This is a genomic window from Nocardia blacklockiae, assembly GCF_015477355.1.
In the GTDB taxonomy this organism is placed as follows: Bacteria; Actinomycetota; Actinomycetes; order Mycobacteriales; family Mycobacteriaceae; genus Nocardia; species Nocardia blacklockiae.
Genome location: NZ_JADLRJ010000001.1, coordinates 1,203,533 through 1,318,875, shown reverse-complemented (window position 1 = coordinate 1,318,875; position 115,343 = coordinate 1,203,533). Strand labels below are relative to the sequence as shown.

General features: G+C 71.8%; 90 protein-coding genes and 1 pseudogene (2 of these 91 running past the window's edge). 58 read left to right on the top strand and 33 right to left on the bottom strand.

Features of this window, described 5'->3' with window-relative positions; genetic code table 11:
• The 5 genes from IU476_RS05745 to IU476_RS05725 all read left to right on the top strand — a co-directional run.
• Window positions 1-603: the 3' end of a PP2C family protein-serine/threonine phosphatase gene (locus IU476_RS05745; protein ID WP_228823286.1), read on the top strand. Its footprint begins 1,053 nt before the window's first position; only the last 603 of its 1,656 coding nucleotides appear in the window; the start codon falls outside the window, past its left edge; it ends in the stop codon at window positions 601-603.
• Window positions 603-1,691 (top strand): cobalamin B12-binding domain-containing protein, encoded by a 1,089-nt coding sequence (locus IU476_RS05740; protein WP_195097557.1) that lies wholly within the window; start codon window positions 603-605, stop codon window positions 1,689-1,691. The genes IU476_RS05745 and IU476_RS05740 overlap by 1 nt, the downstream gene beginning before the upstream one ends.
• Window positions 1,688-2,050: an STAS domain-containing protein gene (locus IU476_RS05735; protein WP_195097194.1), complete on the top strand. Its 363-nt coding sequence runs from the start codon at window positions 1,688-1,690 to the stop codon at window positions 2,048-2,050. Before IU476_RS05740 ends, IU476_RS05735 begins: the two co-directional genes overlap by 4 nt.
• Window positions 2,051-2,200: 150 nt before the next feature.
• A complete protein-coding gene (locus IU476_RS05730; protein ID WP_195097192.1) occupies window positions 2,201-2,725 on the top strand; it encodes an STAS domain-containing protein in 525 nt (174 codons plus the stop codon).
• Complete coding sequence (locus IU476_RS05725; protein ID WP_195097190.1) at window positions 2,704-5,280, top strand: hypothetical protein; 2,577 nt, start codon at window positions 2,704-2,706, stop codon at window positions 5,278-5,280. Before IU476_RS05730 ends, IU476_RS05725 begins: the two co-directional genes overlap by 22 nt.
• A gap of 13 nt (window positions 5,281-5,293) precedes the next feature.
• Here IU476_RS05725 and IU476_RS05720 read toward each other — a convergent pair whose 3' ends face one another.
• Both IU476_RS05720 and IU476_RS05715 read right to left on the bottom strand, forming a co-directional pair.
• The gene (locus IU476_RS05720) at window positions 5,294-6,595 is read right to left on the bottom strand and encodes a cytochrome P450 (RefSeq protein WP_195097188.1); all 1,302 of its coding nucleotides are present in this window, start codon (window positions 6,593-6,595) and stop codon (window positions 5,294-5,296) included.
• A complete protein-coding gene (locus tag IU476_RS05715; RefSeq protein ID WP_195097186.1) occupies window positions 6,585-7,880 on the bottom strand; it encodes a hypothetical protein in 1,296 nt (431 codons plus the stop codon). Before IU476_RS05715 ends, IU476_RS05720 begins: the two co-directional genes overlap by 11 nt.
• A gap of 409 nt (window positions 7,881-8,289) precedes the next feature.
• Between IU476_RS05715 and IU476_RS05710 the strand changes: the two genes are divergently transcribed.
• From IU476_RS05710 to IU476_RS05700, 3 genes are all read left to right on the top strand, one after another.
• Window positions 8,290-9,252 (top strand): prephenate dehydrogenase, encoded by a 963-nt coding sequence (locus tag IU476_RS05710; protein WP_324193883.1) that lies wholly within the window; start codon window positions 8,290-8,292, stop codon window positions 9,250-9,252.
• A complete protein-coding gene (locus IU476_RS36715; RefSeq protein ID WP_195097184.1) occupies window positions 9,249-10,232 on the top strand; it encodes an EamA family transporter in 984 nt (327 codons plus the stop codon). The genes IU476_RS05710 and IU476_RS36715 overlap by 4 nt, the downstream gene beginning before the upstream one ends.
• Before the next feature lie 123 nt (window positions 10,233-10,355).
• Window positions 10,356-11,462: a baeRF11 domain-containing protein gene (locus IU476_RS05700; protein WP_195097183.1), complete on the top strand. Its 1,107-nt coding sequence runs from the start codon at window positions 10,356-10,358 to the stop codon at window positions 11,460-11,462.
• A 9-nt stretch (window positions 11,463-11,471) separates the two neighbouring features.
• Here the strand turns inward: IU476_RS05700 and IU476_RS05695 are convergent, their stop codons facing one another.
• Complete coding sequence (locus tag IU476_RS05695; protein WP_228823011.1) at window positions 11,472-12,323, bottom strand: alpha/beta fold hydrolase; 852 nt, start codon at window positions 12,321-12,323, stop codon at window positions 11,472-11,474.
• A gap of 70 nt (window positions 12,324-12,393) precedes the next feature.
• Here IU476_RS05695 and IU476_RS05690 point away from each other — a divergent pair, with 70 nt between their 5' ends.
• A complete protein-coding gene (locus IU476_RS05690) occupies window positions 12,394-13,347 on the top strand; it encodes a helix-turn-helix domain-containing protein (protein ID WP_195097181.1) in 954 nt (317 codons plus the stop codon).
• A 29-nt stretch (window positions 13,348-13,376) separates the two neighbouring features.
• Here the strand turns inward: IU476_RS05690 and IU476_RS05685 are convergent, their stop codons facing one another.
• Entirely contained in the window at window positions 13,377-14,090 is a 714-nt protein-coding gene (locus IU476_RS05685) for a TioE family transcriptional regulator (RefSeq protein WP_195097555.1), read from the bottom strand.
• Between the two features lie 114 nt (window positions 14,091-14,204).
• Here IU476_RS05685 and IU476_RS05680 point away from each other — a divergent pair, with 114 nt between their 5' ends.
• The 6 genes from IU476_RS05680 to IU476_RS05655 all read left to right on the top strand — a co-directional run bounded on the left by IU476_RS05680 (window position 14,205) and on the right by IU476_RS05655 (window position 21,808).
• Window positions 14,205-15,422 carry an erythromycin esterase family protein gene (locus IU476_RS05680; RefSeq protein WP_195097180.1) on the top strand — a complete coding sequence of 406 codons (1,218 nt, stop codon included), beginning with the start codon at window positions 14,205-14,207 and terminating at the stop codon, window positions 15,420-15,422.
• Window positions 15,423-15,614: 192 nt separating this feature from the next.
• Window positions 15,615-16,730: a polyprenyl synthetase family protein gene (locus tag IU476_RS05675; protein WP_195097179.1), complete on the top strand. Its 1,116-nt coding sequence runs from the start codon at window positions 15,615-15,617 to the stop codon at window positions 16,728-16,730.
• A 12-nt stretch (window positions 16,731-16,742) separates the two neighbouring features.
• Window positions 16,743-18,275, top strand: a complete 1,533-nt coding sequence (crtI, locus tag IU476_RS05670) for a phytoene desaturase family protein (RefSeq protein WP_195097178.1) — start codon at window positions 16,743-16,745, stop codon at window positions 18,273-18,275.
• Window positions 18,265-19,182: a phytoene/squalene synthase family protein gene (locus IU476_RS05665; protein ID WP_195097176.1), complete on the top strand. Its 918-nt coding sequence runs from the start codon at window positions 18,265-18,267 to the stop codon at window positions 19,180-19,182. The genes crtI and IU476_RS05665 overlap by 11 nt, the downstream gene beginning before the upstream one ends.
• Window positions 19,179-20,768 (top strand): FAD-dependent oxidoreductase, encoded by a 1,590-nt coding sequence (locus tag IU476_RS05660; protein ID WP_195097174.1) that lies wholly within the window; start codon window positions 19,179-19,181, stop codon window positions 20,766-20,768. Before IU476_RS05665 ends, IU476_RS05660 begins: the two co-directional genes overlap by 4 nt.
• Window positions 20,765-21,808: a Rieske (2Fe-2S) protein gene (locus tag IU476_RS05655; protein ID WP_195097172.1), complete on the top strand. Its 1,044-nt coding sequence runs from the start codon at window positions 20,765-20,767 to the stop codon at window positions 21,806-21,808. Before IU476_RS05660 ends, IU476_RS05655 begins: the two co-directional genes overlap by 4 nt.
• Before the next feature lie 57 nt (window positions 21,809-21,865).
• Here IU476_RS05655 and IU476_RS05650 read toward each other — a convergent pair whose 3' ends face one another.
• Window positions 21,866-22,207: a cupin domain-containing protein gene (locus IU476_RS05650; RefSeq protein WP_195097170.1), complete on the bottom strand. Its 342-nt coding sequence runs from the start codon at window positions 22,205-22,207 to the stop codon at window positions 21,866-21,868.
• Between the two features lie 44 nt (window positions 22,208-22,251).
• On the opposite strand from IU476_RS05650, the gene IU476_RS05645 reads away from it, so the two are divergent.
• Window positions 22,252-22,872 carry a TetR/AcrR family transcriptional regulator gene (locus tag IU476_RS05645; protein WP_195097168.1) on the top strand — a complete coding sequence of 207 codons (621 nt, stop codon included), beginning with the start codon at window positions 22,252-22,254 and terminating at the stop codon, window positions 22,870-22,872.
• On the opposite strand, the gene IU476_RS05640 is transcribed toward IU476_RS05645, so the two are convergent.
• The 4 genes from IU476_RS05640 to IU476_RS05625 all read right to left on the bottom strand — a co-directional run bounded on the left by IU476_RS05640 (window position 22,832) and on the right by IU476_RS05625 (window position 27,083).
• The gene (locus IU476_RS05640; protein ID WP_195097166.1) at window positions 22,832-23,335 is read right to left on the bottom strand and encodes a flavin reductase family protein; all 504 of its coding nucleotides are present in this window, start codon (window positions 23,333-23,335) and stop codon (window positions 22,832-22,834) included. The genes IU476_RS05645 and IU476_RS05640 overlap by 41 nt on opposite strands.
• A gap of 50 nt (window positions 23,336-23,385) precedes the next feature.
• Complete coding sequence (locus tag IU476_RS05635; RefSeq protein WP_195097164.1) at window positions 23,386-24,657, bottom strand: ATP-grasp domain-containing protein; 1,272 nt, start codon at window positions 24,655-24,657, stop codon at window positions 23,386-23,388.
• Complete coding sequence (locus IU476_RS36710) at window positions 24,647-25,897, bottom strand: MFS transporter (RefSeq protein WP_195097162.1); 1,251 nt, start codon at window positions 25,895-25,897, stop codon at window positions 24,647-24,649. The genes IU476_RS05635 and IU476_RS36710 overlap by 11 nt, the downstream gene beginning before the upstream one ends.
• 214 nt (window positions 25,898-26,111) lie before the next feature.
• Window positions 26,112-27,083, bottom strand: coding sequence for an AraC-like ligand-binding domain-containing protein (locus IU476_RS05625; RefSeq protein ID WP_195097159.1), 972 nt, complete (start codon window positions 27,081-27,083; stop codon window positions 26,112-26,114).
• Between the two features lie 284 nt (window positions 27,084-27,367).
• On the opposite strand from IU476_RS05625, the gene IU476_RS05620 reads away from it, so the two are divergent.
• The 4 genes from IU476_RS05620 to IU476_RS05605 all read left to right on the top strand — a co-directional run bounded on the left by IU476_RS05620 (window position 27,368) and on the right by IU476_RS05605 (window position 30,526).
• Window positions 27,368-28,600 (top strand): SGNH/GDSL hydrolase family protein, encoded by a 1,233-nt coding sequence (locus tag IU476_RS05620; protein WP_195097158.1) that lies wholly within the window; start codon window positions 27,368-27,370, stop codon window positions 28,598-28,600.
• Between the two features lie 178 nt (window positions 28,601-28,778).
• Window positions 28,779-28,961, top strand: a complete 183-nt coding sequence (locus IU476_RS05615) for a hypothetical protein (RefSeq protein ID WP_195097156.1) — start codon at window positions 28,779-28,781, stop codon at window positions 28,959-28,961.
• 252 nt (window positions 28,962-29,213) lie between these two features.
• Window positions 29,214-29,777, top strand: a complete 564-nt coding sequence (locus IU476_RS05610) for a hypothetical protein (protein WP_195097154.1) — start codon at window positions 29,214-29,216, stop codon at window positions 29,775-29,777.
• Between the two features lie 71 nt (window positions 29,778-29,848).
• Complete coding sequence (locus tag IU476_RS05605) at window positions 29,849-30,526, top strand: HAD family hydrolase (RefSeq protein ID WP_195097152.1); 678 nt, start codon at window positions 29,849-29,851, stop codon at window positions 30,524-30,526.
• A gap of 24 nt (window positions 30,527-30,550) precedes the next feature.
• On the opposite strand, the gene IU476_RS05600 is transcribed toward IU476_RS05605, so the two are convergent.
• A complete protein-coding gene (locus tag IU476_RS05600) occupies window positions 30,551-31,120 on the bottom strand; it encodes a hemerythrin domain-containing protein (RefSeq protein ID WP_195097150.1) in 570 nt (189 codons plus the stop codon).
• Window positions 31,121-31,278: 158 nt separating this feature from the next.
• On the opposite strand from IU476_RS05600, the gene secY reads away from it, so the two are divergent.
• The 3 genes from secY to IU476_RS05585 are packed head-to-tail and all read left to right on the top strand — an operon-like array spanning window position 31,279 to window position 34,562.
• Window positions 31,279-32,583 (top strand): preprotein translocase subunit SecY, encoded by a 1,305-nt coding sequence (gene secY / locus IU476_RS05595; protein WP_195097148.1) that lies wholly within the window; start codon window positions 31,279-31,281, stop codon window positions 32,581-32,583.
• A 21-nt stretch (window positions 32,584-32,604) separates the two neighbouring features.
• Window positions 32,605-33,477: a LuxR C-terminal-related transcriptional regulator gene (locus IU476_RS05590; protein ID WP_195097146.1), complete on the top strand. Its 873-nt coding sequence runs from the start codon at window positions 32,605-32,607 to the stop codon at window positions 33,475-33,477.
• 35 nt (window positions 33,478-33,512) lie between these two features.
• On the top strand, window positions 33,513-34,562 hold the full coding sequence (locus IU476_RS05585; protein WP_195097144.1) for an alpha/beta fold hydrolase: 1,050 nt from the start codon (window positions 33,513-33,515) through the stop codon (window positions 34,560-34,562).
• A 41-nt stretch (window positions 34,563-34,603) separates the two neighbouring features.
• On the opposite strand, the gene IU476_RS05580 is transcribed toward IU476_RS05585, so the two are convergent.
• The 3 genes from IU476_RS05580 to IU476_RS05570 form a co-directional block, all read right to left on the bottom strand.
• Window positions 34,604-36,199 (bottom strand): ABC-F family ATP-binding cassette domain-containing protein, encoded by a 1,596-nt coding sequence (locus tag IU476_RS05580; protein WP_195097142.1) that lies wholly within the window; start codon window positions 36,197-36,199, stop codon window positions 34,604-34,606.
• Between the two features lie 279 nt (window positions 36,200-36,478).
• The gene (locus IU476_RS05575) at window positions 36,479-37,564 is read right to left on the bottom strand and encodes an NAD(P)H-dependent amine dehydrogenase family protein (RefSeq protein ID WP_195097140.1); all 1,086 of its coding nucleotides are present in this window, start codon (window positions 37,562-37,564) and stop codon (window positions 36,479-36,481) included.
• Entirely contained in the window at window positions 37,561-38,562 is a 1,002-nt protein-coding gene (locus tag IU476_RS05570) for a Rieske 2Fe-2S domain-containing protein (protein ID WP_195097138.1), read from the bottom strand. The genes IU476_RS05575 and IU476_RS05570 overlap by 4 nt, the downstream gene beginning before the upstream one ends.
• 110 nt (window positions 38,563-38,672) lie before the next feature.
• Here IU476_RS05570 and IU476_RS05565 point away from each other — a divergent pair, with 110 nt between their 5' ends.
• The 3 genes from IU476_RS05565 to IU476_RS05555 all read left to right on the top strand — a co-directional run bounded on the left by IU476_RS05565 (window position 38,673) and on the right by IU476_RS05555 (window position 63,055).
• Window positions 38,673-39,302: a TetR/AcrR family transcriptional regulator gene (locus IU476_RS05565; protein ID WP_195097136.1), complete on the top strand. Its 630-nt coding sequence runs from the start codon at window positions 38,673-38,675 to the stop codon at window positions 39,300-39,302.
• Between the two features lie 360 nt (window positions 39,303-39,662).
• Window positions 39,663-62,660 (top strand): non-ribosomal peptide synthetase, encoded by a 22,998-nt coding sequence (locus tag IU476_RS05560; RefSeq protein ID WP_195097134.1) that lies wholly within the window; start codon window positions 39,663-39,665, stop codon window positions 62,658-62,660.
• 173 nt (window positions 62,661-62,833) lie between these two features.
• Window positions 62,834-63,055 carry a zf-HC2 domain-containing protein gene (locus IU476_RS05555; RefSeq protein WP_195097132.1) on the top strand — a complete coding sequence of 74 codons (222 nt, stop codon included), beginning with the start codon at window positions 62,834-62,836 and terminating at the stop codon, window positions 63,053-63,055.
• Here the strand turns inward: IU476_RS05555 and IU476_RS37225 are convergent.
• Both IU476_RS37225 and sigK read right to left on the bottom strand, forming a co-directional pair.
• A complete protein-coding gene (locus tag IU476_RS37225; RefSeq protein ID WP_195097130.1) occupies window positions 63,004-63,291 on the bottom strand; it encodes a zf-HC2 domain-containing protein in 288 nt (95 codons plus the stop codon). The genes IU476_RS05555 and IU476_RS37225 overlap by 52 nt on opposite strands.
• A gap of 14 nt (window positions 63,292-63,305) precedes the next feature.
• Window positions 63,306-63,911, bottom strand: a complete 606-nt coding sequence (sigK, locus tag IU476_RS05545) for an ECF RNA polymerase sigma factor SigK (protein ID WP_228823010.1) — start codon at window positions 63,909-63,911, stop codon at window positions 63,306-63,308.
• A gap of 354 nt (window positions 63,912-64,265) precedes the next feature.
• Here sigK and IU476_RS05540 point away from each other — a divergent pair, with 354 nt between their 5' ends.
• Complete coding sequence (locus IU476_RS05540; RefSeq protein ID WP_324193882.1) at window positions 64,266-65,003, top strand: PP2C family protein-serine/threonine phosphatase; 738 nt, start codon at window positions 64,266-64,268, stop codon at window positions 65,001-65,003.
• Between the two features lie 61 nt (window positions 65,004-65,064).
• On the opposite strand, the gene IU476_RS05535 is transcribed toward IU476_RS05540, so the two are convergent.
• Both IU476_RS05535 and IU476_RS05530 read right to left on the bottom strand, forming a co-directional pair.
• Window positions 65,065-66,153: a lycopene cyclase family protein gene (locus IU476_RS05535; RefSeq protein ID WP_195097125.1), complete on the bottom strand. Its 1,089-nt coding sequence runs from the start codon at window positions 66,151-66,153 to the stop codon at window positions 65,065-65,067.
• Between the two features lie 14 nt (window positions 66,154-66,167).
• Window positions 66,168-66,929 carry an SDR family oxidoreductase gene (locus tag IU476_RS05530; protein WP_195097123.1) on the bottom strand — a complete coding sequence of 254 codons (762 nt, stop codon included), beginning with the start codon at window positions 66,927-66,929 and terminating at the stop codon, window positions 66,168-66,170.
• Window positions 66,930-67,071: 142 nt separating this feature from the next.
• Here IU476_RS05530 and IU476_RS05525 point away from each other — a divergent pair, with 142 nt between their 5' ends.
• Window positions 67,072-68,703, top strand: coding sequence for an ABC-F family ATP-binding cassette domain-containing protein (locus IU476_RS05525; protein WP_195097121.1), 1,632 nt, complete (start codon window positions 67,072-67,074; stop codon window positions 68,701-68,703).
• An 82-nt stretch (window positions 68,704-68,785) separates the two neighbouring features.
• Here IU476_RS05525 and IU476_RS05520 read toward each other — a convergent pair whose 3' ends face one another.
• A complete protein-coding gene (locus IU476_RS05520; RefSeq protein ID WP_195097119.1) occupies window positions 68,786-69,394 on the bottom strand; it encodes a dihydrofolate reductase family protein in 609 nt (202 codons plus the stop codon).
• Between the two features lie 183 nt (window positions 69,395-69,577).
• Between IU476_RS05520 and IU476_RS05515 the strand changes: the two genes are divergently transcribed.
• Window positions 69,578-69,817 (top strand): helix-turn-helix domain-containing protein, encoded by a 240-nt coding sequence (locus tag IU476_RS05515; RefSeq protein ID WP_195097116.1) that lies wholly within the window; start codon window positions 69,578-69,580, stop codon window positions 69,815-69,817.
• Between the two features lie 33 nt (window positions 69,818-69,850).
• A complete protein-coding gene (locus IU476_RS05510; RefSeq protein WP_195097114.1) occupies window positions 69,851-70,255 on the top strand; it encodes a DUF4440 domain-containing protein in 405 nt (134 codons plus the stop codon).
• A 10-nt stretch (window positions 70,256-70,265) separates the two neighbouring features.
• Here IU476_RS05510 and IU476_RS05505 read toward each other — a convergent pair whose 3' ends face one another.
• Window positions 70,266-70,688, bottom strand: a complete 423-nt coding sequence (locus IU476_RS05505) for a cupin domain-containing protein (protein WP_438943978.1) — start codon at window positions 70,686-70,688, stop codon at window positions 70,266-70,268.
• A gap of 148 nt (window positions 70,689-70,836) precedes the next feature.
• Here IU476_RS05505 and IU476_RS05500 point away from each other — a divergent pair, with 148 nt between their 5' ends.
• On the top strand, window positions 70,837-71,337 hold the full coding sequence (locus IU476_RS05500) for a MarR family winged helix-turn-helix transcriptional regulator (protein ID WP_195097110.1): 501 nt from the start codon (window positions 70,837-70,839) through the stop codon (window positions 71,335-71,337).
• A gap of 7 nt (window positions 71,338-71,344) precedes the next feature.
• Here IU476_RS05500 and IU476_RS05495 read toward each other — a convergent pair whose 3' ends face one another.
• From IU476_RS05495 to IU476_RS05485, 3 genes are all read right to left on the bottom strand, one after another.
• Entirely contained in the window at window positions 71,345-72,307 is a 963-nt protein-coding gene (locus IU476_RS05495) for an MvdC/MvdD family ATP grasp protein (RefSeq protein WP_195097108.1), read from the bottom strand.
• A gap of 9 nt (window positions 72,308-72,316) precedes the next feature.
• Window positions 72,317-72,793, bottom strand: a complete 477-nt coding sequence (locus tag IU476_RS05490) for a hypothetical protein (protein ID WP_228823009.1) — start codon at window positions 72,791-72,793, stop codon at window positions 72,317-72,319.
• Window positions 72,794-72,987: 194 nt separating this feature from the next.
• A complete protein-coding gene (locus tag IU476_RS05485) occupies window positions 72,988-73,404 on the bottom strand; it encodes an acyl-CoA thioesterase (RefSeq protein WP_195097106.1) in 417 nt (138 codons plus the stop codon).
• Window positions 73,405-73,726: 322 nt separating this feature from the next.
• Between IU476_RS05485 and IU476_RS05480 the strand changes: the two genes are divergently transcribed.
• Window positions 73,727-74,161 (top strand): hypothetical protein, encoded by a 435-nt coding sequence (locus IU476_RS05480; RefSeq protein WP_195097104.1) that lies wholly within the window; start codon window positions 73,727-73,729, stop codon window positions 74,159-74,161.
• Window positions 74,162-74,223: 62 nt separating this feature from the next.
• Here the strand turns inward: IU476_RS05480 and IU476_RS05475 are convergent, their stop codons facing one another.
• Together IU476_RS05475 and IU476_RS05470 are read right to left on the bottom strand one after the other, a co-directional pair.
• A complete protein-coding gene (locus tag IU476_RS05475; protein WP_187682994.1) occupies window positions 74,224-74,790 on the bottom strand; it encodes a TetR/AcrR family transcriptional regulator in 567 nt (188 codons plus the stop codon).
• 97 nt (window positions 74,791-74,887) lie between these two features.
• Window positions 74,888-77,704: an aconitate hydratase gene (locus IU476_RS05470; protein WP_195097102.1), complete on the bottom strand. Its 2,817-nt coding sequence runs from the start codon at window positions 77,702-77,704 to the stop codon at window positions 74,888-74,890.
• A gap of 371 nt (window positions 77,705-78,075) precedes the next feature.
• Here IU476_RS05470 and IU476_RS05465 point away from each other — a divergent pair, with 371 nt between their 5' ends.
• The 8 genes from IU476_RS05465 (at window position 78,076) to IU476_RS05430 (ending at window position 86,692) form a co-directional block, all read left to right on the top strand.
• Window positions 78,076-78,639: an Rv1476 family membrane protein gene (locus tag IU476_RS05465; protein WP_195097100.1), complete on the top strand. Its 564-nt coding sequence runs from the start codon at window positions 78,076-78,078 to the stop codon at window positions 78,637-78,639.
• A gap of 374 nt (window positions 78,640-79,013) precedes the next feature.
• Entirely contained in the window at window positions 79,014-80,462 is a 1,449-nt protein-coding gene (locus IU476_RS05460) for an NlpC/P60 family protein (RefSeq protein WP_438943969.1), read from the top strand.
• Window positions 80,463-80,712: 250 nt separating this feature from the next.
• Window positions 80,713-81,897 carry an AAA family ATPase gene (locus tag IU476_RS05455; RefSeq protein ID WP_228823008.1) on the top strand — a complete coding sequence of 395 codons (1,185 nt, stop codon included), beginning with the start codon at window positions 80,713-80,715 and terminating at the stop codon, window positions 81,895-81,897.
• Between the two features lie 26 nt (window positions 81,898-81,923).
• Complete coding sequence (locus tag IU476_RS05450; protein ID WP_195097097.1) at window positions 81,924-82,904, top strand: DUF58 domain-containing protein; 981 nt, start codon at window positions 81,924-81,926, stop codon at window positions 82,902-82,904.
• Complete coding sequence (locus tag IU476_RS05445; RefSeq protein WP_195097095.1) at window positions 82,901-83,902, top strand: VWA domain-containing protein; 1,002 nt, start codon at window positions 82,901-82,903, stop codon at window positions 83,900-83,902. Before IU476_RS05450 ends, IU476_RS05445 begins: the two co-directional genes overlap by 4 nt.
• Before the next feature lie 56 nt (window positions 83,903-83,958).
• Window positions 83,959-84,678, top strand: coding sequence for a 3-oxoacyl-ACP reductase FabG1 (gene fabG1 / locus IU476_RS05440; protein WP_195097093.1), 720 nt, complete (start codon window positions 83,959-83,961; stop codon window positions 84,676-84,678).
• Window positions 84,679-84,727: 49 nt separating this feature from the next.
• Entirely contained in the window at window positions 84,728-85,564 is an 837-nt protein-coding gene (gene inhA, locus IU476_RS05435) for an NADH-dependent enoyl-ACP reductase InhA (protein ID WP_195097091.1), read from the top strand.
• A gap of 78 nt (window positions 85,565-85,642) precedes the next feature.
• Window positions 85,643-86,692, top strand: coding sequence for a ferrochelatase (locus tag IU476_RS05430; protein WP_195097550.1), 1,050 nt, complete (start codon window positions 85,643-85,645; stop codon window positions 86,690-86,692).
• A gap of 7 nt (window positions 86,693-86,699) precedes the next feature.
• Here the strand turns inward: IU476_RS05430 and IU476_RS05425 are convergent, their stop codons facing one another.
• Window positions 86,700-87,539, bottom strand: coding sequence for an alpha/beta fold hydrolase (locus tag IU476_RS05425; RefSeq protein WP_195097089.1), 840 nt, complete (start codon window positions 87,537-87,539; stop codon window positions 86,700-86,702).
• Window positions 87,540-87,862: 323 nt separating this feature from the next.
• Between IU476_RS05425 and IU476_RS05420 the strand changes: the two genes are divergently transcribed.
• The 4 genes from IU476_RS05420 (at window position 87,863) to IU476_RS05405 (ending at window position 90,482) form a co-directional block, all read left to right on the top strand.
• Entirely contained in the window at window positions 87,863-87,994 is a 132-nt protein-coding gene (locus tag IU476_RS05420; protein WP_195097087.1) for a lasso RiPP family leader peptide-containing protein, read from the top strand.
• Window positions 87,995-88,235: 241 nt separating this feature from the next.
• Window positions 88,236-89,894, top strand: a complete 1,659-nt coding sequence (locus IU476_RS05415; protein ID WP_195097084.1) for an asparagine synthase-related protein — start codon at window positions 88,236-88,238, stop codon at window positions 89,892-89,894.
• Window positions 89,875-90,081, top strand: coding sequence for a PqqD family peptide modification chaperone (locus IU476_RS05410; RefSeq protein WP_324193880.1), 207 nt, complete (start codon window positions 89,875-89,877; stop codon window positions 90,079-90,081). Before IU476_RS05415 ends, IU476_RS05410 begins: the two co-directional genes overlap by 20 nt.
• Window positions 90,078-90,482, top strand: coding sequence for a lasso peptide biosynthesis B2 protein (locus IU476_RS05405; protein ID WP_195097082.1), 405 nt, complete (start codon window positions 90,078-90,080; stop codon window positions 90,480-90,482). Before IU476_RS05410 ends, IU476_RS05405 begins: the two co-directional genes overlap by 4 nt.
• A gap of 7 nt (window positions 90,483-90,489) precedes the next feature.
• Here IU476_RS05405 and IU476_RS05400 read toward each other — a convergent pair whose 3' ends face one another.
• Window positions 90,490-91,236: a S1 family peptidase gene (locus IU476_RS05400; protein ID WP_195097080.1), complete on the bottom strand. Its 747-nt coding sequence runs from the start codon at window positions 91,234-91,236 to the stop codon at window positions 90,490-90,492.
• A 138-nt stretch (window positions 91,237-91,374) separates the two neighbouring features.
• Between IU476_RS05400 and IU476_RS05395 the strand changes: the two genes are divergently transcribed.
• The 3 genes from IU476_RS05395 to IU476_RS05385 all read left to right on the top strand — a co-directional run bounded on the left by IU476_RS05395 (window position 91,375) and on the right by IU476_RS05385 (window position 96,781).
• On the top strand, window positions 91,375-91,866 hold the full coding sequence (locus tag IU476_RS05395) for a pyridoxamine 5'-phosphate oxidase family protein (protein ID WP_195097078.1): 492 nt from the start codon (window positions 91,375-91,377) through the stop codon (window positions 91,864-91,866).
• Between the two features lie 377 nt (window positions 91,867-92,243).
• Window positions 92,244-92,663: a response regulator gene (locus IU476_RS05390; RefSeq protein ID WP_195097076.1), complete on the top strand. Its 420-nt coding sequence runs from the start codon at window positions 92,244-92,246 to the stop codon at window positions 92,661-92,663.
• Between the two features lie 41 nt (window positions 92,664-92,704).
• Window positions 92,705-96,781: a hybrid sensor histidine kinase/response regulator gene (locus IU476_RS05385; protein WP_228823006.1), complete on the top strand. Its 4,077-nt coding sequence runs from the start codon at window positions 92,705-92,707 to the stop codon at window positions 96,779-96,781.
• 3 nt (window positions 96,782-96,784) lie between these two features.
• On the opposite strand, the gene IU476_RS05380 is transcribed toward IU476_RS05385, so the two are convergent.
• Window positions 96,785-97,594, bottom strand: coding sequence for an Rv1486c family protein (locus IU476_RS05380; RefSeq protein ID WP_195097072.1), 810 nt, complete (start codon window positions 97,592-97,594; stop codon window positions 96,785-96,787).
• 111 nt (window positions 97,595-97,705) lie between these two features.
• On the opposite strand from IU476_RS05380, the gene IU476_RS05375 reads away from it, so the two are divergent.
• Entirely contained in the window at window positions 97,706-98,422 is a 717-nt protein-coding gene (locus IU476_RS05375) for a helix-turn-helix transcriptional regulator (protein WP_195097069.1), read from the top strand.
• Window positions 98,423-98,495: 73 nt separating this feature from the next.
• Complete coding sequence (locus IU476_RS05370; RefSeq protein WP_195097067.1) at window positions 98,496-98,870, top strand: VOC family protein; 375 nt, start codon at window positions 98,496-98,498, stop codon at window positions 98,868-98,870.
• 12 nt (window positions 98,871-98,882) lie between these two features.
• On the opposite strand, the gene IU476_RS05365 is transcribed toward IU476_RS05370, so the two are convergent.
• Window positions 98,883-99,710 (bottom strand): DUF3097 domain-containing protein, encoded by an 828-nt coding sequence (locus IU476_RS05365; protein ID WP_324193879.1) that lies wholly within the window; start codon window positions 99,708-99,710, stop codon window positions 98,883-98,885.
• A gap of 188 nt (window positions 99,711-99,898) precedes the next feature.
• Here IU476_RS05365 and IU476_RS05360 point away from each other — a divergent pair, with 188 nt between their 5' ends.
• The 7 genes from IU476_RS05360 (at window position 99,899) to crcB (ending at window position 107,991) form a co-directional block, all read left to right on the top strand.
• A complete protein-coding gene (locus IU476_RS05360) occupies window positions 99,899-100,330 on the top strand; it encodes an NfeD family protein (RefSeq protein WP_195097063.1) in 432 nt (143 codons plus the stop codon).
• Entirely contained in the window at window positions 100,330-101,607 is a 1,278-nt protein-coding gene (locus tag IU476_RS05355) for an SPFH domain-containing protein (RefSeq protein ID WP_195097061.1), read from the top strand. Before IU476_RS05360 ends, IU476_RS05355 begins: the two co-directional genes overlap by 1 nt.
• A 100-nt stretch (window positions 101,608-101,707) precedes the next feature.
• Window positions 101,708-103,003: an ABC transporter substrate-binding protein gene (locus IU476_RS05350; RefSeq protein ID WP_195097059.1), complete on the top strand. Its 1,296-nt coding sequence runs from the start codon at window positions 101,708-101,710 to the stop codon at window positions 103,001-103,003.
• Window positions 103,003-105,105: an ABC transporter permease family protein gene (locus tag IU476_RS05345; protein ID WP_195097057.1), complete on the top strand. Its 2,103-nt coding sequence runs from the start codon at window positions 103,003-103,005 to the stop codon at window positions 105,103-105,105. The genes IU476_RS05350 and IU476_RS05345 overlap by 1 nt, the downstream gene beginning before the upstream one ends.
• Window positions 105,102-107,084 (top strand): hypothetical protein, encoded by a 1,983-nt coding sequence (locus tag IU476_RS05340; RefSeq protein ID WP_195097055.1) that lies wholly within the window; start codon window positions 105,102-105,104, stop codon window positions 107,082-107,084. The genes IU476_RS05345 and IU476_RS05340 overlap by 4 nt, the downstream gene beginning before the upstream one ends.
• Window positions 107,085-107,140: 56 nt before the next feature.
• On the top strand, window positions 107,141-107,632 hold the full coding sequence (locus IU476_RS05335; RefSeq protein ID WP_195097053.1) for a fluoride efflux transporter FluC: 492 nt from the start codon (window positions 107,141-107,143) through the stop codon (window positions 107,630-107,632).
• Entirely contained in the window at window positions 107,629-107,991 is a 363-nt protein-coding gene (gene crcB / locus IU476_RS05330) for a fluoride efflux transporter CrcB (RefSeq protein WP_195097051.1), read from the top strand. Before IU476_RS05335 ends, crcB begins: the two co-directional genes overlap by 4 nt.
• Window positions 107,992-108,027: 36 nt before the next feature.
• Here crcB and IU476_RS05325 read toward each other — a convergent pair whose 3' ends face one another.
• Genes IU476_RS05325 through IU476_RS05315 form a run of 3 tightly spaced genes read right to left on the bottom strand, consistent with a single transcriptional unit; the run spans window position 108,028 to window position 110,704 of the window.
• Window positions 108,028-108,825 carry an ABC transporter ATP-binding protein gene (locus tag IU476_RS05325; protein WP_324193878.1) on the bottom strand — a complete coding sequence of 266 codons (798 nt, stop codon included), beginning with the start codon at window positions 108,823-108,825 and terminating at the stop codon, window positions 108,028-108,030.
• Window positions 108,822-109,877, bottom strand: coding sequence for a taurine ABC transporter substrate-binding protein (locus tag IU476_RS05320; protein WP_195097049.1), 1,056 nt, complete (start codon window positions 109,875-109,877; stop codon window positions 108,822-108,824). Before IU476_RS05320 ends, IU476_RS05325 begins: the two co-directional genes overlap by 4 nt.
• Complete coding sequence (locus IU476_RS05315; protein WP_324193877.1) at window positions 109,874-110,704, bottom strand: ABC transporter permease; 831 nt, start codon at window positions 110,702-110,704, stop codon at window positions 109,874-109,876. Before IU476_RS05315 ends, IU476_RS05320 begins: the two co-directional genes overlap by 4 nt.
• A 765-nt stretch (window positions 110,705-111,469) precedes the next feature.
• Between IU476_RS05315 and IU476_RS05310 the strand changes: the two are divergent.
• Window positions 111,470-111,802: pseudogene (locus tag IU476_RS05310) on the top strand (transglycosylase family protein); the annotation flags it as partial.
• Between the two features lie 94 nt (window positions 111,803-111,896).
• Here IU476_RS05310 and IU476_RS05305 read toward each other — a convergent pair.
• Both IU476_RS05305 and IU476_RS05300 read right to left on the bottom strand, forming a co-directional pair.
• Entirely contained in the window at window positions 111,897-112,748 is an 852-nt protein-coding gene (locus IU476_RS05305) for an SDR family oxidoreductase (RefSeq protein ID WP_195097045.1), read from the bottom strand.
• Window positions 112,749-112,963: 215 nt separating this feature from the next.
• Window positions 112,964-113,650 carry a TVP38/TMEM64 family protein gene (locus IU476_RS05300; RefSeq protein ID WP_195097043.1) on the bottom strand — a complete coding sequence of 229 codons (687 nt, stop codon included), beginning with the start codon at window positions 113,648-113,650 and terminating at the stop codon, window positions 112,964-112,966.
• Between the two features lie 270 nt (window positions 113,651-113,920).
• Between IU476_RS05300 and IU476_RS05295 the strand changes: the two genes are divergently transcribed.
• Window positions 113,921-115,343: the 5' portion of a methylmalonyl-CoA mutase family protein gene (locus IU476_RS05295; protein ID WP_195097041.1), read on the top strand. It continues 452 nt past the right edge of the window; only the first 1,423 of its 1,875 coding nucleotides appear in the window; its start codon is at window positions 113,921-113,923; the stop codon falls past the right edge of the window.

Here is a 115,343-nt window from a genome sequence, read left to right as displayed (position 1 = left end):
TGCGGCAAGGGCCTCGAGGCCGCGGTGCTGACCGGCAAGATCCGCAACACCCTGCAGGCCCTCGCGCCGCTGGCCGACGACCACGAGCGGATGCTGAATCTGCTCAACAACGCGCTGCTGTCCTCGGCGGACACCCGCTTCGCCACCATCGTCCTGGCCTCGGCGACCCGCGACCACGCCGGTGTGCGGCTGCGGCTGACCTCCGGCGGGCACCTGCCGCCGCTGATCGTGCGCGCCGACGGCACCGTGGAGACGGCCGACACCCGCGGCCAGCTGGTGGGCGTGCTGCCCAGCGTCACCGCGACCACCGTGCACGCGACGCTCGCGCCGGGCGAGACCTGCCTGCTCTACACCGACGGGGTCACCGAGGCGCGCGGCGGCCCGTTGGGCGACGACATGTTCGGCGAGCACCGCCTGGCCGCGGCGCTGGCCGACTGTGCCGGCATGCCCGCCGACGCGGTGGTCGAGCACATCCGCATGCGCAACGCGCAGTGGCTGGGCCCGCACCAGCACGACGACGTCGCCGTCGTGGCCATCACCGCGCCGCGCCACTCGCACCTGAGCGCCGTCGACGGCCACACCCACGGGAGGTACACCGCGTGATCGAGCAGCACGCCCGGCCGGCGGCCGCCGATCCGTCGCACGTCCGCGCACAACTCTGGCACGCGGTGACCGAGCGCGACGAGCGCGCCGCCGCCGCGGTGGTGGTCGCGGCGGCCGACACCGGCCTGAGCCCGGAGACGATCCTGCTCGAGGTGATCGCGCCCGTGCAGCGCCGGGTCGGCGCCGAGTGGGCCGCGAACCGCTGCACCGTCGCGCAGGAGCACGCGGCCACCGCCATCAACGATCGGGCCGTCGCCGCCCTGGCCCAGCACCCGGCCAGTACCCCAGGCCCGGCCGCGGGCCGGGTGACCGTCGCCTGTGTCGACGGCGAATGGCACGCGCTGCCCGCCCGGCTGCTCACCGAGGTGCTGCGACTACGCGGCTGGCGGGTCGATTTCCTCGGTGCCCAGGTGCCCACCCACCACCTCGTCGGGCACCTGCATCGGCACAACCCGGAGGCGGTCGCGCTGTCCTCGTCGCTGCCCACCCGGTTGCCCACCGCGCACGCCGCGATCACCGCCTGCCAGGCCACCGGCATCCCGGTGCTGGTCGGCGGTGCCGCGTTCGGCCCGGACGGCCGCTACGCGCGCTTGCTCGGCGCCGACGCGTGGGCCTCCGACGCGCCGGGGGCCGCTGACGCGCTCGCTCGCGGACTGCGGCGAGCGGGCGCACCCGGCCGGTCCGCCGGGAACCTGCCGCACCTGGCCGACCAGGAGTACACGATGGTGGCGCGGACCGCGCCGCAACTGGTCGCGGCGACGATGGCCGAGCTGGAGCACCGCTTCGCGCCCTTGCGGAATTACACCGCAGCGCAACGCGACCGCACCGTCGAGGACCTCGCGCACATCGTCGAATTCCTCGCCGCGGCGCTCTACGTCGACGACGACGAGCTGTTCAGCGGCTTCCTCACCTGGACCGCCGACATCCTCACCGCGCGCGGCGTGCCCGTCGGCTCCCTGCGCGCGGCGCTGGGTGTGCTGGCCGTGCGGCTGGAGGAATTCCCGCGCGCCCGGCGGCTGCTCGCGGCCGCCGACGACGCGCTGCTGCGCGCGGATCGCGCGTACCCGGCGACGGGAGCCACGGCATGAGTCTGGACATGACCATCCGGCGCGAACGACGTTCCGCCGCAGTCGTTCTCACCGGCGAGCTCGACCACTACACCGCCGCGGACCTGGTCGCCGCGGTGACCGAGCTGCTCGCCGCCGCACCGGCCCTCACCGACCTGCGTCTGGACTGCACCCGGCTCACCCACTGCGATACGGCCGGGCTGTCCGGCCTGCTGCTCATCCACCGCCGCACCGGGGCCGCCGCGGTGGAACTGCACCTCGACCACCGCCCGCCGGCGCTGGACCGCCTCCTCACGGTCACCGGGACGCTGGAGCACCTCACCCGGCCGCCGCACCGGCACGGCGATCCCGGTGCGACGGGCAGCAGCGAGGCGGGATAGCGGCGCCGGGGTGTTATACCTCTGTAACGAAAGGGGCTGTGCGGAATCGACTCCGGCGCGTAGGCTGGCTCGACGAGCAAGGGTTTGCCGAATGATTGCGGACCCTGACCGCGATGCCGGAGAATACATTCCGTCCCGATTCGGGGGAGCATGATGAATCCCATTGCCAGCTCTCATTCCCATTTCTCCGCCGGCCCCGCGCGGTCGCCCGGCGACCAGTTGTCCTGCCGGTTGCTTCGCCGCGGCGACGTCGTGCTGCTGGCGACGAGCGGTGAGGCCGACGCGTTCACGCTGCCGCTGTGGCGCCGGCAGGTGCGCACGGCCGTGGTCGCGGCGAAGTCCGCGGGCGGCGCGGTGATCGTCGATGCCACCGAGCTGCGATTCCTGTCGCTGCGCACGCTGACCGCCTTGGCCGAGGACGCCGCCGACGCGCTGCGCGAGGGCGTCGAGATCTGCCTGGTCACCAGGCGTTCCCGGCTGGCGCGCCTGGCCTGCGGCGACCCGCGCACCGCGCGGCTGTCGATCCGCTCGACGGTGGACGGCGCGCTGGCCGCGCTCCGGCTGCGCGACCGCCCCGGGCGCCCGCGCTCCACGCCGCTCATCACCCCGGGCGAGGCGAGCGCCGACCGCGCCGGGCAGCGTGCTGTCGCGCGGTGGAACCGGTTCGCCCCCTAGCCGTTCCGCAATTCCGATCACGCTGGTCCTATTGCTGTCGCTCGCGCGCGGGACGACATAACTTTCCTGGTTTGGCACCGCCGGAACCCCCGGCGGTGTTCCGCTGCGACGACCAGGAACCCATGACGACAGTGCTGCGATCACCAGGACCGACGACCGGCGTGGCGGCCGACGGTTCCCGCGGAGTTCCCCGCGCGTGGAGCGCTGTGGAGATGGCGTTCTGGGATGCGCGGAAGTGGTTGCCGCGGGCGTGGTTCCGGCGCGGGCGGGAGTGGGTCGGTGCTTCCGCTTTGCGGCGCAGGGTGTTCTGGTGCGCGGTGCTGGTGGGCGCGTTCGTGGTCTTTCCGGGTGTGCTGGGTGCGGTGGCGTGGGCGCAGTCGGCGTCGGCGGCGACGTCCGGGTCGGGCGGGGGTGCGGGTATCGACGCGTTGAGCTGGATGGACGTTCGGGATTCCGCCGGGACACGATTGACCGATTACGTGTTCGCGACCGATCACGGGAGTTTGTTCAGCCCGCTGAAGACGGTGGTCGCGGCGGTGCTCGGCCTGGAATTCGTCGGCTACATGGTGATCGTGACCACGGCGGTGTGGTTGATCGGATTCGCGTTGGGTTTCCGGTGGCTCGATCCTTTCGGACGGGCACTGTCGGGGGTCGGCGAGGCGCTGACGGGACAGATCGCGACGCCGCTCCTGTTGGTGACGGCGGCGGGAATCGGTGCGTTCTTCGTGGCCTGGTTCGTCTTACGCGGCTTCTATTCCAAGGCGACGATCCAGGTGGTGACCATGCTGGCCGTCGCCGTGATCGGCCCGTTGTTCCTGGCGCATCCGCTGGCGGAAGTATTGTCCTCGGACGGATTGCTCGCACAGGGCCGGAATGTGGGCGTGGCCGTCGCGGCGGGGCTCGGGGGTGATTCCAATCCCGACCCGGACCGCTTGATGGCGGGGATGCAGGGGAATCTCGCGGACAATTTCGCGCGACGTCCGGTGCAGGTGTGGAACTTCGGGCACGTGATCGATCAGTCACCGCGGTGTGCGGCGGCGTGGTCGGGATCGGTGACGGCCGGGGACACGAGCCGGGTGATCGACGGATTGCGGGCGTGCGGGGATATGGCCGCGTATCGGAAAGCGTCGAATCCGAGTATGGGGCAGATCGGTTCGGGGTTGGTGTTGCTGGTGTGCGCGGCGATCATGTTGTGCTTCGGGGCGTATCTGGCGGTGAAGATCGTGTGGGCGGCGTTGGATGCGGTCTATCACGGGTTCATGGCGGTGTTCGGTTTCACCGCGGGTGGTTTCGTGTACGGGCCGACGCAGACGTTTCTGGCGCGGAATCTGGTGGACGGGTTGGTGTCGGGGGCGCGGATGACGGCGTACACGATTTTCCTGGCGGTGTACGCGTTGTTTCTGGGGAAGTTGTTCGAGCAGGCCGGTGGCCAGGTGACGGTAGTGCTGGTGCTGGGCGCGATCGTGGAGGTGGTGGCGATCCTGCAGTTGAAGCGCCTGGCCGCGGGGCTGGACAAGGGCAACGAGTGGATCGCCAACCGGTTCGCGCTGGCCATGCAAGGCCCGAACGGCAAAGGCGGCGGAGGAGGCGGGGGCGCCACCGCGCTGGGAATGGGTTCTTCCGCGGGGACCGGCCACGCCCTGTCGCCCGGTCTGCTGGCGACCCTGGCGGCGGTCAACACCGTGAACAACAATCCGATCGCGGGAGTGCTCTTCGGTTTCCGCAGAAATCCTTTCGACCCGAATTCGCGCCTGCGCAATCGCGCCGAGGTCGGCATGTGGCGGGCGAATGCGGCGGTCCACGAGAACGGGTGGATGCTCAATCAGTACCGGACCCGCGGCCAGCTGATGGAGGCGGCCCGGTCGGCGGTGCGCGAACACGGCAATCAGCACACGCCGCGCAGTGCGGCCGCCGCCGTGGACCGCGTACTGAACCGGGGCGGGTCGCTGAGCGACGTGGGCGCCGCGATGATCGATGCCGGTTTCACGGATGAGGCCATGGTCACCGACGCCATTCGTGCCTACAACTACCGGGAGAACTTCGCGCCCAGCGTGTGGGACGGCGACAAATACATCGGCGAGGCCGCCGCGTCACTGGCCGTGCTCAAACTCGGTACGTCTCCGGCCAATATGGCCCTGTTCCAGCAGACCGCGCACCGCCTGGCCAACCGCCGCTACATCGACCACGTCCACGAGAACGAACTCACCCGCGAAGAACTCGATTACCTGCACGACTACTTCGCCGCCCCGACCCGCGACAAGATCCGCGGCATCCAAGCCCTCGCCGGTGGCAGCCGCATCACCCGCGACGCGAGCGGCAATGTCGTGCAATCCAACCCCGACTATCCGCTGCCGGTCGAATTCGAAGGCTGGAGCCAGGAACGCGGCCAGCTGATGAACCGGTTCATCATGCCCCACCTCGCCCAGCAATACCTCACCGCCGCACACGCCGGAAACCTGCCCCGCGCCTCGGAAGTCTTGCAGGTCATGGCCAACTCCGAGTACTGGACCGGAAACGTCAAACTCACACCCTCCAAAGCGATTCCGCGCTTCTGACGGCCGGGCGCCGCTACCAGGGCGTGACGCGCATGCGCAGCCGGTCCGGGGTCAGCGTCGCGGACACCTTCGGCGCGGTGGGGGCGACGGGCACGAGCCGGAATCGTGCGGCGAGAGTCGTTGCGACCGTGGTGATCTCGAGCATGGCGAGGCCTTCGCCCACGCAGTTCTGCGGTCCCGCGCCGAAGGCCAGGAAGGCGGTCCTGGACATCTCGGCCCGGCGGCCGGGCAGCCAGCGGTCCGGGTCGAAGACGTCGGGGTCCGGGAAGTGGTCCGGATGTCGTTGCAGCGCATAGGGACTGAACAGGACGTGCGCGCCCGCCGGGAGCAGGTGGCCACCGAGTTCGGTCGCGGCGCGGGTCTGCCGGGACACCAGCCACGGCGGCGGATACAGCCGCAGCGTCTCCCGCGCGACGCGCTGCGCGTACTCGCCGGAGCCGTCGCGTGCTTCGTCCCGCAGCCGATCCGCGACGCCGGGGTGCGCCGCGACCGCGTGCCACAGCCAGGCCATCGCGTTGCCGGTCGTCTCGGTGCCGGCGAACAGCAGGTTGACCAGCTCGTCGCGGATCTCGTCGTCGGTCAGCCCGGCGCCGGTGTCCGGGTCGCGTGCGGCCAGCAGCAGCGACAGCAGGTCGCCGTGGTCGAGGCCCGCGGACCGATAGTGGGCGACCAGGTCCGCGACGACCTGCCGCAGCCGCCGGTTGGCCGCCGTGAACCGCCGATTCGCCGGCAGCGGCAGCCGTTCGAGAACCGGCGCGGAGATCAGCACCCGCCACGCCACGCCGCGCAGGACGGTGGGCAGGTCGCGGCGGATGGTCTCGATCGCGTGCGCGCTCGGCGCGGCCGAGCACAGCGTCCGGGCCGCCACGGTGAGCGAGAGTTCGCGCATGGCGTCGTCGATCGCGATCACCGCACCGGCGCGCCAGCCGTCGGCCAGCTCCAGGGTGGATTCGCGGATGAGGTCGGCGTAGCGGGGGAGATGGCGGTGGTGGAAGGCCGGTTGCAGCAGCCGGCGGCGTTCGCGGTGGTGGCGGCCGTCGGTGGTGGACAGCGAATTGCCCAGCAGCGCGGCGAGTTTCCGATAGTGCAGGCCCTTGGTGTACCGCGCGGCGTCGGCCACCAGCACGCGCCGCACCAGTGCCGGGTCGGTGACCAGGTACGCGGAGGTGGGGCCGAGCCGCAGGCGCACCACCGGCCCGGCGTCGGTGAGCGACCGGAGGAACGGCAGCGGCCGGCGCAGCAGCACCGGCGCATGGCCCAGGACCGGAAAGCGGTGCGGCGCATACGGAATCGCGCGGAAGCTGTCAGATCGCATAGTCGCCGGCCAGGGTGTCGTAGCGGTGGGCGTACAGGTCCTCGTGGAAGTCGACGAAGCGGCGCGTGAGTTCGATGCCGCGCCGATCCCGCAGTCGCCGTTCGAGATCGGTGAGCCGCTGCTCGAGTTCGCGCCGCAGCCGGGCGTAGTGCCCGGCGAAGTAGTCGAGGTCGTCCCGCAGGATCTCGAAGCCCTCGGCGACGTCGGCGGCGGTGCGCAGCGTGCCCAGGCAGATGTTGAACTCGTTGTGCGCGAGGTCTTTCCGGAAACGGTTCAGTGCCGGTTCGTCGGCCGCGCGGGACAGCACCGGCAGGGCGCTCGCGGCGGTGGTGCCGTAGCGTCGCCGCACCGAGGTGAGCAGGTCGGCGCGCTCGGCGGAGGTCGCGCGCAGCAGCGTCGTGCCGACGTCGTTCTGGAGCCGCACCAGCACCGCGGCCGTCTCGAAGGCGGCCGTCAGCGAGCCGTCCCGCAGGGCCGCGAGGTAGCCGCGGTCGGTGCCGGACAGCTCGCCGAAGACGGTCGCGAAATAGCCGAGGGTCGCGGTGACGAGGATGGCCCTGCTGCCGGTGTCGAGCAGTTCCGCACGGGTGCGATCGAGGTGGCGGACGGTCCGGTCCACGGCGGTGTAGCGCTCGAGGGTGGCCGCCCGCACGGCCCGCTCGCCGGCCGTGCCCGCGATCGCCGTCAGCACGTCGCGCCCGGCGACGAGGTTGGCCACCAGGCCGCTCCATACGCTGTATTCGAGTGCGTGCGAAGGGATCTCGCGCGCTCGCTGGGCGCGGTAGCACTCGGTGATCTTGCGCTGGTAGGGGGCGGTCAGGCTCTGTTCGAAGCTCGAGATTCGCGCGCACCGCGCACGCAGCGGCGCGAGGAGTTCCGGCACCGGCCGCGCGGACGGGCGACGCAGGTCGTCGGCGGCGACCGCGTCGAAGTCCAGCAGCAGGTCGCGCACCGCCGGTCGCGCGCCGGGCTCGGCCAGGCCGATGCCGAGATTGTCGGACACCACCTCGAATATCTGATAAAGATTCACCGGCACGGCGTGCCGGAGCAGAATCGGCCATTCCGCGGTATCGGACAGGCCGGCCAGCAATTCCGCGGTGAGATTCCCCAGCTGCGTCAACGCGATGTTCCGGGTGAACAGGTCGTTGTGTGGATTGTCCGCGGACAGCGCCCAGGCGAAGAATGCGCGATATTCCGGTTCGGGGAGGAATCGGCCGAGTCGAGCGAGCAACGCCTGTCGGGTGATTTCCACGGCGTCGCGGCGCTGTGCGGAATTACTTCTCATTGCGGAACCCTGCCATCGGGTGAAGGGTCGGGGAACGGGGACGGCGAGGATTGCCACGCACTCTGAGGTGGGCCACTCGGGGCACATGCCCTGGTCGCATCGGGTTTGCCCGGTGGTCACCCAGTCTGGACTGTAACGGGGGCACGCGGGCCTGGCAAGCGGGAGAGAGGATTGTCGGCGCGTGCCGTCAGTATACCTAGGAGACGACCTGATATAGGTACCCATAGGTATCGATAGGTAATTCCGGAATCGTTTCCGCGTGCTTTGCCGGAACCGTTGACCGGCGTTCGCGCGGCGGCGTACATTTGCCCGCGTCCGGATGTGGTCATGCGTCCGGAAATGCATCGCAAAGATGAGGCTCGCGATGAATATCAGAGAAACCAGCTTCGGCGTTACCACTGCGCGTACCGTGTCTTCCGATACCGGGCGAAGACACTCCGGCGGCGGCGCCATACGGACGGTCGCCGTGATCGGCTGCGGGTTGATCGGCACCTCGGTGGCCTTGGCGCTGCGCCGGCGCGGAGTGGTCGTGCACCTGCACGACATCGATCCGGCCGCGGTGCGCGCGGCGGCGTGCCGTGGTGCGGGAATCGCCGGGCTCCCAACGGTTCCCGTCGACCTCACGGTGATCGCCGTACCGCCGGCCGCCGTCGCGACGGTGCTCGCCGACTGCCAGGCCGAGGGACTGTCGCGTCTGTACACCGATGTGGCGGGCGTGAAATCCGGCCCCGCGCGGGCGGCGGCGCTGCTCGGCTGCGACCTGGCCACCTATGTGGGCGGCCACCCGATGGCCGGTGGTGAGCGGTCGGGACCCGAAGCGGCCACCCCCGGCCTGTTCGACGACCGGACGTGGGTGCTCACACCGGACGCCCGGACCCACCCCGACACGGTGCGGGCGGTCGCGGACCTGATCACCCGCCTCGGCGCCCGCCCGGTCGTCCTCACGGCCGCCGAGCACGATCGCGTGGTAGCGCGCACATCCCATGTGCCGCACCTGATCTCGGCGCTGCTCGCGGCCCGCCTCGCCGATGCGGACGCCACCACCCTCGCCCTGTGCGGCGCGGGCATCCGCGACACGACCCGAATCGCGGCGGGCAACGCCCGCCTGTGGACCGACATCCTGCGCGCCAACGCCGACGAGATCGCCGCGGTCCTCACCGAATTCGCCACCGACCTACACACCGCGGCCCACGCCCTCCGCGCCGACCCCACCCCCCTGACCGCACTACTCACCCGCGGAAACACCGGCCGCGCAACACTAACCGCCACCGCACCCGCCACCCCCGCGGGCCCGCCACCCGTACCTGTGTCACCCTCCGCACCCGCCGCCACCGAACCCCTCCGCGAACTCGATGCGGCGGTGTCGCGGTGACGCCCGGTGTCCGCGCCGCGACGGCGGTCGCGGGTGGGCGGATCGAGTTGCCGCGGGAGGCGGCGGTGTTGTCGGCGGCGGTCGGGCCGTGTCTGTTCGGCACCGCGTTCCTGGCGACCGCCTATCTGCCCGGCACGCCGGTGTGGAACGCGGTCTACCGGGTGCTGCCCGCGGGGGCGCTGCTGCTCGCGTTGCGTCCCGCGCTGCCGCGCGGCGTGTGGTGGTGGCGCTCGATGTTGCTGGGCGCGTTGAACTTCGGCGGGTTCTTCGCGTTGCAAGCGCTGGCCGCGCACCGGCTGCCCGGTGCCGTGGTCGCGACGGTCTCCGCGGCCCAGTGCCTGGTGGTGCCGGTGCTGCTGATCCTGCTCGGGCAGCGTGTCGGCAGCCGGGACTTCTGGGTGCCGCCGATCGGGCTGGCGGGCGTGGCGCTGCTGGTCTTCGAGGGCGAGGCGGCGTTCGACGCGCTGGGTGTCGGCGCCTCGGCCGGGCTGGCGCTGCTCTCGGCCACCGGGATGGTGCTGACCCGCCGCTGGGGCGCGCCGCCCGGCGTCCATCCGCTCGGCGCCACGGCCTGGCAGATGATCGCGGGCGGATTGCTGCTGCTGCCGATCGCGGCCCTGATCGACGGCGCGCCACCACGATTGAGCCTCGGCCAGCTGAGCGCGACGATCTGGCTGTCGGCGGGCGCGACGGCCCTCGCCTTCGCGCTGTTCTTCGGCGGCCTCTACCGCGGCGTCCCCGCCACCACGGCGTCGCGGCTCATGCTGCTCGGCCCGGTCGTCGCCACCACGCTCGGCTGGACCCTCGCCCACGAGAGCCTGCGGCCCGCCCAGCTGGCCGGGATCTTCCTGGTACTCGCCGCCCAGCTGGTCGGACTGGCCCGTCCCGCCGAACCGGCCGGGTCACCGAGTCGCCTCGCACTGCTGGGCCGGATCCGCCGCGACCGCGGTGTCGAAGGGACGGCCCCGATGCGTGCCTAATGAACACGCGTGCCGCCGCCCACTGATCGTTGCTGAATATTCGCTGACAACGCCTGCGGGGTATTGTCGGGACAGATCGACGCAGTGAGGCACGAGCTCAACGGCACTAGGCATGGAGGGCAGATGTTGCACACCGACATCCCTACCCGCGGCGAGGTGCAGGCGCTGGTGGGGGAGGACGCGCCCTGGAGCGTGTCGATCTACACCCCGACCGAGACCGACACGGCGCAGCCCGACAGCAATCGGATCGCGTTCTCCAACCAGGCGCGCGAGGCGGTGGATCGAGTCGAGGATCGGTCGGCGCGCGAGGTGCTGCGGGAGGAATTCGACGACCTGATCGACGACGAGGACTTCTGGCGTTTCCAGTCCAATTCCCTTGTGGTGCTGGCGACTCCGGCCCGGATGCGGACCTACCGGGTGCCGAATCGGCTGCCCGCGGGCGTCTTCGTCGGCGACCGGTTCCACACCAAGCCGCTGCTGCGGGCCACCACGTTCCCGCAGACGGCGTTCGTGCTGGCGCTGGCGGAGGGCTCGGTGCGGCTGGTCGAGGTGGACGCCGACGGCGGCGCCGAGGAGTTCCGGGTGCCGGGGCTGCCGGGCAGCGCCGCCGACCACGCGCGCAAGGCGTCGCTGAGCGGCCGCGCGCCCAAGGGCCGCGTGCAGGGCACCGAGGGCCGCAAGCTGCGCGTGCGGCAGTACGCGCGGGCCGTCGACCGGCAACTGCGCGACGTGCTGGCCGGCCGGGACGTGCCGTTGATCCTGGCCGCGACCGAACCGATCGACTCGCTGTACCGCTCGGTCAACAGCTACCCGATGCTGCTGACGGATTCGCTGCCGGGCAACCCCGAGGAGGTCTCCGACGCCGACCTGGGCGCGCGGGCGCGCACGGTGCTCGACAAGCACTACGCCGCCGAACTCGCGAACCTGCGCGACCTGTTCGAGCGGCGGCGCGGCGAGGGCCGGGCCGCCACCGACCTGTCGGACATCGCCCGCGCCGCCACCTTCGGCATGGTGGACACGCTGCTGGCGGATATCGATGTGACGGTGGCGGGTTCGGTGTCCGACGGCGGCGACATCACCTTCGCCGAGGAGTCGGCGGCCGGCGCGCCCGGCGTCGTGGACGAGATCTGCCGACGGGTGATCCAGGCCGACGGACGGGTCTTCGCGGTGCGCGCCGACGACGTGCCCGGCGGGGCCGCCGCCGCGGCGATCCTGCGCTACACGCCGTAGCGAGCCGAGCTAGGCGCCCGCGCGTCGCGACGTGAAGAAGTCGACGAGCGCGCGGGCCACCCGGGCGGGATCGTTCTCCGTGGGAATGTGCGCGGCGCGCGGAATCCGCACCAGCGTCGCGTTCGGCATCTCCGCGGCGAATCTCTCGGCGTACTCGACCTTTTCGAACCGGTCGTCCTCGCCCCAGACCAGCAGCTTCGGCGTGGCGGACCGCCGTAGCGCGGGCACGAGGTCGAGGGTGTAGCGGCTCTCGGCCGCGCGCACCATGGCCAGCCAGGAGCGGCGCACCCGCGCGTCGGTCCACGGCGACAGGTAGTCGGTGATCAGCGCCTCGGTGGCCGCCCCGGCGAGATCCGTCGTCACCGCGCGCCGGCGGGCGGCGAGCATGTCGTCGGCGGTGAGTGCCGCGGTTGACGGGTCACGGAAGCGTGCCACATGCGGCGCGGGCCAGGAATCGTAGGCGACCGAGTTGACCAGGGCGAGCGCCCGCATCGCCAGCATTTCGCGGGCGACCAGATGCTGGGCGACGGCACCGCCGATATCGTGACCGGCCACCGCGATCGGCGTCGAAAGCCCCAGCGCGCGAACGAATCCCGTCACCCACTCGGCGAGGGCGGGCACGGTGGCGGTGTCGGGGGTGAGTTCGCCGCCCGAGCGCCCCAGCCCGGGGAAGTCGACCGCGACCGGCCGCAGCCCCGCCGCCGCGAGCGGCCGCAGCACCGGCAGCCAGACCCGGCTCCAATACGTCCCGTGCAGCAGCAACACCACCGGCCCGTCGCCGTCGACGGTGAGAAAACTGGCCTGCTCGCCGCCGACCCGGACCGTGGTCCTGCGCACCTCTGCGTTCCCGATGTCACCCATGCGACCACCGTGGCCGCCGATCCCGCCCGCGCCCAGAGTCCGGAAAGACATCCTGGGGTATATTTCTGCCATGCGTCGTCATCAGGTGGTGGCCCTGGTCAACGCGCCGCAGTCGCCGTTCGAACTGGGTTGTGCCGCCGAGGTTTTCGGCACCGAGCGCCCGGGCGTGCCCGCCCGGTACGACTTCCGGGTCTGCGCCGAGCGCCCCGGCCCGCTGCGCACCACCGCCGGTTACTCGATGCTCGTGGACGACGCGCTCGAGGCGCTGGAGCGGGCCGACACGGTGATCATCCCCGGGTGGCAGCCGCCCGGCGGCGCGGTGCCGCCTGCCGTTCTCGCCGCGCTGCGGTCGGCCCACCGGCGCGGCGCGCGCCTCGCCGCCCTGTGCACGGGCGCGTTCGTCCTGGCGCGGGCGGGACTGCTCGACGGCCGCCGCGCCACCACCCACTGGCGGCACACCGCGCTGCTGGCGGCCACCTTCCCGGAGGTGGAGGTGGATCCGGACGTGCTCTACATCGACCACGGCGACGTGGCGACCAGCGCGGGCACCGGCGCGGCCGTCGACCTGTGCCTGCACCTGGTCCGCGCCGACCACGGCGCCGCGCACGCCGCGCGGATCGCGCGGAACATGGTGCTGCCTCCGCACCGGTCCGGCAGCCAGCTCCAGTACGCGACGCGGCCCGAGCCGCCGCGCGCCGACGAGTCGCTGGCCCCGCTCCTGGAATGGGCGACCGCGCACCTGGACAGCCGGCTGACCGTCGACCGCCTCGCCGCCCGTGCCGGACTCACCACCCGCACTCTGGCTCGGCGCTTCGGCGACCAGCTCGGCACCAGCCCGGGGCAGTGGCTGCTCGGCCAGCGGCTCGACGCGGCGCGAATCCTGTTGGAGCAGACCAACCTTCCCGTGGAGGCCGTCGCCACCCGCGTCGGGCTCGCCTCGGCGGTCAACCTGCGCCGCCGCTTCCGCGACCGGCTCGGCACCACGCCCGGCGCCTACCGCCGGACATTCAGCGAGACCCATTGAGGCGCAAGCGAAGTCGGTGACGCCCGGTGTCAGTCGCCGTCCGGTGCGGAGGTCTGCTCGCGCATCGTGAGATACCCGTCGAGCTGGGCCGCCCCCGCGAGTAGGGCGCGGCCCCGGGCCGTCAGGCGTTCCTGCCAGGCGTCGAGGAAGGCGCGCAACGCGTCCGCGCCGCCCGCCGCGCGCAGCGCCTCGACGAATCGAGCGACCTGCGGCAGGGGAGACCCGCCGCGGCGCAGTTGCCGCGCGATCTCCGCGTCGCGCACGCACTCCGGTCCGTAGTGGCGATAGCCGGTGGCCCGGTCGCGGTCGGGACGCAGGATGCCGTGCGTCTCCCAGATGCGCAGCGTCGCCGGATGCAGCCCGAGCCGCCGCGCGAGTTCGCCTACGGTCAACGGCCTTCCGTGCAGTGCGGTCGGGATCGTGGTGGACAGGTCGTTCAGGGCGGCGGCGACCTCCGTGCGGGTGCCGCGCTCGGTCAGTAGCGCGGCGTGCGCGGCGTCGAGCAGGCGGAAGGCGGATTCGGTGTCGCCCGCGTGGATCGCGCACATGATCTCGGTCGCCCGCTGGTGCCCGTGCCCGCGCCGCAGAGCGAGGAAAGCGCGCAGCGCCTGCGCGTGCAAGGGCGTGTAGTGCCGGTAACCACTCGCGGTGCGCGCGGTCGGCGGGAGGACACCCGCGTCGTCGTAATTCCGGATCGCCTGCGCGGACAAGCCGTGCTCGCGGGCGAGGTCGATGGGCCGCAGCGCACACCTCCGTTTGAGGCTTTCCGTTCCCGATGGCAGGTCGAATTCGCCGAAGTTTCACTCGAATCTTCAACGATACCGTCGAGGGTGGTTCTTCTACAGAAGGGGTTTCCCATGTCCACTGCCGCAGCACTGCGCGAGATCGGCCGCCGCCTCGACGATCCGGCGGATCTGCGCCGCGCGATCGACGACCTGCTCGCCGCGCGCGCCGAGCCGCCCGTGCTCCTCGCGCTCGGCGAACCGACCCACGGCATCGAGGCATTCCCGTTGCTGCGCAACGACATTCTGGCGCACCTGGTCGACCGCGGATACCGCTCGATCGTGCTCGAGATCGACTATTTCGCCGCCGCGCTGGTCGACGACTACGTGGCCGGGGCCCCGGCGGATATCGAGACGGTGCTCGCGACCGGCTTCAGCCACCATTTCGGGAACGTGCCCGGCAATCGCGCACTCGTGGAATGGCTGCGCGCGCACAATAGCGGCCGCCCGCCCGCGGACCGCGTCCGCTTCTACGGCTTCGACGCGCCCACCGAGAACACCTCCGCGCCCAGCCCGCGCCGCGCGCTCTCCCACGTGGCCGAGTTCCTGCCCGCGGCCCTGCGCCCGGACTCAATCGGCGACCTGGACGAATTGCTCGGCGACGACGCGGAGTGGTCGAACGAGGCCGCGGCGTACGACCCCGCCCTGTCCCTGGGCGACTCCGCCCGCGCCCGCACCCTGCGCCTGCTCGCCGACGACCTTGCCAGTGCGCTGCGCCGCGCGGCACCGGTCCTGCGCCGTGCCGACCCGTCCGGATACGACCGCGCGGCCGCCCACGCGCGCACCGCGCAGAGTTTGCTGCGCTACCACGCGGCCATGGCCCGCCCAGCGCCCGACCGCATCGCGACGCTGCTGAGCCTGCGTTCGGAGATGATGGCCGACAACCTCCTCGCGATTCGCGCCGAGGAGCGCGATCGCGGCCCGAGCCTGGTCTTCGCGCACAATGTGCACCTCCAGCTCGAGCCGTCCACCATGTGGGTCGGCCCGGAGGACGCGCACTGGTGCAGCGCCGGCGCGCTCGTCGCCCCGGCCCTCGACGGCCGCTACCTCGTCGTCGTCGCCGACGCCGCCCCGGTCAGCGAGCCGGGCACACTCCAGCACGCCTTGGCCGAGGCGACCACCCGCCGCACCCTCTTCCCGGCACCGGCCCTGCGCGCCGCGCTCCCACCGGGACTGGCGGCGGGAGAACCGATCGTCCGGGGCCACATCCCGCTCACCCCGGCCGCCCTGTCCGGCGTCGACGCCGTCGTCTTCCTCGCCGACACCGACGGGAAGCGCCACGAGTACTGGTAACTCGACGACCCCGTCGGTGCATCATTTGTGCATCGTTTGCGGTAGCCTCGGGGAAAGTCGCCGAGGAAGGGTCGCCCGCATGAGCCGTTGTCCACTGGCCGTCAGCGCGATACCCGCTCGCGCGCTTCCTAAAGCGCGACCGGAAGCCGAGTTCTCGCGGCCGCGTCCGCTGCGCCGAGGCGGGGAGTGCCGATGAGCACCGCCGCCGACGAATCCATCCGAACACGTTGCGGCGCAGCGGCTCTCGGCGATCACCCCGGCCGCGCGACGGACGTCGCCCGCTGGCAGGCCGAGACACGGGCCGGGGTGCTCGGCGAACTCGACGTCTTCCTGCGCGCGCACCGCCTCGGCGTCGTGCGCGGGGTCGCGCTCGACGACATCGCCCGCCGCTACGTGACGGGCGGGAAATGCCTGCGCTCGACGTTCATGTACGTCGGCTGGCTGTGCGGCGCGCCCCCGGACGCCGCGGCGCTGCGGGCCGCCGCGGCGCTGGAACTGGTGCACGCCTTCGCCCTGCTCCAGGACGACGTGATGGACGAGGCGACTTTCCGCCGCGCCGCACCCGCCGGCCACGTCGACTTCGCCGGGCAGCACGGGGATCTCGACCTCCCCGGCGACGCCGCGCGTTTCGGCGAATCGGCGGCCGTCCTGCTCGCCGACATCTGCCTGGTCTGGGCCGATGCGATGCTGCGCGACAGCGGAATCGGCGCGGAACGCCTGCACCGGATGTGGCCCCGCTACGACGCGATGCGGGTCGAACTGGCCCTCGGGCAGTTCGCCGACCTGTTGAACGACGCCCGCGCCGAACCCGCCCTGGACCAGGTGCTGGCGGTGGCCCGCGCCAAGTCGGGCAACTACACCGTGCGCCGCCCGCTCGAACTCGGCGCGGCCATGGCCGGTTGCGACGAGTCCACGCTGTCCGCGCTGGACCGATACGGACGCGTGGTGGGGGAGGCCTTCCAGCTCCGCGACGACCTGCTGGGCGTGTTCGGCACCGAGGCCACCGGCAAACCCGCCGACGGCGACCTGGCCCAGCACAAGGCGACCACCGTCGTCGTCACGGCCACGCAACTCGCCGGGCCCGCCGAACGCCGCGAACTGAGCGCATTGCTGGCCGCGCCGGCCGTGGACGAGGCCGCCGCCGCGCGCCTGCGCACGCTGATCGCCGCGACCGGTGCGCCGCGCCGGATCGAGGCCATGATCGGCGACCGCCTCGCCGAGGCCCGCGCCGCGACCGCCGCGCTGCCCGCCGCGGTCCGCGATCTGCTCGACGGCCTGGCGCTGAGCTGCGCCGCGCGCCAGGTGTGAGGAAGGAGCGTCATGCGCACGATCACCGGTCCGAGCGACCACGTCGTCGTCCTCGGTGCCGGGCTGGCCGGTCTGTCGGCGGCCCTGCACCTGGCGGGCCGCGGGCGCGCGGTCACCGTGCTGGAACGCGAGCCGGTGCCCGGCGGCCGCGCCGGGCGGGCCGACGTCCGCGGCTATCGGCTCGACACCGGCCCGACCGTGCTGACCATGCCGCACCTGGTCGAGGAGGTGTTCGCCGCGGTCGGCGCGAGCATGGGCGACCGGCTGCCGCTCGTCCCGATCGAGCCCGCCTACCGCGCGCACTACGCCGACGGACGGCAGCTCGAGGTCCATTCCGACACCGAGCGGATGGCCGCCGCGATCACCGCGTTCGCCGGCGCCGGGCAGGCGGACGGCTACCGCCGGCTGCGGGCCTGGCTGACCCGGCTGTACCGCGCCGAGTTCGACGAATTCATCGCCGCCGACTTCGACTCGCCCCTGTCGCTGCTGACCCCGGCGCTGGCCCGGCTCGCCGCCCTCGGCGGCTTCCGCCGCTGGGACCGCGCGGTCGCCACGCACCTGTCGGACCCGGATCTGCGGCGCGTCTTCACCTTTCAGTCCCTCTACGCCGGGGTCGCGCCCGCCCGCGCGCTGGCCGCCTACGCCGTGATCGCCTACATGGACACCATCGGCGGCGTCTGGCACCCGCGCGGCGGCATGCGCGCGCTGCCCGACGCCCTCGCCGCCGCGGCCACCGACGCCGGGGTCGACATCCGGTACGACACCACCGTCACAGCGGTGGAGCGCAGCGGATCCCGGGTGCGCGCCGTCGTCACCGCCGCGGGCGACCGGGTTCCGTGCGACGCGCTCGTGTGCACCACGGAGCTGGCGGAAACCTATGCGCTGCTGGGACATCGGTCCCGCCGCCCGCTGCGCCCGGTCGCCGCGCCCTCGGCGGTCGTCGTGCATCTCGGCTGTGCGCCCGCCCCGGAGATGGCACACCATTCGCTGCTGTTCGGCCGCGCCTGGGACGAGGCGTTCCGCGACATCATCACCGACGGCCGCGTGATGAGCGACCCGTCGCTGCTGGTGACCCGGCCCACCGCGAGCGACCCGACGCTCGCGCCGCCCGGCCGCGACCAGCTGTACGTGCTCGCGCCGGTCCCCAATCTCGTTCGCGGGCCGATCAATTGGGACCGCTACGGCCCCGCCTACGCCCAGGAGATGCTCGCCGCGGTGCAGGAGCGGCTACCGGCCCCGCTGCGCGACGTCGAGGTGCTGCGGGTGACCACCCCGGCCGACTGGGCTCGCCGGGGCATGCTGGCCGGCAGCCCGTTCGCGCTGGCGCACACCTTCGCGCAGACGGGTCCGTTCCGGCCCGCCAACATGATTCGCGGCCTGGACAACGCCGTGCTCGCCGGCGGCAGCACCGTCCCGGGCGTCGGCATCCCGCCCGTGCTGCTCTCCGGCCGACTGGCCGCCGACCGGATCACCGGACGACCCGCCCGCCGGCCCGCGTCCCCGCACCCACAACCCGCCAGTCGATCGGAACACCATGTTGCGTAACGTCTTTGCGCTCGAGAGTCCCGCCGATCCCGACCTGCACCGCTCCTACCGCGCCTGCCGGGCCCTCAACGCCCGGCACGGCAAGACCTTCTTCCTCGCCACCCGGCTGCTGGCGCCCGACCAGCGCCCGGCGGTCCACGCGCTCTACGGCTTCGCGCGCCGCGCCGACGACATCCTCGACGAGATCGACCCGGCCCGCCCGGCCGCCGAACGCGCGGCCCGCCTGGACGCCCTCGCCGACCGCTTCCGCGCCGGCGACGCCGAGGCCGACCCGGTGCTGCCCGCGGTACTGCACACCGCCCGGTCCTACCGCATCCCCGCGCCGCTGTTCGAGTCGTTCCTGACCTCGATGCGCATGGACCTCACCGTGACCGACTATCCGGACCGCGCGAGCCTCGACCGGTACGTGTACGGCTCCGCGGAAGTCATCGGGCTGCAAGTACTTCCGGTGCTCGGCACGGTGACCGCGGCCGAGGAGGCCGCCCCGTACGCCGCGGCGCTCGGGAAGGCCTTCCAGCTCACGAACTTCCTGCGCGACGTGAACGAGGACCTCACCCGCGACCGGGTGTACCTGCCCGCCGACGAACTGGCCGCCCACGGCGTCGACCGCGACCTGCTGCACTGGTGCCAGGCACACCGCCGCACCGATCTGCGAGTCCGCCGCGCCCTGGTCGCCCAGCACGCGCACACCCGGGAGATCTACGCCTACGCCCGGGCCGGCATCGCGCTGCTCGCGCCGCGCTCGCGTCCGTGCGTCGCCGCCGCGCTCACCCTGTACTCGGAAATCCTCGACCGGATCGAGGCCCTCGACTTCGACGTCTTCGCCCACCGCGCCCGCGTCGGCACCGTGCGCCGCGCGGTGGTGGGCGGCCGCGGCCTCGTGCGCACCCTCCGGTCCCGCCGATGACCACCCTCGCCCACCACGGCCTGGCGCCGATCGGGACCGATCCCCGCCGGGTCCGGCACCCCGCCGCCCCCGGCAGCCACGATCTGACCGCGGCGGGCCGGTCGCCGCGCGTCGCCGTGGTCGGCGCGGGCATCGCCGGACTGGCCGCGGCCACCGGGCTGGCCGAACGCGGCGTCACGGTCGAGCTGATCGAGCGCGAGCGCTACCTCGGCGGCCGGGTCGGCGGCTGGAGTCTGCGCCTCGACGACGGCGGCACCGTGGCGATGAACCGCGGCTTCCACGCGTTCTTCCGGCAGTACTACAACCTGCGAAAGCTGTTGTCGCGCGGCGATCCCGGCCTGCGCCGCCTGCGACCGGTCGAGGACTATCCGCTGATCGACGCCGCGGGCCGGCGCGACACCTTCCGGCACCTGCCCCGCACCCCGCCGTGGAACGCGCTCGCGTTCGCGCTGCGCAGCCCGACCTTCCGGCTGCGCGACCTGGCCCGGATCGACGCGCGCGCGGCGGCCCCGCTGGCCGCGGTGTCGGTCCCCGGCATCTACGCCCGGCTCGACGACTGCGACGCCGAAACCTTCCTGCGGCGGATCCGATTCCCCGACGCCGCACGGCATCTGGCGTTCGAGGTGTTCTCGCGCAGCTTCTTCGCCCACCCGCGGCAGATGTCCGCCGCCGAACTCGCCGCCATGTTCCACATCTACTTCCTCGGCTCCAGCGAGGGACTGCTGTTCGACGTCGCCGACGACAACTTCGACACCGCGCTGTGGGAACCGCTGCGCGAGCACCTGACCGGCCCGCCCACCCCGGACCGGCCGGGCGGCGTCACGGTCCACACCGGCGTCACCGTGGCGGGCATCGACCGGCACGAGACCCGCGGCTTCCGGCTGCACGACACCACGGGCGCGACCCTGGACGCCGACGGCGTCGTGCTGGCCGCCGACGTTCCCGGCCTGCGCGCGATCGTCGCGCGCTCACCGTCGCTCGGCGATCCGACCTGGCGGTCACGTGTCGCCGAATTGGCCACGGCCCCACCGTTTCTGGTGCACCGGCTGTGGCTCGACCGGCCGGTGCGCGCCGAGCGCGCCGCGTTCGTCGCGACCGGCGGGCTGAGTCCCGTCGACAACATCAGCGTCCTCGACCGGTACGAAGAACAGGCCGCGCGGTGGGCGCGCCGCCACGGGGGCAGCGTCGTCGAACTCCACGCCTACGCCGTGACCGACGCCGCGCCCTCCGCGGCCCTGCGGGCGCGGATGCTGGCCCGGCTGCACGCGCTCTATCCCGAAACAGCGCGGGCGAGGATCGTCGGCGAGGCGACGGTGTGGAAACAGGACTGCCCGCGCTTCGCTCCCGGCGACTTCGCGCGGCGACCCGGCGTCCGCACCCCCGACCCGCACCTCGTCCTCGCCGGGGACGGCATTCGCATCGATCTGCCGGTCGCCCTCATGGAACGCGCCGCCACCACCGGATGGACCGCGGCCAACGTCCTGCTGAGTCGGTGGGGCGCGGCCGGGCACCCGTTGCAGACGGTGCCGACCGAAGGGCGCTCCCGAGTGCTGCGCACGTTCGCGAACCGAAGGAGGCAGTCGTGACATCCGCACGACGCAAATCCACCCGGTGGCGGGAATCTATTCCGTTGCAACGGTTCTCGCCGCAGACCTGGTCCGAACAGCGGCCGACCTACGCGCAGGCCCGGCCCGGCCTGATCGACGCCGCGCTGTCCGCGGTGCTGCGCCGCCCGTCCGGGAACTGGTACGTCCTCGCCGCCGCCCGCGACATCACGGCGGGGCGTCCGTTCGGCGCCACCGTCGCGGGTGTGGAGGTCGTCGCGTGGCGGGACACCCGCGGCACGCTGCGCGCCGGGCCCGGCGCGTGCCCGCACCTGGGCGCCGACCTGGCCACCGCGCGGGTGCGCGACGGCGCGCTGGTGTGCCGCTGGCACGGGCTGCGCCTCGACGGGTGCCGCACGCCCCGCTGGCAGCCGTTCCCGTGCTACGACGACGGCGTGCTGGTCTGGGTGCGCTTGGACGCCGTCGGCGGCGAAACCCCCACCGACGCACCGATTCTCGCCGAGCGCCCGGCCGAGACCAGGGTGCACGCGGTGGCCGAGCTGACCGGCGTGTGCGAACCCGCCGACGTCATCGCCAACCGGCTAGACCCGTGGCACGGCGCGTGGTTCCACCCGTACTCCTTCACCCGGCTCGACGTCACCGAAACCCCTGCGGCGCACAACGATCACCGGTTCCTCGTGGCCGTCACCTTCCGCGTCACCAAGCGCCTGGGCGTGCCCGTGGAAGCCGAATTCACCTGTCCCGACCCGCGCACCATCGTCATGCGCATCGTCGCGGGGGAGGGCGCGGGCAGCGTCGTCGAAACCCACGCCACCCCTGTGGGATTCGGCCTCGACGGACGACCTCGCACCCGCATCATCGAAGCGGTTGTCGCCGACTCGCCCCGCCCGGGATTCCGCGCCGCCCGCCGCGTAGCACCCCTGCTGCGCCCTCTCATGCGCCACACCGCCGCCCGCCTGTGGCGCGACGACCTGGTCTACGCCGAACGCCGCTACCACTTGCGCGCCGAACCGGAGCAAGCGTTCCGCGACGGCGACGGAAGCGGTCCGTCCGCACGTTAACGCAGCCGGAACACATCACCCGGAGCCACAGTGCCCCAACCGGATTGGGGCCGGTGCTCAATGCGTCGTGGGACCGAGGGCCGCGGTGCCCTGCCCGGCAGGCGGTTCCTTGAGCTCGATGAACAGGGCGTGCGTTTCGGTGTCGCCGATGTTCTCGCCCGAGTGCTCCTGCGCGCCCACCCACCGTGCCTCGCCCGCGGCGAGCGTGACCTCGACCTGCTGTCCGCCCGCGCTGATGCGGCGGCGGAACGAGCTCAGCGGGCACAGCACGCTGTCGGGATGGTGGTGCGGCCGCGTCTTGTCGCCCGGTTTGTCCCGATACTCCAGGACGCGAACGCGGTCGTTCTCGAGGATCACCCGGTACAGATCGGGATCGACGACGGTGGGATCGGTGCTCATAGCGGCCTCCGCGAGTTATATGGGACCAAAGTACCATGATGGGCATGGAGGTGCCATATGAGTCGACCGGACGCCGCAATCAGAAGGCCCGCACCCGCACCGCGCTGGTGACAGCCACCCGAGAGCTGTTGGCGCAGGGCACGATTCCGACCGTCGAAGAGGCGGCCCAGGCCGCCGACATCTCCCGGACCACCGCCTACCGCTACTTTCCCAACCAGCGCGCGCTGCTGGCGGCGGTGCGTCCGGAGATCGACCGCGCCGGTCTGCTGCCCGATCCGGCGCCCGCCGATCCGCGCGAGCGCCTCGACCTGGTCATGCGCGAATGCGTGCGGATCACCCGCGAGTGGGAACCGGAACTGCGCACGTCCCTGCGGCTGTCCCTGGAACCCGGTGCGGGTGACCCCTCGCTGCTGCGGCGCGGCCGGGCGATCGGGTGGATCGAAGAGGCTCTCGCGCCATTGCGCGAGTCCCGCCCCGATATCGACGTGCACCGGCTCGCCGTCGTCATCCGCTCGGCCACCGGCATCGAATCGTTCGTCTGGCTCGTCGATGTCGCGGGACTCGACCGCGCCGAGGCCGCCGACACCCTGCGCGACACGGCGCAAGCCTTGCTCGCCGACGCGCTCAGGCGTCGTGACCGGGGCGCAGATCGGCGACGTCGGTGAAGCGGAGCGGATCCGCCGCGCCCGCATCCGCGGCGGCGTCGGGGTCGAGCAGGAACCCGGTGTGGTCGCCGAGGTCGTGTCGTTCGACGATCGCGCCGGTGAACCAGTTCGCGGCGGCGCGCAGGATGGGCAGGCCGTGCGGGCCCTCGTCCCAGTCGCACCGCGCGAACTTGTCGATGTCGTCACCGGTCCGCGTGCCGAACAGCCGCGCCAGCTCCGGATGCCGCCGGTCGGTCAGATGCACCGCGAGATGCGTTGCGCCGGTGGCGATCCGGTGCGTGTGGTTGGCCTTGGACACACAGGCCAGGAACCGGCGGGGCGCGATGCTGCTCTGGGTGGCGAACCCGACCAGGCAGCCCGCGCGCTGCTCCCCGGCACGGGTGGTGACGACGAGCATCGGGTAATCGGCGTGCGCGACGAACGCGTCGAAGCGTTCCGCCGCGGACTCGGAGCTGCTGGACATCTGCCTCCCTCTCGGACGCTACGGCCGGACGCCAGCGTATCGCCGCCGACTCAGACCGGCTGGAAGCAGTCCCCGGCGCGCTTGCGCACGTCGGCGCACCGCAGATCCAGTTCGTCGGCGCTGTCCGCGACGACGAACACCAGGCCGAGCGCGACCGAATCCATCATGGACTTGGTCGCCGGGTACACCCGCCCGGGCTCGGCCGCCATCCGGACCTCCACCACGCCGGGCAACCCCTCGAGCTCGGCCTCCGCCCCGCCGAGGTATCGGGACGGTTGATCGATACTGAGGAGCACGAGCGCGCCGTGGCGCGACAGCCGGTATCCGGGTGCGCGCCGCGCGTCCGGCGCACGCAGCCCGAAAAGCTCTGCGATGTAACCGCATTCGCGATGAATCTGCGAGTCGCCGGTGAGCAGGTGGGTCTGGCGGGGGTGGCCGATGCCGTGCGCGCGGGCCCCGAAGTCGATCAGGCGCGGGCCCAGCGGGCCGCACATGATCTCCATGTGCGCCGGGCCCACGCGCATGCCGAGGGCGTCGAGCACCCGCCGCGCGTACGTGGTCAGCTCCGCGACCACCGGGTCGTCGTGCGCGATCCACCGGCCGCGCTCGTAGACGAAATCGCCTGCGGCCGAGACCCATTTGTCGTAGACGCTGACGCAGAGCAGTTCGTGCCCGGCCGGGGTGGAGAAGGTGTCCACGGCGTACTCGACCCGGGGAGCGGGATACATCTGCTGGATCAGCGCGGCCGAGTCCGCGCCGAACAGCCCCGCGCTGCCGGTGATCGCGGCGACGGCCGCGGCCAGCTGTTCCGGGGTCTCCACCAGCCGGACGTCCACCGAGGCCGCGCCCCGGGCCGGTTTGACCACCAGCTTGCCGCCGCCGCGCAACTCCGAAACCGCTTCCGGCGGAAGGGCATCGCGCCGCGCGTCGACGGTCCGGGTGGTCAGGGTGGGCACCCCGGCGGCCGCCAGCGCCTCGAAGATGTACTGCTTGTCCCACCGCCGCATCGGCAGCGCCGGTTCGTTGCCGGGGCAGCCCGGCAGCGCGGCGCGCAGCCGATCACACAGTTCGACGCCCGGCTCGGAACCCGCGACGACGTAACCCACCGACCGCTCCCGGCACAGCCGGACCAGCGCCTCGAAGGAGCCGCCGAGGTCCGCCTCGAAATTCACCGCGCCGGGCGTGGGCCCGGTGCGGAAACCCGACACCAGCGCGCGGTCGGTATCCAGCAGGATCGTCTCGATCCCGTATTCCGCGAGGCCGGCGGCGTACATTTTTCCCGAACTGACGGGATCCACCACCAAGACCGACTTATCCGACACGACGTCCGTTCCTTTCGACCCCCGCCAGCACCGCTACCGCCCCCGCGACCAACGAGATCTGGGCCACCAGCGCCCAGTACAGCGACAGATCGTGCAGCACCCCGAAGGCGCCGATGCCCGGCCCGACCGCGAACCCGATCGACTGGGCCGCCGACAGATACCCTTGATATCTCGGGTTGTCCGAATGGGTGGCGAGTTTCGCGATCGCCGCGCTCGCCTGCGGAATGAAGATCGCCTCGCCCAGCGAGAACAGCACGAAACCGAAAATGCAGACGGTCCAACTGGTTCCGAATCCGCAGACGGCCAGGCCCGCGCCCGTGACGAAAATTCCGAGCCCGAGCGCGTAATTCCAGCGCAGCCGCGAGGTCAGCAGGCTGAGCGGCAGCTCGAAGGCGATGATGAACAACGCGTTCACCGCGATCAGAATCCCGTACAGCCGCGCGCCGCCCGATATCCGGTCGACCGACAGCGGGATGCCGCTCATGCTCTGGGCGTAGATCGCCATCGCCGTGCCGAATACGACGATCACGGCCCACACGCGCGCCGCGGGGGAGAAGCCGTAGGCGACGGCCGTCCCGGCGATCCCGAATTCCGGCGCGGGTTCCCGGGCGGCCGCGTGTGCCTCGGCGGCGCGCAGCCGGGCGCGCTCACCGAGCAGCAGCGCCGAGGTCAGCAGCGAACCGAGCGCGGACAGGAAGAACAGCACCGGGAAATTGTTCTCGCCGACCAGCGCGACCAGGATCGGCGCGACCGTGACGCCGCTGCTGAGGAAGATCCGGTGGAAGGCGACCACCGTCACGGTGCTGCCCCGATAGGCCGAACCGGTGACCAGGGCCGCCGCCGGACCCGCGAACGACTGCGTCACCGCCACGCTCAGCGAGGCCAGCACGATCGCCCAGATCGGTTGCGCCGACATCACTCCCAGCGCCGACAGCAGCGGCACGTTCAGCACGGATCCGGCGATCAGCACGTCCGTCGAGCCGAACCGGGCGGCGCACCACCCGCCGGCCAGCGAGCCGAGGACGCCCGCGAACCCGGCCGCGAACAAGGCCAGCGACAGCGCGGACGCGCTCAATCCGATCGATCGGTAGAACACCGTGGCGAACAGCGCGAGAAATCCCACCGATCGGCTGAGAAATGTCGTGACGGAAACGATCCACACTTCCGCGGGAAATGCCGCGAGCGGGCGCCGGAAATCCGGTCCGGTCGTCGCGCCGTTCGTGGCGAGAGCTTCGCGCACCTTGATCCTCCTCGCGATCCACCGTGGTACGCCGCCATATCGGTGGGCACTGCGGACGGTAGTCGCCGGTGCGCGGCGCCAGTTGCGCGTACGCGCACCGAACTTGCTCGCACGCGCAGAGTTCCGCGGCTGTGCCGCGCCGGTGTCCCCGGCCGAGGGAAGCTCGACATGCCCGGCGCCGCAGTGGTTTTCGTGGCGTTAACCGAAGGTGTCGTCAGCGTTCACCGGTCGGCAACGCCGCGTGGCGGGCGTCGCGCGGTGTAACGCCGAAGCGCTGCCGGAACAGCGTGCTGAACGCGCTCGCCGAACCGAATCCCAGCCCGGACGCGATCGAGGCGATGCTCCGGTGCCGCAGCGCCGGATCGCGCATGCGGATGTTCGCCAGGTGCAGGCGCTCCTCGCGGATCAACTCCCGCGGCGTGGTGCCCGAACGCCGCAGGGCGAGCTGGATCTGGCGGACCGACCAGCCGAGCGCGCGGGCGATGGTGGCGCCGGAGAGGTCGGGATCGGTGGCGTGCGCGCGGACGTAGCGGCGGATCGCCAGGTCCAGCTTGTCGAGCTGATCGGCGGCGGCCGACTGCCGGGCCTGGGCGTGCATGCAGAGCAGGTCCACGATGTGCGCGGCAGCGGTGTCGAACTGGTAGCCGTCGAGCGCGTCGCTCTCGTCGAGCAGGCCGGTGAGCATGGTGCTCACGACGCGGCCCAGCCCGGACGACAGATCGATCGGGCGCGCCGTCAGCGAATCCGCCACGTCGAGGCGGTGCGCGATCTCGTGTCGCGGAATCGTCATCAGCACACCGCGACTGCCCTGCCCGAGCTGGAAACCGAACGGCTCGTCGAGGGTCACCAGGCAGCCCGAGCCGCTCGGCAGCTGCGCCCTGCCTTCGTCGTCCCACAGCTCGGTGCGCCCGGCGAAGGTGAGCAGCAGCCGGAAGTCGTCGTCGCTGTCGGCGCGGACGTGCCTGGGCGTCCGGACGTAGCCGACGCCGTCGGACTTCCAGCCCACCAGCTGGTACTTGCCGGTGCGGCACAGCTTCGTGCGGCCGTGGAAATCGCTGCCGCCGGGAAACTCGAAGGACATCCGCCGGTGATACGACGTGATGAGCTCCGCCCAGTACTCGGCGCGTTCGCCCGCTTCGACGCTGTGGGTCGTCGACGTCTCGACCGTCAGGTCAGGCTGGTCCACCGGTGTTCACTCCTGCTCGAACCGACAACACCCCGAATGATCGTCGGCGCGGTGTGTCGCCGTAAAGTAGCCAGGTTCGTGAAACAGATCACGCCCGGACGCGAAATATTTCCGCTCCCAACCGAATTGCGCGTACCGCCGCCGGCACCCGAGTAGCATTCGCATCGACCGGCGGCTCTCGGTTGACCAGATCTCATCGCGGAGTCCGGACCGCTCTCTCGCCGTCGATCTTCTCTGTTTACCTCGTGCACGGCCGACGCGGCCGCGCATTCATGGAGCATGTCATGACACAGCCACGGACCGTTTCCCTGCGCAATCTGATCGTTCTCGGCGACAGCCTCTCCGATATCGGGATCATGGACAAGACCTATCTCGGGATGCTGGCCAAGACCGCGGGGGCGATGACCACCAATGAGACCGGTCGCTACAGCGACGGCAAGAATTGGACCGATTACCTCTACGAGTGGGTCGGCTCGGACAAACTGGTCGCTCTGGACGCCGCGAAGACGCGGGAGAATTCCGCGAAATTCCAGTCCCTCACGGAGAAATCGCTGATTCCGCTGTCCAACGCGGTGCAGGACGGTCCGCTGGTGTGCTACGCGAATCTGGCCAAGGGTGGTGCCGTGGCCGCCTCGGACAAGCTCGCCAAGGGCGGGACGCTGCAGTATCTCAGCGCGCAGTGCGATCAATACCTCGAGCAGCGCAAGAAACTCGGCACCAAGTTCGCCGGCGATACGCTGCACATCATCTGGATCGGCCTCAACGACATCGTCACCTGCAACCGCGCGGACACCGCCGACGGCCTGGAACGGGTCTACGACAAGGCGCCCGCGGATGTGGCGACGCTGGAGCCGCTCTACAAGAAGCTGCCCGCGGACGACGAGACGCCGCTGCTGGCCGAGCACGACCCGGAATACATTCTCGGCAAGGCGATCTCGGGGTCGACCAAGGGCGAGGGCGTGCTGCCGATGGTGTTCGACATCGTCAAGGTGTGCAATCGCATCGTCGCCGCGTTCCCGGACGACAATCACAAGCAGCACTTCATGTTCCTGAGCCTGCCCGACCCGAATATCGCGCCGCGGATCGTGGCCATGAAGGCGGCGGGCCAGCTGGCCCTGGTGAAGCAGTACGTGGACCTCACGAACCGGTTCAACAAGCTGTTGCGCAGCGTGGCCCTGGCCGGCTGGCAGGAGACCGATTCCGGTGTGCTGCCGGGGAACATCACCTTCGTCCCGATCTACGACCGGCTGCGCTACATCGCCACGCACCCGCTGGACTTCGGGCTGCGCTCGAAGCCCCAGCTCGATGTGCTGACCGTGAAATACGGCGGCTCCAGCGAGGACACCCAGGAGATGTCCGAGGCCCGCAACTTCTTCACCACCACCGACGCGGCGCACCCGACCGAGGCGGTGTACCGCCTCATCGCCCTGGAGATCGCCGACACCCTGATCGCCAAGGGCTACGCCCTCGGCCGGCTCAACCCCGCGCGGTGGCCGAAAGATCGGCAATACGTCTAGCTCCCGCTGTATGCCGCCGCCGCGCGACGGGTCCGGGAGGAGTACGGGAGGCGACCGGAAGTACGACTTCGGGCGCACGCCGATCATCCCGCGGAGCGATGAATTCGGCCTCCCGGTGGCACACACTGGGCCGACAGGACGCGCCGCGCGTGCGGGGCGGCGATCGGAGGAGGTCACGATGGGATTGTTCGAGGGTGCGCGCAGGCGCCGAGCGGACCGGATCGAGCAGGCCAGGGCCGCCGCCTACGAAGCGGCGATCGAGGGCGGCGCCTCGGCGGAGGAGGCCGCCGCGGCGGCCGAGGAGGCGGAGCGCCGCGTGGTCCGCCGCCGTCGCCTCCTGATGTCCGGCGGACACGGCTGAGAAACCGTCAGGAGCCGCGCGTCGAACATCATCTCGACATGCGCGAACAGAGGGTAAGGGCGGAGATCATCCTGGCCGGGTGAGGCCGCGGGTGTCGCGTCGAGTGCAGACTGCTGTTCCGGTACCGCGTTGTCCCGCCGTTTCGGGGTAGCCGAGAAACCCCGGGCGAAGGTGGTCGCCCGCGCCGTTCCGCTGTCACGGCGTCGTGCCGGAACCCGGGCGGTGTACTCGAGTGAGCATCCGGAGGCCGCTATGACCATGGTTCTGCCCGCCGAATCCCGACCCGCGGCTCACCCCGGCGTTTCGTGTCGCCACCTGCGGTTGCTGGCCGCCATCGACAGACCCGCGGTGTGGGACGCCAGAATCGCCCGGTTGCTGGCGGCCGGGCGGCGGCGCTGGCACGGCCGCACCGACTTCGACGCCTGTCCGTCGCTGCGACAGTGGGACGAGGCCGGGCAGCCGCCCACCCCGTTGGGGCACCCCACCCTGTTCGACGCGCTGGCGGCGGCCGCGGCGGGGGAGACCACGCCGGGGGAGAATCCGCGCACCGAACTCGCCACCGCGATCATGCTGCTGGCCGGGTGCCCGGCCGTCGTCACCGCGCTCGGTCCCGCGCCGGTATTCACGAAACCGCACGCCTTGGCGGTCTCCCTGTTCGTGCTGCCCGCCGACGACCTCGATCTCGCCCGGGATCTCGTCCAGGTCGCGGTCGACGCCGCGGGCACGATCGTGTTCCGCTCCGACACCACCGTGACCCTGCCCCGCCCCGGGGACCACGGTTACAGCCCCCGGCCCCTGCGCGCCGCCGCCTCGTGAGGTTGGGCGAACGGCGTTCCGGGTAGTGCACCGACAGGCCGGTGCGGTGCCGGCCCCGAGCCGAGGAGGCCGTGGTGGCCGATCCCGTAGCGGTGCTGTTCGACGTGGACGGCACCCTCGTCGACTCCAACTATCTGCACGCCCGGGCCTGGCACCGGGCGCTGCGCGAGGCGGGCGCGGTGGTGCCGACCTGGCGCATCCACCGCGCCATCGGCATGGACGGCGGCACGCTGCTGGAGACCCTGGCCCCCGATCTGGACGACGCCGCCCGCGACCACGCCGACGAACTGCACTCCCGCTACTACCAGGACAGCGCCGGCGAGCTGACCCTGCTGCCCGGCGCCCGGGAGATCCTGGCGGACCTGCACGCCCGCGGCCTGCGCGTGCTCTTGGCCACCTCCGCGCCCCCGCCGGAGCTGGCACTGCTGCGCGAGCTGCTGGACAGCGAATCGGTGCTCTACGCGGTGACCGGCGGCGAGGACGTCGAGCAGGCGAAACCCGATCCGGCCATCGTGCGGGTGGCGCTCGACCGGGCCGGTGTGCCGCCGCGGCGCGCGGTCTTCATCGGCGACACCGTGTGGGACGCGCGGGCCTGCGCGGCCGTGGACGTCCCGGCGGTCGGGGTGCTCAGCGGCGGCATCTCGCGCGCCGAACTCGCGGCCGAGGGCGCGGAATTCGTCTGCGACGACGTCGCGCACCTGCTGCGCGAGATCGATGCCAGCCCGGTCGCCCGGCTGCTGCGAAACTAGCCGCGCCGCAACGGTTTCGGCGGATCAGCCGCGCTTCAGCGGCCCGATGCTGAGCGAACCCGCGGGCCCGGTCCGCAGTCCCTGTTCGGCCGCGCGGACGTACCCGGCGGGATCCTTGTCGACGGGCCGCACACCGGCGTAGTGCCGCGCCTCGTAGGCGGCGAAGGCGACGGCCAGCTGGTGGCGGCGCGACAGTCCGGCCAGGCGGCGGAAGTCGGTCAGGCCTTCGCGTTCCTCCTCGGCCATGTGGTCGCCGTTGGCCCGGTTGGCCGCCGCCACCGCGGCGAACCAGTCGTCGCTGCCGACCTGGTGCCGGGCCACCTCGGCGACGGCGTCCCGGATCTCGTTGTGGTCGTCGATGGCGTCGAGGGTCTCGGCCTCCACGCCGGACGCGCGCCGGGCCGCGACGCCCAGCTGCAGCAGCACGGGATAGAAGATCTCCTCCTCGGCCTGCGCGTGCAGTTCGAGGAAACTCGCCAGCCTGTCCCAGATCGCGGACAGCTCCCGGGTCTGGGTTCTGTCGATCTGCTCGAGGATCGCGAACAGCCGCCGCTGCTCGTGATGGTCGTCGAGGATCAGCTGGGTGATGTCCACGGTGCCTCCCTGATGTCCGGATCGGCCCTGCACTGCGTCCTGTGTTGGATGGTATGCCCCTCGGTCGGGGGAGGGCGAAGTCCGCCTCGCGGGCGACGCCGGGCGTGGCGGATCTCCGTACCGTCGGGTTCTCCACCACCCGCTTCCCAGGAGGACCTGTGCTTTCGGCCCCGGTATCGGCCTTGCGTACCCCGGACCTACGGCGGCAGATCCTCCTGACGCTGGGCCTGCTCGCGGTGTACCGCCTCGGTGCGGCGCTGCCCTCGCCGGGGGTCGACTACCGGGCGATCCACGCCTGCGCGCAGCAGGCCGCCGGCGGCGACGCCGGGATCTACCAGCTGATCAACCTGTTCTCCGGCGGCGCGATGCTGCAGCTGTCGGTGTTCGCCGTGGGCATCGTGCCCTACATCACCGCGAGCGTCATCGCCCAGCTGCTCACGGTGGTGGTCCCGCGCTTCGAGGAGTTGCGCAAGCAGGGGTCGTCCGGCCAGGCCACGCTCACCCAGTACACCCGATACCTGTCGGTCGCGCTGGCGGTCCTGCACGCCACCGGACTGGTCGCGCTCGCGGCCCGCGGGCAGCTGCTGCACTGCGCGGAGCCGATCCTCGCGGACGCGAGCGTTTTCGGCATGATCATCGTCGTGCTGGTGATGACCGCCGGTGCGGCGCTGGTGATGTGGTTCGGCGAGCAGATCACCGAGCGGGGCGTCGGCAACGGCATGTCGCTGCTGATCTTCGCCGGTATCGCGGCCCGTATTCCGGGTGAGGGCAAGGCGATCCTGGACAGCAGGGGCGGGCTGATCTTCGGCCTGGTGTGTGTCGGCGCGTTCCTGGTGATCGTGGCGGTGATCTTCGTCGAGCAGGGGCAGCGCCGCATTCCGGTGCAGTACGCCAAGCGCGTGGTGGGCCGCAAGATGTACGGCGGGTCCTCGACGTATCTGCCGTTGAAGGTCAACCAGGCGGGCGTGATCCCGGTGATCTTCGCGTCCTCGCTGCTCTACCTGCCGAACCTGGTTTCCCAACTGACACAGCACGATTCGGGCCGATGGCAGGCGATGATCCAGCGCTATCTCGCCGACGTGAGCAGCCCGGTCTACCTGAGTGTCTACTTCGCGCTCATCGTGTTCTTCACCTACTTCTACGTCGCGATCACCTTCGACCCGCGGGAACGCGCGGAGGAGATGCGAGCGTTCGGCGGCTTCCTCCCCGGTTACCGCCCCGGCCGGCCGACCGCCGATCACCTGAGCTACGTGCTCGGCCGGATCACCCTGCCCGGTTCGATCTATCTCGGCGCGGTGGCGGTGCTGCCGAACCTGTTGCTGAGCACCGGATCCGGTGGTGCGGGGCGGAATCTGCTGTTCGCCGGCAGCTCGGCGCTGATCGTGGTGAGCGTCGGGCTGGATACGATCAAGCAGATCGAGAGCCGGTTGATGAGCAGGAGCTACACGGGCTTCCTGCGCTGAGCCGGAGACAGTCGGAGCACCATGAACACTTCCTCGCGCCGCTTCCTGGCCCGCGCGGCGTCGTCGCTGGCGCTCGCGCTGACCGCCAGCGTGCTGTCCGCGGGCTGCGCGCACGCCGAGACCCCGATCTCCGCCGACACCGCGGTGGGGCAGCGCGACGGAGAGGCCGCCGGTGCTGCGGAAGTCGCTCGGCCCGCGCCGATCTCGGTGCTGGCGGTCGGCGACCACGCCGTCTTCCGGTCCGGCCTGCGGGCGGTCGTGGAGAGCCGCCCGGATCTGCGGTACCTCGCGGACACCGCCGACGCGGCCGCCGTACCCGCCGACATCCGGCGCCTGCGGCCCGATGTCGCCCTCGTGGACCTCGATTCCGCCGGGCTCGACCGGGTGCTCGCGGCCGAGCCCGAGCAGACCTTCGGCAGCACGCGCATCCTGACCTTCACCGACCACGCCACCGACGAGAACGTCTATCGCGCAGTGCGTCTCGGCGCCAGCGGATTCCTCACCAAGGACCTGGGCGCCGAGCAGCTGGTCTCCGCGATCCGCCGGACCGCGCGCGAGGACGCCCTGATCGACCCGCGCCTCACCCGCCGCCTGGTCACCCGCCTGGCCGACGGACCCGACCCCTTCCCGCAGGCGCCCGCCGCCGCCTCGCTCACCGCCCGCGAACACGAGGTGCTGCTCCTGATCGCCGCCGCCCACACCAATCCCGAGATCGCCGCCCTGCTCGACATCGGCGAGCAGACCGTCAAATCCCATGTCTCCCACATCCTCGCGAAGCTCGGCGTGCGCGACCGCGTGCACGCGGCGGTCTACGCCCACACCCGCCGCCTGGTGCGCGCCCCGGCACTCACCGGCCCGGCCGCGGGGCCTACCGTCAGCGGTGACGAGGTGTGAACCGGCCTCGGACCGGTCTTTTCGCAGGAGTGCAGATGGTTATCAGCAGACGACTATTCGGCGGGGCGCTCGCGGCGGGTGCGGCGGGTCTGACCGCGGCTTCCCTGACCGCGTGCTCCTCGGAGGGCACGGGCACCCGCGCCACCACCGCGCCCGCCACTGCGGACCTGCGCGCCGGGTCGGGTGCGATCACCACGCTGCCGCCGGTCCAGCGGGTCGAGGCCGGTGTGCTCGACGTCGCGTATGTCGAATTCGGTCCCGCCACCGGGCAACCGGTCATCCTGCTGCACGGCTGGCCCTACGACGCCTACAGCTACGCCGACGTCGGGCCGCTGCTGGCCGAGGCCGGCTACCGGGTGCTCGTTCCGTACCTGCGCGGTTACGGCCCGACCACCTTCCTGTCCGCGCAGACGCCGCGCAACGGCCAGCAGTCGGCGATCGCCCGCGACATCGTCGACTTCATGGACGCGCTGCACATCGACAAGGCCGTGCTCGGCGGCTTCGACTGGGGTGCGCGCACGGTCGACATCATCGCCGCGCTGTGGCCGCAGCGCTGCAAGGCGATCGTCTCGGTGAGCGGATACCTGGTCACCCAGCAGGCGGCCCAGCAGCAGCCGCTGTCCCCGGAGGCCGAACTCGGCTGGTGGTACCAGTACTATTTCGCCACCGAACGCGGCCGTCTCGGCTACGCCCGCAACCGCCACGACTTCAACAAGCTGATCTGGCGGCGCGCCTCCCCGCAGTGGAATTTCGACGACGCCACCTACGACCGCAGCGCCGCCGCCTTCGACAACCCCGACCACGTCGACATCGTCATCAGCAACTACCGGTGGCGGCTGAGCCTTGCCCCCGGCGAGCCGCGCTACGACGCGTACGAACAGCAACTCGCCACCGGACCGGCGATCACCGTGCCCGCTCTCACGATCAGCAGCGACTTCGACGGCGCGGCCAAGGACGGCAAGGGCTACCGCGACAAGTTCACCGGCAGGTACGAGCACCGGGTCCTCGACGGTATCGGGCACAACGTCCCCCAGGAGGCCCCGCACCCGTTCGCCCGGGCGATCATCGACGCCGACCACTTCTGAGGTGCCCGGCCCGGCACCGGCCGGGCCGGACACCCCTCGCGCTACAGCGAATCGCGTTGCCGCAGGCGGCCTTCCGTGTCGAGTTCGAGCACCGTGTCGATGCCGAGCCGGCGCAGGAACGGGTAGTCGTGGCTGACCACCAGCACCGCGCCGCGGTAATCAGCCAGGGCGTCCACGAGTTGGTCGACGCTGGCGATGTCGAGGTTGTTGGTCGGCTCGTCGAGGATCAGCAGCTGTGCCGGGGGATCGGCGAGGAGCAGGCGCGCCAGCGATACCCGGAACCGTTCGCCGCCGGACAGTGTCGACACCGGTCGTTCGGCGGCGTTGCCGCGCAACAGCATCCGGCCGAGTTGATTGCGGATGGTCGCGGGCGCGGTGGCGGTGGCGACCGCCTGGATGTTCTCGACCGCGCCCGCCGCCTCGTCCAGCCCGTCCAGGCGCTGCGGCAGGTAACCCACCCGATCGGTCTGCAGGACGGCGCGTTCGGGGCGGCGGCCGTGCAGCAGGTCTTCCAGCAGTGTCGATTTCCCCGCGCCGTTGCGGCCGACCAGCGCGACCCGCTCGGGGCCCTGGATCACGAAGGTGCGTTCGCCGTCGCGCAGTTCGGCGATGCGGCGGGTGCGCGGCACGTCCGGGTCGGGCAGGTCCAGGCGGATGTGCTCCTCGCGCCGGACGCGCGCCGCGGCCGAGTCCAGAACCTCTTGTGCCGCGCGCACTTTCGCGTCGAGCGTGGTGCGCAGCGCCCCGGCCGAGGCCTGCGCCCGGCTCGCGCGGTTGCCCGCGAGGATGCGCGGGATGCCGCCGTGCTGCTGGGTGGCCTTGCCGGTGCGCTCGCGCCGGGCGAGTTTGGTCTCGGCCTCGACGCGCTGGCGCTTCTCGACTTTGAGCGCCTGCTCGGCGGAGCGCGCGGCCTGCGCGGCGGCGGCCTGCTCCTGCTCGACGTGCTCCCGCCAGGCGCTGTACGGTCCACCGAATACCTCGAGCGTGGCGCCGTGCAGTTCGGCGGTCGCGTCCATGTGGTCGAGCAGTTCGAGATCGTGGCTGACCACCACCAGGGCGCCGGGCCAGGTGTCGACGAAACCGGCCAGCCGCGAACGGGTTTCGCGGTCGAGGTTGTTGGTGGGCTCGTCGAGCAGCGTGATGGGCGTGCGCCGGATCCGCAGACCTGTGATCGCCACCAGCACCGCCTCGCCGCCGGAGATCTCCCCGACCCGGCGGTCCAGATCGGCCGCGCTGAAGCCGATGTCGTGCAGCGCCTCGTCGGCGCGGGCCTCGATGTCCCAGTCGTCGCCGATCGTCTCGAAATGCGTGTCGTCGGTTCGCCCGGCCTCGATGGCGCGCAGTGCGGCGAGTTCGTCCGCGATGCCGAGCAATCGCGCGAGGGTGTCGTCACGGTGGAGGGTGAGGGTCTGCGGGAGGTAACCCACGTCGCCGGTGCGCTCGATGCGCCCGGCCGTGGGCGTCAGGATTCCGGCGATCAGGCGCAGCAGCGTGGATTTCCCGGCGCCGTTGCGGCCCACCAGGCCGGTTCGCCCGGTGCCGAGGGTGCCGTTCAGCCCGTCGAGCGCGACGGTGCCGTCGGGCCATTCGAAGGACAGATTCCGTAGCGTGACAGCCGAATGCGGGGATGTGGACATGGATGGTCGACTCTTCCTGCTCGTGTGCGAGCGGCCGCGAAGGAACGCGCCGACGGCCGAACGGCCACGGGCGCGCGGGAACTTGCGGGGGAGCGGTCGAAGATCGCGGGGTGCCGAGCGGGGAATGCCCACAGGCACAGCGGTACTACAGCCGATTCACACGGGCTGAGAACCCGGACCCGGGAGATGTGCGAGGAACGCCGCCTTCGACCGGGCGGCTAGAGTCTGTCGACCTCGATGAGCACCCGACCACCCTAGCACCCGGTCCGCAGGCGCGGCTCAGCGGGCGAAGCGTCCGGCGAAGGCGCGCAGCGGCAGGTCCGCGCTGGTGACGATGCCGGGCGGCGCGGCGACGACGGACTTGATCGCGTTGAGCGCGGGCAGCCCGGTGACCGTCATGCCGATGCTGGCGAAGTTCGCGGGATCGGACAGGTCGAAGCCCTTGCGGGGGAAGATCATGTGCTTGCTGTAGATGCTCGGATCGCCGGTCACCTGGGTGATGTAGCAGCCCTTGATGTTCCACGCCGGGTCGGTGTGCGGCGTCATCTGCCACTCCAGGTGGGTTTCGACGCGGGGCACGCCGTCGACCATGCCCTGGTACTTGATGTAGTTGGCGCCCAGCGAGCCCTTGGGCATGAAGTACCAGCCGAGGTCGACGTCCTCGGTGCAGGCGCCGAGTTCGTAGCCGAATGTCACCTCGTCGAGCGCCAGGCCGAAGGCGTCGGCCATGAGGTACACCGAGTCGGCGAAGACGGCGGTGTACTTGTACAGCGAGTCCGGGATGGTCGGGTCGTCGATCGGGCGCCCGTAGCCCACGGCCTGCCAGGTGTCGACCGAATGGTGACACGACACGTCGACCGACTCGGTGACGGTGATGTTCTCGATCTCGGCCACGTCGGCGGTGTGCACGATGCCCAGGATCTGGCACAGGCCCGGATTCATGCCGGTGCCGTAGAAGGTGGCCTGCCCGCGCTCGCACGCGGCGGCGATGACCTCGCTGACCTTGCGGCCCGAGGGATGCGCGTGGTTGCGGTCGCGGTGGTAGCCGGTGATCCAGTCGGCCGTGGTCACCACGTCGATGCCCGCCTCCAGCACCCGCTCGTACAGGTCCTCGTCGGGGAACACCCCGTGGAAGGTGAGTACGTCGGGCCGGGCGGCGAGGATCTCCTCGACCGAGCCGGTGGCGCGCACCCCGATCGGGCCGATACCGACGATCTCCCCGGCGTCGCGGCCGACCTTGTCCGGCGTGTAGCAGTGCAGCCCGACCAGTTCGAGATCCGGGTGGTTGCGGATGCGGCCGATCATCTCGGTGCCGAGATTGCCGGTGGCGACCTGGAATACGCGGATCCTGCCGGTGGTGCTCATGGCCGAGCCTCTCTGTGCTGGTCGGGGTAGAACTGCACGGCCCACGCGCGCAGCGCCTGGAAACCCTGGAACTCCTTGCGCGACAACGCCGGTGGGTCGGAGTAGCGCTGATGGGCCCAGATGTGGATGTCGGCCTCGAACTGTTCGATGACGAACCGGGCCATCGTCCGGCCGTAGTCGGTGATCTCCGGGCCGTCCTCGCCGGGCCTGCGGCCGATCCACACGGTGAAGCGGACGTCGGAGGTGTACTCGTCGACCGGGGTCACCGCGGGCATGGTGCGGTTGTCGACCATGCCCCAGCTCTTGGTGATCGAGCAGCCCAGCCCGGCGTTGATCGACTCGACCCCGCTGTTCACCTCGTCGGCGGCGACGCCTTCGTCGAAGGCGATGGTGAAATCGACGTAGGAGACCGGGCCGGAGAAGTCGTGGCGGGTGAACTCGGGCACGAACGGCGTCTTGTGCACGTACTTGAAATGCGCGAAGTCGACGCCGTTCTCCATGACGTACTGCGGATGCAGTTCCAGCCCCGGCCGATACAGCGTCGCCGCGGGCACCGGCGGGTAGTAGTCGGCGGCGGTCCGGTCGTCGCCGAACGCGGCGAAGATGTCGGGCACCTCGAAATGCGGTGGGCGGCCGTCGACGTCGAACCAGATCCAGACCGCCTCGTTGCGTTCCACCACGGGATAGCTGCGGATGCGGCGGCCCTTGTTGGGATGGTTCTCGTAGGGGACGCAGACGTTGCGGCCCGCGCCGTTCCACTCCCAGCCGTGGAAGGGGCACACCAGGTTCTCGCCCTCGACGTGCCCGCCGTACCCGAGGTGCGCGCCGAGATGTTCGCAGTAGGCGTCGAACACGGCGAGCCGACCGGACGCCGAGCGCCACGCCACCAGCTCGCGCCCGAAGTACTTCATCCGGTGCACCGCGCCGGCCGCGATCTCGCCGCACCACGCCACCTGGAACCAGCCGGTCGGCCGCATCGACAGCGGTGGTTTGGCCATCTCAATCCTCCAGACTCGGCGGGGCGATTTGAGGATAGAACCCTCTATGAAAGATTACAAGAGACTTCTGTGAAAACAGACGGCGCAGGTCAGGCGCTACAATTCGATCCGTGACGGACGTGGCGGCGAGTGGGCGACGCGCGAACAGGCGCGGCATCGAATCGCGGGAGAGCATGCTCGAGGCGGCCATCGCGTCCCTCGCCACCGGCGATCCGGCGGCGGTCTCGGGCAATCGCATCGCCCGCGACATCGGCGCGACGTGGGGCGTCATCAAGTATCAGTTCGGCGATATCGACGGCCTGTGGGCGGCGGTGCTGCGCCACACCGCCGACAAACGCGGCGACCTGCCCGCCGGGCTCGAACCCGGCGGCACGCTGCGCGAACGGGTCGCCGCGCTGATCACCGCGATGGCGCACGGCCTGCGCCGCCCCGAATCGCTCGCCATCGAGACCCTGCGCGCCGCGCTGCCGCGCGACCACGCCGAACTCGAGCGCGACTACCCGCGCACCGCCGCGGAGCTGGCCTCCTGGAAACCCAACTGGGACAAGGCCTGTCAGCGCGCCTTCGCCGACCTGAAGCTGGATCCGGTCCGGGTGCGCAAGGTCGCTGCGCTGATTCCGGCGGCGATGCGCGGCATCACCTCCGAGCGCACGCTCGGCACCTACGGCGATCTCGACGACGCCCTGGAGGCGCTCGTCGAGGGGATCGTCGCGTATCTCGAGGCCTCGGCGCGGAGCTGAACACGCCGGGCGCGAGCGGTTTTCGCCGCGGGCTGCCTGTCGGTAGCCGGTAATCTGCGGCGCGTCGCTATTGTCCGGTTTACGAAAAATCGTCAGCGTCCTGACGGCTCGAAACAAGCTGTCGCCACACGAGATTGGTCGTCCTGTGCCGGGACCGCTACTCGGAAGCGTACTCCCGGAAGGCCATAACGCCCCAGATCCGAACGCGTACCGCGCGTCGAGCTGAGCGATTTCGCGGATCGAGCAAACCGACCAATCCGTACCGCCGATGGCAACGACTGCCGGTGGGGCCGATGTTGCTATGTGATTGCCCCGTCTGTTGCGTCACTCGTTGTCTCGATCGTCGAACGGAGTGTGTGCATGACCTCGTTGGCCCCCGAGTCCGCCGGCCGTACCGAACACGATGCCGAGGGGCGCTTCCCGCTCTCGGCCGCGCAGATCGGGATCTGGAACGCCCAGCACATGGCTCCGGACGTGCCGCTGACGGTCGCGCAGTACGTCGAGATCGAGGGCCGGCTGAACGTCGCGGCACTGGACCGGGCCATCGCCGGCGGCGCCGCCGACATGCAGAGCCTGTGGCTGCGGGTGGTCGAGGTGGACGGAACACCGTGGCAGCTGGTCGATCCGGCGGTGGAACTCGCCTGCGAGGTGCTGGACCTGCGCGCGGAGGCCGACCCGGGCGCGGCGGCGCGGCGCTGGATGGAACGCGACGCGAGCGCTCCGATGCCGTTGTCGGGGCCGCTGTTCCGGTCCGCGGTGCTGCTGGTGTCCGAGCACGAAACCCTGTGGTACGCCAAGATGCACCACATCGCGATCGACGGCTACGGCGCCATGCTGCTGATGGCGCGGATCGTGGAGCGCTACAACGCGGACGTCTCGGGCGCCGAGCCGACCCCGTCGGGCGCCGGTGACCTGTACCGCGTCTACACCGCCGAGCTGGCGTACCGGGACTCGGCGGCCTTCGTGGAGGATCGCCGCTACTGGCTGGACCGGCTCGCGGGCGTGCCGGAGTGCTTCGAGCTCAGCGATCGCCCGGCGCCCGCGGGCGCGGGCCGCCGGACCGAGACCGGGGTCGTGGACACCGCCGCGACGATGCTGTTCGGTTCCGCGCGTGAGCGTTTCGGCGTCTCCCGGCCCGCGCTGTTCGCGGCCGCGCTGGCCGGCTACTTCGCGGCCGTCACCGGCGTCACCGACGTGGTGCTGAGCCTGCCGGTGACCGCGCGCACCACCGGCCTGCTGCGGGCCTCGGCCGGCTACGTGTCCAACGTTGTGCCGCTACACCTTCCGGTGGAGCCCGGCGCGACCGTCGACCAGCTGGTGCGCACGGCCGCCGCGCGGCTCGAGGAGGCGCTGGCCCACCAGTGCTACCGGCACGAGGACCTGCGCCGGGATCTGGGCAGCACCAACAACCGGCGCGGCTTCTTCGGCCCCGTGCTCAATCTGATGCTGTACCACAACCGGATTCGGTTCGGCGCCGCGGAGGCGACGGTCCACGTGGTGTCGACCGGCCCCGTGGAGGACCTGTCGATCAACATCTACAACGGCGCGGGCGACGCCGGGCTGCACGTCGACTTCGTCGGCAACCCGGACCGCTACGACGACGCGGAACTGCGGGCGCACCACCGGCGTTTCCTCGACTACCTCGCCGAGTTCCTGGCGGCCGGGCCGCAGGCCGCGGTGGCCGACCTGCCGCTGCTGAGCGCCGAGGAACGCGCGCGGCTGGCCGCGGCCGCCGCGGCGCAGCCGCCGATCGTCGCCGACGACCGCACGCTGACCGAGCTGTTCGACGCCGCGGCCCGCGCGCACGCCGGGTCCGTCGCGGTGCGCTGCGGGACCGGCAGCCTCACCTACCGCGAACTCGCCGAGCGCGCGAATCGGTTGGCGCGCAGGCTGATCGCGGCGGGCGCCGGGCCCGAGACGCTGGTCGCGGTCGCGCTGCCGCGCTCGCCGGAGCTGATCGTCGCGCTGCTGGCGGTGCTCGAGTCCGGTGCGGGCTACCTGCCGGTGGACCCGACGTACCCGGCCGACCGCATCGAGTACATGCTCGCCGACGCCCGCCCGGTGTGCGCCGTGACCGGTGCCGCCGTGCGCGCGGCGCTGCCGCCGGGCACGCCCGAGATCGACCTGGACGAGATCGACCTCACCGCCGGCGACGGGTCGCCGCTGACCGACGCCGAGCGCCGCGCGCCGCTGCGCCCGGACCACGTGGCCTACGTGATCTACACCTCCGGGTCGACGGGGCGGCCGAAGGGCGTGCAGATCCCGCACCGCAACGTCACGACGCTGTTCGCGAGTACCCGGGAGCGGTTCGGCTTCGACCACACCGACGTGTGGACGATGTTCCACTCGCACGCCTTCGACTTCTCGGTGTGGGAGCTGTGGGGCCCGCTGCTGCACGGCGGCACGCTGGTCGTCGTCGACTACCTCACCTCGCGCTCGCCGGAGCAGCTGCTGGAACTGCTGCGGCGCGAACAGGTCACGGTCCTCAATCAGACGCCCTCGGCGTTCTATCAGCTCGACGCCGCCGACGCGGCCGCGGGACCGGGCGATCCGGCGGACCTGCCGCCACTGGCGTTGCGGCACATCGTGTTCGGCGGCGAGGCGCTGGAGCTGCGGCGGCTCGGCGACTGGTTCGACCGCCACGGCGACCGCGCGCCGCGGCTGGTGAACATGTACGGCATCACCGAGACCACCGTGCACGTCACCCACCGCGCGCTGGACCGCGCCGACGTGACCCGCCCGCACGCCGGCGGCATCGGCGAGGCGATCGGCAGCCTGCGCGGCTACCTGCTGGACCACCGGCTGCGGCCGGTGCCCGCCGGGGTGCCGGGCGAAATCTACGTCGCCGGAGCGCAATTGGCGCGCGGCTACCTGGGGCGGCCCGGGCTGACCGCGGCCCGGTTCGTGGCGAACCCCTTCGGGGAGCCCGGCTCCCGGCTGTACCGCTCCGGCGACCTCGGCAAGCGCACCGCGGACGGGGCCCTGGACTATCAGGGCCGCGCCGACGACCAGGTGAAGATCCGCGGCTTCCGGATCGAGCTGGGCGAGATCGAGGCCGCCGTGCTGGCCCAGGACGGCGTCCGGACCGCCGCGGTGATCGTGCGCGAGGACGTGCCCGGCGACAAGCGGATCGTCGCCTACCTCACCGGGCGGGCCGACACCCGCGCGGTGAGCGCGGGCGTGGCGGCCCTGCTGCCGGAGTACATGGTGCCCTCGGCCTTCGTCGCCCTCGACGCGATTCCGTTGACCGCCAACGGAAAACTCGATCGCCGGGCGCTGCCCGCGCCGGTCGCCGAGGTCCGCGCCTACCGGGCCCCGCGCACCCCGATCGAATACGCCACCGCGCGCACCCTGGCGGAGGTGCTCGGCGTCGACCGCGTCGGCCTCGACGACGGGTTCTTCGCCCTGGGCGGCAACTCGCTGTCGGCGACCCAGGCCGCCGCCCGGCTCGGCGAGCAGATCGGCGCCCGGCTGCCGGTGCGGCTGTTCCTCGAGGAGGCGACCGTCGCCGAACTCGCCGAGCAGGTGCAGCGGCACGTCGGCAGCGGCGGCGGCCCCGCGCCGCTGACCGCTCGGCCGCGGCCCGACCGGATCCCGCTGTCGCCGGCGCAGCAGCGGCTGTGGTTCATCAACCGGTTCGATCCGGCGTCGAGCACCTACAACATCCCGTTCACGCTGCGCCTGAGCGGCGACCTGAACGTGGCCGCGCTGCGCGCCGCACTCGGCGATCTGGTCGAGCGCCACGAAACCCTGCGCACGATCTTCCCCGAGAGCACCGAGGGCCCGTGCCAGGTGGTGCTGCCCGCCGCCGAGAGCGCCCTGCCGCTGCCGCTGACCGAGGTCGACCCGGCCGAATTGATCGCCAGCGTCCGCGAATTCGCGCGCGGCGGTTTCGATCTGACCACCGAGACCGCGCTGCGCGCGGGCCTGTTCCGCACCGGTCCCCGCGAACACGTGCTCGCGCTGGTGATCCACCACGTCGCGGCCGACGGCTGGTCGCTGTCGCCGCTGTCCGGCGACCTGTCGGCGGCCTATCGCGCCCGCTGCGCCGGGCACGCCCCGGAGTGGGCGCCGCTGCCCGTACAGTACGCGGACTACAGTGTGTGGCAGCGTGATTCGCTCGGCGACGAGTCGATGTCCGGCAGCCGGGCCGCGGTGCAGCTGGCGTACTGGACCGAGCAGCTGGCCGACCTGCCCGACGAACTGACCCTGCCCTACGACCGGCCGCGCCCGCCCACCCAGTCCTTCCGGGGCGCGCGCGTCCCGGTGGAGCTGGACGCCGAATTGCACGCCGGGCTGGCCGAATTGGCGCGCGTCGGCAACGCCACCCTGTTCATGGCGGCGCACGCGGCCTTCGCGGTGCTGCTGGCCCGGCTGTCGGGCATGCCCGACGTCGCCGTCGGTACGCCCATCGCGGGCCGCGGCGAACGCGAATTGGACGGCGTCATCGGCATGTTCGTGAACACGCTGGTGTTCCGGGCCCGCGTCGACGCGAGCGAATCGTTCACCGCGCTGCTGGCCCGCCAGCGCGAGGTCGACCTCGGGGCCTTCGCGAACGCGGAGGTGCCCTTCGAGCGGCTGGTCGAGGAGCTCAACCCGGTGCGCTCGACCGCCCGCCACCCGCTGGTGCAGGTCGGCTTCTCCTTCCAGAACCTCGAGCCGGTGCGCCTGGACATGCCGGGGATCACCGTGTCGGCCGCCGAGATCGACACCGGCATCGCGCAATTCGATCTCCAGCTGGTGGTGGTCGACAACTACGACGAGACGGGCGCGCCGGCCGGCATCACCGGCCACCTGGCCTACGCGACGGACCTGTTCGACGAGCCGACCGCCGCGGCGATCGCCGCCCGCTTCCGCCGGGTGGTGGGCGACGTCGTCGCCGCGCCGCGCCGCCCGGTCGGCGACATCGACCTGCTCGACGGCGACGAGCGCCGCGCGCTGCTGCACGAGTGGAACGACACCTGGCATCCGGTGCCCGCCTCGGACACCCTCGCCTCGCTGTTCGCCGCGCAGGCCGCCCGCACCCCGCACGCCGTGGCGCTCGTCGCCGACGGCCACGACGCGGAGCCCGGCTGGTCGCTGACCTACGGCCAGTGCGCCGACCGGGTCAATCGCCTTGCGCGGCACCTGATCTCATTAGGCGTCGGGCCCGAGACGCGGGTGGCGCTGGGGCTGCGCCGCTCGGTGGACCTGGTGGTGGCCATGTACGCGGTCGCCGCGGCCGGCGGGGTGTACGTGCCGCTGGATCCCGACCAGCCCGGCGACCGGCTGGGCTACGTGCTCGCCGTCGCCGCGCCCCGGTGCGTGCTGACCACCCGCCGCGACCGCGGGCGGATCCCGGCCGCCGCGCCGGTGGTCGAGCTGGACACCCTCGACCTGTCGGACCGCTCACCCGCGCCGGTGACCGACGCCGACCGGTGCGCACCGCTGCGCCCGGAGCACACCGCCTACGTCATCTTCACCTCCGGCTCGACCGGCCGGCCCAAGGGCGTCGCGGTGCCGCACCGCGCGATCGTGAACCAGCTGGCCTGGAAGCGCGCTACTTTCGCGTTGAACGCCGACGACGCGGTGCTGGTCAAGACGGCGGCGACCTTCGACCTGTCGGTGTGGGAATTCTGGTCGGCCGCGGTCTGCGGCGGCCGCACCGTGGTCGCCGCGCCGGGCGGGCACCGCGATCCGGTGTATCTGGCCAAAGCCATGGAATCGCACCGGATTTCGGTGCTGCACCTGGTGCCCTCGGCGGTCGACGCGCTGCTGAGCACCGGCGCGTCGCTGCCGTCGTCGCTGCGCGCGGTCCTGGTGATCGGCGAGGCGCTGCCGGGGTCGACGGCGAGCCGGTTCCGGGAGAGCAATCCCGGCGTGGACCTGTGGAACCTCTACGGCCCGACCGAGGCGGCGGTCTCGATCACCGCGCGGCGGGTCGACGACGAGCACGCGGGCACCGTGCCGATCGGCGTCCCGGAGTGGAACAGCCAGGTGTACGTCCTCGACGCGCACCTGAGCCCGGTGCCGGTGGGCGTCGCCGGAGAGCTGTACCTGGCCGGGACGCAGCTGGCGCACGGCTACCACGCCGCGCCCGTGCTGACCGCGGAACGCTTCGTCGCCAACCCCTTCGCCGACCGGCCGGGCGAAAGGCTGTACCGCACCGGCGATCTGGTGACCTGGAAGCCCACCGGGGAACTGGAATACCTGGGCCGCACCGATTTCCAGGTGAAGGTGCGCGGCTTCCGCATCGAACTGGGCGAGATCGAGGCCGCGCTGCTGCGGCTCGACGACATCGCCGCGGCCGCGGTGGTCGCGCACACCGACGAGCACACCGGCGACCGGCTGGTGGCCTACCTGGTGGCCGCGCCCGACGCGACCGTCGACACCGACACGGTGACGGCCCGGCTGGCCGCGGGACTGCCGTCGTACATGATCCCGGCCGCCTACGTCGTCCTCGACGCCCTGCCCCTGACCGCCAACGGCAAACTCGACCGCAAGGCGCTGCCGAAGCCGGTGTTCGAGGTCGCCGAGTTCCGCGCGCCCGTCGGCCCGATCGAACGGCTCGTCGCCGCGGCCTACGCCGAGGTGCTCGGCGTGCCGCGGGTCGGCCTCGACGACGACTTCTTCGGCCTCGGCGGCAACTCGCTCGCGGCCACCCGGGTGACCGCCCGCCTCAGCGCCGCCCTGCGCACCTCGATCGGCGTGCGGCTGATCTTCGAGGCGCCGACCGTCGAAGCGCTGGCCACGCTGGTGGGACGCCAGACCGGCAAGGGCGCGCGCCCGGCTCTGACCGCCGCCGCCCGGCCCGAGCGGATCCCGCTCTCCCCGGCCCAGCAGCGGCTGTGGTTCCTCAACCGGTTCGACCCGCACTCCGGCGCCTACAACATCGCCCTCGCGCTGCGGCTGCGCGGCGAACTCGACGTGGACGCGCTGAGCGCCGCGCTCCGCGACGTGATCGGGCGGCACGAGGCGCTGCGCACCGTTTTCCCCGACGGCCCGGACGGCCCGTCCCAGATGATCGTCGAAAGCGCCACGGCGACACCGGATCTGGCGACGATCACGGTGCGGCCCGACGAGGTGGAGTCCCGGCTGCGCGCCCTCGCGGGCACGGGCTTCGACGTGACGACCCAGACCCCGCTGCGGGCAGAACTGCTGCGCACCGCGCCCGGCGAGCACGTGCTCGGCGTGGTCGTGCACCACATCGCCGCCGACGGCCGCTCGCTCACGCCGCTGGCCGTCGACCTCGCGACCGCGTACTCGGCCCGCCGGACAGGAGAGTCGCCGCGGTGGGAGCCGCTGCCGGTGCAGTACGCGGACTACAGCGTGTGGCAGCGCGAGCTGCTCGGCGACGAGGCGGACCCGGCGAGCGTCGCCGCCGCCCAGCTCGACTACTGGGTGTCGCGGCTGAGCGGGCTGCCGGAGTGCCTGGAGCTGCCGGTCGATCGGCCGCGCCCGGCGGTGGCGTCGCAGCGCGGCGCGTCGGTGTCGCTGGCGCTGGACGCCGCGCTGCACGCGGCGGTGCTGAACCTGGCCCGCCGCAGCGAGACCGGTGTGTTCATGGTGACCCACGCCGCGCTGGCGGCGCTGCTGGCGCGGCTGGGCGCGACCGACGACGTGTGCGTCGGCACGCCGATCGCCGGGCGCACCGACGGTCAGCTCGACCCGCTGGTCGGCATGTTCGCCGGGACACTGGCGCTGCGCACCCCGGTGACCGGGTCGCAGCGGTTCACCGACATGCTGGCGGCCGTGCGCGAGACCGATCTGGACGCGTTCGCGCACAACGACATTCCGTTCGAGCGCGTGGTGGAGGTGCTCAACCCGGCGCGCTCCACCGCGCACCACCCGCTGTTCCAGGTCGTGCTGTCGGTGCACGACTCGGCGCCCGAACCGGTCCGGCTGCCCGGGCTCGAGGTGCTGGCCGACCAGGTCGAGACCGGCGTCTCGATGTGGGACCTGCAATTCACGCTGGTCGAGCGCTACACCGGCGACCGCGCCCCGGACGGCCTCGAGCTGCGTCTCACCTACGCCACCGACCTGTTCGACGCGGCGTCGGCCGAGCGCCTCGCCCGCCGCTTCGCCGACCTGCTGACCGCCGTGACGGCCGACCCGGCGACCCCAGTGGGCGACGTGGACCTGCTCGACGCCCGCGAACGCGCGGCGCTGGTGCCGGTCCGCGGCGCCGAGCCCGCCGACCCGGTCACCCTGATCGAGCTGTTCGATCGGGTCGATCCGGCGCACACGGCGCTGTGCGCGGGCGCGACCCGGCTGAGCTACGGCGACCTCGCCGAACGCTCGAAACGGCTGGCGCGCTTGCTGATCGGCGCGGGCGTCGGCGCGGGCGACGTGGTCGCGCTGGCGCTCGGGCGCTCGGTGGAGTCGGTGGTGGGCGTGCTCGCCGTCGCCCGCACCGGCGCGGCGTTCCTGCCGATCGATCCGCGGCTGCCCGAGGACCGGATCCGCTACATGCTCGCCGACGCGGGCGTTCGGATCGGGCTCGCCGACGAGGCGGACGCGGACCGGCTGCCCGCCGATGTGCGCTGGCTGGCACCTGCCGCACCGGCCGAGGCGAGCGGTGCGCCGCTGGGTGCCGCCGAGCGGATCCGGCCGCTGCGCGTCGACGACGTCGCGTACCTGATCTACACCTCCGGATCTACCGGCACGCCGAAGGGCGTGGCGGTCACCCACCGCGGGCTGGCCGGGTTCGCCGCCGAGCAGCGCGAACGGTACGGCGTCGAAACCGGTTCGCGGGTCCTGCATTTCGCGTCGCCGAGCTTCGACGCGTCGATCCTGGAACTGCTGCTGGCCTTCGGCGCGGGCGCGGCGCTGGTCGTCGCGCCCACCGACGTGTACGGCGGCGACGAACTGGGTGAGCTGCTGGAACGCGAACAGGTCACGCACGCCTTCGTCACGCCCGCGGCACTGGCCACCGTGGACCCGGGCCGCCACCCGCTGCCGGCGCTGTCGTGCCTGATCGTCGGCGGCGACTCCTGCGACGCCGAACTGGTGCGGCGGTGGGCGCCCGCGCGCCGCATGTTCAACGCCTACGGACCCACGGAATCGACTGTGGCGGTGACCATCGCACCGCTGCGCCCGGACACGCCCATCGAATTGGGGCGGCCGCTGCGCGGCGTGAGCGCGGCCGTGCTGGACGCGCGGCTGCGCCCGGTGCCGCCCGGCGTGGTGGGCGAGCTGTACCTCGCCGGAGCGGGCCTGGCCCGGGGATACCACCGCCGGCCGGTCACCACCGCGGAGCGGTTCGTGGCGAATCCGTTCGGCGCCACCGGCACTCGGATGTACCGCACCGGGGACCTGGCGCGGTGGACGGCGGCGGGCGCGCTGGCCCTCGTCGGGCGCGCCGACGACCAGGTGAAGGTGCGCGGCTTCCGCATCGAGCTCGGCGAGATCACCGCCGCGGTCGCGGCCGACCCGGCTATCCGGTTCGCGCACACCGAGGTCCGGCGCGACCGCTCCGGCGACGCGCACATCGTGAGCTACGTGGTCGGCGCGGGCGAGCTCGAGCCCGAGCCCGACGCGATCCGGGCGCGGGTGGCGAAACGGCTACCGGCGCACATGGTTCCGTCGGCGGTCGTGGCGCTGCCGTCGATCCCGCGCACCCCGACCGGCAAGCTGGACCGTCGGGCACTGCCCGAGCCGGACTTCGGCGCGCTCGCCCGGCCGGGCCGGGAACCGGTGAACCCCAACGAGATGCTGGTCGCCGCCGCCATGGCCGAGGTGATCGGCGTGCCCGCGGTGAGCGCCGACCACGCCTTCTTCGAACTCGGCGGCAACTCGCTGTCGGCGACCCGGCTGGTGACCCGGATCGCCGCCCGGTCGGGTCATAGCCTCGGCGTGCGCGCGGTCTTCGAACACCCGACGGCCGCCGAACTGGCCGCGCTGCTGGACGCCGCCGACCGCGACGACCGGCCCGTGCTGCCCGCCCTCACCGCCGGGCCGCGCCCGCGCCGGATCCCGCTGTCCACCGCGCAGCAGCGGCTGTGGTTCCTCAACCGGTTCGACACCGAGTCGAGCGCCTACAACATCTCGATCGGGCTGTGGCTGCGCGGCCCCCTGGACGAGGCGGCGCTGCGGCAGGGGCTGGGCGACGTGGTGGAGCGGCACGAGAGCCTGCGCACCCTGTTCCCCGACTCCGACGAGGGGCCGAGCCAGGTCGTGCTGCCGGGCGCGGAGGCGCATCCCGAGCTGCCGGTCACCGCGTGCACCCCCGACCAGGCCCGCGCCCGCGCCCGGGACCTGGCGGCGCGCGGCTTCGATCTCGTCGCCGAGGTCCCGCTGCGCGCCGAGCTGATCCGCACCGGCGAGCGGGAACACCTGCTGGCCCTGGTGATCCACCACATCGCGGCCGACGGCTGGTCGCTGCGGCCGCTGGCCGCCGACGTGGCCGCCGCCTACGAGGCCCGCCGGTCCGGCGACGCGCCCGGCTGGGCGCCGCTCGCGGTGCAGTACGCCGACTTCAGCGTGTGGCAGCGCGCGGTGCTCGGCGACGAGGACGACGCGGGCAGCGTGCTGGCGCGGCAGGTCGGCTACTGGACCGAACGGCTCGCCGGACTGCCCGAATGCCTGGAACTGCCCGCCGACCACCCCCGCCCGGCGGTCGCCTCGCACCGCGGCGACGCGGTCACCGCGCGGGTCGACGCGGCGCTGCACGGCCGGCTGGCGGCGCTGGCCCGCGAGTCCGGCGCCAGCCTGTTCATGGTCGTGCACACCGCTTTGGCCGTGCTGCTGGCCCGGCTGTCGGGCACCGGCGACATCGCCGTCGGCACGCCCGTCGCGGGCCGCACCGACGCGCAGCTGGACGAGCTGATCGGCATGTTCGTCGGCACGCTGGTGCTGCGCACCGAGGTCGACGGCGCCCGCTCCTTCGCCGACCTGCTGGACGCGGTGCGCGAGAGCGACCTCGACGCGTTCGCGCACGCGGACGTGCCCTTCGAACGCCTGGTGGAACTGCTCAACCCGGCCCGCTCCACGGCCTGCCACCCGCTGTTCCAGGTGATGCTGTCGATGCAGGACGCTCAGCAGGTGCGACTCGCGCTGCCGGAGCTAGACATTCACGGCGAACGCATCGACGCCGCGGTGGCGCGGTTCGACCTGCAGTTCACCCTGACCGAGTCGCACACCGGCGAGCACACGCCCGCCGGGCTGGAACTGCGCCTGGACTACGCCACGGACCTGTTCGAAGCCGTGACCGCCGAACGGATGCTGCGCCGGTACGTCGCGGTGCTGGCCGCGGTGGCGGCGAACCCCGCCGCCCGGGTCGGCGACCTGGACGTGCTCGACGAGTGGGAGCGCGCCACCCTGGTGCCCGCCCGCGGCGGCGACGCGCTGCCCGCGGCGACCCTGCCCGAACTGTTCGCGCGCGCCGCGGCGGACCCCGAGCGGATCGCGCTGCGGTACGCGGGCGCGGCGCTGACCTACCGGGAACTCGACGAGTGGTCCAACCGCCTGGCGCACAAGCTGATCGGCCGCGGCGCGGGCCCAGGCGACGTGGTGGCGCTGGCGCTGGCGCGGTCGGTGGAATCGGTCGTGGCCGTGCTCGCGGTCGCCAAGTCCGGCGCGGCGTACCTGCCGGTGGACGTGCGGTACCCCGCCGAGCGGATCCGGCACATGCTCACCGACTCCCGTACCCGGCTCGGCCTCACCACCGACCGCGACCGCGCCGCACTGCCGGACACGGTGGACTGGCTGGTGGTGACCGACACCGACGGCCACGCCGCGCGCCCGGTGACCGACGCCGACCGGGTGCGCCCGCTGTCGGTGGACGAGGTGGCCTACGTGATCTACACGTCCGGTTCGACGGGCGTGCCCAAGGGCGTGGCCGTCACCCATCGCGGCCTGGTGAACTTCGCCGCGGCCCAGCGTGACCGCTACGACGTCGACTCCACTTCGCGCACACTGCATTTCGCGTCGCCGAGTTTCGACGCGTCGGTGCTGGAGATGCTGCTGGCGTGGTGCGCGGGCGCGACCATGGTGATCGCGCCCGCCGACGTGTACGGCGGCGACGAACTGGCGGAACTGCTGGAGCGCGAAAGTGTTTCGCACGCGTTCGTCACCCCGGCCGCGCTGGCGAGCATCGACGCGCGATGGGAACTGCCCGAACTGCGCTCCCTGGTGGTCGGCGGCGAGGCCGTCGGCGCGGATCTGGTGCGGCGCTGGGCGCCGAGTCGCGGCATGTTCAACGCCTACGGTCCTTCGGAAGCCACTGTCGCGCCGGTACTTTCGGAGGCCCTGCAGGCGGGCGAGCCGGTGCCGCTGGGTGGTCCGATCGGTGGTGTGGGTGTGGTGGTGTTGGATGGTCGGTTGCGTCCGGTGCCGGTGGGTGTGGTGGGTGAGTTGTATGTGTTGGGTTGTGGTGTGGCGCGGGGGTATGTGGGTCGGGTGGGGTTGTCGGCGTCTCGTTTTGTGGCGTGTCCGTTCGGTGGGGTGGGTGAGCGGATGTATCGGACGGGTGATGTGGTGCGGTGGTCGTCGGGTGGGGGTTTGGTGTTCGTGGGGCGGTCGGATGATCAGGTGAAGGTGCGGGGGTTCCGGATCGAGCTGGGCGAGATCACCTCGGTCGTCTCCGACTGTCCCGGTGTGGGTTTCGTGCACACCGAGGTGCGTGAGGACCAGGTCGGCCAGGCCCGGATCGTGTCCTACGTCGCGCCCGCCGACGAGCGTTCCGGCGCGGATCCCGAGGCGATCCGCCGCTTCGTCGCCGGCCGGCTGCCCGCGCACATGGTGCCCTCCGCGGTGGTCGTGCTGGCCGAGATCCCGCGCACCCCGGCGGGCAAGCTCGACCGCGCCGCGCTGCCCGCACCCGGCTTCGACGTCACCGGCGGCCGCGCCCCGGCCACCCCGGCCGAGGAACTGGTGGCCGCCGCCATGGCAGAGGTGGTCGGCCGCGACGAAGTCCGCGCGGACCACAGCTTCTTCGACGTCGGCGGCAACTCGCTGCTGGCCACCCGGCTGGTGGCCCGGCTCGCGACCGTGACCGGGCACCGCTTCCCGGTGCGCACCGTGTTCGAGCACCCGACCCCCGCCGACCTGGCGATCCTGCTCGACGAGCAGCCCGCCGACGCCGACGCGGCCCGCCCGGCGCTGACCCCGCGCGAGCGCCCGGGCCGCATCCCGCTGTCCTCCGCGCAGCGTCGTCTGTGGTTCCTCAACCGCTTCGACAGCGGGTCGGGCCTGTACAACATTCCCCTGGCGCTGCGGATGCGCGGCGCGCTCGACGTCGACGCGCTGCAGGCGGCGCTGCGCGACGTCGTCGAACGTCACGAGGTGCTGCGCACAGTCTTCCCCGACTCCGGGGACGGCCCGTTCCAGTCCGTGCGCGAGATCGACGCGCTGTGGCCGCAGGGCACGCCGCTGCGCGTCCTCGGGCCCGACCAGCTCTCCGTCGCCGAATTCGCCACCGCCGGTTTCGATCTCACCGAGCAGCCGCCGCTGCGCGCCGGGCTGTCCCGCGCGGGCGCCGACGAGCACGTGCTGGTGCTGGTGGTCCACCACATCGCCGCCGACGGCTGGTCGCTCGCGCCGCTGGCCGCCGACGTGGTGGCCGCCTACGAGGCCCGCCGCGCCGGCGTCGCGCCGCGCTGGGAGCCCCTCGCGGTGCAGTACGCCGACTTCAGCCTCTGGCAGGAGGAACTGCTCGGCGACGACGACGATCCCGACAGCCTCGTCGCGGCGCAGCTCGACTACTGGCGCCGCGCCCTGGACGGGGCGCCGGAATGCCTGGAGCTGCCCTGCGACCACCCGCGCCCGCAGGTGGCGTCGCACCGCGGCGCGTCGGTGGTGACGCACGTCGACGCGGACCTGCACGCCGCGGTCGTCGAGCTGGCGCGCCGCCACGACGCGAGCGTGTTCATGGTGCTGCACGCCGCCCTCGCGGTGCTGCTCGCCCGGCTCGGCGGCACCGGCGACGTCACGGTCGGCACCGCGGTCGCCGGGCGCTCGGAGGAACAGCTGGACCGGCTGATCGGCATGTTCGTGGCCACCGTGGTGCTGCGGGCGCGCGTCGACGCCGGGCAGGGCTTCACCGAGCTGCTGGCGTCGGTCCGCGAGGCCGACCTGGACGCCTTCGCCAATGCCGACGTGCCGTTCGAACGCGTCGTAGAGGCCCTGGACCCGGTCCGGTCCACCGCGCACCACCCGCTGTTCCAGGTGATGCTCTCGGTGCACGACGACACGCCGGAGGTGGTGCGCCTGCCCGGACTCGAGGTGGCGGGCGAGCCGATCGATTCCGGCGCGGCGAAATTCGATCTGCAGTTCACGCTCACCCAGTCCTGGACGGCCGACCGCGCGCCGGGCGGTGTCGAGGTGCACCTGACCTACGCCACGGACCTGTTCGGCGCGAGCACCGCCGAGCTGCTGGCCGAGCGTTTCGTCCGGGTGCTGTCGGCGGTGGTGGCCCGGCCGCGTCGCGCGGTCGGCGACATCGACCTGCTGACCGCGCGGGAGCGGTCCGCCCTGGTGCCCGCGCACGGCGGCCCCGCCGTGGCGGCCCGGCCGCTGCCGGACTGCTTCGCCGCCGCGCTGGCCGCCGGCCCGGATCGCGTTGCGCTGCGCGCGGTGTCGGGCGAGTGGACGTACCGCGAACTCGACGAGCGGGCCAACCGGCTGGCGCGGGCGCTGATCGCCCGGGGCGCCGGGCCGGGCGACGTGGTGGCGGTGGCGCCGCTGCGCTCGGCGGAGTCGGTGCTGGCCGCGCTCGCGGTGACGAAGACGGGCGCGGCGTGGCTGCCGATCGACCCGCGCCACCCCGCCGAGCGCCTCGCGCACATGCTGTCGGACTCCGGCGTGCGGCTCGGCGTGACCGACGCGACCGCGGACCTGCCGGGCGACGTCACCTGGGTGACGCCCGCGGACCTCCACGACGGCGACGCGCGCCCGATCACCGACGCCGAGCGGCTGCGCCCGCTGTCGGTGGACGAGGTGGCCTACGTCATCTACACCTCCGGCTCGACCGGCCTGCCCAAGGGCGTGGCCGTCACCCACCGCGGCCTGGCCAACTTCGCCGCCGCGCAACGCGAGCGGTACCGCATCGAACCCGATTCGCGCACACTGCATTTCGCCGCGCCCATCTTCGACGCGTCGGTGCTGGAGATGCTGCTGGCGTGGTGCGCCGGCGCTACCATGGTGATCGCGCCGCCGGATGTGTATGGCGGCGACGAATTGGCGGAACTGCTGGAGCGCGAACGTGTTTCGCACGCGTTCATCACACCGGCCGCGCTGGCGAGCATCGACGTGCGGCGCTGGCCGCTGCCCGCCCTGCGGTGCCTGGCCGTCGGCGGCGAGGCGTACGGCCCCGAGCTGATGGAGCGGTGGGCGCCGGGCCGGATGTTCCGGAATGTCTACGGCCCCACCGAAACCACCATCGTCATGCTCATGTCGCAGCCGCTGCGGCCCGGTGACCCGCTGGGCCTGGGTGGTCCGATCGGTGGTGTGGGTGTGGTGGTGTTGGATGGTCGGTTGCGTCCGGTGCCGGTGGGTGTGGTGGGTGAGTTGTATGTGTTGGGTTGTGGTGTGGCGCGGGGGTATGTGGGTCGGGTGGGGTTGTCGGCGTCTCGTTTTGTGGCGTGTCCGTTCGGTGGGGTGGGTGAGCGGATGTATCGGACGGGTGATGTGGTGCGGTGGTCGTCGGGTGGGGGTTTGGTGTTCGTGGGGCGGTCGGATGATCAGGTGAAGGTGCGGGGGTTCCGGATCGAGCTGGGCGAGATCACCTCGGTGGTGTCGGCCGAACCCGGAGTCCAGCTGGCGCACACCGACATTCGCGTCGACGAGGCGGGCGAGCGGCGCATCGTCACCTACGTGGTGCCGGCCGAGTCCGCCGCGCTCGACCCCGCCACGCTGCGGGCGCGCGCCGCACGGCGGCTGCCCGCGCACATGGTCCCCGCGGCGATCGTGGTCCTCACCTCGGTGCCGCTGACGCCCACCGGCAAACTCGACCGCCGGGCGCTGCCCGAACCGGTGTTCGCCGCCGAGACCGCGCCCGGCCGCGCACCCGCCACCCCCACCGAGGAACTGGTGGCCGCCGCGATGGCGGAGGTGATCGGCCGCGACACCGTGCACGCCGACCACAGCTTCTTCGAACTCGGCGGAAACTCGCTGATGGCAACGCAATTGGTGGCGCGGATCGCGGCCGCCACCGGAGCGCAGCTCGCGGTGCGCGCGGTGTTCGAGCAGCCCACGCCGGAGGGCCTGGCGGCCCTGCTGGACGCGACCGAGAGCGACCGGGCCCGCCCGCGGTTGGTGGCGGGCGAACGCCCGGACCGCATCCCGCTGTCCCCGGCGCAGCAGCGCCTGTGGTTCCTCAACCGCTTCGACAGCGGTTCGGGCGCCTACAACATCCCGGCCGTGCTGCGCCTGCGCGGCGAGCTCGACACCGACGCGCTCACCGCGGCCATCGCCGACCTGACCGACCGGCACGAAGTACTGCGCACCGTCTACCCCGAGGACGCCGCCGGGCCCGGGCAGGTGGTCCTGCCCGCGCACCGCCCGGCGCTGCCGGTCACCGACTGCGCGCCCGGCGAACTGGCCGCCGCCCTGGCCGCGTGCGGCGCCGCCGGATTCGACCTGACGGCGGAACCGCCCCTGCGCGCGGAGCTGTTCCGGGTGTCGCCACGCGAACACGTGCTGGTGCTGGTGGTGCACCACATCGCGGCCGACGGCTGGTCGCTCGCGCCGCTGGCCGCCGACGTGGCCGAGGCCTACCGGGCCCGGCGCACCGGCACCGCCCCCGCGTGGGAGCCGCTGCCGGTGCAGTACGCCGACTTCAGCCTGTGGCAGCGCGCGCTGCTCGGCGACGAGGACGATCCCGACAGCCTGCTGTCGCGGCAGGTCGCCTACTGGACCGAACGCCTGGCCGGGCTGCCCGAATGCGTGGAGTTGCCGTGCGACCGGCCACGTCCGGCGGTGGCCTCACAGCGCGGCGCGTCGGTGGTGGCCCGCTTGGGCGCGGATGTGCACGCGGGCCTGGTGGAGCTGGCGCACCGCCACGACGCGAGCGTGTTCATGGTGCTGCACGCCGCCCTCGCGGTCCTGCTGGCGCGCGTCGGCGCGGGCCGTGACGTCGCCGTGGGCACCGTGGTCGCCGGTCGCACCGACCCGCAGCTGGATCGGCTGATCGGCATGTTCGTCGGCACCCTGGTGCTGCGCACCGAGGTGGACGGCGACCGCGCGTTCGCCGATCTGCTGGAGTCGGTGCGCGACAACGACCTCGACGCCTTCGCGCACGCCGACGTGCCGTTCGAGCGGCTGGTCGAGGTGCTCAATCCGGAACGGTCCACCGCGCACCACCCGCTGTTCCAGGTCGGCCTATCACTGAACAACCTGGCCCAGGCCCAGCTGCGGCTGCCCGGCCTCGACATCGTCAGCGAGGACGTCGATCCCGGCAGCGCGAAGATGGACCTGCAGTTCACCGTCACCCAGTCGTGGGTCGGCGACCACCGTCCCGGCGACGTCGAGGTGTGCCTCACCTACGCCACCGACCTGTTCGACGCCGAGACCGCCCAGTCGCTGGCGCGGCGGCTCCTCCGGATCCTCGAGACCGTGGTGGCGCGGCCGCGCGTGGCGGTGGGCGACATCGATCTGCTGTCCGCCGAGGAACACGCGGCGCTGGTGCCCGCCGCCGACGGCGCGCCCGCCGATCCCCTCACCCTCCCGGCGCTGTTCGCGTCGTCGGCGGCCGACGCGAATCACTCGGCGCTGCAATGCGGTTCGGTGCGCCTGAGCTACCGGGAACTGGACCGGCAGGCCAACCGGCTGGCGCGGGCGCTGATCGCGCGCGGCCTCGGCCCCGGCGACGTGATCGCGCTGGGCATGTCCCGGTCGGCGGAATCGGTGATCGGGACGCTGGCCATCACCAAGACCGGGGCGGCGTTCCTGCCCGTGGACGTCCGCCACCCCGCCGACCGCATCCGGCACATGCTGTCGGATTCCGGTGTGCGCGTGGGCCTCACCCGGCCCGCGGACCGCGCGGCGCTGCCCGGCGGCATCGAGTGGGTGACACCGGCCGAACTCGACACGCCGGACGCGGTGTCGCACGCCGTCCTCGACACGGTGCGCACCCGGCGGCTGCGGGTCGACGACACCGCCTACCTCATCTACACCTCCGGCTCCACCGGCCGCCCCAAGGGCGTCGCGGTCAGCCATCGCGGCCTGCGCAACTTCGCGGCGGAGCTGCGGCGGCAGTTCCACATCGACTCCGGTTCGCGCACACTGCATCTGGCGTCGCCGAGCTTCGACGTGTCGGTGCTGGAGCTGCTGCTGGCGTGGAGTTCGGGCGCGACGATCGTGGTCGCCCCCGCCGACGTCTACGGCGGCGACGACCTGGCGGCGCTGCTGGACCGCGAGCGCGTCACGCACGCCGTGATGACGCCCGCGGTGCTGGCCACCGTCGACCCGGCCCGCTGGTCGCTGCCCGCGCTGCGCACGCTCGTGCTCGGCGGCGAGGCGCTCAACGCCGATCTGGTCGCGCCGTGGCTGACCGGCCGCACCGTGATCAACGGCTACGGCCCGACCGAGGCGACGATCGGCACCACGCTCTCCCCGCCGATGCGGCCGGGCCACCCGGCCGTCCTCGGCCGCCCGCTGCACGGCATGACCACGGTGGTGCTCGACGACCGGCTGCGGCCGGTGCCGCCGGGCACGGTCGGCGAGCTGTACATCGGCGGCGTCGGCGTCGCGCTGGGCTATCACCGGATGACGCCGCAGACCGCCACCCGGTTCGTCCCGAATCCCTACGGCGACAAGGGCTCCCGCCTCTACCGCACCGGCGACCTGGTGCGCTGGACCCGGTCCGGCGAGCTGGTGTTCGTCGGCCGCGCCGACGACCAGGTGAAGGTGCGCGGCCTGCGCATCGAACTCGGCGAGATCACCGCGGTCGTATCCGCCTGTCCCGGTGTGCGTTTCGCGCACACCGAGGTGCGCACCGACGCGGCGGGCACCGCGCGCATCGCCACCTACGTGGTGTGCGACGAGGCCGCGGTGCCCGCGGTGCGGGCGCACGCCGCGCGCCGGCTGCCCGGCCACATGGTGCCCGAGGCGATCGTCGCGCTGCCCGCCCCGCCGATGACACCCACCGGCAAACTGGACCGGAAAGCGTTGCCGGAGCCGGTCTTCGGGATCGTCGAGGCCGGGCGCGCCCCGGCCACGCCCGCCGAGCGGCTGGTCGCAGCCGCGATGGCGGACCTCGTCGGGCGCGCGGAGGTGGGCGCCGACCACAACTTCTTCGAACTGGGCGGCAACTCGCTCTCGGCGACCCAGCTGGTGGCGCGCATCGCCGCGGCGAGCGGGCAGCGCCTCGGCGTGCGCGCGGTCTTCGACCATCCCACGCCCGCCGGCCTGGCGGCGCTGCTGGAGGACGCGGGCCCGATCGCCGAGCGCCCGGCGCTGACCGCACGCCCACGGCCCGAACGCATTCCGCTCTCGTTCGCCCAGCAGCGCCTGTGGTTCCTCAACCGCGCCGACGTGTCCTCCGGCGCGTACAACATCCCGGTGGTGCTGCGCCTGCGCGGCGCGCTGGACACCGCGGCGCTGTGGAGCGCGCTGCACGACGTCGTCGAACGGCACGAGAGCCTGCGCACGGTGTTCCCCGATTCGGTGCACGGACCCAGCCAGGTGATCACCGCCGCCGAGGTGCGCCCGGTGACCGTCGAGGTCACCGCCGACGGGGTCGCCGACCACGTAAGGCGTTTGGCGGCACAGGGTTTCGACCTCGCCACCGAGACCCCGGTGCGGATGCGCCTGCTGCGGGTGAGCGCCGAGGAACACGTGCTCGCCGTCGTCATCCACCACATCGCCGCCGACGGCGGCTCGGTGCTGCCGCTGGCGTCGGATCTGCGGGCCGCCTACACCGCCCGCGTCGGCGGCCGGGCGCCCGACTGGGCGCCGCTGCCGGTGCAGTACGCCGACTTCACGCTGTGGCAGCACGAACTGCTCGGCAGCGCCGACGACCCGGACAGCGCGGCGGCGACCCAGCTCGCGTACTGGCGCGAGACGCTGGCGGGGCTGCCCGAATGCGTGCAGCTGCCCGCCGACCGTCCCCGGCCGCCGCTACCCAGCCACCGCGGCGCGACGGTGGTCGCCCCGATCGACGCGGCCGTGCACCGGGCCGTGCACGAACTGGCCCGCCGCCACGACGCCTCGGCGTTCATGGTCCTGCACGCGGCGCTGGCGGCGCTGCTGTCGCGCCTGGGCGGCGCCGCGGACCTGGCGATCGGCACCCCCGTCGCCGGCCGCGAGGACGTCGGGCTCGACGGGCTGATCGGCATGTTCGTCGGAACCCTGGTGCTGCGCAGCAGGATCGAACGCGACCAGCCGTTCAGCGAGCTGCTCGACGCCGTGCGCGAGGCCGACCTGGACGCCTTCGCCCACGCCGACGTGCCGTTCGAACGGCTGGTGGAGGCGCTCGCCCCGGCCCGCTCCATCGCCTACCACCCGCTGTTCCAGGTGATGCTCTCGGTACACAGCTCCGCACCGGTCACGCCGGCGCTGCCCGGCGTGGCGGTGGCGGCCGAACCGGTGGAATTCGCGGCGGCGAAGTTCGACCTGCAGTTCACGCTGGCGGAATCGTTCGGGACCGACGGCACTCCGGCCGGGATCGAGCTGAGTCTCACCTACGCCACCGACCTGTTCGAGGACCGCACCGCGCACCGGCTGGCCGAGCGGTTCGTGCGGCTGCTCGGCGACGCGCTCGCCGCACCCGGGCGCGCGGTCGGCGACCTCGCCCTGCTGGACCACGCCGAACTGCGGGCCCTGACCCCGGTGCGCGGCATCGGACCCGGCGCCGCAACGACTTTCGCGGAACTGTTCGACGCCGCGGTCGCGGTCGACCCGCGCACGGTCGCGCTGCGCTACGGGGCCGAGGAGCTGACCTACGGGCAGCTGGACCGGCTCAGCAACCGGCTGGCCCGGGTGCTGCGCGCGGCGGGCGCGGGCCCGGAGACCTTCGTCGCGGTCGGGATTCCGCGATCGATCGAATCGGTGCTGGCCGTACTCGCCGTGGCCAAGACCGGTGCGGCGTTCCTGCCCGTCGATCCGGCCTACCCGCCGCAGCGCAAGGAACACATGCTGACCGACTCCGGCGCGCGGCTCGGCGTCACCGTGACGGCCTGCCGGTCGGAGCTGCCCGCCGGGCCGCACTGGCTGGTGCTCGACGAGGCCCGCACGGCCGACCGGCTGGCGGCGGTCTCCGACGCGCCGCTCACCGCGGCCGAGCGCGGGACCGTGCGGCTGGACCACCCGGCCTACCTCATCTACACCTCGGGCTCCACCGGAATCCCCAAGGGCGTCACCGTGACCCATCGCGGCCTGGCGAACTTCACCCGGGAGCTGGCCGAGCGCTGCGCGGTGCACCCGGGCGCGCGGGTGCTGCACTTCGCGTCCCCGAGCTTCGACGCCGCGGTGCTGGACCTGCTGTTCGCGCTCGGCGGCGCGGCCACCCTGGTGATCGCGCCCGCCCGGGTCTACGGCGGTGACGAGCTGCGTACTCTCCTTCGCGCGCAGCACATCTCGCACGCGTTCGTGACTCCGGCGGCGCTGGCGACCGTCGACCCGGACGGCCTCGACGACCTCGAGGTCGTCATGGTCGGCGGCGACCGGACCGGCCCCGAACTGGTCGAACGCTGGGTCACGCCGCGCGGCCCGGCCGGACGGCCGCGGCGGATGTACAACGCCTACGGCCCGTCCGAGGCCACCGTCGCCGCGGCGCTCAGCATGCCCCTGCGGCCCGGTGCCCCCGTGACGGTCGGCGGTCCGATCCGCGGCTTCGGTCTCTTGGTCCTCGACGCGCGACTGCGGCCCGTCCCCGTCGGAGTGCCCGGCGAACTGTACCTGTCGGGTCCGGGGCTGGCGCGCGGCTACCACGGCCGGCGCGCGCTGACCGGCGCGCGGTTCGTCGCCAACCCCTACGGCGCGCCCGGCGAGCGCATGTACCGCACCGGCGACCTGGTGCGCTGGGCGCCGCACACCGCCGACCGCGAGATCGAATATCTCGGCCGCACCGACGATCAGGTGAAGATCCGCGGCTTCCGCATCGAACTCGGCGAGATCGACGCGGCCCTGGTGCGCCACCCCGCGGTCGACCGCGCGGTCACCACCGCCTTCGCTCTGCCCACCGGCGCACAGGCACTGGCCTGCTACGTCCAGCTGCGCCCCGGCGCGGCGTGCACGGCGGCGGAACTGCGCGCGCACCTGGCGGATCGGGTACCGAATTACCAGGTGCCGCAATCGATCACGGTGCTCGACGCGCTCCCGGTCACGGTCGCGGGCAAACTGGACCGGGCGGCGCTGCCCGCTCCCGTGCTCACCGCCGACACCGCCTACCGGCCCCCGGCCACGGCGGCCGAATCGGCGCTGTGCGCGGCCTTCGAGGAAGTCCTCGGCCTCACCCCGGTGGGCGCCGACCACAGCTTCTTCGAACTCGGCGGCAACTCGCTGCTGGCCACGCGCATGGCCGCGGTGCTGCGCGAGTCCCACGGCCTCGAGGTGTCGGTGCAATCGGTGTTCCTGGACCAGACACCGGCCGGTATCGCGGCCCGGATCGGCGCGACCGGCACCACCGACGCCGCGCTCGCCGACGCCGCGTTCGACACGCTGCTCCCGATCCGCGCGACCGGCAGCGCCGCGCCGCTGTTCTGCGTGCACTCGGTGAGCGGGGTGTCGTGGAGCTACGCCGGACTGCTGCCGCACCTCGACGCCGAGCGTCCGGTGTACGGCTTGCAGCTGCCGCATCTCACCGAGAACGGCACCGGGCCGGACACGGTCCCGGCGCTGGCGGCCCGCTACCTCGCCGAGATCCGGAAGGTGCAGCCCGCCGGGCCGTACCACCTGCTCGGCTGGTCGCTCGGCGGCCTGATCGCCTACGAGATGGCGGTGCAGCTGCGGGCGGCCGGGGAGGAGGTGGCGCTGCTCGCGGTGCTGGACAGCCGCATCCTGGCCGGCGAGCCGGAGGCCGCAGAGCCGAGCACCGGCGAACTGCTCGGCGCGCTGCTCGGCGACGACGACCTGAAACAGGTCGAGGTCACCGCCGAGCAGGCCGCGGCGCTGCTGCGCGAGCGGTCCGGGCCCTTCGGCGCGCTGACCGCCGGGCACGTCGAGCGGCTCTACGCCGGCTATCTGGCCGGCAGCCGGATGGGATCGCGGTACGCGCCGGGATCCTATGACGGCGACATGCTGCTGTTCACCGCGACCGCGGACGCCGGGGCGGCCACCGTATCGGAATCGGAATCCGTTGCGGCGCAATGGCGTCCGCTGGTTCGAGGGGAACTGCGGGAATACCCGGTCGGCTGCTCGCACGGTGAGATGACCACACCGGCGGCACTGACCGACATCGGAGCGGTACTGCGGGGTCGTCTCGATGAGATACCCGAATAGAGGTTCCCGGCCGGACCGGCACCGCGCCGGTCCGGCCGGGACCTCGGCAGGTCACGGACAGGAGACGCGTCTATCGGGAGGTTGCGAGGAGTGCTCTACACAGTCACCGCGGTCGCGACGATCGACAGGGTGGACGGCCGTGCCGTCGCGCCCGGGGTTGCGGGCGCCGAATCGTGAATTCATGTCCGGAGTGGACCGGCCTGAGCGGCGCGTACGTCCTGGACGCCCTGACCGACTGCGAGCGGGACGATTTCGAGTGGCACCTGGAGTGGTGCCCGCCCTGCGAGTGCGAGGTCGAGGAATTTCGTGCGGTACTGGTGCGGCTGGCGGAATGCCTGGCGTGTCAGCCCGATCCGGGATTGCGAAAACGGGTCCTGACGGGCATCGAGGAATGATCGGGCGGTTCGGCGGCCGGCGGCTGCTGGGGCGTGTCCCGGACGCGGGCGAGGACCCGCGCGCGCAGGTCCGGTGAGGGGGGCCGCGACCACGCGGCGGCGAGCTGGGCGATGGTCCCGCCCAGTTCGCCGACCTCGCGGCGGCAGGCCGGGCAGTCCCGCAGGTGCTGCTCGAAGGCGGCGCGTTCCCCGGCGGGCAGAGCATGCAGAACGTAGGGTGCCGTGAGATCGCGCATCGCGGCCGAGCAAGTCACTGTTGAGCTCCCAAATATTCACGCAAGCGGATCAGACCGTCACGCATTCTGGTCTTGATCGTTCCCACCGGTGTGCCCAGGACCTGGGAGACCTCGCGGTAGGTATAGCCGCCATAGTAGGCGAGCACGATGGACTGGCGCTGCAGCTCGGTGAGCTTGTCCAGCGCCGTGCGGACCTGCTGTTCGTCGAGGCGGGCCAGTGCCGTCTCGACGACCTCGTCGACCGGGCGGCGCACGTCGAGCTGTTCGATCCGGTCCTCGCGATCGGAACAGGCCTGCTCGTGGCGCACCCGGTCGATGGCGCGGCGGTGTGCCATGGTGACCGCCCACGCCATCACGTTGCCGTCCTGGCGGACGAATTTCGGTGCCTTGAGCCAGATCTCGAGCAGGACCTCCTGGGTCACCTCCTCCGAGCGCGCGCGGTCGCGCAGGATCCGGGTGACGATGCCGAGCACCGGGCCGGAGATGAGGTCGTAGAGGTCGGCGAAGGCCTGTTCGTCGCCCTCGGCGACGCGTTCGATCAGCGCGCGCAGCGTGGCATCCGTGTCGGTGACGTCGTCGGTCGGGACGGTACCCGCGGTGTCTCGGGCGCGGATGACCAATTCAGTGTCCTTCCCAACCGGCTGCCAGTGCGTACGACCTCACAGAGAGTGAGTCGTCGCCGAAGCACCGCCGGATTGGTTCCGGGCGAAAAATTTTCGCCACACGGTAATCCGGGCGCCGGTGCGGAAGTGACGATCAGCGGTGTCGCCGTATGTGCGCGGTCCTTTCGCTTCGGGTCGACACAGGGGAGTCGGAGCGGCCGGGCGGCCGGATTGGTCCGGGCGGCCGCTATCGAATCGTGATCAACTCGTGGCCCCTTTCACAGGCCGGGCACGGTTGACTCTTGGATTGCCGGCGTTTACTCGAGTTGTGCTGATCGACAGCACATGAGGCCAGTCCGAGGAGGCCAGGCCGTGGATAGTGCCCTCACCACCGCCATCACTCGCCGCGAGCTGATCCGGCTCACCGGCATCACCGGACAATCGGTGAGTCGCCGGGGCGGGCGATCCATCAACGCGGACGCGGTGGCGGGTTACACGGATCCGGCGACGGGACACACCGCGTTCGTCGTCGCCGACGGTGTCGGGGACCATCTGCTGGCGGCGCGCGCGGCCCGCACGGCCGCCACGGTGGTCGCGCGCGAGGCCGCTGTGCACGGTCCGCAGTCCGGGATCCTGGCCGCGCAGCGCGAGCTGCTGCGGGAGTTCCCGGAACCGAGCGCCGACGCGGTGCTGGTGGTCGCGGTGCTGCCCGGCGACCGGGACGCGGGCAGCTGCGAGATCGCCTGGGTCGGCGACTGCCGCGCCTACCGGTGGAACGGCCGGGTGCTGCACCAGATCACCACCGACCACACCGTCGCCGAGTACCTGCGCACGCGCGGCGTCGAACCCGCGGCGCGGGCCGACCACATGGTCTACACGACCACCCGCACCACCCGCGCGAGCGACATCGGCTACGCCGTCACCGGGACCAGCACGGGCCGCCTGCTGCTGAGCACCGACGGCGTCCACAAGCCGCTGAGCATCGCGGAGATCAAGCAGGTGCTCGCCTCCGCCGCGGGCCCCGACGTCGCCGCCGAGACCCTGGTGGACTCGGCCCTGCGGTCCGGCGGCACCGACAACACCACCGCCCTGGTGATCGACAGTCACTGACGGCCACCGGCTTTCACGCTGCCGCATCGGCGACGGCCCGCTCTCGCGCGGTCGGCGTGGTCTAGCCGGATGCCTTGAGTGTGGCCGCGGTGAGGTGGCGGCGCAGCCGCCAGGGGAGCGTGCGGAACAAGGTCGTCATCGCGAGGGCGGTGCCCGTCAGATCGTCGCGGCCGGAGAGATAGGCGCGCTGCAACTCCGTCGGCAGGTCGAAGAAGGCGTCGAAGAAACGCGGGATGTCGGCCGGAGGCAGGCCGAGCAGCGCGCGCAGGCCCGCCCGGCGCAGCCGGTGCACCGCCCGCGCCGACGCCGGCCAGATCGACCCGCCGGCGGCCACGGCCTCGGCGGTGGCGAGCGACGCGGCCACGCTGTACCCGGTCGCGGGATGCAGCAGCGCCCCCGCCGCGCCGAAGCGCCGGGCGCCCGGCCGCCCGCCCTGCACCGGGAACCGCACATGCTCGACCGTCTCGTCGCCGTCGAGTTCGAGGCCGCGGCAACGCAATCGGGCCCGCAGCCGCGCGCGCAGCACTGCCCCGCTCAGCGCCGGGCGTCCCGCCAGACACGTCTCCTCGAGCAGGAACGACTCCGGCCCGAGCGGGATCGCGTACAGGAACGAGGGCGGTGCGCCGGGGTCCGTCCCGGTGTCGGGCCGCCAGTCCATGAACAGCGGCTCCTGCCACCGTTCCCGCGGCACGACGACGCCGTAGGCGGTCTGCTCGGCGCGGGCGGGGGAGCGGCCGACGCCGCGCGCGTCGATCACCCGGCGCGCGGTCAGCACCTGCCCGGACGCCAATCGCACCGCCTCGTGCTCACGCCCGTGGCGCGGCCGGAGGATGTCGGTGGCGGGCTCGGCGATCACCCGGCACCCGGTCAGCGACAGCGAATCCTGCAGCGCCGCAACATCGAACACCACGTACCGGCGTTCGATCTCGGCGCGCCGGGTGCCCCAGGCGACCGGACGCGGCACGCTCGCCGCGACGGTCTCGGGGGCGACCCATGCGGGCAGCTCGTCGGCCCACACGCCGTAGGTGGCCGTCCAGCGCCGCTCCGGCTTGGGATCGACCACGGTGACCGCGAGCCCGCGGGCCGCCGCGCGATGCGCCAGGGCCCGCCCGGCGGGACCCAGCCCGCAGACCACGAGGTCCGAGGTCACCCCGGCCCCGCGGACTACAGCCCGCCGGTGGCCAGCAGGCCGCCGTCCACCCGCACCACCTCGCCGGTGATCCAGCCCGCCTGGTCGGAGGCGAGGAAGGCGATCAGCGCCGCGACGTCCTCCGGAGTGCCGAGCCGCTTGAGCGGGTAGGGCCGGGCGGCGGCCTCCTCGTCGGCCGAGTACAGCGCGTCGGCGAACTTCGTCTTCACCACGCCCGGCGCGACCGCGTTCACCCGGATGCGGGGACCGAGCTGCCAGGCCAGTTCCTCGGTGAGCCGGATCAGCGCGGCCTTGGACGCGCCGTAGGCGGCGATGACACCGGTCGAGCGCAGTCCGGCGACGCTGGCGACATTGATCACCGCGCCGCCGTTGTCGCGCATCCACGCCCGGTAGGCCTCCTGCACATAGCCCAGCGCCGCAACGACATTGACGTCGAAGATCTTGCGCACGGCGTCGAGGTCGGCGTCCATCAGCGACCCGTAGACGGGGTTGATCCCGGTGTTGTTGACCAGGATGTCCAGCGACCCGAACTCGGCGACCGCGCCCGCCACGGCCTGGGCCCGCGCCTCGGCGTCGCCGGAATTGCCGGCGAGCGCGACGACGGTTCCCGGATGCCCGAGTGCCCGCAGATCGGCGGCCGTCTCGGCCAGCGGCTCGGCCTTGCGCGCGGTGATCAGCACGTTGGCGCCGCGGGCCAGCAGTTCGGCGGCGACCGCCTTGCCGATACCCCGGCTCGCGCCCGTGACCAGCGCCCCTTTGCCCTTCAGATCGCTCATGCAGCGCACGTTACCCGGACAGGGTGGTCCAGGTTACGGCAGCCGATCGTTCACATGGGTAAAATCGGTGGTTCTTGTGTGCCGTCGCACCGCACACTCGAGTTGTGGCCCCCCGAATCCCGATCCTGCCGAGGAGAAATCTGTGATCACCGCGACCGACCTGGAGGTCCGGGCCGGAATCCGCACCCTGCTGACCGCGCCCGGCTCGGCGCTGCGGGTGCAGTCCGGCGACCGGATCGGGCTGGTCGGGCGCAACGGCGCCGGCAAGACCACCACCCTGCGCATCCTCGCCGGGGAGGGAGAGCCCTACGCGGGCAAGGTGATTCGCTCCGGCGAGATCGGCTACCTGCCGCAGGACCCGCGCGAGGGCGACCTGGACGTGCTGGCGCGCGACCGGGTGCTGTCCGCGCGCGGGCTGGACGCGCTGATCCGCCAGATGGAGAAGCAGCAGGCGCTGATGGCCGAGGTCGCCGACGACGCCGAGCGGGAGCAGGCGGTCCGCAAGTACGGCCGCCTCGAGGAGCGGTTCTCCGCGCTGGGCGGCTACGTCGCCGAGAGCGAGGCGGCCCGCATCTGCAACAGCCTGGGCTTGCCCGAACGCGTGCTGGGCCAGTCGCTGCGCACCCTGTCCGGCGGCCAGCGCCGCCGCATCGAGCTGGCGCGCATCCTGTTCTCCGCCTCCGACGGCAGCGGCGGCAAGTCCGACACCACCCTGCTGCTCGACGAGCCCACCAACCACCTCGACGCCGACTCCATCACCTGGCTGCGCGGATTCCTGCAGAGCCACGACGGCGGCCTCATCGTGATCAGCCACGACGTGGAGCTGCTGGAGGCCGTGGTGAACCGGGTGTGGTTCCTCGACGCGGTGCGCGGCGAGGCCGACATCTACAACATGGGCTGGAAGAAGTACCTCGACGCCCGCGCCACCGACGAGCAGCGCCGCCGCCGCGAGCGCGCCAACGCGGAGAAGAAGGCGTCGGCGCTCAAGGCGCAGGCCGCCAAGCTGGGCGCCAAGGCCACCAAAGCCGTTGCGGCGCAGAACATGGTCAAGCGCGCCGAGCGGATGCTCGCCGAGGCCGACGAGATCCGCGTGGCCGACAAGGTGGCCCGCATCAAGTTCCCGGAGCCGGCCGCCTGCGGCAAGACGCCGCTGATGGCGGAGAACCTCACCAAGATGTACGGCTCGCTGGAGATCTTCACCGGCGTCGACCTGGCCATCGACCGCGGCAGCCGGGTCGTGGTGCTCGGCCTCAACGGCGCGGGCAAGACCACGCTGCTGCGCCTGCTCGCCGGTGTCGAGCAGCCCAGCGCGGGCGGCCTGGTCCCCGGGCACGGCCTCAAGATCGGCTACTTCGCGCAGGAGCACGACACCCTCGACGACCGGGCCACGGTCTGGGAGAACATCCGCCACGCCGCCCCCGACGCGGGCGAGCAGGACCTGCGCGGCCTGCTGGGCGCCTTCATGTTCTCCGGCCCGCAGCTCGAACAGCCCGCCGGCACCCTCTCCGGCGGCGAGAAGACCCGCCTGGCCCTGGCCGGCCTGGTCTCCTCCGCGGCCAACGTCCTGCTCCTCGACGAGCCCACCAACAACCTCGACCCCATCTCCCGCGAACAGGTCCTCGACGCCCTCCGCAGCTACGCCGGCGCGGTAGTCCTGGTCACCCACGACCCCGGCGCCGCCGAGGCCCTCAACCCCGAGCGCGTCATCATGCTCCCCGACGGCACCGAAGACCATTGGTCCCAGGAGTACCTCGAGTTGATCCAACTAGCCTGAACCGCAGCCTTTTTCATCGCCTGAGCGGCGCCCTCTTTCATTGCCTGAACCGTCCGCGCAGCGGGCGGTTCAGGCCTCGCCCTCAATCCTCCTGCGCCAAATGCTGTTTGGCCTCGTCGTACCCGCCCTCCAACTGCTCGCCCGGGCCGTAAACCTGGTGCACCACACCGGTCTTGAACGCCGTGGAGCTCAGCAGCGTCAGCGGGAGCGCGGCGTCGCCCTCGTCGAACAGCCGCAGTCCCTTGCGAACCGCGATGGGGTGCACCAGCAGATGCAGTTCGTCGATCAATCCGGCGGCGAGCAGTTGACGGACCACCGAGACCGAACCGCTGATGCCGATGTCGCCGCCCGGCTCCTGCTTGAGGGCCGTGACCGCCTCCACCAGATCCCCGCGCAGCACCTCGGAGTTGCGCCAGGTGAAGGTGAGGTCCTGGCGGGTCACCACGATCTTGCGCGCGTCGCCGAGCTTGCGGGCGAAATCGGCGTCCTCGGCGCCGGCGGCCTCGCGGTCGGGCCAGGCGCCCGCGAAGCTGTCGTAGGTCTTGCGGCCCAGCAGCAGCGTGTCGGCGTTGCCGAGCTGGCCGTCCACGGCGGCGCCCATCTCGTCGTTGTAGTAGGGGAAATGCCAGTCCTGCGGGTCCTCGACGACGCCGTCGAGGGCGATGAACAGGCCTGCGGTGATCTTGCGCATGGGGGTTACTCCCGGTCTTCGTTCTGGTCGAGATGTCGAACAATGGGACGGCGTGTGCGGCGAAAAATCGTCGCCCGGACCGGACGATAACCGAAATCGGTGAGCTAAATCACACAGAGGCGTTGATCACCGACTGTCGAATGTCTAGCCTGGAATGAGGCTGCAGGGCGACCGGAGGAAGCCATGAGTGACAGGCCCGCACAAGGGAAGTCCACGTTGGGTAAGGGCACGCGCGTCACCGGAAAGTCGCGAGACCGCCTGCAAACCCAGCTCAAGAAGCAGTACGAGGCCGGGGCGAGCATCCGCTCGCTGGCCCGGGAGACCGGGCGATCGTACGGGTTCATCCACAACGTGCTGGTGGAGTCGCATGTGCAACTCCGCAGCCGGGGTGGGGCGAATCGGCGCAAGACCGCCGGCAAGTAGGCGCCCCGAACTCGTTGGGTAGCTTGTTGTCTCGTGAATCCCGTGTACGAGGCGGTAGCGCGCGAGGTCGAGGCGTTACATCAGGATCTGGGCTGCTGGCTGGGTAGCGCGGCGGAGACTCGCGTCTTCGACCGCTTCGCCGCCCAGCAGCATCCCGACCTGTCGGTGGTCACCGTGTCCGGCACGGTGCTCACCCGCGCCGTGCTGCTCGAGGGCTTGGCGCAGGCGCGAAATACCGCGCCCGGCTTGGTGATCGAGGTCGCCGACGTCGAACCGCTCGTTGTCACAAGCGATTACGTGCTGACCAGGTTCCGTGAGCGCCACCGCCGCGACGAGCGTGCCGACGACCGGATCACCACCGCCATGCTGCACCGAGACCCGCACGCCCGCAACGGTTTGCGCTGGCGCGCGATCCACGAGACGGTCTGCGCGGACTAGCGCCCGGCACTCACCGCCGATGCGCCGTGCGCTCGGCCCACCACCGCGGCGCGTCGACGAAGTGGTTGTCGAACTCGTCCTGGACCGCCGCGAGGTCGCCGAGTTCGGCCTCGCCGTTGGCAACTCGCTCGAGCACCCGGAAGTACTCGAAGCGCTGCACGCCCGGCGTGAGCGCGATGAGCACGCGCGCCGCGCTGCCGGGCGCCGCGCCGAACGCGTGCGGCATGTGCCGGGGCACCACGAGCGACCCGCCCGCCTTGACCGTGACGATCCGCTCGCCCGCGAGCACCTGCAGTTCGCCGTCGGCGACGTAGAACAGCTCCTCGGACCGGGTGTGGTAGTGCGGCCCCGCGCCGTCGGCGCCCGGCGCCAAGCTCACCTCGAGGCTGCTCACGCTGCCGCCCGTCTCGTCGGCATCGATGAGCAGCCGCATGGTGGCGTGCTCGGTGCGGCGTACTTCCGCCTGCTCGGGATGACGGATCGCGGCGGGGATCGCGGGAGTGACGTTCATGACCGCTCCAGATTGTTCGGTGATTGATAGTTCGGTGACGAACTATATCTCAGCGAATAGAATGCTGTCCATGGCGAAACGGGACGCGGTCGACGAGATCGTCGAGCAGTGGCGGCGCGAACGACCGGATCTGGAGCTGGAGGCGATGGCGATCGTGGGCCGGCTGGGCCGGCTGCAACTGGTCGCGCAGCGGGCCGTCGAGGCGGTGTTCCTGGCGCACGGCCTGCACCGCGGCGAGTTCGATGTGCTTGCGGCGCTGCGCCGTTCGGGCGAACCGTGCGAATTGAACCCCTCGGTGCTGGCCGACACCATGATGCTCTCGCGCGCGGGCATGACCGGCCGCCTGGACCGGCTGGAGTCGGCCGGGCTGGTGCGCCGCGTCGCCGATGCCGCGGACCGGCGCGCGGTGCGGGTCGCGCTCACGGAGGCCGGCCGCGCGCTGGTCGACGAGGTGGTCACCGCGCATACCGAGAACGAGACCCGGCTGCTGTCGGTGCTGTCGGCGAAGGACCGCCGCGACCTCGACCGGATCCTGCGCACGCTGCTGAGCGGCTTCGAGGAACCGCGCTAGCGTCCGCTCAGGCGAGCGCCACGGTGGCGTCGCCGTGTACGAGGTAGTTCGCCAGGCTCTCGAAGATCGGCAGCCCGGTCTTGATCTCCAGATAGGCGAACTGCCCCTGCGGGTTCACCTCGAGGAAGTAGTACTCGCCGTCCGTGCCGAGCCGGATGTCGAGCACGCCGAACGCCAGCCCGAGCGCGCCCATCAGCGTCGCCAGCGACTTGCTCACCGCCGCCGGCAGCCGGGCCGGAGTGAAGTCGACCGAGGTGTCCAGGCGCGAATCCACCCGTCCCACACCTGCTTGCGAGTCGATGCGCACCGCCCACTCGGTGCCGTCGATCCACACCACGCGCAGATCGCAGTCGGCGTCGATGTAGTCCTGGAAGGTGGTCGGCGCCGAGCGGATGCCGCCGAGCAGGTCCAGATCCTCCGGCGCCACCAGGCGGGTCTCGGCGAATTCGGCCCGGCCGGTGCCGGTGCGCTTGAACACGACCGGGCCCGGCCGCGAGTCGACGAAACTGCGGGCCTCGTCCGGGTCGTTGGTGATCAGGGTCTCGGGGATGGCGAAGCCGCTGCGGCGCGCGGTCTCGAGCTGCACGATCTTGCGGGTGGCGGTCCGGTCGGCGCTCGGGTCGTTCACCCACACCGCGGGGATCGACCAGAGCAGGCCCTGCAGGAATCCGTCGCATTCGGCCTGGCGGTAGTCGTCGTCGGCGCTGCGGACCCCGCCCGGCACCACGCACCGGTGCGGGCGACGCCACCACACCGCGGTGACGTCGTCGAGTCCGACCACGTGCGACAGCGAGCGGGCGGTGCCGGCCCGGTCCAGGCGGAAACTGCCGCTGACGCGCGGGAATTCGCGCATGTCGAGGCGAATCGGGCTGAGGCCGTGATGTTTTCGCAGCGTGGCCGTCATGGCGTCGGCGTGCAGATCGTCGGTTTCGGTGACGATGAGTACCGAACCTGCCGGGCGGGCGGCCATCGGGGAGCCTCAGTCGAGACTGTCGCAGGCGGTGCCGTCGTCGCTGCGCGCGGAGGTGCGGGTCTGGCAGAAGGTGAAGGTGGCGCCGCCGACGCCCGGTGTGGTGGGCAGCCGCAGCGCGCGGGCCCAGTCCTCGGTGAGGCGCCGGAGCAGGTCGTCGCCCAGCGCGGGGGAGTGCCGACGGGCCAGCGTCATCGGTCGGTCGGTGAGTTCGATGCGCCGCCGCTGCGTGAAATCCGCTGTGGCGCCGGACCGGATCCACACCCGGACCGGACGGCCCGGCACTTCGGAAAGGCTCCCGTCGCCGCCGGTGTCCTCGATACTCAGCACATCCGCCCGATCGAAAGTCCACGTGCCCTCGCCGACGCGGATGCCGAGAGTGTGCTCCGACTCTGCTACCAGGTAACCGGACAGCGGAGGCGCGGCCTCGCGCTGGTCCGGCGACGGGCCGGCGGCCGGAACGAACGGGCGAATGGTTTCGGGCATCGGGCTGGTCTCCGATCTGCTCGCGGTTTGCCACGGAAGCCGAGCGTGATCTGGATCATAGCTCCGTGGTCGCGCGGCGCGGTCGACAACGGAGGAATTCGACCGTGCCCGCGGACCGGCCCGGCGTAACGGAAAACCCTATCGCCGAAAGATTTTCAGTTGATCGCTCAACGACCGCGCGGTCGCCCGCGGAGTCACAGACCGAGCAGTTCGCCCGAGTCGACGAGTTCCCGGAATCGTTCGCCGGGATCGGCAACGAGTTTGCGCAGGGTGAGGTCCATCAGCCCGAGGACGACATCGAATTCGGCGGACACCGTGCCGTCCAGCTTGACGATCCGCTGGCGCATCCGGAACGTCTTGCCCTCGCCCCACTCGGTCTCGCACGTCACGGTGACCTCGTCGCCGAGGTGCAGCTCCCGCAGGTGCTTGACCGTCGACTGCAACACCACAGGCCCGAGCCCCGTCGCCTGGATCTTGTCGGGCCCCAGCCCCGCCGCCCGCATCACCTCCCACCGCGCGTGCTCGGCGTACTGGTGATACACGGCCTGATTCAGATGGCCGTTCACATCGAGCTCATAACCCCGGACGGTAACGGGCACGGAAAAGGTCATACCCCGGCGAACCCCGAGCACATGCCCCGATATTTCCGATTCGAGCGTGGCATGTGTCACGGCGGTTGAAAAGCGCTGCACCGTAGACGAACTCGCAGCGGACGCGAAGAAGCACGCGATGCGATCCGGCACGGAATGCATTACTGCATCAACTGCCATAATCGGGCTCTTTCGCGGCCGGCCGGATTCTCCGCTCGCGCACCCGGACATAACGGGCAATCGCCGAGTGGACCGGGGGTCCCACGGCTGGGAGGGAGGGGCTTTTAGTGTCCGCAGTGCTCGATCCGAACGCGTATCACTTCCATCGACAGAAGGGCTACACATGAAGATCCGGGTTGCCGCGGTCGCGTCACTGGCCGCTCTCGCTGTTCCCGCCGGGGCGGCCGCCGCCACGCCCGCGCCGGCCGCCCCGGCGGACAATGTCGTGGTGCAGGCGCAGGACGACGGCGAGGACGGGGAAGGACCGGAAGAGAACTTCGTCGGGCGTGGGCAACAGCAGCCGGCGCCGCAGCCCGGGCAGAGCGGGTATTCGCCGTCCGCCCCGGGCGTTTCCCGCGACGACCGGTCGCCGTCCGCCCCGGACATTTCTCGCGACGATCGGTCGCGGTCCGTCCCGGACATCTCGCAGAACGGGCAGCCGCATCCCGCGCCGGACAGCTCCCAGCAGGATCGGTCGCAGTCCGTGCCGGATGTGTCCCAGCAGCAGAACAACTCGGTCCCGCAGGTGAATCGCCCACAGTCTCGCAGCGTGTACTGACCGACACCGGCACGGCCCTGCGGGCGCTTCCCAGCGCCGCGGGGCCGTGCCCGTTCCGATGCCTACTGCTTGCGCCGCACCGACGCCTCGACGAGATCCAGCACCGCCGAGAGATTGTCGTTGGCGTGGCCCGAGGCGATGCGGGCGATGAGCCCGTCCAGGACCAGGTCGAGGTAGCCGAGCAGGACGTCGGTCGGCACGTCGTCGCGCAGCGCGCCGGCCGCCTTGCGGCGTTCCAGGCGGGCGATGGTCGCGGCGGTCAGCTCCTCCGAGCGCTGTTCCCAGTTCGCGCGGAACTCCGGGTCGGTGCGCAGCCGCCGCGCGATCTCGAGCCGGGTGCCGAGCCAGTCGAAATCCTCGGGGCGCGCGAGCATGTCGCGCATGACCTGCACCAGGCCCTGGGTGGCCGCGACCTCGGCCATCCGCGCGGCGTCCTCGTGCGCGAGCGCCAGGAACAGCGCGTCCTTGTCGCGGAAGTGGTGGAAGATCGCCCCCCGGGACAGTCCGATGGCGTCCTCCAGCCGGCGCACCGTCGCGCCCTCGTAGCCGAATTCGGCGAAACAGCTCCGCGCCCCGTCCAGGATCTGACTGCGCCGCGCGGCGAGATGGTCGTCACTGACCTTGGGCATGGACTCCTCCATCGGGATGCACGGACCCCCGCGCCGAACGCGTCGACGCGGGGGTACTCACAGTACGAGCGAATCCGCTCGGCGACCGAACCGCGGTTCAGCTGCCGATCATGTTGCGCAGCACGAACTGCAGGATGCCGCCGTTGCGGTAGTAGTCGGCCTCACCGGGGGTGTCGATGCGGACCTTGGCGTCGAAGGTGATCTTGTCTCCGTTCTCCTTGGTGGCGGTCACCTTCAAGGTCTTCGGAGTCACCCCCTCGTTCAGCTGGGTGATGCCCTCGATGTCGAAGGTCTCGGTGCCGTCCAGCTTCAGCGACGCCGCCGACTCGCCCTCGGGGAACTGCAGCGGGATGACGCCCATGCCGATCAGGTTGGAGCGGTGGATGCGCTCGAACGACTCGGTGATGACCGCCTTGACGCCCAGCAGGCTGGTGCCCTTGGCCGCCCAGTCGCGCGAGGAACCCGAGCCGTACTCCTTGCCGCCCAGCACGACCAGCGGGATGCCCGCGGCCTGGTAGTTCTGCGCGGCGTCGTAGATGAAGGCCTGCGGGCCGCCCTCCTGGGTGAAGTCGCGGGTGTAGCCGCCCGAGACGTCGTCGAGCAGCTGGTTGCGCAGCCGGATGTTGGCGAAGGTGCCGCGGATCATGACCTCGTGGTTGCCGCGCCGCGAGCCGTAGGAGTTGTAGTCCTTGCGCTCGACGCCGTGCGCCTCGAGGTACTGCGCGGCCGGGGTGCCCGGCTTGATGTTGCCCGCGGGGGAGATGTGGTCGGTGGTGACCGAATCACCCAGCAGCGCCAGCACCCGCGCGCCCTTGATGTCCTGCACCGGTTCCGGGGTCTGCGGCATGCCCTCGAAGTACGGGGGCTTGCGCACGTAGGTCGACTCCTCGGCCCACTCGAAGGTCTTGCCCTCCGGGGTGGGCAGCGAACGCCACCGCTCGTCGCCCTTGAAGACGTCCTTGTAGTCCTCGAGGAACATGTCGCGGGAGATGACCGCGTCGATGGTGTCCTGGATTTCCTTGGGCGAGGGCCAGATGTCCTTCAGGAAGACGTCGTTGCCGTCGGAGTCCTGGCCCAGCGCGTCGTGCTCGAAGTCGAAGTCCATCGTGCCCGCGAGCGCGTAGGCGATGACCAGCGGCGGCGAGGCCAGGTAGTTCATCTTCACGTCGGGGGAGATGCGGCCCTCGAAGTTGCGGTTGCCCGAGAGCACCGCGGTGACGGTCAGGTCGTTGTCGTTGACGGCCTTGGAGATCTCCTCCGGCAGCGGGCCGGTGTTGCCGATGCAGGTGGCGCAGCCGAACGCGACCAGGTTGAAGCCCAGCTTCTCCAGGTACGGCCACAGGCCCGACTTCTCGTAGTACCCGTTGACGACCTGCGAGCCGGGCGCCATCGAGGTCTTGACCCACGGCTTGCGGGACAGGCCCTTGTCCACGGCGTTGCGGGCGAGCAGCGCCGCGCCGATCATGACCGACGGGTTGGAGGTGTTGGTGCAGGAGGTGATCGAGGCGACCACCACCGCGCCGTGGTCGAGCACGAAGTCGCCGTACTCCTCGGTGGAGACCTTGACCGGCTTGGACGGCCGGCCCTCGGCCCCGTTGGCGGCCGAGTTGAGCGGCACCGAGCCGTCGTCGGCGAACGACAGCACCGCCGGGTCACTGGCGGGGAAGGACTCCTCGACGGCCTCGTCCAGCTTGCTGTGCGGGGTGTGCGCGGCCGGGCCCGACTCGGCGTCGGAGGTGTAGTTGTGGATGTCCTTGCGGAACGCGGTCTTGCTCTCCGACAACAGGATTCGGTCCTGCGGGCGCTTCGGGCCGGCGATCGACGGCACCACGGTGCTCAGGTCCAGCTCCAGGTATTCGGAGTAGGCCGGCTCCTTGTCGGCGTCGTGCCACAGGCCCTGCTCCTTGGCGTAGGCCTCGACCAGGGCGACCTGCTCGTCGGTGCGGCCGGTCAGCTTCAGGTAGTCGATGGTGACGTCGTCGATCGGGAAAATCGCTGCCGTGGAACCGAATTCGGGGCTCATGTTGCCCAGCGTGGCGCGGTTGGCCAGGGGCACCTCGGCGACGCCCCTACCGTAGAACTCCACGAACTTGCCGACCACGCCGTGCTTGCGCAGCATGTCGGTGACGGTCAGCACCACGTCGGTGGCGGTCACGCCGGGGTTGATCTCGCCGGTCAGCTTGAAGCCGACCACGCGCGGGATGAGCATCGAGACGGGCTGGCCCAGCATGGCCGCCTCGGCCTCGATGCCGCCGACGCCCCAGCCCAGCACGCCCAGGCCGTTGACCATGGTGGTGTGCGAGTCGGTGCCGACGCAGGTGTCGGGGTAGGCCTGCCCGTTGCGGACCATCACGACGCGGGCCAGGTGCTCGATGTTGACCTGGTGCACGATGCCGGTCGAGGGCGGGACGACCTTGAAGTCGTCGAAGGCGGTCTGGCCCCAGCGCAGGAACTGGTAGCGCTCGCCGTTGCGCTGGTACTCGATGTCGACGTTGCGCTCGAAGGCGTCCTCGCGGCCGAACACGTCGATGATGACGGAGTGGTCGATGACCATCTCGGCGGGCGCGAGCGGGTTCACCTTGTTCGGGTCGCCGCCCAGGGTGGCGACGGCCTCACGCATGGTGGCCAGGTCGACGATGCAGGGCACGCCGGTGAAGTCCTGCATGATGACACGCGCGGGGGTGAACTGGATTTCGGTGTTCGGCTCGGCCGAGGGGTCCCACTGCGCGATGGCGCGGATGTGGTCGGCGGTGATGTTGGCGCCGTCCTCGGTGCGGAGCAAATTCTCCGCCAGCACCTTCAGGGCGTAGGGCAGCTTCTCGGTGCCGGGCACGGCCGAGAGGCGGAAGATCTCATACGACCGATCTCCGACCTCGAGGGTGCCCTTGGCGCCGAATGTATCGATGCTCGTCATACGTTCAGCTCCACTCGTCGTGTCTGATGGGCCCGCCGGGGGCCCTGCGTGGTTGCGCAAGCGTCCTCGCCGATTCCTGACCGGACAGGCCCCGGCGGGGGGCGGCCACCGGCGGGGCTGTGCCGATGGCCCGGTCGAGGGCGCAGTCTGGGCTGTGCGCCTCGTACGTCCAACCCTAACAGTACGCTTGTCCTGTGAAGCGCGGGGGGCGCGTCACGTGGCGTGCCAGCAACCATCATCCTCCTGTCGCGTACTGTGCTCTCGGGCCCGTCGGTGGTTGTCGGTTCCGGCGGCCGCCGTCAGCATGCTGATCGCCTGAAGAGTGTTGGATGCCCGTCGCGCGCTGCGCGACTCGACAGACCGGATGGAAGATGACCGTCTTTGACACCTCGGTTCGCACGCCCAAAGCGGCACTACCTCCCGATACCGATCTGAACGCGATCCTGGCGGATCTGGCCGACGACCACGTCGCCGTGCCGAAGGGTCAGCAGTCGAAGCAGGAGGCGCTGGCGGCGATCGTCGACGACGCGCGCGAGCACGGCATCGCGCTGAGCATCGTGGTGGTGCAGGGCAACAAGGGGCGCGAGGAGGACATGCGCGACCTGGCCACGTCCGTCGGCAAGACCGAGCGCGGCACGGTCGCGGTGTTCAGCGACGACTTCGTCGGCACCTACAGCGATGCCATTCCCCGGGCGCGGCTGGAGTGGGCCGAGGACCCGTCCAAGGGCAAGGGCGTCGGCCACTCCGACACGGCCGCGCGGATCTTCGTCGACCGGCTCGAATCGCCGCAGCTGGTGTCGCCCACCACGGCGACCTCGGCGGCACTCGCGGTGCTGGTGCTCCTGCTCGCCGGCCTGTACTGGGTGAAGGCGCGGCGCGCGCGGCGGTCCCCGGTCCCGCCCGCCCCGGCCGAGGCGGCGGCCCCCGGCGCATAGGCGATATCCCGGCTCTCTTCCCCCGGCCCGGTGCACAGCGTGCACCGGGCCTCGTTATGTCCGGTCGCGTCCGTGCCCGCGGCATTTGCCGGACAGTCGGTTTGTTTCAGTGCGCCAAATCCGTACGGGCATCCAGCTATTGAGCAGCTAGCGGCAAATTACACCCCTGGCATTCTGTTGCGCGTGTTCTCTCCGTGCAAGAAGTGTCGTACGGTTTCGAATGGCACGCATGGGGAAACAGTGTCCTATGAGTCCTCAGCAACCGACGGGATACCTGAGGCTGCTGGTGTGCACGAGGCGATGCCGGTGACCGGTCGCCCAGCGCCATCCCGGCGAACGCCGTTCCCCGGGAGCCGAGCGGGAGCCAGGGAGGTGTGCGAGTGGCGGTGTCGAAGGGCGGTGCGGCCGGGACTCGTCGGCGCGCGACGTCGCTGCGGGTCGCCCTCGGATTGCTGGCGTGCGCGGCGGTGCTGACGGTGTCGGGCACGGTGGCCGGCGCCGTCCCCGCGCCACCGCCCAATCCGAGCGACGGCGACATCGCCGACGCGAACGGGCAGGTCGACACCGGCGTCACCGCGGTGAGCGGACTGATCAACGAGGTCGCCGCGGCCGAACAGCAACTGCAGCAGCTCGATACCGAGGTGGCGCGGCGGCGCGAGGCGGTCAACAAGGCGCTCGTCGATCTCCAGGCGGCGCGGGCCACGGCCGACGCCGCGAACGCCGCCGCCGAGGCCGGCCGCCGCGACCTCGCCGCCGCCGGGGGGCGAGTCGGCAAGGCGCGCAGCGACTTCGACCGCTTCGCCATCGAGGCCTACACCCAGCCCGGCACCGGTTCGATGGTCAATGTGCTGGCGGGCGCGCAGGATCCGGCGGTCGCGCTGGAGCGGGCGCAGTTGCTCGGGGTGGCGTCCAAGACCCAGCAGGACGCTCTGGAGCGATTACGCCGGGCGCAGGTCGACCAGGCCAACCGGGATTCGGCGGCGCGGCGGGCCAAGCAGACGGCCGACGCCGCCGCGGCGGCCGCCGAGCAGAAGAAGACCGAGGCGCAGCAGGCCGTCGCCGCCGCGCAAACCGCCCAGCAGCAACAGGCGGCGCAGCGCAATACCCTGCTCCAGCAACGGGATTCGGCCCAGCAGCGGCTCGACGCGGCCCGCGCGCGGGTGGCCGGGTTGCAGGGGCAGCGCGAGGCGTTCCTGTCCTGGGACCGGCAGCGGCTGGCCGAGGAGGCCGCCGCGCAGGCGGCCGCCGCGGCGTCGGCGGCGCGCGCGGCCGCCGACCGCGCCGCGCACGACCGCGCCGCCCAGGTCGGCACCGGCAAGCGCCCGCACACCCAGCTCGACAACTCCCCGGCCCCGCGCGCCTCGATGCCGGATCGGCCCGCGCGGCCCGCCGGCAATCGCGCCGAACTCGTGGAAACCGTGGTCGACCGGGCGATGTCGCAGCTGGGCGTCACGTACTCGTGGGGCGGCGGCGACGAGAACGGCCCGACGCTGGGCATCCACGACGGCGGCGTCGCCGACAGCTACGGCGATTTCGAGAAGGTCGGCTTCGACTGCTCGGGGCTGATGATCTACGCGTTCGCCGGCGTCGGCATCGCCCTGCCGCACTACAGCGGCTACCAGTACACGATGGGCACCCAGGTGCCGGTCGCCGAGCGCGAACGCGGCGACATGCTGTTCTGGGGTGCGGGCGGCAGTGAGCACGTCGCGCTCTATCTCGGCGGCGGAAAGATGGTGGAGGCGCCCGAATCCGGCGACGTGGTGAAGGTTTCGCCGGTGCGCGAGGGGGGCATCATGCCGTACGCGGTGCGATTGCTCACCTGACGACTCCCAGTGTCCTCTCAGGCGCGAACGACGGGATTTGCGTTAGGGTTCACAATGTCGCGCGTGGCGCGCGGCGAATTGGCGTGTCGGAATCCCCTGCCTGCGTTGGGGGAGGATGTCGAACCTGGAATAGTGGTGGGGAACACGCCGGGTGACGTCGGACCGGCCGCGGAGGCCGACACGACGCACCGGCTGGTGAACCACAGATGCAGCGGCGGGCCTCACGGGGCTGGACTAGGCGAAAGCGGGGATGTTTGTGACTTCGACTGATGGTGTGAGCACGGTGAATTCGGCGGCGTCCGCTGGGGACGCGCCGACACCCGCCACCCTCGAGCGCGATGTCCAGACCCTGGAGAAGGCGATCTACGAAGTCAAACGGGTCATCGTCGGCCAGGACCGCCTGGTCGAGCGGTTGCTCGTCGGTGTGCTGGCGCGCGGGCACGTGCTGCTCGAGGGCGTGCCCGGCATCGCCAAGACGCTCGCGGTCGAGACGTTCGCCCGGGTCGTGGGCGGCACCTTCTCCCGCGTGCAGTTCACCCCGGACCTGGTGCCCACCGACCTCGTCGGCACCCGCATCTACCGGCAGGGCCGCGAGGAGTTCGACACCGAACTGGGCCCGGTGGTGGCCAACTTCGTGCTCGCCGACGAGATCAACCGCGCACCGGCCAAGGTGCAGTCCGCGCTGCTCGAGGTGATGGCCGAGCGGCACGTGTCGATCGGCGGCAAGACCTTCCCGATGCCCGATCCGTTCCTGGTGATGGCCACCCAGAACCCGATCGAGAGCGAGGGCGTGTACCCGCTGCCCGAGGCCCAGCGCGACCGCTTCCTGTTCAAGGTCGTCGTCGACTACCCCTCGGTGGAGGAGGAGCGCGAGATCATCTACCGGATGGGCGTCACCCCGCCGGAGCCCAAGCAGATCCTCGAGCCCGCCGAGCTGATCCGGCTGCAGAAGCTGGCGTCGAACACCTTCGTGCACCACGCCTTGGTCGACTACGTCGTCCGGGTCATCTCCGCCACCCGCAACCCGGCCGAGTTCGGCCTCGAGGACGTGGCGGGCTGGATCGCCTACGGCGCCTCGCCGCGCGCCAGCCTCGGCATCATCGCCGCCGCCCGCGCCGTCGCGCTCATCCGCGGTCGCGACTACGTGGTCCCGCAGGACGTGGTCGAGGTGGTGCCCGACGTGCTGCGCCACCGCCTGGTCCTGTCCTACGACGCGCTCGCCGACGAGGTGAGCCCCGACGACGTGATCCGCCGCGTGCTGCAGACCGTCGGCCTGCCGCAGGTGGCCCCGCAGGCCAACGCCCCCGCGCCGGGCCAGCAGCCGCCCGCGCCGATGCCCGCGCCCGCCCCACAGCAGCAGGGCGCGCCGCAGCCGCCGGTGCCCCCGGGCCCGAACGGCCAGCAGGCCGTCGGCCAGCAACCGCAGCGTCCGTGAACGGAGCATCGGATCCGGTTGCCCCAGTGACGAATCCAGCGAAGCTCCCACCCACCCGAGGAAGTGCCGCACCCCCTTCGTTCCGTTCCGGCCAGTTGAACGACCCGCGGCTGTCGGCGGCGCTGCGGACCCTCGAGCTGACCGTGCGACGGCGCCTGGACGGCGTGCTGCACGGCGACCACATGGGCCTGATCCCGGGCCCGGGTTCCGAGCCCGGCGACGCCCGCGAGTATCAGCCGGGCGACGATGTGCGCCAGATGGATTGGTCGGTCACCGCCCGCACCACCCACCCGCACGTGCGACAGATGATCGCCGACCGCGAACTCGAGACCTGGCTCGTGGTCGACCTGTCCGCGAGCCTGGACTTCGGCACCGCGCTGTGCCAGAAGCGTGATCTCGTGGTCGCCGCCGCGGCTGCGGTCACCCACCTGACCAGCGGCGGCGGCAACCGGATCGGCGCGGTCGTCGCCAACGGCGAGCGGCTGTTCCGCATCCCGGCGCGCGCCGGGCGCGTGCACGCCCAGGCGATGCTGCGCAGCATCGCCACCACCCCGCACGCGGCCGACGGCGTGCGCGGCGACCTGCGCGGCGCGATCGAGTCGCTGCGCCGGCCGCAACGCAAACGCGGTCTGGCCGTGGTGATTTCGGACTTCCTCGGCGACATCGACTGGCAACGGTCGCTGCGCGCCATCTCCGGCCGCCACGATCTGCTCGGGGTGGAGGTGCTGGATCCGCTGGATCTGGACCTGCCCGATGTGGGCGACGTGGTGCTGCACGATCCCGAGACCGGCCGCACCCGCGAGTTCACCGTAACCCCCACGCTGCGTAGCGATTTCGCGCGGGCGGCGCAGCGGCACCGCGGTCAGGTCGAGCAGGCGCTGCGCGGATGCGGTGCCCCGGTGCTCACGCTGCGCACCGACCGGGATTGGATCGCCGACGTCGTCCGGTTCGTGTCCACCCGGCGCCACACGTTCGGCGCCCCGACCGGACAGGTCCCCCGACAGTGAGCATTTCGCATTTCACGGCCGCCGTCTGGCTGGCCTTCCTGGTGGTCGTCGCGGCCACCGCCCTGCTGTACGTGATCGTGCAGCGCCGCCGCAAGCGGCACCTGCTGCGGTTCGCGAACATGGAGACCCTGGAGCGGGTCGCGCCCAAGCGCCCCAGCGGCTGGCGGCACGTGCCGGTGGCGCTGATCCTGGTCGGCCTGGTGCTGCTGACGATCGCCGCGGCCGGGCCGCAGGCGGCGAAGAAGGTGCCGCGCAACCGCGCCACGGTGATGCTGGTGATCGACGTGTCGCTGTCGATGGAGGCCACCGACGTGCCGCCCTCGCGCCTGCAGGTCGCCCAGAAGGCGGGCAAGGACTTCGTCGACGAGCTGCCCAGCGGCATCAACCTCGGGCTGGTGGCGTTCGCGGGCACCGCGTCGGTCCTGGTGTCGCCCACCGCGAATCACGAGGCGGCCAAGGCGGCCATCGACAATTTGAAGCTGTCCGAGCGCACCGCCACCGGCGAGGGCATCTTCTCGGCGCTGCAGGCGATCGAGACCCTCGGCTCGGTACTCGGCGGCGCCGAGTCGCCGCCGCCGGCGCGCATCGTGCTGATGTCCGACGGCAAGCAGACCGTGCCCGCGTTCGAGGACTACGACAACCCGCGCCACGAGTACGTGGCGGCCCGGGTGGCGAAGGAGAAGAACGTCCCGGTCTCGACCATCTCCTTCGGCACCAAGGGCGCCTACGTGCAGATCCCGCGCTCGGACGGGTCGATGGACCGGGTTCCGGTCGACGTCGACGACGAGGCGATGCAGGAGATCGCGCGGGTGTCCGGCGGCCAGTTCTACCGGGCCTCCACCCTGCAGCAGCTGACCGACGTCTACGACACCCTGCAGGGCCAGATCGGCTACGAGAAGGTCATGGGCGATGCGAGCCGCCCGTGGCTGCTACTGGGACTGCTCATAACCGCCGCCGGTGTCGTGGGTGGTTTGGTCTATCGTCAACGCCTGCCATAGCGGGTGCCGCGCAGCCCGAACACGACAGCTGAACTCGAACAGATAGGTTTACACCCATGTCGAACTTCACATCCCGGTCGGTGCTGGTGACGGGCGGTAACCGCGGCATCGGCCGCGCGGTCGCCCAGCGGCTGGCCGCCGACGGACACAAGGTCGCTGTCACGCATCGGGGTTCGGGAGTGCCGGACGGCCTGTTCGGCGTGAAATGCGATGTGACCGACAATGATTCGATCGACGAGGCGTTCACCGAGGTGGAGGCCGCGCAGGGCCCGGTCGAGGTGCTGGTCGCCAACGCCGGCATCGTGGACAACACGCTGCTGATGCGGATGAGCGAGGAGCAGTTCACCCGCGTCATCGACGCCAACCTCACCGGCGCGTGGCGTTGCGCCAAGCGGGCCAACCGCGCCATGCTGCGGGCCCGGTTCGGCCGGATGATCTTCCTCGGCTCGGTGGTCGGCACCATGGGCGTGCCCGGCCAGGTCAACTACGCCGCCGCCAAGTCGGGCCTGATCGGCATGGCGCGCGCCATCACCCGCGAGATCGGTTCGCGCAACATCACCGCCAACGTGGTCGCGCCGGGCTTCATCGACACCGACATGACCCGCGACGAGATGACCGAGGAGATGCGCGAGGTCGCGCTGAAGGCGATCCCGGCCGGCCGGATGGGCCAGGCCGACGACGTCGCCGCCGCCATCAGCTTCCTCGCCTCCGACGACGCCCAGTACATCAGCGGCGCGATCATCCCGGTCGACGGCGGCCTGGGCATGGGCCACTGAGCCTTCCGATCCCGTCCCCGGACCTTTTGAACAGGAGACCCGACAACTCATGAGCGGATTGCTCGAGGGCAAGACCGTCCTCATCACCGGCATCATCACCGATTCCTCGATCGCCTTCCACGCCGCGAAGGTGGCGCAGGAGCAGGGCGGCAAGGTGATCATCACCGGTATCCCGGAGCGGCTGCGGCTGATCGACCGGATCGCCAAGCGGCTGCCGCAGGAGATCGCCCCGGCCATCGGCCTGGACGTCACCAGCGAGGAGGACCTGGCCGCGCTGCCGGACAAGGTGCGCGAGCTGGCGCCCGAGGGCGTCGACGGCGTGCTGCATTCGATCGCGTTCGCGCCCCGCACGCTGATGGGCCCCGAGGCCAAGCCCTTCCTGGAGGGCCCGGGCCCGGATGCCGCCAAGTCGTTCGAGATCTCGGCGTGGAGCTACGCCTCGCTCGCGCGGGCGGTGCTGCCGGTGATGAACGAGGGCGGCTCGATCGTCGGCATGGACTTCGACCCGCGCACGGCGATGCCGTACTACAACTGGATGGGCGTGGCCAAGGCCGCGCTGGAGTCGGTGAACCGCTACGTGGCGCGAGAAGTGGGTGAGGCCAAGCGGATTCGCTCCAACCTGATCGCCGCCGGCCCGATCAAGACCCTCGCCGCCAAGGCCATCGCGGGCACCGCCACCGACGACGCCAAGCAGCTCACCATGCTCAACACCTACTGGGACGGCGCCTCCCCGATCGGCTGGGACGTCGACGACCCGACCGTGGTGGCGAAGTCGATCGTCACGCTGCTGTCGGACTGGCTGCCCGGCACCACCGGCTCGATCATCTACGTCGACGGCGGGGCCAGCCACAACACCTGGTTCCCGGAGAACTGGTCGGCCAACTGAATCGTCCGTCCACTCGGCGTCCGGCGTCGCGGCCCGGTGTGCCGGGCCGCGACGGCACCGACGCGAAGTGAGGTGGACGTGGAATACGACGCGCTGCTACTGCTGTCCTTCGGTGGTCCCGAGCGGCCCGAGGACGTGCTGCCGTTCCTGGAGAACGTGACCCGCGGGCGCGGGGTGCCGCCGGAGCGGCTGGCCGAGGTCGCCGAGCACTACCTGCACTTCGGCGGCGTCTCGCCGATCAACGCGCTGAATCGGGACATCATCGCCGCGGCCGAGGCCGAATTCGCCCGGGGCGGTATCGATCTCCCCGTCTATTTCGGCAATCGCAACTGGCACCCCATGGTCGAGGACACCGTCGCCCGCATGCGCGACGACGGCGTCCGCGCGGCCCTGGTGTTCCCCACCTCGGCGTGGGGCGGGTACTCCGGGTGCCGCCAGTACGACGAGGACATCGTGCGGGCGCGCGCGGCGGCGGGGGAGCGGGCGCCCGAGCTGGTGAAGCTGCGGCAGTACTTCGACCACCCGCTGCTGATCGAGGCGTTCGCCGACGCGATTCGCACTGCGCTGGAACGGATTCCGGCGGAGCGCCGGGAGCGGGCGCGGCTGGTCTTCACCGCGCACTCGATTCCGGTTTCGGCCGACGCGGCGGCGGGCCCGCCCGGCGACGGCGGCCATCTCTACAGCCGCCAGGTCGCCGACGCCGCCCGGTTGTGCGCGGCCGCAACGGGTTTCGGCGACTTCGACGTGGTGTGGCAGTCCCGGTCCGGGCCGCCGCAGGTGCCGTGGCTGGAGCCCGACATCGTCGACCATCTGGAAGCGTTGTCGGGCAAGGGCATCGACGCCGTGGTGGTGTGCCCGGTGGGATTCGTCTCCGACCACCTCGAGGTGATCTGGGACCTGGACAACGAGGCGCGAGAGAAGGCCGCGGCGCTGGGCATGGCCTTCGCGCGGGCGGGGACGCCGGGCGCGGACCCGCGCTTCGCCCGGCTGATCGCCGAGCTGGTCCGCGAGCACCTGGCGGACGCCGCCCCCCGCCGGCTCGGCGAAGTGCCCGGCTACGGCTGCACGGTCGACGGCGCGCCGTGCGCGGTCGGCTGCTGCGAGCCGTCCCGGCGGCGCGCCTCCTGATCCGCGGTCACCCGGCGAAGAAGGTGCCGATGACTCCCGCGACCCGTTCGGGAGCGTGCTTGTCCAGGCCGAAGTGGTCGAGGTCGGGGAACAGGTGGCCGGTGCAGCGGGGGATCACGTATTCCAGTGTGGCGCGGTCGATGTCGGCCTGCGGGCCGTGGTCCTTGCCGCCCTGCAGGATCAGCACCTCCGCCTCGATGTCGCGGTAGCGGGGGTAGGTGTTGTCCAGGCGCGCGATCTCGCGGTGCTCGCGCAGGTTCTCCGCCAGCTGGCCGGTGACCAGGTCGCGCTCGGCGGGCTCCATGAACAGCGGCAGCATCCGGCGCATCACCCAGCGCGGGGCGCGCCGCGCCGACTCCGGGCCCATCGCCCGCACGAATTCGACGAACGCGTCGAACGGCTTGTGCTGCGCCAGTTTCCGCTCGTAGACCGGCATCCAGTCGCAGGGTATCGAGCCGTCGATGGACAGGCCCGGCTCGTACACCGCGACCTTGCCGATCTCCGGACAGCCGCGCGCCGTCTCGAGCGCCACCAGCCCGCCGTAGCTGTGGCCGACGAGGAACCGGGCGTCGGTCTTCGCGCGCAGGGCCAGCAGATCCTCGCGCTCCTTGTCGATGCTGTAGTCCGCCCCCTGCGGCCCGCTGCCCCCGCGCCCGCGCCGCTCGACGACATGCACGGTGAAATGCGCGCCGAGCGCCCGCGCGAAGTCCAGATATCCGCTGGCAACCGCCAGCGCGCCGGGCACGACCAGCACCGCGGGCCCACTGCCGACGCTGAGGTAGGCGATGGTGGTGCCGTCGGCGGAGACGACAGTCGAGTACTGGACGTTCGGGTCCGGCGCGGTCATCAGTTCCCTCATCACTGATCGGTGCTCCACCGGCCCGCGCATTCCCACGGCGTCGCGGCCGGGGTGGATGGTGATCAGCCTACGTCCGGGAGGCGTGCGATAGGGGCGGATCGGGCTCAGTTCGCGAATCGGACCGGCCCGCAGCGGCTTTCCGGCCGGTCCGGAGCACACTCGCGGCTAACGGCAGGCGGGAGCTGCCGAGAGGCTTTGCGGCACCGGGTATTTCGGCGAGCGGGGGATCGGGTCGGCATTTGTCGAGGGTTGACGCGCCGGGGAACTGCCCATAGGCTGGGATCGTATTTTCCTGGGGAGGAGTAATCAGAATGGAAATCATTTCGTCCGAAGACGTCTACGAGGCACCGATTCTCGTGGAGGTCGGGGAATTCCGCGACGTCACCCTCGGCAGCGTCGGTGAGGTCTCGGAGAACGACGCGCTGTACCCCATCTGGGGCTGAGTAATTGGGGCGCTGGTTCGTCGCCCTACCCGATTGCGACGCCGGGGTGAGTAGTGCTCGAAAACTCTCACCCCGGAGTCGTCGTATCATCCATCACTCGTCCGGTCGAGTGTGGCTGCTCGGGGCGTGGCGCGACGACGAATTTTTGCTCGTTCGGCACGGCCGAAACAGTCTGGCGATCATCGGTATTTCCTCGGCCGCGGAACGAATTCTTCGCGATCGACTCGCCACGGTCCGGACGGTGGCCGATATAGAAATTGTCGTCGCGGATCTGTCCGGGGCATTCCATCTCGTCGCCGACATCGACGGCACCCTGTATTCCCGCGGCAGCCTGTCCGGTTCGCACCGCTGCTTCACGACCGCGCACGACGGCGTCACCGTCGTGGCGGACCGGGCGCGCACCCTGGCCTGGCTGACCGGAGCGGACATCGATTCCCGGCACCTCGCGGCGCGGCTCGGCGCGATCGGGCTGCCGCCGCCGCTGGACGCCGAGCCGGTCTGGCGGGGCGTGCGCGGCATCCGGCCCGCCGAGGCCGTCACCGTGGACGCCCGCGGCGCCGGCACGCGGCCGTGGTGGCGGCCGCCCACCGAGGCGCGCTCGTCGGCGGCGGCCACCGCGGCGGTGCGCGCCGCGCTTGCGGCGGCCGTGACACTGCGCACCGGCCGCCACGAGCTGTCCGGCATCGACCTGTCCGGCGGCATGGACTCGACCTCGCTGTGCTTTCTCGCCGCGGCGGCCGGAGACCGGCTGCTGGCCACCACGATTCACCTGTCCACGCCCGGCCAGGACGCCGCCTACGCGGATCTGGCGGCCGCCGAGCTGCCCGGTGCGCGGCGGCTGGTCTTCACCGCGGATCGACTCCCGGCGCAGTTCGGCGCGCTCGGCGAACGCGCCGACAGCGCCGACGAACCCTCGCCCGCCATGCGGTCGCGGGCCCAGCAGGCCCAGGTCACCCGGGCGCTGCTGGCCGCGGGCGCGGGGTGCCGGCTGACCGGGCAGGGCGGCGACGACGTACTCCAGCGGCCCGGTCACGACCTGCGAAACATGGTGCGCGACAATCCGTTCGGCGGCTTGCGGCAGCTGTCGGAGTTGCGCGCGTGGTACCGCTGGCCGATCGGCCGGACCGTCGGCGCGGTCCTGGACCGGACGTCGTATCCGCAGTGGGTGCGGCGTACCGGGCGCGACCTCGCACACGGCCGGCCTCCGGCGGCCGTGCCGCAAGCCTGGGGCAGGCCCGCCGAACTGCCCGCCTGGGCCACGCCCGCGGCCGCGCGCGGCATGGCGGAGCTGATCGAGGAGCTCGAACCGGACCGCTGGACACCGAACGCCGACGCGCCGGCGACGCATCGGTGGCTGTATCAGATTCAGCAGTGCGGCGCTCGCGCGCGCGATCTGGAAAGCGATGCGTGGTCGATCGGAATATCCTGGCACGCTCCCTTTCTCGACCGGGCCGTGATCGAGGCCTGCCTGTCCGCACCGGCCGAACTCGTCTACGACCCGCGGTCCTACAAACCGTTGTTGTCCCGGGCGATGGCCGGACTGCTGCCCGAAAAGATCCGGCAGCGGACGACCAAGGACGACAATCTGTCCGAATGGCACGCCGGAATCAAGGAGCACCGGGCACTGCTCGCGCGATGGTGCGATTCGTCCCGGCTCGCCGAACGCGGCCTCGTCGACGCCGCGGCGATGCGGCGCGCATTACTGAATACCGAAATCCTGCGGGACGGGCTGGCCGCCGTGGAGCGGACCATTGCCGCGGAAGCGTGGCTGCGCGCGGCGGAAACGGCCGGGCCGCCGGAATATCTGGGGAGGAACGATGGCGAACTCGCCACTGCGGATGCGCGCGGACGTGACGGTCTGTCGCACGGAACACAACACGGTGATCCTGGACGAACGTAGCGGAAAGTATTGGCAATTGAACGCCACCGGCGCGCACATGCTGGCGGAATTGCTGAACGGCGTGCCGGCGGCGGAGGTGGCGCGCGCCGTCGCGGCCCGGCAGCCGGTGGCGGTGGACGTGGTGCGTGCCGATATCGACAGGCTGCTGGGCGAACTCGCGGCCGCCGGACTGGTGGCCCGGCGATGACTCAGGCCATGTACCGCGCCCGCACCGCGCCGCCGCTCGGGCTCCGGATGCGCGCGGTCCCGGCGGTTCTCGCCGCCCGGCTGCTGGCGACCAGGTCGCCCAGGACGATTCGCCGCGTGCTGTCGTTCGTGCGCCGGGGCTCGGCGCCCGCGAGCCGGGAGCAGGCCGCGCGGGCGATGGACGCGGTACTCGCGGTGAGCACGCGGTGCTCGGGCCGGTACTGCCTGGAGCGCTCGCTGGCCGTCGTCCTGCTGAGCCGCACCGCCGGAGTGTGGCCGACGTGGTGCATCGGCGTCCGGGCGAGCGCGCCGTTCACCTCGCACGCCTGGGTCGCGGCGGAGGGGGCGCCGGTCGGCGAATCCGGTTCGCTCGCCGGGTATCACATCGTGCTGAGCGAGTAGCGGCCGGTCAGAAGTCGAGGGCCGGGACGCGGGCGTAGATGCCGGGGTAGCCGGGTTCGGCGCTGCCCTTGCCCCACGAGACGACGCCGGCGAGGCGGCCGTCCACGAGAAGCGGGCCGCCGCTGTCGAACTGGGCGCTCTCGGCGGTGGTGGAGCCGGCGCACAGAGCCTCGCGCGGGTCGAATTCGGTGCCGTAGGCGGCACATTCGGCGTCGGGGAGCAGTGGGATCGACGCGCGGTGCAGTCTGCTGTTGGACAGGTCGCCGTCGGCGGTGATGCCCCAGCCGAGGACCTCGGCCGAATCGCCGTGCGGCGTAACGATTTCCACCGTGGGGCGCGCGACCGGCTCGGTCAGGGTGAGGACGGCGACGTCGTGGTGGAAGGCGAGGTCCCCGTCGAACATCGAGACGCGGAAGTCCGGGTGCAGGCGAATGTCCTTGATACCCACCGTGACACCGCCCGGCTCACCGGCGTCGGTGCGCCCGAACGTGACCGCGGTCCCGGGCAGCACCTTCGCGATGGCCCCGCAGTGCCCCGCCGTGACCACCCGGTCGGGAGCGATGAGCGCGCCCGCACAGAACTGGCCGCCCGGCCGCGTGGCGTAGAGCGGCGTGCCGAGCGCGGCCAGCCACGGGTACGCCGACGCCTCGGCCTCGGTGCCGCCCACCACCGCCCGCGCGGGCGGCGCGACGGACAGTCCGAGCCCGATGAGCGCCGCGGTCAGGGCCGCCGTGAGGCCTCGGGAAAGGTGCATGTCGTACCGCCTCGTCTCCGTGGTGCCGCTGGGTGCGCAGCCGAGTCTGCCGCATGTCGCGGCCCGCGGGCCACTCGCGCACCCGGCCCGACGGCGGGAACGGTCCCGCCTGTCGGTGCCGGGGCCTACCGTGGTGGCATGACCAGCTGGGACGAGTTCACCGCGGCGGCGCCGCGGATAGCCGAAGTCTTCCTGCGCCGCCACGCCGCGACGGGGAATCTGTGCATGCTGGCGACCACCCGGTCGGACGGATATCCGCGGATCAGCCCGATGGAACCGCGGATCTTCGAAGGGCTGCTGGTCGTGGGCGGCATGCCCGGCACCACCAAATTCCGGGACCTGCGCCGGGATCCGCGATTCTGCCTGCACACGGCCACGGTCGACACCCACGTCGCCGACGGTGACGCGAAGCTGTGGGGCGTGGTCCGCCACGTCGACGACGAGCAGCTGCACCAGCGCTACGCCACCGCCCTGTACGAGGACGTCGGCCTGGACCTGCGCGGGCGCGTCTTCGATCCGTTCTACGCCGCCGACATCACCGGCGCGTCGGCGGTGCTGATCGGTGGCGGGCACATGGATGTGCTCGTCTGGAAACCGGGGGAGGAGGAACGGGTGGTGCGCAAGCACTGACCACGCGGCCGGCCTAACCGATTGTTCCGTGGGCGGTCCGGTGCGTGAAAGTTATTGTCGCACTGAGATACTGGTCACAGAGCAGCGGTTTTCCGGGGCGCTTCGGCGCGTAGCCTCGCCGGGATCCGCGGCGTCCGGCCGCGCGCTCGGGGCGGCTGTTGCGGGCGGTGTGCCACGCGCGCACACCCGGCACGCTGGTCATATGCACAGGAACCGGCGGGCGACAGCCGGGTAACGCACAACGTACCGGCCGGTTGCCAGGAGATCGGCGGGTGCCCGCACCGGGGTGCGAAGCGACCGCTAGGTGGCCGGGTGACCTGCGTCTTTCTTCGCCAAAGATGGTGGTAACCACTCGAAGTCGCCATAGACTTCCGGACATGCCATCCGATAGGGCGGACGACGCTATCCGGCTGCTGGTGGCGGAGGACCACCCGATGGTCGCCGTGGCGCTGGACTCCGCCTTCGAACTCGTCGACGATATCGAGGTCGTCGAACGGACGGGTTCGGTCGCCGACACGATCGCCGCCACCGCACGCGCGCGGCCGACCGTGGTCCTGCTGGACCGCCGCCTGCGCGACGGCGACGGCATCGAGGCCATCGCGGCCCTGCGCGACGCCTCGCCCGGGGTGCGGGTGCTGGTGTTCACCGGCTACGCCGACCGGGCCATGCTCGAACGGGTGGCGGCCGCGGGCGGGGCCGGGCTGATGTTGAAAACCGGGCTGTTCGAGGAACTTCTCGACGTCATCCGGCGCGTGGCCGCCGGGCACGACTACTTCGACGCCGATCTCCGGCATTGATCCATCACTTCGCAGACGAAGGCAGGCCGATGGTCCAGGACATGGTGACCGCGGAACGGGTGAGCGGCAACGACGAGCGGCTCAAGCCGCTGCTGAACGGCCTGAAAGCGGTGCGCGACGGCGACTTCCGCCGTTCCCTGCCGCAGGTGGGCGACCCGATGCTGGACGAGATCGCCATCGTGTTCAACGGCATGGTCGACCAGCTGTCGCTGTTCACCACCGAGGTCACCCGGGTGGCCCGCGAGGTCGGCACCGACGGCAAGCTCGGCGGCCAGGCCTCGGTGCCCGGGCTGTCGGGCACCTGGAAGGACCTCACCGACTCGGTCAACGCCATGGCCGACAACCTCACCGCACAGGTGCGCGACATCGCCGGGGTCGCCACCGCGGTCGCGAAAGGCGATCTGTCGCAGAAGATCACGGTCGACGCGCGCGGCGAGATCCTGGAGTTGAAGAACACCATCAACACGATGGTGGACCAGCTCTCCGCGTTCGCCGACGAGGTCACCCGCGTGGCGCGCGAGGTCGGCACCGAGGGCCGGCTCGGCGGCCAGGCCCAGGTGCTGGGCGTCTCGGGCACGTGGAAGGGCCTCACCGAATCGGTGAACTTCATGGCGGCGAACCTGACCGACCAGGTCCGCTCCATCGCCCAGGTGGCCACCGCGGTCGCGAAAGGCGATCTGTCGCAGAAGATCACGGTCGAGGCCAAGGGCGAGATCCAGGAGCTGAAGAACACCATCAACACGATGGTCGACACGCTGTCGTCGTTCGCCGACGAGGTGACCAGGGTGGCGCGCGAGGTCGGCACCGAGGGGCGGCTCGGCGGCCAGGCCGACGTGAAGGGCGTGTCGGGCACCTGGAAGGGTCTCACCGAGTCGGTGAACGTGATGGCCGACAACCTGACCGACCAGGTGCGCTCCATCGCGCAGGTGACCACCGCCGTGGCGCGCGGCGATCTGTCGCAGAAGATCCGGGTCGACGCGCGCGGCGAGATCCTGGAGCTCAAGGAGACCATCAACACGATGGTCGACACGCTGTCCTCGTTCGCCGACGAGGTGACCAGGGTGGCCCGGGAGGTCGGCACGAAGGGCCGCCTGGGCGGGCAGGCGGACGTGAAGGGCGTGTCGGGCACCTGGAAGAGCCTGACCGAGTCGGTGAACGTGATGGCCGACAACCTGACCGACCAGGTCCGGTCGATCGCCCAGGTGGCCACCGCGGTCGCGAAAGGCGATCTGTCGCAGAAGATCACGGTCGAGGCCAAGGGCGAGGTCGCCGCGCTCGCGCAGACCATCAACACCATGGTCGACACCCTGTCCGCCTTCGCCGACGAGGTCACCCGCGTGGCGCGCGAGGTCGGCACCGAGGGCATGCTGGGTGGCCAGGCCCGCGTCCCCAACGTCGCGGGCACCTGGAAGAGCCTGACCGACAACGTGAATTCGATGGCGGGCAACCTCACCAGCCAGGTGCGTTCCATCGCGCAGGTCACCACCGCCGTCGCCCGCGGGGACCTGTCGCAGAAGATCGACGTCGACGCGCACGGCGAGATCCTCGAACTCAAGACCACCATCAACACCATGGTCGACACGCTGTCGTCGTTCGCGGCCGAGGTCACCCGCGTGGCCCGCGAGGTCGGCAAGGAGGGCCAGCTCGGCGGGCAGGCCGAGGTCGAGGGCGTGTCGGGCACCTGGAAGCGGCTGACCGAGAACGTCAACGAACTGGCCGGGAACCTGACCCGGCAGGTGCGCGCCATCGCCGAGGTGACCAGCGCGGTGGCCACCGGCGACCTGACCCGCTCGATCTCGGTCGAGGCGAACGGCGAAGTGGCCGAACTGAAGAACAACATCAACGCGATGGTGCAGTCGCTGCGCGAGACCACCCGCACCAACGAGGAACAGGCCTGGCTCAACACCAACCTGGCCCGCATCTCCGGCCGCCTGCAGGGCCACCGCGATCTCAGCGCGGTCGCGCAGCTCATCATGAACCAGGTGACGCCGCTGGTCGGCGCGCAGTACGGCGCGTTCTTCTTCATGGAGGGCGACGGCGACCGCGGGCGGCTGCGGCTGATCGCCGGCTACGGGCGCAACGAGGACGGCACCGTCTTCGACCTGGGGCAGTCCCTGGTCGGGCAGGTCGCGCAGAGCAAGAAGGCGATCGTGGTGGAGGCGACGCCGCTGGACTACGTGAAGATCTACTCGGGCCTGGGCGCGGGGCGGCCGTCCAGCCTGATCGTGCTGCCGATCGTGTTCGAGGACCAGGTGCTCGGCGTGATCGAGCTGGCCACCTTCGGCCGCTTCACCGCCGTGCAGCGCGACTTCCTCGAACAGCTGATGGAGAGCATCGGCGTCAACGTCAACACCATCATGGCCAACGCGCGCACCGACTCCCTGCTCGAGGAGTCGCAGCGGCTGGCCGGTCAGCTGCAGCAGTCCAACGCCGAACTCGAGGAGAAGGCCGAGCTGCTGGTCCGGCAGAACCGCGACATCGAGATGAAGAACTTCGAGATCGAGCAGGCCCGCCAGGAGATCGAGGAACGCGCCCAGCAGCTGGCGCTGGCGTCGAAGTACAAATCCGAATTCCTCGCCAACATGTCCCACGAGCTGCGTACGCCGCTGACCAGCCTGCTCATCCTGGCCGGGGTGCTGGCGCAGAACGCGTCGAAGAACCTGACCGCCAAGCAGGTCGAATTCGCCCGGGTGATCCAGTCCGCGGGCAAGGATCTGCAGCAGCTGATCGATGACATCCTCGATCTGTCCAAGGTCGAGGCCGGCAAGATGGACGTCCGCACCGAACTCATCCCGCTGCGGCAGCTGCTCGGCTACGTGCAGACCACCTTCCAGCCGCTGACCAGCCAGAAGGGCCTGTCCTTCAAGATCGACGTGGAACCGGACGTGCCCACCCACCTCGACACCGACGAGCAGCGGCTGCGCCAGGTGCTGCGCAATCTGCTGTCCAACGCGGTCAAGTTCACCGAGCAGGGCGAGATCCGGCTGCGGGTGTGGCGCCAGGACGACCAGGTCGCTTTCTCGGTGTGCGACACCGGAATCGGCATCGCCGAACAGAATCTGGAGACCATCTTCGCCGCGTTCCAGCAGGCCGACGGCACCACCAGCCGGCGCTACGGCGGCACCGGGCTCGGCTTGTCGATCAGCCGCCAGGTGGCCAATCTGCTCGGCGGCGAGATCCGGGCCGAGAGCCGCCTCGGGGTCGGCAGCACCTTCACCCTCTATCTGCCGGTCCGCATGCAGCCGGAGGCGCCGGCCGAGGCGAAGGCGCGGCCCAAGACGGTGACGCGCTCGGTGCTGGTGCTCGAGGACCCCGACCGGCGGCCGCTGACCCGGCTCGTCTACGGGGTGGTCGGCGAACTCGCCGACACCGCCGGGCCGGTGCACATCGAATCGGTGGCCGTGCCGGAGCGGGCGCTCGACCTGGTGGCGGGCTCGCAGTACGTCCTGGTGGACGTGAGCCGGCCCGGCGTGTTCACCGCCGAATTCCTCGACGAACTGCGCCGCCGCGTCGCACCGGACAGCATTCCGATGCTGGCGCATCCGGTGGCCGCGCTCGACGCCGAACAGCAGCGCCAGGCCGAGGAGACCGCCCGCAACCACGGCTTCGAACTGCTCGGGTCGGCCGACGAGTTCCGGGAGCGGTTCATCCTGCTGCTGACCCAGCCGCATCCCTCCGGCATCGAGGCGCCGCCCCGGCGGACCGGGTACCCGCGGCTGCAGGGGCGGCGGGTGCTGCTGGTCGACGACGACGCCCGCAACGTGCTCGCCATCGCCGGGATCCTCGAGCTGAACGGCATGTCGGTCGAGCACGCGCCCAACGGCCGCAAGGGCATCGAGGCGCTGCGCGACCACCCCGACGTGGACGTGATCCTGATGGACGTGATGATGCCGGAGATGGACGGCTACGCCACCACCACGACCATCCGCAAGATGCCGCACTTCGACCGGCTGCCGATCATCATGGTGACCGCCAAGGCGATGTCCGGCGACCGGGAGAAGAGCCTGGCCTCGGGCGCCAGCGACTACATCACCAAACCCGTCGACCCGGACGAACTGCTGGACTGCATCGACCGCTGGCTCGACGACACCGTGCGCGAGGACGCCGAGCCGGTCTGACCCTCAGCGCCCCGCGGCCGCGTGCACGGCGGTGAGCCGCGCGGCCCGGATGGCGTCCCACAGCGGGCGCAGGAAGGTCTCGTGCGCCTGCATGGCGCTGGCCGAGGCGGGGGAGGACGCGGGCGTCTGCTGCGCGACGGTGAGGATCGCGGCCACGTGGTCGGCGGTGTCGAGGATGCGGCGGGCCCGCAGCGGGGCCGAATCGGGGTAGCCGTGCCGGGAGTAGTCGGCCAGCTCGGCCTCCACCAGTTCCCGCGGGTCCATGTCGTCGGTGCCGATGGCGGTGGTCTGCAACCGCATCAGGGCGTCGGCGGCGTCGCGCACCGCCTGGCGCATCGCGTATTCGGCCTCGCCCAGCGCCATGTCCGGCACCGGGTGGGGGACCGCGGTGTGGTAGACGGTCCACTGCAAGGTGTCCTCGGCGGTCCACTCGGGAACCAGGCCGACGCCCTCCGCGCCGGGCACGCCGACGAGGATGCCCTCCTCGGCTTCCATTGCCGCCGTGGCGAATTCGGTGCCGGCGGGCAGGCCGCGGACATCGCCGGGTACCGGCAGCACCAGCCGCAGCTGCGCGCCCGGCGCGTCGAGGGCCTCGCGAATCACCTTGAGCAGCATCATGATTCCCGTCCCGGCGGCGAGCGGCTCCGCGGTCGGCCAGGGCAGTCCGGTACGCCCGCCGGTGACCGGGTCACCCGCGGCCACGCCGTGCCGCGGCGCCCAGGCCCGCAGCGCGTCCAGCACGTCGTCGGGCGCGCTGCGGCCGGCGAGCCAGGACCCGGCCCACACCGTCAGCGTCGCACTGGGAGAACACATGTTTCGAGCATAACTGGGCAATAGCCTGGCCACTCGGGGTGTGGCGGAGTCCGGGGGGTTTGTCGGTGGGTGTCGCTATGCTGCGCGCAGCCGAGCTGACCGGAGGGGCCGATGAACCGCACCGATCGACTGTACGCACTGGTGGAGGACCTGCGGGCGGTGGCCCCGCGGCGGCGCAGCGCGCGCGAGCTGGCGGCCCGGTACGAGGTGAGCGTGCGCACCATCGAGCGCGACATCGCGGCGTTGCAGCAGTCCGGGGTGCCCATCCTCGCCGATGTCGGCCGCACCGGCGGCTACGCCCTGGACAAGCGGATGTCGTTGCCGCCGTTGAACTTCACCCCGGCCGAGGTGGTCGCGGTGGGGGTGGCGCTGCAGCGCATGCGCGGCACGCCGTTCGACGCCGCGGGCCGCACCGCGCTGGCCCGGATCCTCGCCGCGCTCTCCGACGAGTCCGCCGGTGCCGCAAGGGAACTCGCGGCGCAGGTGCGGGTGGTGGAGCCGGAGGGGGAGCCGCCCAGCGCCCCGTTCGCCGGACTGGTCCAGCTGGCGCTGCAGCGCCGCCGGTTGATCGAGATGTCGTATGTCGACCGGTTCGGCGCGGTCTCGGCGCGCGCGGTCGAACCGTCGTCGCTGATGTGCGGCGGCGAGGGCTGGTACCTGATCGGGTGGTGCCGGCTGCGGGAGGAGAGCCGGGTGTTCCGGCTGGACCGGATCCGGGCCGCCGAACTCACCGATTTCCTCACCGTGACCAGGCCCGCCTACGAACGCTGCGACGTGCCGCCGGACCGCGTGGTGCGCACGCTGACTCTCGAGAAAACACCGACATAGGGTTGTCGCCACGGTGTCCGACGCTGGTCGGGCACGGCCGCCCCGGCCGCGCCCGACCAGAGGAGACAACAGCATGACCCCCGCTTTCGACACCGTGGCCTGGTTCCAGGTGGGCACCGCCGACCCGGCCGCCGCCCAGCGCTTCTACGGCGAGCTGTTCGGCTGGACCTTCCGCACCGACCCGGGCAGCGGCGAGGGCTACGACCTGGTGAGCTACGCCGACTCGCGGATCCCCAGCGGCGGCATCGCCCACCTGGACGAGTCCGACACGCCCCACGCCGTGTTCTGCGTGGTCGTGCGCGACGTGGCGGCCACCACCACCCGCGCGCTCGACCTCGGCGCCAAGGTTCTCGTCCCGGCCGTCACCACCCCCGACGGCCTCACCTTCGCCCACCTGCTCGACGCCGACGGCAACCGCTTCATGGTGTTCACCCCCGCCCCGGCGTGAGCGGGCGGCCGGTCACGCCGCGCCGGGTTCGGTGACGAAGTCGATGAGGCGTTCGACCGCGCCGATCAGGGGCGCCTCCAGATCGCGGAAGGTGTCGACGGCGTTGTAGACCCGGCGCCAGCCGTCCTGGGGTGTGCCCCACCCCAGGCGGCGGCACACGCCGGTCTTCCAGTCCTCGCCGCGCGGCACCTCGGGCCAGGCCCGGATCCCCACGGCGGCGGGCCGCACGGCCTGCCAGACATCGATGAACGGATGTCCGGTGACGAGCACGTGCGGCCCGAGCCCGGTGGTCAGGCCGGTCTCCTTGGACCCGGTGACGAGGTGGTCCACGAGCACGCCCACGCGGCGGCCCGGCCCCGGCTCGAACTCGGCCAGCCGCTCGGCCAGGTTGTCCAGGCCCTCGAGATGCTCGACCACCACGCCCTCGACGCGCAGGTCGTGCCCCCACACCCGCTCGACCAACGCGGCGTCGTGCACGCCCTCGACCCAGATCCGGCTCGTCCGCGCCACCCGCGCCCGCAGACCCTCGACGCGGGTGGATCCCGACGCCGAGCGCGTCGGCCGGGCCGGGGCCGCGGCCGCCGGGCGGATAAGCGTCACCGGCTCGCCGTCGATGAGGAAGGCGGCCTCGCGCAACGCGAACAGCCGCACTTTTCCGTGCCGGTCCTCGAGTTTCACGAACTCGCCGTCGTAGCTGCGGTCGAATCCGACCACGGCACCGCAGAATCCGGACGCGGCGTCCTCGACGACGAGGTCCCGCTCGGCCGCGACCCGCGGCACCGCCCGCTTCTCCTTGCGGGGGTGCCCGCCGAAGATGTCCCCGTAGTTCCGCGCACTCACGCGCTCGAAAATACCTGGGATGGTTCGCTTCCCGGCGGCGACGGGCCGAGGCGGATCACAACACCGTACCGGTCGGGTGCCGATTCCGTTGCGAAGCCCCGCGGTTCCCCGGCTACCGGCGCAACTCGCCCGGCCGGATGTTGCGTGTGTATCCCTCATCGCGCGGTGGCGCCCACTAGAGTGAGGACGTGGCCGCAATAGTGTGGCTGGTCGCGGGGATCCTGCTCGCGGCGGCCGAAATGCTCACCGGTGATTTCACGCTGCTCATGCTGGGCGCCGCCGCGCTCGCGACGGCGGGCGTGTCCGGGCTGGCACACACCTCGCTGATCGTCGATGCCGTGGTGTTCGGCATCAGCTCGCTGGCCCTGGTCCTGCTGGTGCGTCCGATGCTGTTGCGGCGCTTCGCGACTCCACCGCCCACCCCGACGAACGTGGACGCCCTGCCGGGCAAGACCGCGCGCGTGCTCGCGCCGGTGAACGAGCACACGGGGCAGGTCAAGATCGGCGGCGAGGTGTGGAGCGCGCGCCCGCTCGACCCGGGCGAGGAGTACGCCGAGGGTGAAACCGTCTACGTCATGAAGATCGACGGCGCGCACGCCGTCGTGTGGAAGGGGCCTTAATGGCTGTACTGATCGTCGCCGTCGTCCTCGTCCTGCTGGTCGTGGTCGTGGTGTTCAAGTCGATCGCGCTGGTGCCGCAGGCGGAGGCCGCCGTCATCGAGAGATTGGGCCGGTACTCCCGCACGGTCTCCGGCCAGCTGACGTTCCTGGTGCCCTTCGCCGACCGCGTCCGCGCGAAGGTGGACCTGCGCGAGCGCGTCGTCTCCTTCCCGCCGCAGCCGGTCATCACCCAGGACAACCTGACCGTCCAGATCGACTCGGTGGTGTACTTCCAGGTCACCAGCCCGCAGGCGGCGGTCTACGAGATCAGCAACTACATCGCCGCGGTCGAGCAGCTGACCATCACCACGCTGCGCAACGTGGTCGGCGGCATGACCCTGGAGGAGACCCTGACCTCCCGCGACCAGATCAACTCGCAGCTGCGCGGCGTGCTCGACGAGGCCACCGGACGCTGGGGCCTGCGGGTGGCGCGCGTGGAGCTGAAGGCCATCGATCCGCCGCCGTCGATCCAGGAGTCGATGGAGAAGCAGATGAAGGCCGACCGCGAGAAGCGCGCGATGATCCTCACCGCGGAAGGTAACCGGGAGGCCCAGATCAAGTCCGCCGAGGGCGCCAAGCAGGCGCAGATCCTGGCGGCCGAGGGTTCCAAGCAGTCGGCCATCCTGGGCGCGGAGGGTGACCGGCAGAGCCGCATCCTGCGCGCCCAGGGTGAGCGCGCCGCCGCCTACCTGCAGGCGCAGGGCCAAGCGAAGGCGATCGAGAAGGTCTTCGCGGCAATCAAATCCGGCAAGCCCACCCCGGAACTGCTTGCCTACCAGTACATGCAGACCCTGCCGCTGGTCGCCAAGGGCGACGCGAACAAGGTCTGGATGGTGCCCAGCGATTTCGGCAAGGCCCTCGAGGGGTTCGCGCGCAATTTCGGCAGCCAGGGCGAGGACGGCGTGTTCCGCTACGAGCCGTCCCCCGACGGGGAGCCCGGCCCGCGCCCGGAGGACGACTCCGACGAGGTCGCCGACTGGTTCGACGTGAAGACCGACCCGGCCGCGGAGCGGGCCGTGCGCGCCGCCGAGGCCGCCGCGGCCACCCCGGTGGAATCGCCGGTGCCGCAGGTGCCCTCGCGCGGTGTGCCGTCGCCCGGGGCGATCGGCGGCGGCCGGTCGGCCTATCAGCCCGAGCAGCCGGCCGCGCCGCAGCCGCAGCCGACCCAGCAGCCCTACCAGCCCGGCACGGGCGAGAACCGGCCGTGGCAGCCGCCGGAGTATCCGCAGGGCCGTTAACGGCGCGGCGGAGACGACGATGTTCCGGGTGGCCGGTGCGTGACACCGGCCCCAGGAGCTGACTCGATCCGACTGCAACGACGCGGTACCCGGGGGGACGATGGTGAGGCGACGAGCGGTACTCCAGGCGGGCCTGCTCGCCCCGGTGCTGGCGGGCTGCGCACCGGGCGTGCTGCTGGGCGATGCGGACGCGGTGCGAATCGCGGTGCCCTGGAGCGGATCCGAGCTCGCGGCCTTCCGTGCCGTGCTGCGCGGCGCGGGCCTGGACGGCACGGTGGACGTGCTGCCGCTCGGCGACGACATCGATACCGCGCTGGCGGCCCGCGGCCGCACGAAGCCGGATCTGGTGATGCTTCCGCACGTCGGCCGGGTCCGCGAGCTGGCGGGCAAGGGGCTGCGGCCGGTCCCGGCGGCGCTGTGGACCGACGCGGCCGGGCCCCGATATCCCGATGTGTGGCGAACTCTGCTGTGGGAGAACGGAATCCCGTACGCGGTCCCGTTCAAATCGGCGAACAAGTCGCTGGTCTGGTACGACCGGTACGCCTTCGGCGGTGACGGCCCGCGCGACGACCCGCAGGACTGGATACTGGCCGAATGGCCGGACCGCCTGCGTGAACTGGCGAGCCGCGGACGCCGTCCCCTGGCGCTCGGGGCCGCCGACGGCTGGGTGCTGGCGGACATGTTCGCCGACATGCTGTACGCCGAATCTCCCGAGGGCTACCGTAAACTCGCCGATGCCGAGGCCGCCGGGTTGCGACGGGATTGGAAAGTCGACGAAGTGCGCGCGGCGCTGTTCCGCCTGGGCGAGCTGTGGGGCCAGCCGGACGCCTTCCCGGGCGGCGTTCCCGGCGCGCTCACCCGGCAGTACCCCGACGCGGTGCGGCAGGTGTTCGAACTGCGCGACGCGGCGATCGTGGTGGCCCCCGATTTCGCCGAGGCGATCGTGCGCAGCAGCCTGCGCCGCGCGCACCGGCCCGACGATGCGGTCGGGGTCACGCGATTCCCCGCGGGCGCGAGCGGTTTTCAGCCGCGGATCGGCGGCGGCGACGTCCTGGTGATCACGGGCGATCCCCGGCCGGCCGTCGACTCCGCCGTGGCGAAGCTGGCCGACCCCGCCGCCGCGCAACCGTGGATCGACAGCTTCGGCGGCTTCCTCCCGCCCAGCCTGCGCACCCCGCCCGCCTACCCGCACATGCCGGAAGCGGTTGCCGCGCAGCTGAACTCGTGGACCGATTTCGACCTGGCCGACCTGATCGGCGAGGCCGGGCAGCGCAACGGGCTGTGGCGGGTGCTCACCGATTTCCTGGTGTCGGTCGGCGACGGCCGCCTCGACCGGCTGGACGCCGCGGTCGGCCGTGCCGTCGCCGCGCTCGACGCGTTCGAGCGGAGGTCGTGATGCCCGCGCATCGGCTCTACGCCAACGGACTCGACCTGGAGCTGGCGACGCGGCGGATGGCCGGGCCGCTGGTCGTCGGCAGCCACCCGCGCCGCTGGGTGCCGTGGGTGCTGCAGCTGCCGGCCGCGGCCCTGGTGGCCGTGCTGCTGGTCGGCCCGGCGGCGACGACGGTGTGGTCGGCGGCGCGGGTGCGGCCGGGGATGGTGCTGGCCTGCGCGCTGTTCGTCGTGGCTGCGGTGGTGCTGCGCACGGTGTGCCGCACGGACGATCGGATGCGCACGCTGTGGCGCGAGCTGCGGCGGTCGCGGGGAGACCGGGCGGCGCTGCCGCTGCGCGATATCCTCTTGCCCCGCAACGGGTCTCGCGCCGCCGCCGCGCGCACCCTGCTGGCGCTGGCCGCCGCGGTGACCCTGGTGCTCGCCGGGTGGGCGATCGCGGTGTCGCTCGGCGCGGAGGGCCGCGGCGCCTACGCCCGCACCTTGGTGTGGGTGCTGTGCGCCACCGGAATCCTCGGCGCGGCACTGGAATTCGCCCGGCTCGGGCGCCGGGTGTGGTGGCCGTGGCAGCCGCTGATCCTGCCGTTCGGGATCTCGGCGTTCGCGGCGGGGGTGGCGCTGCGGCTGGTGTTCGAGTACCCGCAGCGCCGGTTGCCGTTCGACAGCGTGTTCGGCCAGCAGCTGTGGCTGTTCGGGCTGCTGCTCGCCGTGTTTGCGTGGAGCTGGCTGGGTGTGCTGTTCGCGCTGTTCCGGGCCGCGGTGGCGGCCATCGAGGCGGATCCGGTGCGCCGGGACTACGTGTATCACCGCGATCCGCCCGCGCGCGGTCCCCGTCGCGAGTCCCCGTTCCCGCGTTTCGCCGCGGCGCATGCGCTGCTGCGGCGGATGGGCGGGAGCGGGACGCTGCGTCGCGCCTGGCTCGCGGCCCGGCGGCAGCGGCGGTCGTGGGCGCTGCGCCGCGCCGAACTGCCTTCCCGGCGCAGGCTTTTCGTTCTCGTGCGGCCGGTGTTCCTGGTGCTCGGCCTGGTGGTCGCGGTGGCGGCGGCGCGGGTGTTCGACGTGGTGCTGATCGCCGTGCCCGGGTCCTTGCAGTACTCCCTCGACAGCGCCACCGTGCACTGGTGGCGCCTGATCGGCGACGACGGCCTGGATCCCGGTGTGGCGGCGGCCTATTCGCTGCCGCTGGCGGTGCTGGTCGGCTTGGCCGCGTACGTGCTGCAGACGAATGTGCGCCGCCACCGCACCGGCTGGGCGCGCCGGCCGGCCCGCGAGACCGTGCCGCGGCGGTGGACGGCCGCCGAGGTATCGGGGCTGCGGCGGGTGCCGCCGGTGGCGCTCGGCGTGCTGCGGGTCGCGGCGGTCTCGCTGCTGGCGGTGTGGCCGCTGATCGCCCTGGCGGTGTTCGGGTGGACCGGCGCGGACGGCCCCGGCTTCAACGGCGCCGGCGCGGTGTGGCGCGACACCGAACTGCTGCAAGGCATGGCGAACACGGGGTGGGTCGCGCTGTGGGCGACGCTGCTGGTGCTGGCGGCGGCCATCCCGGTCGCACACCACCTGGCGGCCCTGCGGTCGGACAGTGTGCTGTCGAAGGTGGCGGTGGTCTTCCTGGTGGTGTTCACGGTGCTGCCCGCGCAGATGTACGCCGGGCCGATCCGCCGGGTCATCGAATACTCCGGTCTCAGTGCGTCTTCGGTGTCCGCGCTGATCGTCGTGCACGCCGCGATCGGGCTGCCCATCGCGGTGCTGATCCTGCGCGGCGCGCTGGTGGCGCCCCCGGACAGCGCGGCCGCCGACGCCCTGTACGGGCTGGTCGGGCCGTGGACGGTGGTGTGGCGGGCGATGGTCACCGCGCGCCCGGCGCTGGGCGCGGTGGCGGTGCTGGAGCTGGTGCAGGTGTGGAACGACTTCTTCGTCGGCCTGCTGGTCAGCGGCTCGGATGTGAGCCCGTGGTCGCTGCTGCTGTGGGGCGAGGCGCGGCAGTTCAACGAGAACGCGAGCCACCTCGCGGCGGGCGCGCTGCTGGCGGCCGTGCCGCCCACCCTGCTCCTGCTGGCCACCTGGCGGCGATTCCTCGTGCCCGGCCTCACCGGCGGGGTGCTGCGATGACCGAACCGCACGGCGAGCCGCGGCGGCAGCCGCCGCCCGAACCCGTGGAGACGCTGATCGCGACGCCGAAATCCTCGGTCTGGCAGGGCTTGCTGGGCAGCGCGTGGGTGGTGGCGTCCTCGATCATGCTCGAGGTGGTCGCCAAGCTGCTCGAGGGCGCGGTCGGCGAGAACGAGGTGGTGACGCGCGTCGTCGGCGCGCTGCGCTGGATCGTCGTGGCCGTCGTCGTGCTGGCGGCGCTCTACCTGGTCTGGAGCCGGGTCGCCGAGATGCGCGAACGGGTTCGGCGCGCACGGGAACTGGATCTGACCGCGACGCTGGTGGAACCGGCGACACCGGTCCCGCTGCGCCTCGAGCCGATGCCGTTCCGCGGGCCGGGACAGCGGCCGTCGCTGACCTTCGAGGACGTCGTCGTCGCGGCCGCGCTCCGCGAATTATCGCTGCCCGACTACGAATCCGCGGCCCTCTACGACGTGGTCGGCGCGATGCTGGCGGCGGCGGACCTGCTGCCCGCGGACCGCCGCCGCGCCGAGGACGACCGGCCCACCGCGGACGCGGTGATCCGGCGGCTGATGGCCCACGACATTCTCGTGCACCGCACCGACGACCGCTTCGCCGCGCTGCGCCGCCGCGCGGAGCCCGCCGCCGCGGAGGCGACCCGCCGCACCGCGGACGTCTTCCGCGTCGCCGACGTACCGCACGACCATCCGGAACCCACTGCGGCCGAACGAGTCTGGCGGCGCGCCGCGCGGCAGGCGATGGTCCCGGCACTGCTGCGGCACTACGCCGACCGAGTCCAGCGCTGGGTGATCGCCCTCGACTCGGCTCGTCTCGGCACCGGCGCGCGCCGCTGGTTCACCGACGAGTGGCCGCGTCTGGCTGAACTGGTGCGGGCCTGCGCCCCCGAAACCGCCACCGACGCAACGGCTTCCGGTGCCTCCGAAAAGTGCGGCCTGCCGGACGACCTACGCGCGACGGTCGACGTCGGCGCGCTGGCCCGCATCGCCGACGCGCTGGACCTCTGGTACGCCGACAACGGCTGGCCGGAGCACACCGACGGCGTCGCCGCCGCGGTACGCGCCGTGCTGGATTCGCCGCTCGGCGACACCCACCCCGAACTGCGGGCGCTGGCCCGGATCCGCGCCGGCGACCCCGGCCGGCCGGTGCGGCGCTATCGGCCGCGCCGCTACTCGACCAGCCTCCAGGCCCGCCGCGCGCACCGGCTCGCGTTGCGGCGGCTCGAACATCCGGAGGAGGCCGAACCGGCGCGGGTGCCGGAAAGCGCGGTCGAACGCCGTCTCGAGGCGGCCGAACACTGGATCGCCGCCCGCCTCGGGCCGAAACGCAAAGCGCACCAAGACCTTTCGGTTGACGAACAGAGCCGCCCCGGGCTCGCCGAGGTCGTCGACCAACTGGAGAAGGCGTGGTGGTGGCTGCCGCGCGCGGATGTCGCGGGCGAGGTGTGCGCGCTCATCGATCTCGCGGTCGTGCATCTGCGGCAGGGCCGCCTGGTGGCCGCGCGCAATCGTCTCGAACTGGCCGAGTCGCTGACCCGCGGCGGCCGCGATCCCTCGGGCCGCGCGCACACCTTCGAGATGATGGGCGTGCTGTGGTGGGTGCGCGGCGAGCCGCGGCGGGCGCTGCGGTTCTGGCAGGTGGCGCTGACCCGCTACGACGAACTGAATCACCGGCTCGGCGTGGCGCGCTGCCTGCAACACCTCGGTTCGGCGATGGCCGTCGCGCCCGAATACGGCAGCCTGCTGCTCGACGGCGACATCGACACCAGCGAGGTGCTCCGGCAGGCCAGCGGCTGGCTCGCCGAGGCCGCCGCCCTGCATCCGGACGCCCTTTTCGCGACCACCTACCGCGCCGCGGTGTGCGAGCAGCTGCGCGCTATCGACCTGACGCCGCTGGACCGAGCCGAGCGCTGGCCGCTACCCGTCGCCGACGGCGGTGAGGCCGTGGTGGCGCTGTCGTGAGCCGACAGTCCCCACCCGATGGAAACCCGTGTGGTCGCGTCGTGTAGGAGACGTGTGTGACCAGTAGGCGAACCGAGCCGATCGATCCGGATGTCGACCTCGGGCATCCCGCGCAGCGACGAGAGCTGATCCGCTCGCCCGCCGCGGTGCTGCTCGTCATCGCCGTCGGCGGCGCGCTCGGCGCGCTGGCGCGCTACGGCCTGGCGCGGTGGTGGCCGACGCCCGCGGGCGGCTTCCCCTGGGCCACCTTCGTCACCAATGTCACCGGCTGCTTCCTGATCGGTGTGCTGATGGTCGTGGTCACCGACATCCGCACCGCGCATCCGCTGGTCCGCCCGTTCCTCGGCGTCGGCGTCCTCGGCGGGTTCACCACGTTCTCGACCTACGCCAACGAAGCCCGCGCGCTGCTGCGGCCCGAGACCGTCGCCGTGTCGTTCGCGTATCTCGCGGGCACGCTGGTGTGCGCGCTGCTCGCGACGCTCGTCGCCATGCGCGCCACCCGCGCCGTCCACGAAGCCGCTCGCCGGCGGGGGCGGGCGGCCGCGTGACCGTGCTGCTGATAGTCCTCGGCGCGGCGGTCGGCGCGCCGCTGCGCTACCTCACCGATCGCGCGGTGCAGTCCCGCCACGACAGCGTCTTCCCGTGGGGCACATTCCTGGTCAATCTGGCCGGTTGCCTGGTGCTCGGCGGGCTGGCCGGCGCGGCCGTGTCCGCGCCCGTGTTCGCGTTGCTGGGCACCGGTTTCTGCGGCGCGCTCACCACCTACAGCACGTTCAGCTACGAGACCGTGCGGCTCGCGGAGGAACGCAGCTACCGCTACGCCGCGCTGAACGTCGTCGTCAGCGTGATCGCGGGACTCGGCGCGGCACTGCTGTCCTGCACCGCCGTCGAGGCGCTGCTCGGCTGAACCCGCCGACCGGCGCACCGGCCGGGTGCGCCCGCGTCACGCGTGGGCGTCGTAGATCGCTTGTGCCAGTTCGGTTTTGAGGGCCTGGAACTCGGGCGTCGCGGTCACCGTGCGCTCGCGCACGCCGTCGGCGCTGTCGCCGGGCAGGGTGATGGCGCGGTCGACGAGGACGCGGCCGGGCCGCGCGCTCATCACCAGGACCCGGGTCGAGAGGAACACCGCCTCCTCCACCGAGTGGGTGACGAACACGATGGTCTTGCCGGCCCGCCGCCACAGGCGCAGCAACTCCACCTGCAGCCGCTCGCGGGTGAGCTGGTCCAGCGCGCCGTACGGCTCGTCCATCAGGACGATGCGCGGGTCGTTGGCCAGCACCCGCGCGATCTGGACGCGCTGCTGCATCCCGCCGGACAGCTCGTAGGGCCGTTTGTCCGCGAACTCCGCGAGACCGACCAGCGCCAGCAGCCGATCGGCCTCCGCGCGGCGCTCGCGGCGGCCCACGCCCCGGCATTTCGGCCCGAACTCGACATTGCCGCGCACCGAGAGCCACGGATACAGCGTCGGTGCCTGGAACACCACGCCGCGTTCCGCGCCGGGCCCGGTGACCGGGTCCGCGCCGACCGTCAGCGCGCCCGCGCTGGGCGGCACGAACCCGGCGAGCAGATTCAACAGCGTCGACTTGCCGCACCCCGACGGTCCGACCACGCCGACGAACTCGCCCGGTTCGATGACGAGATCCGTGGGCGCCAGGGCGACGGTCGGCCCGGTCGCCGTGTCGTAGGTCTTCGAGACGCCGGTCAGCACCACCCGGTCCCGCCGGTCCACGGCCGCGGTCACTTGGCGCCCACCGCCGCGGCCGCCGCCGGATACACCGCGCCGGTGTAGGCCTCGGGCGCGCTCACACCCTGGATCTCGCCCTGGCTCAACAGGAATTCCGCGGTGCCGCGCAGATCGTTCCCGAGCCGCCCGCCGAGATACTCGGGGCTCGCCTGGGTGCGGGCGTCGAGGTAGCCGTAGCCCGCCAGCTGGGTGCGGGCCGCGTCGACCGAGATGCCGAGTTGGGCGGCGAGGTGCGTGGCCGCCAGCGTGCGGTCGGTGGCGATCCGCCCGACGGCCCAGTTCTGCGCCGCCGTCCACACCTCGACGAATTTCGGGTTGGCCGCGACGAATTCGCCGCGGGCGCCCTCCAGGTCGTAGGTGGGCCGGCCGGCGGCCGCGGTCTGTGCCGCGGAGGTGACCACGTGACCGTCGGTCAGCAGCTGCGACAGGGTCGGCTCCCAGATGAAGGCGGCGTCGATCTGCCCGCCCTTCCACGCGCCGAGGATGGCGTCGGGCGCGAGGTTGACCAGCTGCACGTCCCGTTCGAGCCCGGCCGCCGCGAGCGCGCCGGTCAGGCTGTAGTGCGCGGTGCTGGCGAACGGCACCGCGATCCGCCGGCCCTTCAGCCCCGCCACCGACGTGATCGAAGGATCCCGCGCGACAAGGGATTCCGCGCCCTGGATGACGTCGTGGATCCAGATCACCCGCACGTCCTGGCGCAGCGGCGCCGAGAGCGCGCGGGCCGCCGGAGCGCTGCCGAGCAGGCCGAGGTCGAGCGATCCGGCGCCGAAGGCCTGGATGACGTCGCCGCCCGACGCGAACTTCGACCAGGTGAACGTGCCGTGCGGCAGGCACGTGTTCAGCAGCCCGGTGTCCTTCACGAGCAGATCCCCGTTCGGGATGTCCTGGTAGCCGATGCGCACGGTGCCGGTGAACGACTCGTCGACCGGGACCGGGCAGGCGACCTGTTCGCCGGTGTAGCGCGAGGAGTCGGTCCGGCCGGACTCCACGCAGCCGGTGAGGGCCACCGCGAGCAGTGCCGCGCAGACGGCGGCGAATGTCGTTCTCATGCTTTGCCTTTCCACGGCGTGACGAGGGCGCCGATGCCCGTGATCGCCGCGTCCAGGGCGAGCGCGGTGAGTCCGATGACGATGATGCAGGCGAGGGTGAGCGCGGTGTCCAGGCGCTGCCCCGCGAGATAGGCGAGTCCGCCGATGCCGGGAATGCCGTTGTTGAGCTCGGCCGCCACCACCGTCGTCCACGCGAAACCGACCGCGACCCGGACCCCGCCGACCACCTCCGGCAGCGTCGCGGGCAACAGCACCCGGGTGACCACCTGGCGGCGGTTCGCGCCCAGCGAGCGCGCGGCGTTCACCCGGTCGGCCGAGACGCCGTGCACGCCCGCGATCGTCGCGATCACCAGGGGCGGGAACGCGGCGAGGAACAGCAGCCAGATCTTCGAGGTGTCGCCGATGCCGAACCAGACGATCAGCAGGCCGATATAGCCCAGCGGCGGCAACGCGCGCAGGAAGTTGAGGTACGGCTCGACGACGGCGGCGAGCCGTCGCGAGGTGCCGAGCAGGAATCCGACCGGCGGGCCGAGCAGCACGGCCGCCCCGGCGCCGGCCCCGATGCGCTGCAGGCTGGCGACCAGATGCTCCCAGAGGAAGTAGTTCTGTTCGCCGCGCACCTCGCGCGGCACCCCGGGCGCGATCCGGTGCCAGCTGTCGGCTCGAACGAAGGCGTCCCACACGGTGTTCGGCGCCGGCAGGAACTGCGGATCCACCAGTTTCGCGGCGGCGATCAGCCACCAGACCGCCACGAACACCAGCAGCGACAGCAGCCGCGCCGCGAGCCGCCGGACCCTGCCGCGTCCGATCGCGTGGTCGCCGTTCACCCGATTCACCTTCCTGCGGAAACGAATTCGGACGGCCGCGGGTGGCTCGGGTGCCGAGGCCGCGACCGTCCGGGGCGATCCTGTCCCGCCGCCGGTTCGTTGCCCAGCATCTCGATCAGCGTGATCGGAAAGGCGGTGCCGCTGCTACGCAATGAATTTCGCGCCGCCGCCACGACTCGCGATACCGATGCGCGCTCTCGGAGAGCGTCATTGTTCCGCTCCGGAGCGATTGCATAATTCGGGTCGGGCCGCCGATCGAAGACCGGGTTCCGAGTGGGTCGAGCGCCTGCGGCCGAAAGGTTGCCGGGAGGGGCGAGCGGGCTCTCGTTCGACCGCTATGCGCAGGTGGACCGCTACCGAGGCGCTGCCGCCGAATCGTTACCGAACGCCTCGAGACGTGGACTACACCCCTCGAATGAGGCCGATTCGTTGCCCTAAACGTGACCTGGTGCACAGAATCGCAGTGACCTCGAACACATAACGAACAGGTAACTACGTATATGTAATATACATTTTCCGGTTTTCATCTGCACAAATACCGCACGTCTAACTCATCGGTCGAGACTTTACGGTTGTTATCGCAGCGTGATCCGTCGAGATTTCTTCGTTACCGTCGGCTGCGGCCCGGAACGACGGGCTGACGCTCGAATCGCCGAACACCGGCAACCCTGTCCCGCGATTCGAGTTCGACCCCGACATCCACTGGGGACAGGGACCCGGTACGCACCACCGCCGGGCCGGCTGGGCGCAGGCAGGAACCACTACATGTCTCGTAACCGTAAGTTCAGCTCCCGCGTTCTCGGTCTCGCCGCTGTCGCCGGCGCTCTCGTCGCCGTCCCGGCCGGCCTGGCGGGCACCGCGTCCGCCGCGAGCGGCCACGACTGGGATGCCGTCGCGCAGTGCGAGGCCAGCGGCAACTGGGGCGCCAACACGGGCAACGGCTTCTACGGCGGCCTGCAGTTCACCCAGAGCACCTGGAACGCCTACGGCGGCAGCGGCAACGCCGCCGACGCCAGCCGCGAAGAGCAGATCGCCGTCGCGGAGAACGTGCTCGCCGGCCAGGGCGCGGGCGCCTGGCCCGTGTGCGGCGCCTACCTGTAAGGCACCGCCCCTGTAAGGCCCACGGCCACACAGACTTCCACGGCCCCGCCGACCGGACCTCCGGACGGCGGGGCCGGGTCGTGTCCGCCCCCTACCCGAGCCCGTCGGGTGGCCAGCGGCGGAACCCGCCTTCGGAGTTCACGACATTGCCCGTGACCCACTCGGCCTCGTCGGTGGCCAGCCACGCGATGAGCCGCGCCGGATCGTCGGGCATGCCCCAGCGTCCCGCGGGGAACCGGCCGGCGATGTACGCGTAGTCGTCCCCGGTCAGATAGTCGGTGTCGACCGGCCCCGGATTGACGGTGTTCACCGTGATGCGCCGGTCGGCCAGGGCAGTCGCCAGCGTGCGGGTGACCGACGCGAGCGCGCCCTTCTGCAGCGCGTAGGCCACCTCCCCGGGCATCCCGTCGGCGATGTCCTGCCCGGACGTCATCATCACGACCCGCCCGCCCGGCCGCGCGCCGCGCCCGGCGGCGAACGCCTGGACCAGCAATATCACCGACCGCGTGTCGACGGCCCAGTGCGCGTCGAGCATGGCGGCGTCGACGGCCGCGAGCGTGCCGTCGCGACCACTGAGCGCATGGTTGGCGACAACGATGTCGAGCCCGCCGAGCGCCTCGGACGCCGCGGCGACGAGCCGGGCGGGGGTGTGCGGCTCCGCCAGATCACCCGGTCCGGCGGCGACCCGCGCGTCCGGATCGCCGAGCGCGGCCCGTGCCCCCGCCACCACCTCCGCGACATCATCCGCTCCCCAAGGCATTTCCGCATCGTGCGGAACGTGGTGGTGCAGATAGACACTGGCCCCGTACGCGGCCAGCCGCCGCGCCACGGCATACCCGATCCCGCCCCGCCGACTGGCCCCGGTAACCAGCGCCGCGCGCCCCCGCAACGGCAACGGGTCCCGACGCAACTCCTCCGGCGACGGCTGCGGCAGCAACGGCATACGCCGCATGATCCCAACCAACCGCCCACCCCGCATCCGAATTTTCGCGCCACACCGCCGCCGCACTGCCTGCATGGCTGCGCTCTCTGCACCGCCGCCGCACTGCCTACACGGCCGCCGCATTGCCTACGCCGCTGCGCTCTCCGCACCGCCGCACGGCCTGCACCGGTCGGCGGCAAGCCCGGAGTGCTCGGTCTGAAGCCCCGGCCGCGCGGTCAGGGCGCGACCGGGGTTTCCTCTTCCACCACCGGATCCGCGAATTGCGCCGCGCCCCAGCGCGCGTCGACGACCAGTCCGATCACGCCGACCGCGATGCACACTCCCGACAGCACCAGCAGGCCGGGCTCGGTGCGGCCGGTGAGGGCGTCGCCGAGGACCACCACGCCGATCGTGCCGGGCAGGATGCCGATGACGGTGGCCAGCAGATACGGGAGCATCCGGATCGAGGACAGGCCCGCGCAGTAGTTGATGACCGAGAACGGCACGGGTGCGATCAGTCGCAGCGAGCCCACCGCGAGCCAGCCGCGCCGCGCCAGCCGGCGGTCCACCGCCCGCACGGCCGGATGCGTGAGTCGCGCGGCCACCTGGTCGCGGTCGAGCAGCCGTACCAGCAGCAGTGCCAGCGCGGCGCTCACCGTCGTCGCGGCGACCGCCAGGCCGATCCCGAGGACCGGCCCGAACAGCAGGCCGGCGCTGAGGGTGAAGACCGTGCGGGGGAAGGGTGCCACCGTGACCAGCGCGTGCAGCGCGAAGAACACCAGCGGGAACAGCGGGCCGACGGAATCGGCCCAGTCGCGGATCTGCTGCGGCGCGGGGTGCGGCGCCAGCAGCGCGACCGCGACCAGGGCCGCGCCGAGCGCCAGCAGCGCCGCCACGCGCGGGTTGCGGATTGTCCTCAGCACCGCGCCAGGCTACCCGGTGCGCCCGTGGCTCCCGGTTACTCGTCGGTAGCGGGTGGCTCTGCGAAGGCGTCGCGCCCGTGCGGTTAGCATCGAAGTCACACTGCTGAATGACGGTTAACTTAACGGCCGGTTGACCTGGCCGAACCGGCCTCGCGGCACGGAGTGAAGCAGACACACAGCGCGCTGCGAAGTCGGTGCGAAGGGTTGGGTAGGCGCCCAGGTTTGCGGTACAGCTGAAGTAGCGGATCGAGTGGAAGAGGGACTGCAGCGATGCCGATTGATTCGGGTCCGGGCGCGGAGGTGGTGCCCGGATATGCCGCGTGGCGCAAGGGTGTGGCCGGTGTGCTGGCCAAGTCCCGCAGGGTGGAGGCCGCCGAGCTGGGCGACGAGCCCGAGCGGCTGCTCGACGTCACGACCTACGACGGGCTGACGGTCGCCCCGCTCTACACCCGCCGCGACGAACTCCCCGAGCAGCCGCTGCCCGGCGAGTTCCCGTTCGTGCGCGGCGCCGACGCGACGCGCGACGTGCACCGGGGCTGGTATGTGGCCGCGCGGTTCGACGGCAGCGACGCCGCCGCGACCAACCGGGAGATCCTCGCGGCGCTCGAGAACGGCGTCGGCGCGGTGTGGCTCGGCGCGGGCGAGCGCGGCGTCCCGGTCGCCGACCTCCGGACGGCGACGCGGGGGCTGCTGTTCGAACTCGCGCCGCTGATCCTGGACGCGGGCCCCGACGCCGCGGCCGCCGCGGCGCAGGTCTTCTCGATCCTCGACGACTACGACATCGAGGGCGTCGCCGAACCGAACCGGGCCGATATCCAGGTCTCGCTCGGCGTCACGCCACTGACCAGCCGGTTCAACGGCACCGCCCACGCCGATCTAAACACCGCGGTGACGCTGGCGCGCGAGTCGATCGCCCGGCCGGAGACGGTGCGCGCGATCACCGTCTGCGGCGTCGCGTTCCACAACGCGGGCGCCTCGGACGCGCAGGAACTCGGCGCGGCGATCGCGGCGGGGCTGGAGTACCTGCGGGCACTCACCGCCGCCGGTGTCGACGTCGCCGACGCGCTGGGTCAACTGCTGTTCCGGTTCGCCGCCACCGACGACCAGTTCGAGACCATCGCGAAATTCCGTGCGGCGCGGCGATTGTGGGCACGGGTGGCGCACCAGCTGGGCGCCCCGGCCTTCGGCGGCGCACCGCAGTACGCCGTCACCTCGGCGGCCATGCTGACCCAGCGCGACCCGTGGGTGAACATGCTGCGCACCACGCTGGCCGCCTTCGGCGCGGGCGTCGGCGGCGCCGACTACGTCACGGTGCAGCCGTTCGACGCGGCGCTGCCGCCCGGCGAACTCCATGTCTCCCAGGCGTTCTCGGCCCGGATGGCCCGCAACACCCAGCTGCTGCTGCTCGAGGAGTCGCATCTGGGGCACGTGCGCGACCCCGGCGCCGGTTCCTGGTACGTGGAGAGCCTCACCGACCGGCTGGCCCAGCGGGCGTGGGAGTTCATGCAGGAGATCGAGCGGGCCGGCGGCTACCTCGCGGCCCTGGACTCCGGTCTGGTCGCCGAGCGGATCGCCGCGGTGCGCGCGCAGCGCGAAAAGGATGTGGCGCACCGGAAGACGGCGGTCACCGGCGTCAACGAGTTCCCCAACCTCGCGGAGAAACCGCTGTCCGAGGCGGCCCGGCGGCCCGGTC

Excerpts from the sequence above, each read along its gene's own strand:
- IU476_RS05735 (WP_195097194.1), top strand. The coding sequence starts at position 1,688 with ATGAGTCTGGACATGACCATCCGGCGCGAACGACGTTCCGCCGCAGTC.
- IU476_RS05730 (WP_195097192.1), top strand. The coding sequence starts at position 2,201 with ATGATGAATCCCATTGCCAGCTCTCATTCCCATTTCTCCGCCGGCCCC.
- IU476_RS05720 (WP_195097188.1), bottom strand. The coding sequence starts at position 6,595 with ATGCGATCTGACAGCTTCCGCGCGATTCCGTATGCGCCGCACCGCTTT.
- IU476_RS05715 (WP_195097186.1), bottom strand. The coding sequence starts at position 7,880 with ATGAGAAGTAATTCCGCACAGCGCCGCGACGCCGTGGAAATCACCCGA.
- IU476_RS05700 (WP_195097183.1), top strand. The coding sequence starts at position 10,356 with ATGTTGCACACCGACATCCCTACCCGCGGCGAGGTGCAGGCGCTGGTG.
- IU476_RS05695 (WP_228823011.1), bottom strand. The coding sequence starts at position 12,323 with ATGGGTGACATCGGGAACGCAGAGGTGCGCAGGACCACGGTCCGGGTC.
- IU476_RS05690 (WP_195097181.1), top strand. The coding sequence starts at position 12,394 with ATGCGTCGTCATCAGGTGGTGGCCCTGGTCAACGCGCCGCAGTCGCCG.
- IU476_RS05680 (WP_195097180.1), top strand. The coding sequence starts at position 14,205 with ATGTCCACTGCCGCAGCACTGCGCGAGATCGGCCGCCGCCTCGACGAT.
- IU476_RS05675 (WP_195097179.1), top strand. The coding sequence starts at position 15,615 with ATGAGCACCGCCGCCGACGAATCCATCCGAACACGTTGCGGCGCAGCG.
- crtI (WP_195097178.1), top strand. The coding sequence starts at position 16,743 with ATGCGCACGATCACCGGTCCGAGCGACCACGTCGTCGTCCTCGGTGCC.
- IU476_RS05665 (WP_195097176.1), top strand. The coding sequence starts at position 18,265 with ATGTTGCGTAACGTCTTTGCGCTCGAGAGTCCCGCCGATCCCGACCTG.
- IU476_RS05660 (WP_195097174.1), top strand. The coding sequence starts at position 19,179 with ATGACCACCCTCGCCCACCACGGCCTGGCGCCGATCGGGACCGATCCC.
- IU476_RS05650 (WP_195097170.1), bottom strand. The coding sequence starts at position 22,207 with ATGAGCACCGATCCCACCGTCGTCGATCCCGATCTGTACCGGGTGATC.
- IU476_RS05645 (WP_195097168.1), top strand. The coding sequence starts at position 22,252 with ATGGAGGTGCCATATGAGTCGACCGGACGCCGCAATCAGAAGGCCCGC.
- IU476_RS05640 (WP_195097166.1), bottom strand. The coding sequence starts at position 23,335 with ATGTCCAGCAGCTCCGAGTCCGCGGCGGAACGCTTCGACGCGTTCGTC.
- IU476_RS05620 (WP_195097158.1), top strand. The coding sequence starts at position 27,368 with ATGACACAGCCACGGACCGTTTCCCTGCGCAATCTGATCGTTCTCGGC.
- IU476_RS05615 (WP_195097156.1), top strand. The coding sequence starts at position 28,779 with ATGGGATTGTTCGAGGGTGCGCGCAGGCGCCGAGCGGACCGGATCGAG.
- IU476_RS05610 (WP_195097154.1), top strand. The coding sequence starts at position 29,214 with ATGACCATGGTTCTGCCCGCCGAATCCCGACCCGCGGCTCACCCCGGC.
- IU476_RS05590 (WP_195097146.1), top strand. The coding sequence starts at position 32,605 with ATGAACACTTCCTCGCGCCGCTTCCTGGCCCGCGCGGCGTCGTCGCTG.
- IU476_RS05585 (WP_195097144.1), top strand. The coding sequence starts at position 33,513 with ATGGTTATCAGCAGACGACTATTCGGCGGGGCGCTCGCGGCGGGTGCG.
- IU476_RS05580 (WP_195097142.1), bottom strand. The coding sequence starts at position 36,199 with ATGTCCACATCCCCGCATTCGGCTGTCACGCTACGGAATCTGTCCTTC.
- IU476_RS05575 (WP_195097140.1), bottom strand. The coding sequence starts at position 37,564 with ATGAGCACCACCGGCAGGATCCGCGTATTCCAGGTCGCCACCGGCAAT.
- IU476_RS05570 (WP_195097138.1), bottom strand. The coding sequence starts at position 38,562 with ATGGCCAAACCACCGCTGTCGATGCGGCCGACCGGCTGGTTCCAGGTG.
- IU476_RS05560 (WP_195097134.1), top strand. The coding sequence starts at position 39,663 with ATGACCTCGTTGGCCCCCGAGTCCGCCGGCCGTACCGAACACGATGCC.
- IU476_RS37225 (WP_195097130.1), bottom strand. The coding sequence starts at position 63,291 with ATGCGCGATCTCACGGCACCCTACGTTCTGCATGCTCTGCCCGCCGGG.
- IU476_RS05530 (WP_195097123.1), bottom strand. The coding sequence starts at position 66,929 with ATGAGCGATCTGAAGGGCAAAGGGGCGCTGGTCACGGGCGCGAGCCGG.
- IU476_RS05520 (WP_195097119.1), bottom strand. The coding sequence starts at position 69,394 with ATGCGCAAGATCACCGCAGGCCTGTTCATCGCCCTCGACGGCGTCGTC.
- IU476_RS05515 (WP_195097116.1), top strand. The coding sequence starts at position 69,578 with ATGAGTGACAGGCCCGCACAAGGGAAGTCCACGTTGGGTAAGGGCACG.
- IU476_RS05505 (WP_438943978.1), bottom strand. The coding sequence starts at position 70,688 with ATGCGGCTGCTCATCGATGCCGACGAGACGGGCGGCAGCGTGAGCAGC.
- IU476_RS05500 (WP_195097110.1), top strand. The coding sequence starts at position 70,837 with ATGGCGAAACGGGACGCGGTCGACGAGATCGTCGAGCAGTGGCGGCGC.
- IU476_RS05495 (WP_195097108.1), bottom strand. The coding sequence starts at position 72,307 with ATGGCCGCCCGCCCGGCAGGTTCGGTACTCATCGTCACCGAAACCGAC.
- IU476_RS05490 (WP_228823009.1), bottom strand. The coding sequence starts at position 72,793 with ATGCCCGAAACCATTCGCCCGTTCGTTCCGGCCGCCGGCCCGTCGCCG.
- IU476_RS05485 (WP_195097106.1), bottom strand. The coding sequence starts at position 73,404 with ATGACCTTTTCCGTGCCCGTTACCGTCCGGGGTTATGAGCTCGATGTG.
- IU476_RS05480 (WP_195097104.1), top strand. The coding sequence starts at position 73,727 with ATGAAGATCCGGGTTGCCGCGGTCGCGTCACTGGCCGCTCTCGCTGTT.
- IU476_RS05475 (WP_187682994.1), bottom strand. The coding sequence starts at position 74,790 with ATGCCCAAGGTCAGTGACGACCATCTCGCCGCGCGGCGCAGTCAGATC.
- IU476_RS05470 (WP_195097102.1), bottom strand. The coding sequence starts at position 77,704 with ATGACGAGCATCGATACATTCGGCGCCAAGGGCACCCTCGAGGTCGGA.
- IU476_RS05465 (WP_195097100.1), top strand. The coding sequence starts at position 78,076 with ATGACCGTCTTTGACACCTCGGTTCGCACGCCCAAAGCGGCACTACCT.
- IU476_RS05455 (WP_228823008.1), top strand. The coding sequence starts at position 80,713 with ATGTTTGTGACTTCGACTGATGGTGTGAGCACGGTGAATTCGGCGGCG.
- fabG1 (WP_195097093.1), top strand. The coding sequence starts at position 83,959 with ATGTCGAACTTCACATCCCGGTCGGTGCTGGTGACGGGCGGTAACCGC.
- inhA (WP_195097091.1), top strand. The coding sequence starts at position 84,728 with ATGAGCGGATTGCTCGAGGGCAAGACCGTCCTCATCACCGGCATCATC.
- IU476_RS05425 (WP_195097089.1), bottom strand. The coding sequence starts at position 87,539 with ATGACCGCGCCGGACCCGAACGTCCAGTACTCGACTGTCGTCTCCGCC.
- IU476_RS05420 (WP_195097087.1), top strand. The coding sequence starts at position 87,863 with ATGGAAATCATTTCGTCCGAAGACGTCTACGAGGCACCGATTCTCGTG.
- IU476_RS05405 (WP_195097082.1), top strand. The coding sequence starts at position 90,078 with ATGACTCAGGCCATGTACCGCGCCCGCACCGCGCCGCCGCTCGGGCTC.
- IU476_RS05400 (WP_195097080.1), bottom strand. The coding sequence starts at position 91,236 with ATGCACCTTTCCCGAGGCCTCACGGCGGCCCTGACCGCGGCGCTCATC.
- IU476_RS05395 (WP_195097078.1), top strand. The coding sequence starts at position 91,375 with ATGACCAGCTGGGACGAGTTCACCGCGGCGGCGCCGCGGATAGCCGAA.
- IU476_RS05390 (WP_195097076.1), top strand. The coding sequence starts at position 92,244 with ATGCCATCCGATAGGGCGGACGACGCTATCCGGCTGCTGGTGGCGGAG.
- IU476_RS05385 (WP_228823006.1), top strand. The coding sequence starts at position 92,705 with ATGGTGACCGCGGAACGGGTGAGCGGCAACGACGAGCGGCTCAAGCCG.
- IU476_RS05380 (WP_195097072.1), bottom strand. The coding sequence starts at position 97,594 with ATGTGTTCTCCCAGTGCGACGCTGACGGTGTGGGCCGGGTCCTGGCTC.
- IU476_RS05375 (WP_195097069.1), top strand. The coding sequence starts at position 97,706 with ATGAACCGCACCGATCGACTGTACGCACTGGTGGAGGACCTGCGGGCG.
- IU476_RS05370 (WP_195097067.1), top strand. The coding sequence starts at position 98,496 with ATGACCCCCGCTTTCGACACCGTGGCCTGGTTCCAGGTGGGCACCGCC.
- IU476_RS05355 (WP_195097061.1), top strand. The coding sequence starts at position 100,330 with ATGGCTGTACTGATCGTCGCCGTCGTCCTCGTCCTGCTGGTCGTGGTC.
- IU476_RS05350 (WP_195097059.1), top strand. The coding sequence starts at position 101,708 with ATGGTGAGGCGACGAGCGGTACTCCAGGCGGGCCTGCTCGCCCCGGTG.
- IU476_RS05345 (WP_195097057.1), top strand. The coding sequence starts at position 103,003 with ATGCCCGCGCATCGGCTCTACGCCAACGGACTCGACCTGGAGCTGGCG.
- IU476_RS05340 (WP_195097055.1), top strand. The coding sequence starts at position 105,102 with ATGACCGAACCGCACGGCGAGCCGCGGCGGCAGCCGCCGCCCGAACCC.
- IU476_RS05320 (WP_195097049.1), bottom strand. The coding sequence starts at position 109,877 with ATGAGAACGACATTCGCCGCCGTCTGCGCGGCACTGCTCGCGGTGGCC.
- IU476_RS05305 (WP_195097045.1), bottom strand. The coding sequence starts at position 112,748 with ATGCCGTTGCTGCCGCAGCCGTCGCCGGAGGAGTTGCGTCGGGACCCG.